This window comes from Enterobacter sp. MGH85 (assembly GCF_001037655.1).
GTDB classification, from domain to species: Bacteria; Pseudomonadota; Gammaproteobacteria; order Enterobacterales; family Enterobacteriaceae; genus Enterobacter; species Enterobacter intestinihominis.
Window position 1 is genome coordinate 2,811,114 of the sequence record NZ_KQ089925.1, and the last position, 115,343, is coordinate 2,926,456.

108 protein-coding genes and 3 pseudogenes (2 of these 111 cut by a window edge) are annotated in these 115,343 nt (G+C 55.5%); 69 read left to right on the plus strand and 42 right to left on the minus strand.

Going from position 1 to position 115,343, the window contains the following annotated elements:
• The 3 genes in view from motB to cheW are tightly spaced (at most 19 nt apart) and all read left to right on the plus strand, a layout consistent with a single transcriptional unit that may run on beyond the window.
• Nucleotides 1–86: the final stretch of a flagellar motor protein MotB gene (motB, locus tag SK51_RS13240; RefSeq protein ID WP_022648511.1), read on the plus strand. 844 nt of this gene lie to the left of the window's left edge; the window shows 86 of its 930 coding nt (coding positions 845–930); its start codon lies beyond the left edge, outside the window; the stop codon is at nucleotides 84–86.
• A gap of 4 nt (nucleotides 87–90) precedes the next feature.
• Nucleotides 91–2,100, plus strand: a complete 2,010-nt coding sequence (gene cheA, locus SK51_RS13245) for a chemotaxis protein CheA (RefSeq protein WP_022648510.1) — start codon at nucleotides 91–93, stop codon at nucleotides 2,098–2,100.
• A 19-nt stretch (nucleotides 2,101–2,119) separates the two neighbouring features.
• Nucleotides 2,120–2,623: a chemotaxis protein CheW gene (cheW, locus tag SK51_RS13250; RefSeq protein WP_003859699.1), complete on the plus strand. Its 504-nt coding sequence runs from the start codon at nucleotides 2,120–2,122 to the stop codon at nucleotides 2,621–2,623.
• A gap of 96 nt (nucleotides 2,624–2,719) precedes the next feature.
• On the opposite strand, the gene SK51_RS13255 is transcribed toward cheW, so the two are convergent.
• Entirely contained in the window at nucleotides 2,720–3,979 is a 1,260-nt protein-coding gene (locus SK51_RS13255) for a dicarboxylate/amino acid:cation symporter (RefSeq protein WP_023306494.1), read from the minus strand.
• Nucleotides 3,980–4,406: 427 nt separating this feature from the next.
• Here SK51_RS13255 and SK51_RS13260 point away from each other — a divergent pair, with 427 nt between their 5' ends.
• The 18 genes and pseudogenes from SK51_RS13260 to SK51_RS13345 all read left to right on the plus strand — a co-directional run bounded on the left by SK51_RS13260 (nucleotide 4,407) and on the right by SK51_RS13345 (nucleotide 23,795).
• Nucleotides 4,407–4,979 (plus strand): spore coat protein U domain-containing protein, encoded by a 573-nt coding sequence (locus SK51_RS13260; protein WP_022648508.1) that lies wholly within the window; start codon nucleotides 4,407–4,409, stop codon nucleotides 4,977–4,979.
• 7 nt (nucleotides 4,980–4,986) lie between these two features.
• Nucleotides 4,987–5,532 (plus strand): annotated as a pseudogene (locus tag SK51_RS13265) (Csu type fimbrial protein).
• A gap of 16 nt (nucleotides 5,533–5,548) precedes the next feature.
• Entirely contained in the window at nucleotides 5,549–6,310 is a 762-nt protein-coding gene (locus tag SK51_RS13270) for a fimbrial biogenesis chaperone (RefSeq protein WP_023306493.1), read from the plus strand.
• Nucleotides 6,286–8,670, plus strand: coding sequence for a fimbria/pilus outer membrane usher protein (locus SK51_RS13275; protein WP_048206765.1), 2,385 nt, complete (start codon nucleotides 6,286–6,288; stop codon nucleotides 8,668–8,670). Before SK51_RS13270 ends, SK51_RS13275 begins: the two co-directional genes overlap by 25 nt.
• A complete protein-coding gene (locus SK51_RS13280) occupies nucleotides 8,667–9,629 on the plus strand; it encodes a Csu type fimbrial protein (protein ID WP_023300457.1) in 963 nt (320 codons plus the stop codon). Before SK51_RS13275 ends, SK51_RS13280 begins: the two co-directional genes overlap by 4 nt.
• A gap of 86 nt (nucleotides 9,630–9,715) precedes the next feature.
• Nucleotides 9,716–11,383, plus strand: a complete 1,668-nt coding sequence (gene tar, locus SK51_RS13285) for a methyl-accepting chemotaxis protein II (protein ID WP_023306492.1) — start codon at nucleotides 9,716–9,718, stop codon at nucleotides 11,381–11,383.
• Nucleotides 11,384–11,427: 44 nt separating this feature from the next.
• The gene (gene tap / locus SK51_RS13290; protein WP_032676183.1) at nucleotides 11,428–13,029 is read left to right on the plus strand and encodes a methyl-accepting chemotaxis protein IV; all 1,602 of its coding nucleotides are present in this window, start codon (nucleotides 11,428–11,430) and stop codon (nucleotides 13,027–13,029) included.
• A 19-nt stretch (nucleotides 13,030–13,048) separates the two neighbouring features.
• A complete protein-coding gene (cheR, locus tag SK51_RS13295; RefSeq protein WP_017384409.1) occupies nucleotides 13,049–13,915 on the plus strand; it encodes a protein-glutamate O-methyltransferase CheR in 867 nt (288 codons plus the stop codon).
• Nucleotides 13,912–14,961: a protein-glutamate methylesterase/protein-glutamine glutaminase gene (locus SK51_RS13300; RefSeq protein WP_014884341.1), complete on the plus strand. Its 1,050-nt coding sequence runs from the start codon at nucleotides 13,912–13,914 to the stop codon at nucleotides 14,959–14,961. Before cheR ends, SK51_RS13300 begins: the two co-directional genes overlap by 4 nt.
• Nucleotides 14,962–14,978: 17 nt before the next feature.
• Nucleotides 14,979–15,368: a chemotaxis response regulator CheY gene (gene cheY, locus SK51_RS13305; protein ID WP_000763862.1), complete on the plus strand. Its 390-nt coding sequence runs from the start codon at nucleotides 14,979–14,981 to the stop codon at nucleotides 15,366–15,368.
• 10 nt (nucleotides 15,369–15,378) lie between these two features.
• Complete coding sequence (cheZ, locus tag SK51_RS13310; protein WP_022648501.1) at nucleotides 15,379–16,023, plus strand: protein phosphatase CheZ; 645 nt, start codon at nucleotides 15,379–15,381, stop codon at nucleotides 16,021–16,023.
• Between the two features lie 149 nt (nucleotides 16,024–16,172).
• Entirely contained in the window at nucleotides 16,173–17,321 is a 1,149-nt protein-coding gene (gene flhB, locus SK51_RS13315) for a flagellar biosynthesis protein FlhB (RefSeq protein ID WP_022648500.1), read from the plus strand.
• Nucleotides 17,314–19,392 (plus strand): flagellar biosynthesis protein FlhA, encoded by a 2,079-nt coding sequence (gene flhA, locus SK51_RS13320; protein WP_003859723.1) that lies wholly within the window; start codon nucleotides 17,314–17,316, stop codon nucleotides 19,390–19,392. Before flhB ends, flhA begins: the two co-directional genes overlap by 8 nt.
• On the plus strand, nucleotides 19,392–19,784 hold the full coding sequence (gene flhE / locus SK51_RS13325; RefSeq protein WP_023306489.1) for a flagellar protein FlhE: 393 nt from the start codon (nucleotides 19,392–19,394) through the stop codon (nucleotides 19,782–19,784). The genes flhA and flhE overlap by 1 nt, the downstream gene beginning before the upstream one ends.
• 261 nt (nucleotides 19,785–20,045) lie before the next feature.
• Nucleotides 20,046–21,629 (plus strand): MFS transporter, encoded by a 1,584-nt coding sequence (locus SK51_RS13330; protein ID WP_022648498.1) that lies wholly within the window; start codon nucleotides 20,046–20,048, stop codon nucleotides 21,627–21,629.
• A gap of 4 nt (nucleotides 21,630–21,633) precedes the next feature.
• Entirely contained in the window at nucleotides 21,634–22,773 is a 1,140-nt protein-coding gene (bglB, locus tag SK51_RS13335; protein ID WP_032671622.1) for a beta-galactosidase BglB, read from the plus strand.
• Nucleotides 22,774–23,018: 245 nt separating this feature from the next.
• Nucleotides 23,019–23,309, plus strand: coding sequence for a hypothetical protein (locus SK51_RS13340; RefSeq protein WP_022648496.1), 291 nt, complete (start codon nucleotides 23,019–23,021; stop codon nucleotides 23,307–23,309).
• A 45-nt stretch (nucleotides 23,310–23,354) separates the two neighbouring features.
• Nucleotides 23,355–23,795, plus strand: coding sequence for a DUF3421 domain-containing protein (locus SK51_RS13345; RefSeq protein WP_022648495.1), 441 nt, complete (start codon nucleotides 23,355–23,357; stop codon nucleotides 23,793–23,795).
• Nucleotides 23,796–23,840: 45 nt separating this feature from the next.
• On the opposite strand, the gene argS is transcribed toward SK51_RS13345, so the two are convergent.
• Nucleotides 23,841–25,574, minus strand: a complete 1,734-nt coding sequence (argS, locus tag SK51_RS13350; RefSeq protein WP_023306487.1) for an arginine--tRNA ligase — start codon at nucleotides 25,572–25,574, stop codon at nucleotides 23,841–23,843.
• Nucleotides 25,575–25,812: 238 nt separating this feature from the next.
• Between argS and SK51_RS13355 the strand changes: the two genes are divergently transcribed.
• Nucleotides 25,813–26,373 (plus strand): VOC family protein, encoded by a 561-nt coding sequence (locus tag SK51_RS13355; protein ID WP_023306486.1) that lies wholly within the window; start codon nucleotides 25,813–25,815, stop codon nucleotides 26,371–26,373.
• A gap of 78 nt (nucleotides 26,374–26,451) precedes the next feature.
• Entirely contained in the window at nucleotides 26,452–27,195 is a 744-nt protein-coding gene (gene cutC, locus SK51_RS13360; protein ID WP_023300450.1) for a copper homeostasis protein CutC, read from the plus strand.
• 198 nt (nucleotides 27,196–27,393) lie between these two features.
• On the opposite strand, the gene cmoB is transcribed toward cutC, so the two are convergent.
• The 5 genes from cmoB to SK51_RS13385 are packed head-to-tail and all read right to left on the minus strand — an operon-like array spanning nucleotide 27,394 to nucleotide 30,974.
• Nucleotides 27,394–28,365, minus strand: a complete 972-nt coding sequence (gene cmoB, locus SK51_RS13365) for a tRNA 5-methoxyuridine(34)/uridine 5-oxyacetic acid(34) synthase CmoB (RefSeq protein WP_015570275.1) — start codon at nucleotides 28,363–28,365, stop codon at nucleotides 27,394–27,396.
• Nucleotides 28,362–29,105: a carboxy-S-adenosyl-L-methionine synthase CmoA gene (cmoA, locus tag SK51_RS13370; RefSeq protein WP_003859735.1), complete on the minus strand. Its 744-nt coding sequence runs from the start codon at nucleotides 29,103–29,105 to the stop codon at nucleotides 28,362–28,364. The genes cmoB and cmoA overlap by 4 nt, the downstream gene beginning before the upstream one ends.
• A gap of 40 nt (nucleotides 29,106–29,145) precedes the next feature.
• The gene (locus tag SK51_RS13375) at nucleotides 29,146–29,541 is read right to left on the minus strand and encodes an MAPEG family protein (protein WP_003859737.1); all 396 of its coding nucleotides are present in this window, start codon (nucleotides 29,539–29,541) and stop codon (nucleotides 29,146–29,148) included.
• 51 nt (nucleotides 29,542–29,592) lie between these two features.
• Nucleotides 29,593–30,411 (minus strand): DUF72 domain-containing protein, encoded by an 819-nt coding sequence (locus tag SK51_RS13380; RefSeq protein WP_023306485.1) that lies wholly within the window; start codon nucleotides 30,409–30,411, stop codon nucleotides 29,593–29,595.
• The gene (locus tag SK51_RS13385) at nucleotides 30,408–30,974 is read right to left on the minus strand and encodes a hydrolase (RefSeq protein ID WP_022648490.1); all 567 of its coding nucleotides are present in this window, start codon (nucleotides 30,972–30,974) and stop codon (nucleotides 30,408–30,410) included. The genes SK51_RS13380 and SK51_RS13385 overlap by 4 nt, the downstream gene beginning before the upstream one ends.
• Nucleotides 30,975–31,237: 263 nt before the next feature.
• Here SK51_RS13385 and aspS point away from each other — a divergent pair, with 263 nt between their 5' ends.
• From aspS to ruvB, 6 genes are all read left to right on the plus strand, one after another.
• Nucleotides 31,238–33,010 carry an aspartate--tRNA ligase gene (gene aspS / locus SK51_RS13390; RefSeq protein ID WP_023300446.1) on the plus strand — a complete coding sequence of 591 codons (1,773 nt, stop codon included), beginning with the start codon at nucleotides 31,238–31,240 and terminating at the stop codon, nucleotides 33,008–33,010.
• A gap of 1 nt (nucleotide 33,011) precedes the next feature.
• A complete protein-coding gene (nudB, locus tag SK51_RS13395) occupies nucleotides 33,012–33,455 on the plus strand; it encodes a dihydroneopterin triphosphate diphosphatase (RefSeq protein ID WP_023300445.1) in 444 nt (147 codons plus the stop codon).
• 27 nt (nucleotides 33,456–33,482) lie between these two features.
• Nucleotides 33,483–34,223 (plus strand): YebC/PmpR family DNA-binding transcriptional regulator, encoded by a 741-nt coding sequence (locus tag SK51_RS13400; protein ID WP_003859747.1) that lies wholly within the window; start codon nucleotides 33,483–33,485, stop codon nucleotides 34,221–34,223.
• 34 nt (nucleotides 34,224–34,257) lie between these two features.
• Complete coding sequence (gene ruvC / locus SK51_RS13405; protein WP_014884319.1) at nucleotides 34,258–34,779, plus strand: crossover junction endodeoxyribonuclease RuvC; 522 nt, start codon at nucleotides 34,258–34,260, stop codon at nucleotides 34,777–34,779.
• Nucleotides 34,780–34,859: 80 nt separating this feature from the next.
• A complete protein-coding gene (ruvA, locus tag SK51_RS13410; protein ID WP_022648487.1) occupies nucleotides 34,860–35,474 on the plus strand; it encodes a Holliday junction branch migration protein RuvA in 615 nt (204 codons plus the stop codon).
• Between the two features lie 8 nt (nucleotides 35,475–35,482).
• Nucleotides 35,483–36,493, plus strand: a complete 1,011-nt coding sequence (gene ruvB, locus SK51_RS13415) for a Holliday junction branch migration DNA helicase RuvB (RefSeq protein ID WP_006811035.1) — start codon at nucleotides 35,483–35,485, stop codon at nucleotides 36,491–36,493.
• A gap of 52 nt (nucleotides 36,494–36,545) precedes the next feature.
• On the opposite strand, the gene znuB is transcribed toward ruvB, so the two are convergent.
• Nucleotides 36,546–37,331 carry a zinc ABC transporter permease subunit ZnuB gene (znuB, locus tag SK51_RS13420; protein WP_022648485.1) on the minus strand — a complete coding sequence of 262 codons (786 nt, stop codon included), beginning with the start codon at nucleotides 37,329–37,331 and terminating at the stop codon, nucleotides 36,546–36,548.
• Nucleotides 37,328–38,083, minus strand: a complete 756-nt coding sequence (gene znuC / locus SK51_RS13425) for a zinc ABC transporter ATP-binding protein ZnuC (protein WP_023306484.1) — start codon at nucleotides 38,081–38,083, stop codon at nucleotides 37,328–37,330. Before znuC ends, znuB begins: the two co-directional genes overlap by 4 nt.
• A 77-nt stretch (nucleotides 38,084–38,160) precedes the next feature.
• On the opposite strand from znuC, the gene znuA reads away from it, so the two are divergent.
• The 3 genes from znuA (at nucleotide 38,161) to lpxM (ending at nucleotide 41,531) form a co-directional block, all read left to right on the plus strand.
• Entirely contained in the window at nucleotides 38,161–39,105 is a 945-nt protein-coding gene (znuA, locus tag SK51_RS13430; RefSeq protein WP_032622452.1) for a zinc ABC transporter substrate-binding protein ZnuA, read from the plus strand.
• 15 nt (nucleotides 39,106–39,120) lie between these two features.
• Entirely contained in the window at nucleotides 39,121–40,440 is a 1,320-nt protein-coding gene (mepM, locus tag SK51_RS13435) for a murein DD-endopeptidase MepM (RefSeq protein WP_022648483.1), read from the plus strand.
• 119 nt (nucleotides 40,441–40,559) lie between these two features.
• Nucleotides 40,560–41,531 (plus strand): lauroyl-Kdo(2)-lipid IV(A) myristoyltransferase, encoded by a 972-nt coding sequence (gene lpxM / locus SK51_RS13440; protein WP_032676184.1) that lies wholly within the window; start codon nucleotides 40,560–40,562, stop codon nucleotides 41,529–41,531.
• Nucleotides 41,532–41,574: 43 nt separating this feature from the next.
• Here lpxM and pyk read toward each other — a convergent pair whose 3' ends face one another.
• Nucleotides 41,575–43,017, minus strand: coding sequence for a pyruvate kinase (gene pyk, locus SK51_RS13445; protein WP_003859767.1), 1,443 nt, complete (start codon nucleotides 43,015–43,017; stop codon nucleotides 41,575–41,577).
• Between the two features lie 114 nt (nucleotides 43,018–43,131).
• Nucleotides 43,132–44,001, minus strand: a complete 870-nt coding sequence (locus SK51_RS13450) for a MurR/RpiR family transcriptional regulator (protein WP_048206766.1) — start codon at nucleotides 43,999–44,001, stop codon at nucleotides 43,132–43,134.
• Between the two features lie 354 nt (nucleotides 44,002–44,355).
• On the opposite strand from SK51_RS13450, the gene zwf reads away from it, so the two are divergent.
• The 5 genes from zwf (at nucleotide 44,356) to SK51_RS13475 (ending at nucleotide 51,401) form a co-directional block, all read left to right on the plus strand.
• Entirely contained in the window at nucleotides 44,356–45,831 is a 1,476-nt protein-coding gene (zwf, locus tag SK51_RS13455) for a glucose-6-phosphate dehydrogenase (protein WP_022648481.1), read from the plus strand.
• A gap of 234 nt (nucleotides 45,832–46,065) precedes the next feature.
• Nucleotides 46,066–47,877, plus strand: a complete 1,812-nt coding sequence (gene edd / locus SK51_RS13460) for a phosphogluconate dehydratase (RefSeq protein WP_023306481.1) — start codon at nucleotides 46,066–46,068, stop codon at nucleotides 47,875–47,877.
• Between the two features lie 39 nt (nucleotides 47,878–47,916).
• A complete protein-coding gene (gene kdgA, locus SK51_RS13465) occupies nucleotides 47,917–48,558 on the plus strand; it encodes a bifunctional 4-hydroxy-2-oxoglutarate aldolase/2-dehydro-3-deoxy-phosphogluconate aldolase (protein ID WP_003859774.1) in 642 nt (213 codons plus the stop codon).
• 337 nt (nucleotides 48,559–48,895) lie between these two features.
• Nucleotides 48,896–50,134: a type VI secretion system Vgr family protein gene (locus SK51_RS13470; protein ID WP_023306480.1), complete on the plus strand. Its 1,239-nt coding sequence runs from the start codon at nucleotides 48,896–48,898 to the stop codon at nucleotides 50,132–50,134.
• On the plus strand, nucleotides 50,055–51,401 hold the full coding sequence (locus SK51_RS13475; RefSeq protein WP_223861959.1) for a hypothetical protein: 1,347 nt from the start codon (nucleotides 50,055–50,057) through the stop codon (nucleotides 51,399–51,401). Before SK51_RS13470 ends, SK51_RS13475 begins: the two co-directional genes overlap by 80 nt.
• A 61-nt stretch (nucleotides 51,402–51,462) precedes the next feature.
• Here the strand turns inward: SK51_RS13475 and purT are convergent, their stop codons facing one another.
• Nucleotides 51,463–52,641 carry a formate-dependent phosphoribosylglycinamide formyltransferase gene (gene purT / locus SK51_RS13480; RefSeq protein WP_023306478.1) on the minus strand — a complete coding sequence of 393 codons (1,179 nt, stop codon included), beginning with the start codon at nucleotides 52,639–52,641 and terminating at the stop codon, nucleotides 51,463–51,465.
• A 172-nt stretch (nucleotides 52,642–52,813) separates the two neighbouring features.
• Between purT and SK51_RS13485 the strand changes: the two genes are divergently transcribed.
• Together SK51_RS13485 and ptrB are read left to right on the plus strand one after the other, a co-directional pair.
• The gene (locus tag SK51_RS13485; protein WP_022648470.1) at nucleotides 52,814–53,464 is read left to right on the plus strand and encodes a tellurite resistance TerB family protein; all 651 of its coding nucleotides are present in this window, start codon (nucleotides 52,814–52,816) and stop codon (nucleotides 53,462–53,464) included.
• A gap of 75 nt (nucleotides 53,465–53,539) precedes the next feature.
• A complete protein-coding gene (gene ptrB, locus SK51_RS13490) occupies nucleotides 53,540–55,615 on the plus strand; it encodes an oligopeptidase B (protein WP_022648469.1) in 2,076 nt (691 codons plus the stop codon).
• Here ptrB and exoX read toward each other — a convergent pair.
• The 3 genes from exoX to SK51_RS13505 form a co-directional block, all read right to left on the minus strand.
• Nucleotides 55,597–56,259 (minus strand): exodeoxyribonuclease X, encoded by a 663-nt coding sequence (gene exoX / locus SK51_RS13495; protein WP_022648468.1) that lies wholly within the window; start codon nucleotides 56,257–56,259, stop codon nucleotides 55,597–55,599. The two genes, ptrB and exoX, sit on opposite strands and share 19 nt — an antisense overlap.
• A 24-nt stretch (nucleotides 56,260–56,283) precedes the next feature.
• Nucleotides 56,284–56,922 carry a nitrilase-related carbon-nitrogen hydrolase gene (locus SK51_RS13500; RefSeq protein ID WP_022648467.1) on the minus strand — a complete coding sequence of 213 codons (639 nt, stop codon included), beginning with the start codon at nucleotides 56,920–56,922 and terminating at the stop codon, nucleotides 56,284–56,286.
• 111 nt (nucleotides 56,923–57,033) lie between these two features.
• Nucleotides 57,034–57,264, minus strand: a complete 231-nt coding sequence (locus SK51_RS13505) for a DNA polymerase III subunit theta (protein WP_003859784.1) — start codon at nucleotides 57,262–57,264, stop codon at nucleotides 57,034–57,036.
• Nucleotides 57,265–57,401: 137 nt separating this feature from the next.
• Here SK51_RS13505 and yobA point away from each other — a divergent pair, with 137 nt between their 5' ends.
• Genes yobA through SK51_RS13520 form a run of 3 tightly spaced genes read left to right on the plus strand, consistent with a single transcriptional unit; the run spans nucleotide 57,402 to nucleotide 58,999 of the window.
• On the plus strand, nucleotides 57,402–57,773 hold the full coding sequence (yobA, locus tag SK51_RS13510) for a CopC domain-containing protein YobA (protein ID WP_023300433.1): 372 nt from the start codon (nucleotides 57,402–57,404) through the stop codon (nucleotides 57,771–57,773).
• Between the two features lies 1 nt (nucleotide 57,774).
• Nucleotides 57,775–58,644, plus strand: a complete 870-nt coding sequence (gene copD / locus SK51_RS13515; RefSeq protein WP_023300432.1) for a copper homeostasis membrane protein CopD — start codon at nucleotides 57,775–57,777, stop codon at nucleotides 58,642–58,644.
• Nucleotides 58,645–58,660: 16 nt separating this feature from the next.
• A complete protein-coding gene (locus SK51_RS13520; RefSeq protein WP_022648464.1) occupies nucleotides 58,661–58,999 on the plus strand; it encodes a YebY family protein in 339 nt (112 codons plus the stop codon).
• 369 nt (nucleotides 59,000–59,368) lie between these two features.
• Here the strand turns inward: SK51_RS13520 and SK51_RS13525 are convergent, their stop codons facing one another.
• Complete coding sequence (locus SK51_RS13525) at nucleotides 59,369–60,349, minus strand: VirK/YbjX family protein (RefSeq protein WP_023306476.1); 981 nt, start codon at nucleotides 60,347–60,349, stop codon at nucleotides 59,369–59,371.
• 167 nt (nucleotides 60,350–60,516) lie between these two features.
• Between SK51_RS13525 and pphA the strand changes: the two genes are divergently transcribed.
• Nucleotides 60,517–61,161 (plus strand): protein-serine/threonine phosphatase, encoded by a 645-nt coding sequence (gene pphA / locus SK51_RS13530; protein WP_023306475.1) that lies wholly within the window; start codon nucleotides 60,517–60,519, stop codon nucleotides 61,159–61,161.
• Nucleotides 61,162–61,195: 34 nt separating this feature from the next.
• On the opposite strand, the gene SK51_RS13535 is transcribed toward pphA, so the two are convergent.
• The 4 genes from SK51_RS13535 to yebS all read right to left on the minus strand — a co-directional run bounded on the left by SK51_RS13535 (nucleotide 61,196) and on the right by yebS (nucleotide 66,945).
• Nucleotides 61,196–61,435, minus strand: coding sequence for a YebV family protein (locus tag SK51_RS13535; RefSeq protein ID WP_006811010.1), 240 nt, complete (start codon nucleotides 61,433–61,435; stop codon nucleotides 61,196–61,198).
• 104 nt (nucleotides 61,436–61,539) lie between these two features.
• The gene (gene rsmF, locus SK51_RS13540; protein ID WP_032671284.1) at nucleotides 61,540–63,003 is read right to left on the minus strand and encodes a 16S rRNA (cytosine(1407)-C(5))-methyltransferase RsmF; all 1,464 of its coding nucleotides are present in this window, start codon (nucleotides 63,001–63,003) and stop codon (nucleotides 61,540–61,542) included.
• A 56-nt stretch (nucleotides 63,004–63,059) separates the two neighbouring features.
• Nucleotides 63,060–65,693 (minus strand): PqiB family protein, encoded by a 2,634-nt coding sequence (locus tag SK51_RS13545; RefSeq protein WP_022648460.1) that lies wholly within the window; start codon nucleotides 65,691–65,693, stop codon nucleotides 63,060–63,062.
• Nucleotides 65,662–66,945, minus strand: coding sequence for a membrane integrity lipid transport subunit YebS (yebS, locus tag SK51_RS13550; protein WP_022648459.1), 1,284 nt, complete (start codon nucleotides 66,943–66,945; stop codon nucleotides 65,662–65,664). Before yebS ends, SK51_RS13545 begins: the two co-directional genes overlap by 32 nt.
• A 132-nt stretch (nucleotides 66,946–67,077) precedes the next feature.
• Between yebS and SK51_RS13555 the strand changes: the two genes are divergently transcribed.
• The 4 genes from SK51_RS13555 (at nucleotide 67,078) to htpX (ending at nucleotide 71,501) form a co-directional block, all read left to right on the plus strand.
• Nucleotides 67,078–67,575: a GAF domain-containing protein gene (locus tag SK51_RS13555; RefSeq protein ID WP_023306473.1), complete on the plus strand. Its 498-nt coding sequence runs from the start codon at nucleotides 67,078–67,080 to the stop codon at nucleotides 67,573–67,575.
• Between the two features lie 96 nt (nucleotides 67,576–67,671).
• A complete protein-coding gene (gene proQ, locus SK51_RS13560) occupies nucleotides 67,672–68,358 on the plus strand; it encodes an RNA chaperone ProQ (RefSeq protein WP_003859895.1) in 687 nt (228 codons plus the stop codon).
• 19 nt (nucleotides 68,359–68,377) lie between these two features.
• The gene (gene prc / locus SK51_RS13565; protein ID WP_003859896.1) at nucleotides 68,378–70,426 is read left to right on the plus strand and encodes a carboxy terminal-processing peptidase; all 2,049 of its coding nucleotides are present in this window, start codon (nucleotides 68,378–68,380) and stop codon (nucleotides 70,424–70,426) included.
• A gap of 193 nt (nucleotides 70,427–70,619) precedes the next feature.
• A complete protein-coding gene (htpX, locus tag SK51_RS13570; RefSeq protein WP_003859899.1) occupies nucleotides 70,620–71,501 on the plus strand; it encodes a protease HtpX in 882 nt (293 codons plus the stop codon).
• 52 nt (nucleotides 71,502–71,553) lie between these two features.
• Here htpX and SK51_RS13575 read toward each other — a convergent pair whose 3' ends face one another.
• Nucleotides 71,554–72,927, minus strand: a complete 1,374-nt coding sequence (locus tag SK51_RS13575) for an MFS transporter (protein ID WP_022648456.1) — start codon at nucleotides 72,925–72,927, stop codon at nucleotides 71,554–71,556.
• A gap of 178 nt (nucleotides 72,928–73,105) precedes the next feature.
• On the opposite strand from SK51_RS13575, the gene kdgR reads away from it, so the two are divergent.
• On the plus strand, nucleotides 73,106–73,897 hold the full coding sequence (kdgR, locus tag SK51_RS13580) for a DNA-binding transcriptional regulator KdgR (RefSeq protein WP_022648455.1): 792 nt from the start codon (nucleotides 73,106–73,108) through the stop codon (nucleotides 73,895–73,897).
• Between the two features lie 63 nt (nucleotides 73,898–73,960).
• On the opposite strand, the gene SK51_RS13585 is transcribed toward kdgR, so the two are convergent.
• Nucleotides 73,961–74,200 (minus strand): YobH family protein, encoded by a 240-nt coding sequence (locus SK51_RS13585; protein ID WP_048206767.1) that lies wholly within the window; start codon nucleotides 74,198–74,200, stop codon nucleotides 73,961–73,963.
• A 160-nt stretch (nucleotides 74,201–74,360) separates the two neighbouring features.
• On the opposite strand from SK51_RS13585, the gene mgrB reads away from it, so the two are divergent.
• The 6 genes and pseudogenes from mgrB (at nucleotide 74,361) to rlmA (ending at nucleotide 78,719) form a co-directional block, all read left to right on the plus strand.
• Nucleotides 74,361–74,504 (plus strand): PhoP/PhoQ regulatory lipoprotein MgrB, encoded by a 144-nt coding sequence (gene mgrB, locus SK51_RS13590; RefSeq protein WP_003859906.1) that lies wholly within the window; start codon nucleotides 74,361–74,363, stop codon nucleotides 74,502–74,504.
• A gap of 74 nt (nucleotides 74,505–74,578) precedes the next feature.
• Nucleotides 74,579–74,866, plus strand: coding sequence for a YebO family protein (locus tag SK51_RS13595; RefSeq protein WP_023300358.1), 288 nt, complete (start codon nucleotides 74,579–74,581; stop codon nucleotides 74,864–74,866).
• Between the two features lie 669 nt (nucleotides 74,867–75,535).
• Nucleotides 75,536–75,680, plus strand: a pseudogene (locus SK51_RS13600) (DUF2627 domain-containing protein).
• A gap of 12 nt (nucleotides 75,681–75,692) precedes the next feature.
• A complete protein-coding gene (gene cspE / locus SK51_RS13605; protein WP_001062678.1) occupies nucleotides 75,693–75,902 on the plus strand; it encodes a transcription antiterminator/RNA stability regulator CspE in 210 nt (69 codons plus the stop codon).
• 216 nt (nucleotides 75,903–76,118) lie between these two features.
• On the plus strand, nucleotides 76,119–77,864 hold the full coding sequence (gene ftsI, locus SK51_RS13610; RefSeq protein ID WP_023300357.1) for a peptidoglycan glycosyltransferase FtsI: 1,746 nt from the start codon (nucleotides 76,119–76,121) through the stop codon (nucleotides 77,862–77,864).
• A 39-nt stretch (nucleotides 77,865–77,903) separates the two neighbouring features.
• Nucleotides 77,904–78,719, plus strand: a complete 816-nt coding sequence (gene rlmA, locus SK51_RS13615) for a 23S rRNA (guanine(745)-N(1))-methyltransferase (protein ID WP_023306472.1) — start codon at nucleotides 77,904–77,906, stop codon at nucleotides 78,717–78,719.
• Here the strand turns inward: rlmA and mntP are convergent.
• From mntP to manX, 5 genes are all read right to left on the minus strand, one after another.
• Nucleotides 78,716–79,282: a manganese efflux pump MntP gene (gene mntP, locus SK51_RS13620; protein ID WP_032622454.1), complete on the minus strand. Its 567-nt coding sequence runs from the start codon at nucleotides 79,280–79,282 to the stop codon at nucleotides 78,716–78,718. The genes rlmA and mntP overlap by 4 nt on opposite strands.
• A gap of 400 nt (nucleotides 79,283–79,682) precedes the next feature.
• Complete coding sequence (locus tag SK51_RS13625) at nucleotides 79,683–80,141, minus strand: DUF986 family protein (RefSeq protein ID WP_022648449.1); 459 nt, start codon at nucleotides 80,139–80,141, stop codon at nucleotides 79,683–79,685.
• Between the two features lie 54 nt (nucleotides 80,142–80,195).
• Nucleotides 80,196–81,047, minus strand: a complete 852-nt coding sequence (locus SK51_RS13630; protein WP_006810994.1) for a PTS mannose transporter subunit IID — start codon at nucleotides 81,045–81,047, stop codon at nucleotides 80,196–80,198.
• A gap of 12 nt (nucleotides 81,048–81,059) precedes the next feature.
• Entirely contained in the window at nucleotides 81,060–81,860 is an 801-nt protein-coding gene (gene manY, locus SK51_RS13635; protein WP_022648448.1) for a PTS mannose transporter subunit IIC, read from the minus strand.
• A gap of 47 nt (nucleotides 81,861–81,907) precedes the next feature.
• Nucleotides 81,908–82,870: a PTS mannose transporter subunit IIAB gene (manX, locus tag SK51_RS13640; RefSeq protein ID WP_022651434.1), complete on the minus strand. Its 963-nt coding sequence runs from the start codon at nucleotides 82,868–82,870 to the stop codon at nucleotides 81,908–81,910.
• 463 nt (nucleotides 82,871–83,333) lie between these two features.
• On the opposite strand from manX, the gene yoaE reads away from it, so the two are divergent.
• Complete coding sequence (gene yoaE, locus SK51_RS13645) at nucleotides 83,334–84,893, plus strand: CNNM family cation transport protein YoaE (RefSeq protein WP_023300354.1); 1,560 nt, start codon at nucleotides 83,334–83,336, stop codon at nucleotides 84,891–84,893.
• A 6-nt stretch (nucleotides 84,894–84,899) separates the two neighbouring features.
• Here the strand turns inward: yoaE and SK51_RS13650 are convergent, their stop codons facing one another.
• The 4 genes from SK51_RS13650 to pabB all read right to left on the minus strand — a co-directional run bounded on the left by SK51_RS13650 (nucleotide 84,900) and on the right by pabB (nucleotide 90,087).
• A complete protein-coding gene (locus SK51_RS13650; protein WP_032676189.1) occupies nucleotides 84,900–86,498 on the minus strand; it encodes an EAL domain-containing protein in 1,599 nt (532 codons plus the stop codon).
• A gap of 130 nt (nucleotides 86,499–86,628) precedes the next feature.
• Nucleotides 86,629–87,993, minus strand: coding sequence for an L-serine ammonia-lyase (gene sdaA, locus SK51_RS13655; RefSeq protein ID WP_022648444.1), 1,365 nt, complete (start codon nucleotides 87,991–87,993; stop codon nucleotides 86,629–86,631).
• Between the two features lie 184 nt (nucleotides 87,994–88,177).
• A complete protein-coding gene (locus SK51_RS13660; protein ID WP_022648443.1) occupies nucleotides 88,178–88,756 on the minus strand; it encodes a CoA pyrophosphatase in 579 nt (192 codons plus the stop codon).
• Entirely contained in the window at nucleotides 88,753–90,087 is a 1,335-nt protein-coding gene (pabB, locus tag SK51_RS13665) for an aminodeoxychorismate synthase component 1 (protein ID WP_048206769.1), read from the minus strand. The genes SK51_RS13660 and pabB overlap by 4 nt, the downstream gene beginning before the upstream one ends.
• A 61-nt stretch (nucleotides 90,088–90,148) precedes the next feature.
• Here pabB and SK51_RS13670 point away from each other — a divergent pair, with 61 nt between their 5' ends.
• The gene (locus tag SK51_RS13670; RefSeq protein WP_022648441.1) at nucleotides 90,149–90,328 is read left to right on the plus strand and encodes a YoaH family protein; all 180 of its coding nucleotides are present in this window, start codon (nucleotides 90,149–90,151) and stop codon (nucleotides 90,326–90,328) included.
• A 6-nt stretch (nucleotides 90,329–90,334) separates the two neighbouring features.
• Here SK51_RS13670 and SK51_RS13675 read toward each other — a convergent pair whose 3' ends face one another.
• Complete coding sequence (locus SK51_RS13675; RefSeq protein WP_022648440.1) at nucleotides 90,335–90,679, minus strand: RidA family protein; 345 nt, start codon at nucleotides 90,677–90,679, stop codon at nucleotides 90,335–90,337.
• Nucleotides 90,680–90,812: 133 nt separating this feature from the next.
• On the opposite strand from SK51_RS13675, the gene SK51_RS13680 reads away from it, so the two are divergent.
• From SK51_RS13680 to rnd, 5 genes are all read left to right on the plus strand, one after another.
• Complete coding sequence (locus SK51_RS13680; protein ID WP_023303884.1) at nucleotides 90,813–92,723, plus strand: DNA repair helicase YoaA; 1,911 nt, start codon at nucleotides 90,813–90,815, stop codon at nucleotides 92,721–92,723.
• Between the two features lie 66 nt (nucleotides 92,724–92,789).
• Nucleotides 92,790–93,485, plus strand: coding sequence for a tRNA (adenosine(37)-N6)-threonylcarbamoyltransferase complex dimerization subunit type 1 TsaB (gene tsaB, locus SK51_RS13685; protein ID WP_023300348.1), 696 nt, complete (start codon nucleotides 92,790–92,792; stop codon nucleotides 93,483–93,485).
• 37 nt (nucleotides 93,486–93,522) lie between these two features.
• Nucleotides 93,523–94,104, plus strand: a complete 582-nt coding sequence (locus SK51_RS13690; RefSeq protein WP_023306470.1) for a Slp family lipoprotein — start codon at nucleotides 93,523–93,525, stop codon at nucleotides 94,102–94,104.
• A gap of 203 nt (nucleotides 94,105–94,307) precedes the next feature.
• Nucleotides 94,308–95,993: a long-chain-fatty-acid--CoA ligase FadD gene (gene fadD / locus SK51_RS13695; RefSeq protein WP_074132809.1), complete on the plus strand. Its 1,686-nt coding sequence runs from the start codon at nucleotides 94,308–94,310 to the stop codon at nucleotides 95,991–95,993.
• An 83-nt stretch (nucleotides 95,994–96,076) separates the two neighbouring features.
• Nucleotides 96,077–97,192: a ribonuclease D gene (gene rnd / locus SK51_RS13700; RefSeq protein ID WP_123059168.1), complete on the plus strand. Its 1,116-nt coding sequence runs from the start codon at nucleotides 96,077–96,079 to the stop codon at nucleotides 97,190–97,192.
• Nucleotides 97,193–97,278: 86 nt separating this feature from the next.
• On the opposite strand, the gene minE is transcribed toward rnd, so the two are convergent.
• Genes minE through minC form a run of 3 tightly spaced genes read right to left on the minus strand, consistent with a single transcriptional unit; the run spans nucleotide 97,279 to nucleotide 99,091 of the window.
• Entirely contained in the window at nucleotides 97,279–97,545 is a 267-nt protein-coding gene (minE, locus tag SK51_RS13705; protein ID WP_003859937.1) for a cell division topological specificity factor MinE, read from the minus strand.
• Nucleotides 97,546–97,548: 3 nt separating this feature from the next.
• Nucleotides 97,549–98,361 (minus strand): septum site-determining protein MinD, encoded by an 813-nt coding sequence (minD, locus tag SK51_RS13710; RefSeq protein WP_003859938.1) that lies wholly within the window; start codon nucleotides 98,359–98,361, stop codon nucleotides 97,549–97,551.
• A gap of 22 nt (nucleotides 98,362–98,383) precedes the next feature.
• Nucleotides 98,384–99,091, minus strand: a complete 708-nt coding sequence (gene minC / locus SK51_RS13715; RefSeq protein ID WP_015570311.1) for a septum site-determining protein MinC — start codon at nucleotides 99,089–99,091, stop codon at nucleotides 98,384–98,386.
• 123 nt (nucleotides 99,092–99,214) lie between these two features.
• Here minC and SK51_RS13720 point away from each other — a divergent pair, with 123 nt between their 5' ends.
• The 3 genes from SK51_RS13720 (at nucleotide 99,215) to SK51_RS13730 (ending at nucleotide 100,731) form a co-directional block, all read left to right on the plus strand.
• Nucleotides 99,215–99,490: a YcgL domain-containing protein gene (locus SK51_RS13720; protein ID WP_006810982.1), complete on the plus strand. Its 276-nt coding sequence runs from the start codon at nucleotides 99,215–99,217 to the stop codon at nucleotides 99,488–99,490.
• 47 nt (nucleotides 99,491–99,537) lie between these two features.
• On the plus strand, nucleotides 99,538–100,197 hold the full coding sequence (locus tag SK51_RS13725; RefSeq protein WP_022648433.1) for a fumarylacetoacetate hydrolase family protein: 660 nt from the start codon (nucleotides 99,538–99,540) through the stop codon (nucleotides 100,195–100,197).
• Nucleotides 100,198–100,290: 93 nt separating this feature from the next.
• The gene (locus tag SK51_RS13730) at nucleotides 100,291–100,731 is read left to right on the plus strand and encodes a YcgN family cysteine cluster protein (protein ID WP_022648432.1); all 441 of its coding nucleotides are present in this window, start codon (nucleotides 100,291–100,293) and stop codon (nucleotides 100,729–100,731) included.
• 99 nt (nucleotides 100,732–100,830) lie between these two features.
• On the opposite strand, the gene dsbB is transcribed toward SK51_RS13730, so the two are convergent.
• Together dsbB and nhaB are read right to left on the minus strand one after the other, a co-directional pair.
• Nucleotides 100,831–101,361, minus strand: a complete 531-nt coding sequence (gene dsbB / locus SK51_RS13735) for a disulfide bond formation protein DsbB (RefSeq protein WP_032622423.1) — start codon at nucleotides 101,359–101,361, stop codon at nucleotides 100,831–100,833.
• 46 nt (nucleotides 101,362–101,407) lie between these two features.
• Nucleotides 101,408–102,946: a Na(+)/H(+) antiporter NhaB gene (gene nhaB / locus SK51_RS13740; protein ID WP_023306467.1), complete on the minus strand. Its 1,539-nt coding sequence runs from the start codon at nucleotides 102,944–102,946 to the stop codon at nucleotides 101,408–101,410.
• A gap of 202 nt (nucleotides 102,947–103,148) precedes the next feature.
• Between nhaB and fadR the strand changes: the two genes are divergently transcribed.
• Nucleotides 103,149–103,868, plus strand: a complete 720-nt coding sequence (gene fadR / locus SK51_RS13745; protein WP_015570315.1) for a fatty acid metabolism transcriptional regulator FadR — start codon at nucleotides 103,149–103,151, stop codon at nucleotides 103,866–103,868.
• Between the two features lie 66 nt (nucleotides 103,869–103,934).
• Here the strand turns inward: fadR and SK51_RS13750 are convergent, their stop codons facing one another.
• Nucleotides 103,935–105,467 (minus strand): SpoVR family protein, encoded by a 1,533-nt coding sequence (locus SK51_RS13750; protein ID WP_023306466.1) that lies wholly within the window; start codon nucleotides 105,465–105,467, stop codon nucleotides 103,935–103,937.
• Nucleotides 105,468–105,788: 321 nt separating this feature from the next.
• Between SK51_RS13750 and SK51_RS13760 the strand changes: the two genes are divergently transcribed.
• Nucleotides 105,789–107,087 carry a D-amino acid dehydrogenase gene (locus SK51_RS13760; protein ID WP_022648428.1) on the plus strand — a complete coding sequence of 433 codons (1,299 nt, stop codon included), beginning with the start codon at nucleotides 105,789–105,791 and terminating at the stop codon, nucleotides 107,085–107,087.
• Between the two features lie 9 nt (nucleotides 107,088–107,096).
• The gene (gene dadX, locus SK51_RS13765) at nucleotides 107,097–108,167 is read left to right on the plus strand and encodes a catabolic alanine racemase DadX (protein WP_022648427.1); all 1,071 of its coding nucleotides are present in this window, start codon (nucleotides 107,097–107,099) and stop codon (nucleotides 108,165–108,167) included.
• A gap of 162 nt (nucleotides 108,168–108,329) precedes the next feature.
• Here the strand turns inward: dadX and SK51_RS13770 are convergent.
• Both SK51_RS13770 and ldcA read right to left on the minus strand, forming a co-directional pair.
• Nucleotides 108,330–109,997, minus strand: a pseudogene (locus SK51_RS13770) (potassium/proton antiporter); the annotation flags it as partial.
• A gap of 97 nt (nucleotides 109,998–110,094) precedes the next feature.
• The gene (gene ldcA, locus SK51_RS13775; RefSeq protein WP_023306464.1) at nucleotides 110,095–111,009 is read right to left on the minus strand and encodes a muramoyltetrapeptide carboxypeptidase; all 915 of its coding nucleotides are present in this window, start codon (nucleotides 111,007–111,009) and stop codon (nucleotides 110,095–110,097) included.
• Between the two features lie 107 nt (nucleotides 111,010–111,116).
• Between ldcA and emtA the strand changes: the two genes are divergently transcribed.
• Nucleotides 111,117–111,728 carry a membrane-bound lytic murein transglycosylase EmtA gene (gene emtA, locus SK51_RS13780; RefSeq protein WP_022648424.1) on the plus strand — a complete coding sequence of 204 codons (612 nt, stop codon included), beginning with the start codon at nucleotides 111,117–111,119 and terminating at the stop codon, nucleotides 111,726–111,728.
• A gap of 37 nt (nucleotides 111,729–111,765) precedes the next feature.
• Here emtA and ycgR read toward each other — a convergent pair whose 3' ends face one another.
• Nucleotides 111,766–112,497 carry a flagellar brake protein YcgR gene (ycgR, locus tag SK51_RS13785; protein WP_022648423.1) on the minus strand — a complete coding sequence of 244 codons (732 nt, stop codon included), beginning with the start codon at nucleotides 112,495–112,497 and terminating at the stop codon, nucleotides 111,766–111,768.
• Nucleotides 112,498–112,657: 160 nt separating this feature from the next.
• Between ycgR and SK51_RS13790 the strand changes: the two genes are divergently transcribed.
• A complete protein-coding gene (locus tag SK51_RS13790; RefSeq protein ID WP_023306463.1) occupies nucleotides 112,658–114,760 on the plus strand; it encodes a TonB-dependent siderophore receptor in 2,103 nt (700 codons plus the stop codon).
• Between the two features lie 451 nt (nucleotides 114,761–115,211).
• Here SK51_RS13790 and SK51_RS13795 read toward each other — a convergent pair whose 3' ends face one another.
• Nucleotides 115,212–115,343: the 3' portion of an alpha,alpha-trehalase gene (locus tag SK51_RS13795; RefSeq protein WP_023306462.1), read on the minus strand. It continues 1,551 nt past the right edge of the window; 132 of the gene's 1,683 nt are visible here — the last part of the coding sequence; the start codon falls outside the window, past its right edge — the gene reads right to left on this strand; it ends in the stop codon at nucleotides 115,212–115,214.

Consider the following 115,343-nt stretch of genomic DNA (forward strand, 5'->3'; position numbering starts at 1 on the left):
AGAATGAGTCACTGGACGATTTAAAACAGCCTGGGGCCGTCCCTTCGGCTGCCGTTCCAACATCGCCACCAGCCAATCCGAGGTGATAGCGTGAGCATGGATATTACCGATTTTTACCAGACATTTTTTGATGAAGCCGACGAATTGTTGGCCGATATGGAGCAACATTTGCTGGATCTGGTGCCCGAGGCACCGGACTCAGAACAGCTCAACGCCATCTTCCGTGCGGCGCATTCCATTAAAGGCGGAGCCGGAACGTTTGGATTTACCATTTTGCAGGAAACGACCCATTTAATGGAAAACCTGCTGGATGAAGCACGACGCGGTGAGATGCAGCTCAATACCGACATTATCAACCTGTTTTTGGAAACGAAAGATATTATGCAGGAACAGCTCGACGCCTATAAAAGTTCGGCAGAGCCTGATGCCGCCAGCTTTGAATACATCTGCAACGCGCTGCGTCAGTTAGCGCTGGAAGCCAAAGGTGAGGCGTCTGCGCCCGTTGTCCCTGCGGCAAAACTGAGCGTTGTTGACGCCGCGGCCAAACCAGACAGTGCGCCTGATGCGCCCGCAGGAAAATTGCGCGTAGTGCTGTCACGGCTGAAAGAGAACGAGGTTAACCTGCTGGAAGAGGAGCTGGGTAACCTGGCGACGCTCAGCAACGTGGTGAAGGGTAAAGACAGCCTGGCCGCGACGCTCGACGGCGGGATCGGCCAGGATGACATTGTGGCGGTGCTGTGCTTCGTGATTGAAGCGGATCAAATTGCGTTTGAAACCGAGGCGGCGGCCGTTGAAGTGCCCGCGCCGGCAGAAATTGCCCCTGCGGTAGTTGCTGCTGCTCCGGCCCTGAAAGCCGTGCCCAAAGAGACGGCCGCCCCGGCCCGCGGTGAAAAACCGGCGGCGCGCTCCAGCGAGTCAACGAGCATTCGCGTGGCGGTGGAGAAAGTGGATCAGCTGATCAACCTGGTGGGTGAACTGGTGATCACCCAGTCGATGCTGGCCCAGCGCTCCAACGAGCTGGACCCGGTGACCCACGGCGATCTCATCACCAGCATGGGCCAGTTACAACGTAACGCCCGCGATTTGCAGGAATCGGTGATGTCCATCCGCATGATGCCGATGGAATATGTCTTCAGCCGCTTCCCGCGCCTGGTGCGTGACCTGGCCAGCAAGCTCAACAAACAGATCGAACTCACGCTGATGGGCAGCTCCACCGAGCTGGATAAGAGCCTGATTGAACGCATTATCGACCCGTTAACGCACCTGGTGCGTAACAGCCTCGACCACGGCATTGAGCTGCCGGAAAACCGCGTGGCAGCCGGAAAATCGCCAGTGGGCAACCTGATCCTGTCAGCAGAACATCAGGGCGGCAACATCTGCATCGAAGTGACCGATGACGGCGCGGGCCTGAACCGCGAGCGCATTCTGGCGAAGGCGATTTCGCAGGGCATGGCGGTCAACGAAAACATGACTGATGAAGAAGTGGGCATGCTGATTTTTGCCCCGGGCTTCTCAACCGCAGAGCAGGTCACCGACGTTTCCGGCCGCGGCGTGGGCATGGACGTGGTGAAACGTAACATTCAGGAGATGGGCGGTCACGTTGAGATCCAGTCTAAGCAGGGCGCGGGCACCACGATCCGTATCCTGCTGCCGCTGACGCTGGCCATTCTTGACGGCATGTCCGTTAAAGTGGCGGACGAAGTCTTTATTCTGCCGCTGAACGCGGTGATGGAATCCCTCCAGCCGCGCGAAGAAGATCTGCATCCGCTGGCGGGCGGCGAGCGCGTGCTCGAAGTGCGCGGCGAGTACCTGCCGCTGGTGGAACTGTGGAAAGTGTTCGAAGTGGACGGGGCAAAAACCGAGGCCACGCAGGGTATCGTTGTGATCCTGCAAAGCGCCGGACGCCGCTACGCGCTGCTGGTCGATCAGCTGATTGGTCAGCATCAGGTGGTGGTTAAGAACCTGGAAAGTAACTACCGCAAAGTGCCGGGGATCTCTGCTGCCACCATCCTGGGTGATGGTAGCGTCGCGCTGATCGTCGATGTATCGGCACTTCAGGGATTAAATCGTGAACAACGTGTGGCGAACACAGCCGCCTGATTAAGTAAAAGGTAATAACATGACCGGTATGAGTAACGTAACGAAACTGGCGGGCGAGCCATCTGGGCAGGAATTCCTGGTTTTCACTTTAGGTGATGAAGAGTACGGTATCGACATCCTGAAAGTGCAGGAAATTCGCGGGTACGATCAGGTAACGCGCATCGCGAACACGCCAGCGTTTATCAAGGGTGTGACCAACCTGCGCGGTGTGATTGTGCCTATCGTGGATCTGCGCGTGAAGTTCAGCCAGGGCGATGTGGAGTACAACGATAACACGGTGGTGATTGTTCTGAATCTGGGGCAGCGCGTGGTGGGGATTGTGGTGGACGGCGTGTCAGATGTGCTGTCGCTGACCGCCGATCAAATCCGTCCTGCGCCGGAGTTTGCGGTCACGCTGTCGACGGAATACCTGACAGGGCTGGGTGCGCTCGGCGAGCGTATGCTGATTCTGGTGAATATTGAGAAGCTGCTGAACAGCGAAGAGATGGCGCTGCTGGATATTGCGGCGAATCACGTGGCATAAAATAATGCCGGGTGGCGGCTTCGCCTTACCCGGCCTACAAATGGCTCCAACACGTAGGCCGGGTACGCGTCAGCGCCACCCGGCTCTTATGTATCTTTACGCCTCCTGCTCCACCAGCTCTGCCTCCGCTTCCCGCGCCCCTTCATTCTGCGACAGCATCGCCGTCGCAATCCCGTTCCCCAGCACGTTAATGGCGGACCTCCCCATATCCAGGAAATGGTCAATCCCCATCAGCAGCAGGATCCCGGCTACCGGAATGTTAAAGCCTGGAATGGTTGCCGCCAGCACCACCAGCGACGAGCGCGGTACGCCCGCAATGCCCTTCGAGGCCAGCATCAGCGTTAACATCAGCACCGTCACCTCGGTAAAACTCAGGTGAATGTTGTACGCCTGGGCAATAAACATTGAGGCGAACGAGCAGTACACCATGGAGCCGACCAGGTTAAACGAGTAGCCGATCGGCAGGACGAAAGAGGCGATATTACGTGAACAGCCAAAGCGCGCTAACTGCTCCAGCGTTTTTGGGTATGCCGCTTCAGAGCTGCTGGTGGTAAACGCCACCAGCACCGGATCTTTCAGCATCGCCACCAGACGGAAAATCTCTTTCTTCAGTACCATGTAACCCACGGCCAGCAATACCAGACAGGTCAGGAGGATCGCCACATAATAACCGCCAATAAACGAGGCATAGTTCAGCAAAATGCCCAGCCCCTGGGTGGCAATGACGGACGAAATCGCCGCGAAAATGGCCAGCGGCGCAACGTACATCACGTAGCCCGTCACCTTCAGCATAATGTGGGATACCACATCCAGCGCCGCGACCAGCGGGGCGTTGAATTTTTGGCCCAGTGACGCGCCGCCAATGCCGAAGAACATCGAGAAGACCACAATTTGCAGGATCTCATTGTTGGCCATCGCGCCGGCAATGCTGGTTGGAATGGTGTGTGACAGAAAGGCTTTCAGCGACATCCCGCTCACGGCCAGGCCGGTATCAACCGTCTCTGTCGGAATGCTCAGGTTCAGACCGCTGCCGGGTTGTTCAAGGGTAACAATAAACAGCCCCACCAGAATGGAAAGTACGGATGAGCTGATAAACCACACCATCGCTTTACCCCCGACGCGCCCAATCGTAGACGTTTCACCCAGCCTCATAATGCCCACCGTCAGGGTGCTGAACACCAGCGGGGCTATCACCATCTTGATCAGCCGCAGGAAAATATCGGTCAGCAGGGTGATGTTCTCCGACCAGGCCTGTATCGCGTCGGACGAAGCATACTCATGGATCGCCGCACCGGAAAGAATGCCCGCCAGCATGAAAATCACGATGAAGAGCGTGAGTTTGTTTGCACTTGCCACAAAAAGATCCTCTATGCGCTAAAAGAGTTTCCTGCGTCAATGCATACAAAATTTTTATTTAAGCGCAGGAAAATATTCGGGGCATAAATTGAAGTAAAGCTGCGTGAGTTACAACTTGTTTTTAATTTTTATGAAATTCGTTGTTTTTATCATGACGATATATTGTGACTCAGATCACACTACAGGCGATATATCCTCAAGTTAAGCAAGAATAATGCCCATTTTTTTTTGCTAACCCTTTGTAATGTTTGTTAATAACCTGTTAATTCGAGCGGGGTTGCCCTCTTTTTGATGAAAGTGGTTGAAGTGCTAACCATAAACTAAATTCTCAGTAACCGCGCCGGGGAATGTTTAAGCGGGGCTAACATACTGAACAGTATGAATAAAATATGGCAAGCGAACCTATATTTCTTCTGGAGGGTGGTAAATGAAAAGAAAACTTCTTTTTATCTGCGCGGGCACGCTGCTGACGGCGGCAACGGTCGGTCAGGCTCTCGCGGTCACCAGTAGCGGCACTATCGGCGCGACGTTGACGCTGACCAACGGCTGCTTGATCAACGGCTCGCCAACGCAAAACGGCATTAACTTCGGGACGCTGGATTTCGGCACTCATCCTGCAACATTCTCCACCCTGACAACCCAGTTAACCGGTGCCAGCGGAGGAAACACCTTTACCATTCAATGTACCACTGCCAGTTACACGGTGGCGATCACCGGCAACACTAACGCTACCGCACCCGGAACCGTTGTCGGCACCCCAGGTACGCCGGGCCGCTATCTGGTCAACACCGCCAATGCGGCGCAGGGCGTTGCCTACAGCCTGTTCAGCGATAGCGGTTACAACAACGTGGTTGCGAACAATGCCGCGTTGCCGGTCGCCTCTACTGCGGGTGGGGTGGATAGCTACACCCTCTACGCACGCATTACGGGCGGCGGCAATAGCGTAACGGTCGTACCGGGAACCTATACCGACACGATTAACGTCAGCGTCACCTACTGATTCAGCCATGAAGGCATTGTTATGTCTGCGCGACAGCGCAGAGGGCGTCGTGCACCCTTTTTTAACCCTGTTGGTCGGGCTGATGTTGATCCCAGACGCCGGGGCGGTGACGTCTCAGTCATTCAGGGTGAGCGCGACGGTTGTGCCTGGATGCTCGGTGAGCACCGGCACCGGCGGGCGTTTCGGTACGCTGAATTTCGGGACCCGCAGCGGCGTGGAGAGCGCACCGGTCAGCACCAGCTTTGTTGCCGACGGCGCGTTGTCCATCGCCTGCACACCGGGTGTGGCGCTAAGTATGAGCATTAATGGCGGTCAGAATTATAGCTCTGTGCGGCGGATGACGCGTTCAGGCGGGACAGAGGTGGTCGGTTACCGGCTCTACAGCAGCAGCTCTTTGGCCGCAAACAGTGAAATTGGGGTTAACTAGGCAATACCGATTACCTATACCAACAGCAATAACATCGCGCTGCCTCTTTTTGGCGTCGCGCTTTTGACCGGGTTTAGCCCGTCAGGAACGTATTCAGATCAACTCACCGTGACCTTGTCATGGTAGGAAAGGGAGAGCATTGATGAAGCCATTTTTCAGGCGGTCAGGCCTGTTGAGTCTGTTGGGGATAACGGCCCTTACAGCGGTTAAGGCGCAAGCAGCCGCAACCATTCTTCTTTGGCCTATCGATCCGTGGCTTTCGGCAGACGCCAGAGCAACTGAATTGTGGATCCAGAATCAGGGCAACAGCGCCACGACAATGCAGATACGCATTGTGCGCTGGAAACAGGAGGGCGGATATGAGCGTTACACCGCCCAGCAGGATGTGGTCGCCAGCCCGCCGATCGTGACTATCGCTAAGGGCAGTAAACAGCTTATTCGCCTGATTAAGCAGGGGACGATCCCGTCCGGCGTCGAGCAAGCCTACCGCATCATTGTGGATGAGATTCCCCAGCCGGATGCCAAAGCGGAACCGTCTATGGGCCTCAAACTGCAAATGCGCTATTCCATTCCCTTATTTGTTTATGGACAGGGGATCCCCACCCTCAACGAGGGAGAGCATCACGCGCTGGCGAACACTCATCAGCTCAACTGGCGGGTCATTCAGGAGGAGGGGAAACCCGCGCTTGAGGTCCGCAATCAGGGGAACGTTCACGTCAGGCTCAGCCAGGTTGCGGTTGAGCAGGGCGGGCAAAAACGCACGGTTGCCGAGGGGCTGCTGGGTTATGTGCTGCCAGGCAGCACCCGAAGCTGGCCGCTTCCGGCAGGGATTTATCAGCCGAATCGGATGAGCGCGCAAATTAATGCCAGGGATACGCAATGGCAATCGACGCCCGTCAACTGAAACCGGCGATGATGATCCTGCTTTGCGTCAGTACCAGCGCATTTGCCGAAACCGGCGACGACAGTTTACCGCCGCCGCCGGACGCGCGGACGATGAACGGCGAAGCTGTATTCCAGCTCGCCCTGGTGCTGAACCACTATGACACGGGTCTGGTGGTGCCGGTGACGCAGCGCGAGGGCGCCTGGTTTATTTCAGGAGCGGATTTGCTTCGCGCCGGACTGCCGCAGGAGCATGTGCCTGCCGGAGAGGTGAACCTTTCAACGCTCTCATCGGTACGCGTAGAGTATGACAGCAGCGCCCAGCGGCTCATGCTGACGGTCCCCCGGGACTGGGTTGCGGCGCGGATCACGTCGTTTAGCGGTCAGAGCGCGCAAAGCAAGCCGCATTATGGCCGGGGCGCGCTGCTCAACTACGACGTTTATACCAACCATACCGAGCACACGGGCGGCCAGGCGTCGGGGTGGCATGAGTTCCGCTATTTCAACGAAGACTATTCGTTTTCTTCGACTGGGTACGCCCGACAGAATTTCGCCGGAAGCAGCGGGCAGCAGGAAGGATACGTGCGCTATGACTCAACCCTGCTGATCACCAACGAGGAGGATGCCACCACCTGGACCGTCGGGGACGTCATCAGCGATGCGCTGAGCTGGAGCACCAGCGTGCGGATGGGCGGGATCAGCTACGGGCGCGACTTCTCCCTGCGTCCGGATCTGGTGACCTGGCCGCTGCCGGCGTTTTCCGGTGAGGCGGCCGTCCCGACCTCGGTCGATCTCTTTATTAATGGCTACCGTTCCGGCTCCACCCGCCTTCAGCCGGGGCCGTTTACCCTCACTAACCTGCCGTACATCAACGGCGCAGGGGATGCGGTACTGGTCACCACCGACGCGCTGGGACGTCAGGTGAGCACCACACTGCCGTTTTATGTCAGCAGCGATCTGCTGAAGCAGGGGTTAAGCGACGGCGCCGTGACGCTGGGCAGCCTGCGGCGCAACTACGGTATAGAGAATTTTGACTATGGCCCGGCGGCGGGCAGCGGATCGTATCGCTACGGGGTGACCGACTGGCTGACGCTGGAGGGGCATGCGGAAGGGGCGGAGTCGCTGGCGCTCGGCGGCGCGGGCACGGTGCTGAAGCTCGGGCGTTTTGGCGTGGTGAATACGTCTTATACCCAAAGCCGGATGCGCGGCGACGAAGGGGGCCAGATGAACTGGGGCTATCAGTACAGCACCAGCGAGTTTAGCGTAGCGACCCAGCATACCCGACGCGACCGCGGCTTCGGCAACCTCGCCCTGTACGATCAGCCCACCGTTTATGATGAATATGATAACCCCGTTGCCAGCCTGAGCCGCAATACCGACCAGTACTCCTTAACCTTTAACCTCGGTGATTACGGCAATATCGGTGCGGCGTGGATCGGCGTGGAGAGTTTTGACAGCCGGAAAACCGAGCTGCTCAACCTCTCCTGGAGCCGAAATCTGTGGCGCTCAAGCAGTATTTACCTGGCGGCCAGCCGTGACCAGCAGCGGGACGACTGGACGGTTGCGCTGTCGTTGCAGGTCCCTCTGGGCGAACGTGACAGCGCCGCCGTTACCTTTGAAAACACGCCTGACGCAGGCAGCACTCAACGCATTAACTACAACCACTCGATGCCGTCTGACGGCGGCTTTAGCTGGAACATGGCCTGGGCCAACCAGTCGCGGTCGAGTAACTATCAACAGGCCACGCTCGGCTGGCGGAATAACAATGTTGAGCTTCAGGGCGGCGGCTACGGTGAGAAGGGGATGATGACCTGGTGGGGCGAGGCGATGGGCTCTGTCGTCCTGATGGACGGTGAGCTGTTTGCGGCGAACAAAATCAACGATGCGTTTGTGGTGATAAGCACCGACGGACATCCGGACGTACCCGTCAGCTACGAGAACCAGCCGGTTGGTAAAACCAATAACAAAGGTTATCTGCTGGTCAGCGGCGTTTCCGCCTATTACCCGGCGAGCTACCGCATTGATACCCTGAACTTACCTGCGGATACCCGGCTGAAAGAGACCGAGCGTCGGGTGGCGATTCGTCGGCATAACGGTTATCTGGTGGATTTCCCGATGGAGCAGGAGCGGGTTGCCAGCGTGATCCTGCATGACGCGCAGGGCAATGCGATCCCGGTGGGAAGCCAGGTCAAACGCGCGTCCCGCAGTAGCGCGGTTGTTGGCTACGACGGCCTCGCCTGGCTGGAAAACCTCAACGATGTGAATCCTCTGGAGGTCATCACCCCGGACGGTAAACGCTGTATCGCAACGTTGAATGTGGGCGCAAATCCCGAGCATAAGCTGCAAACCTACGGTCCGCTGACCTGCCGGGAGGCGCCGTGAAACGCCTGTTGATAGCCATACTGCTGCTGTTCTCGGGCAGCGGCTGGGCGGCCTGCACCGTCAGTACGGTGAACGCCTCGTTTGGCAGCGTCACCTCATTCGCCCTGAGCAGTACGGGGGAGGTGCAAACCACCGGCACGCTGGTGGTGTCCTGCGATACTGTTCTCAACCTGCTAACCAACGACTCGGTGACGCTGACCTACACCTCGGCGTCGATAGCCGCCAACAGCCGCGCCACCATGAAACGTACCGATAATGCGGCCATCGCGGACGTTATCCCCACGCGCCTGTGCGGTGCCACTGGCTGCGGCGGAAACAGTGAAGTACAAATCAGCAAAACCTATACCTGGAATGGCAACACCCTGCTCGGGCTGCTGGGGTCAAGGCGCTACAACATTCCGCTTTATTTCCGTACTGTGCCGGGGCAGAACGTCACGGCCGGGCCGTACCAGGTGTTGTTAACGTTCAGCATCAACTACAACGTGTGCGCCGTTGGCGCGGGCGGGCTATGCCTGACCCCGCAAACCGGCACGGCAACTACCTCCATTCTCCTCAACATGACCGTCACCAACGATTGCAGCACGATGACCACGCCGGACGTGAATTTTAACAGCGCGCCGCTGGTGCAAAATTTTCCCACCGTTTCGCAGTCGATCGCCGTCACCTGCACCAAGGGCAGCACCTACACCATAGGCATTAATAATGGAGCAAACGCCCTGAACAACGTTCGTCGTATGGTTAGCGGCAGCAATTTTATGAGTTACGACATCTATAAAGAGGCGACCAGCAACCGCTGGGGCGGCAGTGGCAGCGAGCGCTGGGCCAGCGCCAGCTCATCCCAGGTCAGTACCGACGGGCTTTTACGCACCTATAACTACAGCGCTAAGGTCCTGACCAGCCAGGCCACGCCGCCTGCCGGAACCTACACCGACACGCTGATCGTTGACGTCGCGTTCTGACTCCCCGCGCTTTTCCCTTTCGCAAATGTAAAGTTCCCGTGGCCCCTGCCGATAACACCGTTAATCAATCGATGAGAAGGTGTTGTATGTTGAACCGTATCCGCGTTGTCACAATGCTTATGATGGTGCTGGTCATTTTCGCACTTCTTCAGCTTATTTCTGGCGGCCTCTTTTTCTCCTCGTTAAAACAGAACCAGGACAGCTTCGCGGCCTCGAACGATTTGCGGATGCAGCAAAGCGAACTGACCACAACCTGGGATCTGATGTTGCAGACGCGTATCAATCTGAGCCGCTCGTCTGCCCGCATGATGATGGATCCGAACAACCAGCAGAGCAGCGCAAAAACGGAACTGCTGAAGAATGCGCGCGCCACGCTGGCAGACGCGGCGAAACATTACGAGGCCTTCAAAAAAATCGCCCCTCAGCCCGCAATGGCGCAGGCGAGCGCGAACATAGATGAAAAATATCTGGCCTACTTCGCCGGCCTCACGGAGCTGGTGCAGTTCCTGGAGAAGGGCAATATGGACGCCTATTTCGCGCAGCCGACCCAGGGCATGCAGAACGCCCTCGGCGCGGCGCTCGGCGAGTACGCCAAAGCCAGCGGCGAGCTTTATCACTCCGCCTTTACGCAAAGCCAGAACGACTACCGTTTCGCGAAATGGCAGATGGCGGTGCTCGCCCTCGCGCTTGTCATCGTGCTGGTGGCCGTGTGGTACGGCATTCGTCATATCCTTCTTAATCCGCTTGGCCGCGTCATTGCCCATATCCGCGATATTGGCCGGGGCGATCTCACGAAAACGCTGACCGTTTCTGGTCGCAACGAGATCACCGAGCTGGCGACCAGCGTCGACCATATGCAGCGTTCGCTGATTGATACCGTCGCCAACGTGCGCGAGGGGGCGGATGCCATCTATACCGGCACGAGTGAAATCGCGATGGGCAACAACGATCTCTCGTCCCGTACCGAACAGCAGGCGTCCGCTCTGGAAGAGACGGCGGCAAGCATGGAGCAGCTCACCGCGACCGTGAAGCAGAATGCCGACAACGCCCGTCAGGCGTCGCAGCTTGCAGAAAGCGCGTCCGACACCGCCCAGCGCGGCGGTCGGGTGGTCGACGGCGTGGTGAAAACCATGCATGACATTGCCGACAGCTCGAAGAAAATCGCCGATATCATCAGCGTTATCGACGGCATCGCCTTCCAGACCAACATTCTCGCGCTGAACGCGGCCGTTGAAGCGGCGCGTGCGGGCGAGCAGGGACGTGGGTTTGCCGTGGTCGCTGGCGAAGTACGTAACCTCGCCAGCCGCAGCGCCAATGCGGCGAAAGAGATCAAAGCCCTGATTGAAGACTCTGTTTCACGCGTGGATACCGGCTCGGTGCTGGTGGAAAGTGCGGGTGAAACCATGAATGACATCGTGAATGCCGTGACGCGCGTGACGGACATCATGGGTGAAATCGCCTCTGCATCGGATGAGCAGAGTCGTGGTATTGACCAGGTCGCTCTGGCGGTATCGGAAATGGATCGTGTGACGCAGCAAAACGCCGCCCTGGTGCAGGAGTCCGCTGCCGCGGCCGCTGCGCTTGAGGATCAGGCGAGCCGCCTGAAAATGGCCGTCTCGGCGTTCCGTCTTACTTCAAAAACAACAAATACGGTCAGCTCGCGGTCGGCGTACAGCGAAGCAACCCCGGCGCCCGTGACAACACCTACGCGCGCAGCGGTGACCGGACAAGATGAAAACTGGGAAACATTTTGACTGACAATTAAACCGCGGCTGCTTGCCGCTTGATGGGAGCGTGGATGTTAAATCGTATTCGTATCTCGACCACACTGTTTTTGATTCTGATCCTGTGTGGGGTTTTGCAGGTTGGCAGTAACGGGTTGTCTTTCTGGGCGTTTCGCGATGGCTATCAGAATTTGCAGGAAGTTGAGACGAGTAATCAGCAGCGCTCCGCACTGGCACAAACGCGTGCCGTGCTGTTACAGGCAAGCACTGCGCTGAACAAAGCAGGGACGTTAACCGCGCTGAGCTATCCGCCGGATGATATTAAGGCGCTGATGGTCGTGGCCCGCAGCAGCCTGAAGCAGGCCGACGCGCAGTTTAAGGCGTTTACGGCGCAGGAGGCGGTGAGTGAGAAAGAGAAAACGCTGAAGGTCGCCATGAAAAAGAACTTTGATGTGTGGTACGGCGATCTCGACCATCAGGCGACGTGGCTGGAGAACAACCAGCTTTCTGACTTCCTGACCGCGCCGGTGCAGGCGTCTCAGGCGGCATTTGACGACAGCTTTAACGCATGGCAGCAGGATATTAACCAGTTTGTGGCGCGTGCCGGTGCGGACAGCCGTACCAGCTACCGCATGTCAGGGGTGATTTTCCTGACCATGGTGATCCTGGCCGCCCTGCTGACCGGCGGCTCGCTGTGGTGGTCGCGCAAAATGATCGTCCAGCCGCTGGCGATCGTCAGCAGCCACTTCGACAGTATGGCGAAGGGCGACCTGGCGCGTCCGGTGGCCGTGTATGGCAGGAATGAAATATCAGCGATTTTCGCCAGCCTGAAGGCGATGCAGAGTTCGCTGCGGGAAACCGTAAGCAACGTTCGTCAGGGCAGTTACGCCATGCATACCGGGATCTCCGAGATTGCGGCAGGCAATAACGATCTCTCATCCCGCACCGAACAGCAGGCGGCATCGCTGGCGCAGACGGCGGCCAGCATGGAGCAACTGACCGCGACGGTAAGCCAGAACGCCGATAACGCGCGTCAGGCGTCCGACTTGTCAAAACAGGCGGCGATGACGGCGAAACGTGGGGGCGACCAGGCTTCTCACGTCGCCAGCACGATGCAGCAGATTGCCGCCAGCTCGCAGAAAATTGGCGACATTATCAGCGTCATCGACGGTATCGCGTTCCAGACCAATATTCTGGCGCTGAACGCGGCCGTTGAAGCGGCGCGTGCCGGAGAGCAGGGGCGCGGGTTCGCGGTGGTTGCCGGTGAAGTCCGAAACCTCGCCAGTCGCAGCGCCAACGCGGCGAAAGAGATCAAAGGGCTGATAGAAGAGTCGGTCTCCCGCGTTCAGCAGGGCTCCGCGCTGGTGGATACCGCCGCGCAGACCATGCACGAGATTGTCACCTCCGTGACGCGGGTTAACGACATTATGGGCGAGATTGCCTCGGCGTCTGATGAACAACGCCGTGGTATTGAGCAGGTGGCGCAGGCCGTTACACAGATGGATCAGGTTACGCAGCAGAACGCCTCACTGGTGGAAGAGGCGGCGGCGGCTACCGATCAGCTGGCAAACCAGGCGGATCACCTTACCGGGTTGGTCGCCGTATTTAATGTGAAAGAGCATGTTGAAGCAGTAACAGAAGTCGGACGGTCACAGGCCGTACCCGTTGTATCCTGAATGTGATTGAGAAGGCGCTATGACATCACCCATGCCCTCAGGGCAAACGTCATTATTGTTGCAGATGACACAGCGCCTCGCGCTGTCCGACGCGCATTTTCGTCGGATATGTCAGTTAATCTACCAGCGTGCGGGGATCGTGCTTGCGGACCATAAGCGAGACATGGTCTACAACCGGCTGGTGCGGCGCTTGCGCACGCTGGGGCTGGATGATTTTGGCCGCTATCTGAGCATGCTCGAAGCGAACCAGAACAGCGCCGAATGGCAGGCATTTATCAACTCATTAACCACCAACCTGACCGCGTTTTTCCGCGAGGCGCATCACTTCCCGGTGCTGGCGGAACACGCCCGTCGCCGTAGCGGAGAGTATCGCGTCTGGAGCGCGGCAGCCTCTACCGGGGAAGAGCCGTACTCGCTGGCCATCACCCTTGCAGACACCCTGGGAATGGCGCCGGGCCGCTGGAAAGTGTACGCCAGCGACATCGACACCGAAGTGCTGGAAAAAGCCCGTAACGGCGTTTATCGCCAGGATGAACTAAAAACGCTGTCTCCTCAGCAGCTACAGCGTTACTTCATGCGCGGTACCGGCCCGCATGAAGGACTGGTGCGCGTACGCCAGGAGCTGGCGAACTGCGTGGAATTTGCTCCCGTTAATTTACTGGATAAGCAGTACAACGTGCCGGGGCCATTCGACGCCATTTTTTGCCGTAACGTGATGATCTATTTTGATAAAACGACGCAACAGGACATTCTGCGTCGCTTTGTTCCGTTGCTCAAGCCTGACGGTTTACTGTTTGCCGGGCACTCGGAAAACTTCAGCAACCTCGTGCGTGAGTTTAGCCTGCGTGGGCAAACGGTTTATGCGCTGAGTAAGGAAAAAGCATGAGTAAAATCAGGGTATTGTCTGTCGATGATTCTGCGCTGATGCGTCAGATCATGACCGAAATCATCAATAGCCACAGCGATATGGAGATGGTGGCAACAGCGCCCGATCCGCTGGTCGCGCGGGATTTAATCAAAAAATATAACCCCGACGTGCTGACGCTGGATGTCGAAATGCCACGCATGGATGGCATCGATTTCCTGGAAAAATTAATGCGCCTGCGCCCGATGCCGGTGGTGATGGTTTCATCTCTGACCGGTAAAGGTTCAGAAATCACCCTGCGCGCGCTGGAGCTGGGGGCGGTGGATTTTGTCACCAAGCCGCAGCTCGGCATTCGCGAGGGGATGCTGGCGTACAGCGAGATGATCGCCGAGAAAATCCGTACCGCGTCGCGCGCAAAACTGGCGGCCCACAAGCCGATGGCCGCGCCGGCAACCCTGAAGGCCGGACCGTTACTCAGCTCGGAAAAACTGCTGGTCATTGGGGCGTCAACCGGAGGAACAGAGGCAATTCGCCATGTACTCCAGCCATTGCCGCTCTCAAGCCCGGGTATCCTGATTACGCAACATATGCCGCCGGGGTTTACCCGCTCATTCGCGGAGCGCCTGAATAAGCTGTGCCAGATCAGCGTGAAAGAGGCGGAAGACGGCGAGCGCGTGCTGCCAGGTCACGCGTATATCGCCCCGGGTGACAAACATATGGAGCTGGCGCGCAGCGGGGCGAACTATCAAATCAAAATTCATGACGGGCCGCCGGTTAACCGGCACCGTCCGTCGGTGGATGTGCTGTTTCATTCGGTGGCGAAACATGCGGGGCGCAACGCCGTGGGGGTGATCCTGACGGGGATGGGCAACGACGGCGCCGCCGGAATGCTCGCGATGCACCAGGCTGGCGCCTGGACGATTGCGCAGAATGAAGCAAGTTGTGTGGTGTTCGGCATGCCGCGCGAGGCCATCAATATGGGTGGCGTAAGCGAAGTGGTCGATCTTAGCCAGGTAAGCCAGCAGATGCTGGCGAAAATCAGTGCCGGACAGGCAATACGTATTTGACTCAGGAGTATTATTTTATGGCGGATAAAGAGCTTAAGTTTTTGGTTGTGGATGACTTTTCCACCATGCGTCGCATTGTGCGCAACCTGCTAAAAGAGCTAGGCTTCAACAACGTTGAAGAAGCAGAAGACGGGGTGGATGCGCTGAACAAACTCCAGGCTGGCGGGTTTGGTTTTGTGATTTCCGACTGGAACATGCCGAACATGGACGGTCTCGAACTGCTGAAAACCATCCGCGCGGATGCAGGCATGGCCTCTCTGCCGGTGCTGATGGTGACCGCAGAAGCGAAGAAAGAGAACATTATTGCCGCTGCACAGGCGGGCGCAAGCGGCTACGTGGTGAAGCCATTCACCGCGGCGACTCTGGAAGAGAAGCTCGGGAAGATCTTCGAGAAACTCGGCATGTGAGGTGATGGAAATGTTGCAACCTGCTATGAAACCCGTTGAAGAACATTCGCCGAGCGACATTATTGCCCGTATTGGTAGCCTGACCCGCATGCTGCGCGACAGCCTCCGTGAGCTGGGGCTGGACCAGGCTATCGCCGAAGCGGCGGAAGCCATCCCCGACGCGCGCGACCGTCTGGACTACGTGGTGCAGATGACCGCGCAGGCGGCCGAGCGAGCGCTGAACAGCGTTGAGGCGTCACAGCCGCACCAGGATGCGATGGAGAAGGGGGCGAAAGCGCTGACCCAACGCTGGGATGAGTGGTTTGAGAACCCCATTGAGCTGGCGGATGCCCGCGAACTGGTAACGGACACCCGTCAGTTCCTGGGCGATGTGCCAGGGCACACCAGCTTCACCAATGCGCAACTGCTGGACATCATGATGGCGCAGGATTTCCAGGACCTCACCGGCCAGGTGATCAAGCGCATGATGGATGTGATTCAGGAGATTGAACGTCAGCTGTTGATGGTGCTGCTGGAAAATATTCCGGAACCGGCTGCCCGTCCGAAACGCGAGAACGAAAGCCTGCTCAATGGTCCACAGCTTGACACCAGCAAAGCGGGCGTGGTGGCAAGCCAGGATCAGGTGGACGATCTGTTGGACAGTCTTGGTTTCTGATTGCCCTTCTGCCTCAGGCTGTGAACGCGGCCTGAGGTTGTTCAGAACAAAAACAGCGAAAAGAGCCCGAATTAACGGGCTTTTCCCGCCATTGGATTTTCTCTGCGCTGGCATGATACCCGTGAATTAATGGGCTGCGAGCAGGCACAGTGGCAGAAGAGAACGACGACAAAACAGAAGCCCCCACACCCCACCGACTTGAAAAAGCCCGTGAGGATGGGCAGATCCCCCGATCCCGAGAGCTGACCTCCCTGCTGATCCTGGTGGTGGGCGTCTGCATAATCTGGTGGGGCGGGGAGATGCTTGCCCGCAGACTGGCGGGAATGCTCTCTGCTGGCTTACGTTTTGATCACAGCATGGTCAATGACCCCAATCTGATCCTCATTCAGATCATCAACCTGGTTAAAAGCGCCATGATCGCTCTGCTGCCGTTGATTGCCGGGGTGGTCATCGTGGCTCTTGTTTCGCCGGTCATGCTCGGTGGCCTGGTGTTCAGCGGTAAATCGCTGCAACCAAAATTCTCCAAGCTCAACCCGCTACCCGGTATTGCGAAAATGTTTTCAGCTCAAACCGGGGCTGAGCTTCTTAAAGCGATCCTGAAATCACTTCTTATGGGCAGTGCTGCCGGGTTTTTTCTGTGGCACCACTGGCCGGAGATGATGCGTCTGATCAGTGAATCCCCCATGACGGCGATGAAGAATGCCCTGAACCTGGTCGGATTAGGCTCGCTGCTGGTGGTTCTCAGCATTATTCCGATGGTGGCGTTCGACGTTATCTTCCAGATCTTTTCCCATATCAAGAAGCTGCGAATGTCGCGTCAGGATATTCGCGATGAATATAAACAGATGGAAGGCGACCCGCACGTCAAGGGCCGTATCCGCCAGATGCAACGTGCTGCCGCGCGTCGTCGCATGATGGAAGATGTGCCGAAAGCCGATGTGATTGTCACTAACCCGACCCACTACTCCGTGGCGCTTCAGTACGACGAAAACAAAATGAGCGCACCGAAAGTGGTGGCGAAAGGGGCCGGGCTGATTGCGCTGCGCATTCGTGAAATCGCGACGGAAAACCGCGTACCGATCCTTGAAGCACCGCCATTAGCCCGTGCGCTGTATCGCCACGCGGAAATTGGACAACAGATCCCGGGCCAGCTCTACGCCGCTGTCGCAGAGGTGCTGGCCTGGGTGTGGCAACTGAAACGCTGGCGTTTAGCGGGCGGTCAACGACCTGTAAAACCTGAGAACCTTCCGGTGCCTGAAGCACTGGATTTTTTGAACGAGAAGGACACTGATGGCTAATCTGGTGGCAATGTTGCGCCTGCCCGGCAACCTGAAATCGACGCAATGGCAGATCCTTGCCGGACCGATTCTGATCCTGCTAATTCTGTCGATGATGGTGCTGCCGTTACCGGCATTTATCCTCGACCTGCTTTTCACCTTCAACATTGCGTTGTCCATCATGGTGCTGCTGGTGGCGATGTTCACCCAGCGCACGCTGGAGTTCGCCGCGTTTCCAACGATCCTGCTGTTCACCACGCTGCTGCGCCTCGCGCTGAACGTTGCCTCCACGCGTATCATCCTGATGGAAGGGCACACCGGCGCGGCGGCGGCGGGCAAGGTGGTCGAAGCCTTCGGTCACTTCCTGGTGGGCGGCAACTTCGCCATCGGTATCGTGGTGTTCGTCATTCTGGTGATTATCAACTTCATGGTTATCACTAAAGGGGCGGGGCGTATCGCAGAAGTGGGCGCGCGCTTCGTGCTCGACGGGATGCCGGGCAAGCAGATGGCAATCGACGCCGACCTGAATGCCGGGCTGATTGCGGAAGATGAAGCAAAAAAACGCCGTGCCGAAGTGACCCAGGAGGCAGATTTCTACGGCTCCATGGACGGTGCGAGTAAGTTTGTGCGCGGTGACGCCATCGCGGGCATTCTGATCATGGTGATTAACGTCGTCGGCGGCCTGCTGGTCGGCGTGCTGCAACACGGCATGGACATGGGCCACGCAGCGGAAAGCTATACGCTGCTGACCATTGGTGATGGTCTGGTGGCGCAGATCCCGGCACTGGTGATCTCCACCGCGGCGGGGGTGATTGTGACCCGCGTCAGCACCGATCAGGATGTAGGCGAGCAGATGGTGGGGCAGTTGTTCAGCAACCCGCGCGTTATGCTGCTCTCCGCGGCGGTACTGGGCCTGCTTGGTATGGTGCCGGGCATGCCAAACCTGGTATTCCTGCTGTTCACTGCCGCGTTGCTGGGCCTTGCCTGGTGGATGCGTGGCCGCGAAACGCAGCCTAAGGCAGAGCCAGCGCCGGTCAAAATGCCTGAGAACACCCAGGCGGTGGAAGCCACCTGGAACGACGTTCAGCTCGAAGATTCGCTGGGGATGGAAGTGGGGTACCGCCTGATCCCGATGGTGGATTTCCAGCAGGATGGCGAACTGCTTGGCCGTATCCGCAGCATTCGTAAAAAATTCGCCCAGGACATGGGCTTCCTGCCGCCGGTGGTGCATATCCGGGACAATATGGATCTCCCGCCCGCACGCTACCGCATCCTGATGAAAGGGGTGGAAATCGGCAGCGGTGATGCATACCCTGGCCGCTGGCTGGCGATTAACCCGGGCACGGCCGCAGGCACGTTGCCGGGTGAGCAGACGACCGACCCGGCCTTTGGTCTGGCGGCCATCTGGATTGAGAGCGCCCTGAAAGAGCAGGCGCAGATCCAGGGTTACACGGTTGTTGAGGCCAGTACCGTGGTCGCGACGCACCTCAACCATTTGATTGGCCAGTTCTCCGCGGAACTGTTTGGACGTCAGGAGGCGCAGCAGCTGCTTGACCGCGTAACGCAGGAGATGCCGAAGCTAACTGAAGATTTGGTGCCGGGCGTGCTGACCTTAACCACCCTGCACAAAGTGCTGCAAAATCTGCTCGATGAGAAGGTGCCGATCCGCGATATGCGCACCATTCTGGAAACACTGGCCGAGCATGCGCCGCTCCAGAGCGATCCACATGAGCTGACGGCGGTGGTGCGCGTGGCGCTCGGGCGCGCCATAACCCAGCAATGGTTCCCGGGAACCGGCGAAGTGCAGGTGATTGGCCTGGACACGCCGCTGGAACGTCTGCTGCTTCAGGCCCTACAGGGCGGTGGCGGGCTGGAGCCGGGTCTGGCGGACAGATTGCTGGCGCAAACCCAGGAGGCGCTGGCGCGTCAGGAGATGCTGGGCGCGCCGCCGGTGCTGCTGGTGAATCATGCGCTGCGTCCGCTGCTGTCGCGCTTCCTGCGCCGGAGCCTGAACCAGCTGGTGGTGCTGTCGAATATGGAGCTGTCCGATAACCGCAATATTCGCATGACGGCGACCATAGGAGGGAAATAATGCGTAAGTGGCTGTGGATCTTATTTTTCCCGCTGGCGGTGCAGGCCGCAGGCGAGGGGGCATGGCAGGCCAGCAGTATCGGCTTAACGCTCAACCATCGGGGGGAGTCGATCTCCTCCCGTCCGCTGTCAGCCTCTGAGACCATCTCCGGGCAGATGACGCTGGTGGCCTGGAATTACACCCTGACGGGACCCACACCGGCCGGGTTGCGGGTGCGGCTGTGCTCGCTGACCCGCTGCGCGGAAATCGAGGGCCAAAGTGGCATCACCCAGGCCTTCAACGGGGTGTCTGCTCAGGAACCTTTACGCTTTATCTGGGAAGTGCCAGGCGGTGGACGTCTGATCCCGGCGCTGAAGGTTCAGCGCAACGAGGTGCTCGTCAACTACCGCTAACTGCCCGCCTTTTCGCCAGTCTTCAGGCATTTCTGAAGGCTGGCTCGCAAAATTGACCTTCCCTTTTGATACAAAAGAAACGCTGTTTTATAAATCAGTGACACGCGTATTGACACTCTTTGCATTTTTGCCATTCACCACCCTGTGATGACAGAAACAGAAAGGTTTCACCAGGTCGATACTTTTACTGTAGCCGTGTAAAAGCTCCCGGACGAGGTTTGCTTACAGGGAGTCTCCCAAAACTGATTAGGGTTGACGGCAATGAAAACACGTAAAATTGGACTCGCAAATTATCTTGCTTACGGTTCAGGGGACTTCCTCGGAGCGGGGACTACCGCCCTGACGGCCGCCTGGCTTTTGTATTTTTATACGACCTTCTGTGGACTCACACCGATTGAAGCAACCTTTATCTTCGCCGCCGCAAGGGTGCTGGATGCGGTTGTCAGTCCGTTAATGGGCTTTTTAACCGATAATTTTGGTACCACCTGGCTGGGTAAGCGTTTTGGCCGGCGTAAGTTCTTCATCCTGCTCGGTATTCCCTGCGTTTTCAGCTACTCGCTGATGTGGGTAGGGGACATGAGTTTCTGGTATTACCTGCTGACGTATCTGATCTTTGATATTGTTTACACCATGATTCTGGTGCCGTATGAAACGCTGGTGCCGGAAATGACTGACGATTTCAAACAAAAAACCAAATTCTCCGGGGCGCGTATCTCCATGGCTCAGATGTCCGCCATTCTGGCCTCCTTTCTGCCGGGGATCCTGCTCACGCATTTCGGCAAAGACAACGCGATCTCCTTCTTCTATGCAAGCCTGGTCTTCTCCGTACTTTGCGCGCTGATGCTTACTTTCGTCTGGTTCTTCACCTGGGAGCGTCCGCGGGAAGAGTGGTCTGAAGCAGCCCTGCGCGCTGAAGAAGAGAAGAAAAAGCTGACCCTGGGACAGAGCCTGAACCGTCTTTTTGTCGAATTAAGTTCGACGCTGCGTATCAAGATTTTCCGCCAGCATCTGGGCATGTATCTCGGCGGCTATATTGCCCAGGATGTGTTCAACGCCGTATTCACCTATTACGTGGTGTTTGTGCTGATGCAGGAAGCATCCATGGCGTCCAACCTGCTGGGCACGATGGCCATCTTCCAGTTCCTCGCCGTGATTGGCATGATCCCGCTGTGCATTCGTTTCGGACCTGCGCCGTCTTACCGCATGGTGGTCGTGCTGTTTGGCCTGGCCTCGCTCTCTTACGCGGTGCTTTATTACGCGGGCCTGAGCGACGTTTACGCTCTGTTGCTGCTGATCTCTGCGGTTGCCGGTCTTGGCCGCGGGGGTATTAACTACGTACCGTGGAATACCTACACCTACATTGCTGATGTGGACGAAGTGATCACCGGTCAGCGTCGCGAAGGGATCTTCGCGGGCATCATGACGCTGACCCGTAAAGCGTCCCAGGCCGGTGCGGTGATGCTGGTGGGGATCGTGATGCAGATGTCTGGCTTTGTCAGCGGTCAAAAAGTGCAGCCTGCGGAAGTGAGCCACACTATCCTGATGATCCTGAGCGTCGGCACCATTCTGGTACTGTTCTGCGGCTTCCTGGTCTCCCTGCGCTTCAAACTCAATTTGCAGACCCACAGCACCCTGCGTGAAGAGACCGCGAAAATGCGCGAGTCCGGCCATGCGATGCCGGAGGCGGCGACCCCGCAGGCCCGCGCCACCGTGGAGATGCTGGCCGGTATGCCGTATGAATCCCTGTGGGGCAACAACAATATCGGTTACCTGAATCGCAACAAGCCGGCGGCCCCTTCACTGAAGGATCGTGCGGTACTGAATTCGACATACAACAGAGGTTAAGATGATGAAAGTTTGGCCTGTCAAACATAGCCCGTTACTGCGTCAGCCTGAGCGCTTTATCGCCAGGGATGAACTGAAATCGCTGATTCAAAAGGTGACGCATAATCTGGTCAATATCCACGACAAAACGGGTGAGTTTTTGCTGCGGCTGGACGACGGGCGCGTGATCGACACCAAAGGCTGGGCCGGATGGGAATGGACGCACGGCGTTGGTTTGTACGGTATCTGGCAGTATTACTGCCAGACCGGTGACGCAGGCATGCGCGAGATTATCGACAGCTGGTTTTATGACCGTTTCGCAGAAGGCGCAACCACCAAAAACGTGAATACCATGTCGCCGTTCCTGACGCTGGCGTATCGCTACGAAGAGACCAAAAACCCGGCCTGGCTGCCGTGGCTGGAAAGCTGGGCGGAATGGGCGATGAATGAGATGCCGCGCACCGAACATGGCGGCATGCAGCACATCACACTGGCGGAAGAGAACCATCAGCAGATGTGGGATGACACGCTGATGATGACGGTGCTGCCGCTGGCGAAAATCGGCAAGCTGCTTAATAAGCCGGAGTACGTCGAGGAGGCGATCTATCAGTTCCTGCTCCACGTACAGAACCTGATGGATCGTGAGACGGGGCTGTGGTTCCACGGCTGGAATTACGACGGCAATCACAACTTTGCCCGGGCCCGCTGGGCGCGCGGCAACAGCTGGTTGACCATCGTGATCCCGGATTTCCTCGAACTGGTGGATCTGCCAGAAAACAACGCCGTTCGTCGCTATCTGGTGCAGGTGCTAAATGCGCAGATCGCCGCACTGGCAAAATGTCAGGATGAGAGTGGATTGTGGCATACGCTGCTGGACGATCCTGATTCTTATCTGGAGGCGTCGGCCACGGCAGGGTTTGCCTACGGCATTCTGAAAGCCGTGCGCAAGCGGTATGTCGGTGCAGAGTATGCAGAGGTGGCGGAGAAAGCGATCCGCGGTATCGTGCAAAACATCTCGCCGGAAGGGGAACTGCTGCAAACGTCCTTCGGGACGGGGATGGGCAGCGATCTGGCGTTTTACCGCCAGATACCGCTGACCTCGATGCCGTATGGCCAGGCAATGGCGATTCTGTGTCTGACGGAATATTTACGGAAATATTTTTAATACCTGAATAATAATCTCATTACTGCAAAGCCTCTTTTAGAAGAGGCTTTTTTTTAAAATGGCACCGGGAAAATACCTTACGCTATCAATATCAGGCGTGTTATATATTGATGTGGTGAATACTAGGCTGGAAATACATTACGCTTAATATTAAATCGTGATTTTCTTCACAAAACACAATTCGTATTTATCCTGTTTTTTATCTGCGTTAAGATTCTTCTAATATTCATACAAGGAGTGATGCAATGGAAAATACAATGGGCGGTATTATCGTTAACCCTGCTGTAAATATGCATGCCGATAAAATGTCTGATGAACATATCAATATGTTCGACACGGTTTTCAAGGATATTGATGGTGCGGGTTATTTCCCACTACTGTATGTCGGAAGCCAGCTTGTGGCTGGCCAGTTCCATACCTTTATTGCGCTTCGCCGTTTTATCCATGCGGAAGGCCCGGAAAAATCACTGGTTAAGGTGATTATTTTTCAAAGCCTGAATAATGACTTTGCCATTCATTCAATTTCTGAGTTTTAATGATTTTAACTACGGATAATTATTTAGACTGAAAAGGACATCGTTATGTGGAAATCAGCGAAAAGAGATGAGTTTATCCCATTGGACGCGCCTGTAGCAGGTTATGAAATAGGTGTTCCTGGTATCAAAGGACCATCTCCATTGTTTATTATTCGCGCAAAAGTGAATGGTGGGATTCATCCGGGGAAATGGGTGTTCGGCAATACGGCATGGGTCCCATGGGGAGGAAGAGAGCACTTTTGTAATGAATTTGAAGTTTACGTGGGCGCTTTAAAATGGGTAGACGTTAAGGATAAACATTTCCCACCGAATATGGTTGAGGCGGGACATGAAGCCAATGGCACTAAGCTCTACGTTGCCCGTGCAAAATTCGATAACGGTCTCTTTGTGGGTAAAGCTGGAAGTCACCTCAGCAGAGGTTGCTGCATCGGCTATAACGGCAGAGAGTATGAATTAGATACCTTCCAGGTACTCGTTCACGACTGATGGCGTTCATTTATAAAAAAACCCGGCAACCGCCGGGTTTCTTTTTTACATACGTTCTATGGTTTCGATACCCAGAGTATCCAGACCCAGTTTCAGGGTCTTCGCCGTCAGCTGCGCCAGCTTCAGGCGGCTGTTACGCACCGCTTCGCTCTCGGCGGTCAGGATAGGGCAGTGTTCGTAGAAGCCAGAGAACAGACCGGCCAGATCGTAAAGGTAAGCACACATAACGTGCGGCGTACCGTCGCGCGCGACCACAGAGAGCGTCTCTTCGAACTGAAGCAGGCGGGCAGCCAGCTGTGCTTCACGGTCTTCGTTAAGGGTCACCGTGGCGTTCGCCAGCACGCTTTCGTCAATACTGGCTTTACGGAAGACGGAGAGTACGCGGGTGTAAGCGTACTGCATGTACGGCGCCGTGTTGCCTTCAAACGCCAGCATGTTGTCCCAGTCGAAGATATAGTCGGTGGTACGGTTCTTGGAGAGATCCGCGTATTTTACCGCACCGATCCCAACCGCGTTAGCCAGTTTCTCCAGCTCGTCAGCAGGCATGTCCGGGTTCTTCTCGGCCACCAGGCGACGGGCGCGCTCCAGCGCTTCATCCAGCAGATCGGAGAGCTTCACGGTGCCGCCCGCACGGGTTTTGAACGGCTTACCGTCTTTACCCAGCATCATGCCGAACATGTGGTGTTCCAGCGGCACGGATTCAGGTACATAACCCGCTTTACGCACGATAGTCCACGCCTGCATCAGGTGCTGGTGCTGACGGGAGTCGATGTAATACAGCACGCGGTCCGCATGCAGGGTTTCGTAACGGTATTTCGCACAGGCGATATCGGTGGTGGTGTAGAGATAGCCGCCATCCTTTTTCTGGACGATCACGCCCATCGGTTCGCCTTCCTTGTTTTTATACTCATCAAGGAATACTACCGTTGCGCCTTCGCTTTCCACCGCCAGGTTTTTGGCTTTCAGGTCCGCCACAATGCCCGGCAGCATCGGGTTATACAGGCTTTCACCCATTACGTCGTCGCGGGTCAGGGTCACGTTCAGACGGTTATAGGTAAGCTGGTTCTGGGACATGGTGATGTCCACCAGCTTGCGCCACATCTCGAGGAAGTACGGATCGCCGCCTTGAAGTTTCACCACGTAGCTGCGCGCGCGCTCGGCAAAGGCTTCGTCTTCGTCGTAGTGTTTTTTGGCTTCACGGTAGAAACCTTCCAGGTCTGCCAGCGCCATTTCGCCTGCGTTTTCCTGCTGCTGTTTTTCCAGATATGCGATCAGCATACCGAACTGCGTGCCCCAGTCGCCTACGTGGTTAGCGCGGATCACCTTGTGACCGAGGAACTCCAGGGTACGCACGGCCGCATCACCGATAATGGTGGAGCGCAGGTGACCGACGTGCATCTCCTTCGCCACGTTTGGCGCGGAGTAGTCAACCACCACGGTCTGCGCTTCTGGCTGAGCCACGCCCAGACGGTCAGATTTCAGCGCCGCGTCAACGTGGCTTGCCAGGAACGCAGGCTCAAGGAAAATGTTGATAAAGCCCGGACCGGCGATTTCGGTTTTGCTGGCGATGCCGGTGAGATCCAGATGCGTCAGTACCTGCTCAGCGAGCTGTCGCGGCGGCATGCCCAGTTTTTTAGCCACTGCCATCACGCCATTAGCCTGATAGTCGCCAAACTGTACTTTCGCTGACTGACGAACCTGTGGTTCGCAATCCGCAGGCGCACCTGCGGCAATCAGTGCCTGACTGACTTTTTCTGAGAGAAGAGCCTGAATATTCACCTGGATACCTTACGTTTTTGATGCGGGTAAAAAACACCCACGCCAGTTTAAGAATTTAGGGCAGGAGTATACTGCAAATGGCCTCGGGCGTCAGCCCTGCGGGGGGCGAAGATCGCTCAGAATCCAGGCGAAGACGGTATGCATAATCATGCAGTCGAAAAAACCGTGATTATGCGGTTGGTCGACAGAGGGCAACAGAGTAAATTAGCGGCTTTGCGACACGAAACGAGACTGACCTATGGCGAACTGGCACACCATTGACGAACTGCATGATATTTCAGCAGATTTACCGCGCTTCACCCAGGCGTTCACAGAACTTGCCACCCGTCTCGGGCTGGATATCGCGCCGCTTGAGGCCGATCACATCTCTTTGCGCTGCCACCAGAATGCCACCGCAGAACGCTGGCGGCGTGGCTTTGAACAGTGCGGAGAACTGCTGTCAGAGAATATCATTAACGGTCGCCCGATTTGCCTGTTCAAACTTCACGCGCCGGTTACGGTGGCGCACTGGCAATTCACCGTTGTGGAACTGCCCTGGCCAGGAGAGAAGCGTTATCCGCACGAAGGCTGGGAGCATATCGAAATTGTTCTGCCTGGGGAGCCCGAGACGCTGAACGCCCGTGCGCTGGCGCTGCTTTCCGACGAGGGGTTAAGCCAGCCGGGTATTTTCGTCAAAACCAGCTCGCCAAAAGGTGAGCGCGAACGCTTACCGAACCCTACGCTTGCCGTAACGGACGGCAGCGTGACGGTGAAATTCCATCCCTGGACTATTGAGCAGATCGTCGCCAGCGAAGCGTAAGCACTGTGAGCGTCGATCCAGACACGAATCGGGCAACGTGCCACGATGGTACGTTGAGTGAAATTTAAGGAGGATGACATGGCGCTGCTGGAAATTTGTTGTTACAGCGTGGAGTGTGCAGTCACTGCGCAACGGCAGGGGGCCGATCGCATCGAGCTTTGCGCGGCACCGAAAGAAGGGGGATTAACCCCGTCCTTTGGCGTGCTGAAATCAGCCCGTCAGGCCATCACCATTCCGGTGCACCCGATTATTCGCCCGCGCGGCGGTGATTTTTGTTATACGGCGGGTGAGTTCAGTGCCATGCTTGAGGATATCGCCCTCGTCCGTGATTCCGGTTTTCCGGGCCTGGTGATCGGTGTGCTGGACGAAGACGGAAACATCGATCTCTCGCGTATGCGCCAGGTCATGCGCGCAGCCCAGGGAATGGCGGTCACTTTTCATCGTGCGTTCGATATGTGTCAGGATCCGATACAAGCCTTTGATACGCTGGCAGAACTGGGCGTGGCGCGCGTTCTGACGTCGGGCCAGCAGCCCTCGGCTGAAAAAGGACTGAAATTAATTACGGAACTAAAAGCACATTCCGGTGTTCCAATAATCATGGCGGGCGCAGGAGTACGCGCCAGCAATCTGGAACTGTTTTTAAACGCAGGGGTGGAAGAGCTACACAGCTCGGCGGGTAAATGGATACCTTCACCCATGCGTTATCGCAATACAGGGTTGTCAATGTCGACGGATGCTGAAGCGGATGAGTACTCGCGCTACGGTGTGGATGGAGAGTCGGTTGCGGAAATGAAATCGCTGATTGAACGTCATCACGTGTAGCAACGTACCGATTTTTACCGCGCATCATGTCGCCCAATATGATGCTTGCTTGTACCAGGCCCCTGCAATTTCAACAGGGGCCTTTTTTTATTCTTGCCCCTCACCCTAACCCTCTCCCCACAGGGGAGAGGGGACTGCACGGTGCGGTCTTTTCACCCTCGCCCCTTTGGGGAGAGGGCCGGGGTGAGGGGATAAATACTACGGCTTCGTTGCAATCAACACCGCACGCATCGGGGCCGGATAGCCTTCGATGGTTTTACTGTGATCGTCCGGGTCGAGGAACTGCTCCAGCGATTCGGTGATCATCCAGTCGGTGCGACGCTGTTCCTCAACCGACGTCACGCACACATCGGCGATGCGTACATCGACAAACCCACATTTCTCCAGCCAGTTCTTCAGCGCCAGCGCGGAAGGGATGAAGTAAACGTTGCGCATCTGCGCATAGCGATCGCCTGGCACCAGAACGGCATGTTCATCCCCTTCGATGACCAGCGTTTCCAGCACCAGCTCACCGCCGCTGACCAGCTGATCTTTCAGTTGCCAGAGATGCTCCAGCGGGGAACGACGGTGGTACAGCACGCCCATCGAGAACACGGTATCAAACGCTTTCAGAGCAGGGAGTTGCTCGATACCCAGCGGCAGCAGGTGCGCGCGCTGGTCGTTACCCAGCAGCTTTCGCACCGCTTCAAACTGGCACAGGAACAGCTGCATCGGATCGATACCGACGGCCAGATGCGCGCCTGCGCCGATCATGCGCCACATGTGATAGCCGCTACCGCAGCCCACGTCCAGAATGGTGCGCCCGGTCAGGTCGGATAAATGCGGCAGAACGCGATCCCATTTCCAGTCTGAGCGCCATTCGGTATTGATGTTCACGCCGTACAGCGAGAACGGCCCTTTGCGCCACGGCATCAGGTTACGCATCAGCGTTTCGATGCGGTTGATCTGCCCGGCCGGGAGCGGCTCTTCGCTCTCCGCCGTCACGCTGTGCAGTAAATCCAGACGATGAGGCGTCAGTTCAGGCAGAAACTCCACGGCGTTGGACCACTGCTTCAACAGACCATGCTGCTGATCGCGCTGCCAGGTGGCAATTTGCGCAGGCAGGGTTTCCAGCCAGTGGGAAAGGTGGTTTTTGGCAATCAGTTGATAGAAATTACCGAACTCGATCATGCTGCGTCTCCGGCTTTCAGCGCCACCAGAGAACCAAAGTTAAAGCACTGGAACCACAGTTCGCTGTGTTCAAATCCGGCTTTGCGCAGGCGCGCTTTGTGTGTTTCAACGGAATCCGTCAGCATGACGTTTTCAAGCATGCTGCGCTTCTGGCTGATCTCCAGCTCGCTGTAGCCGTTTGCACGCTTGAAATCATGGTGCATGTTGAACAGCAGTTCGCCCACGCTGGCGTCTTCAAAGCTGAATTTCTCAGACAACACCAGCGCGCCGCCCGGGTTGAGGCCCTGATAAATTTTATCCAGCAACCGCTGACGATCGTCCGGCACCAGGAACTGAAGGGTAAAGTTCAGGACCACCATCGAGGCGTTCTGGATGTCGATATCGCGGATATCGCCTTCCACCACCTCCACAGGCGTAGGGGCTTTATATGCGTCAATGTGGCGACGGCAGCGTTCAACCATGGCCGGTGAGTTATCGACAGCCACAATCTTGCAGCCTTCGTGATGAACGTTACGACGAATGGACAGCGTTGCCGCTCCCAGCGAACAGCCCAGGTCATAGACCTGCGTGCCGGGTTGAACGAAACGCTCCGCCAGCATGCCGATCATGGAGATGATATTGGAATAACCGGGAACAGAGCGCTGGATCATATCCGGGAAGACTTCGGCTACCCGTTCATCAAAGGTCCAGTCGCCCAGGCTGGCGATAGGCGCGGAAAAAAGCGTGTCGCGATCTGACATAACGTAAAAATCCGGGAAAAATAAAGGGGCATATTGTGCGCTAATGGAAGGAGAAAACCAACTCCCACGGCATATACCAAAGGTTAGCCAGCACCATCAGCAAAAGCGAGCACCAGGTCGCGCTCATGCCGGAACGACGCCAGCGGATCAGGCGGTGGTGAAAACCATAATAATGCATCAAACGACCTGCAATCAGCAGCAGCCCACAGACGTGCACCATCCAGGTTTCAGCGCCATCCATCTCCATTAACAGCAGTAAAATTAACGCGACGGGAATGTACTCGACCGCGTTGCCGTGGATCCGGATTGCGCTTTGCAGCTCAGAAAAGCCCCCGTCACCGTAGGAGACGCGGTACTGCATTCTCAGGCGCACAACATCAAATGAAAATTTAATCAGCAGTAATGCACCTAACACCGCATACAGCGCGCTGACCATACTAACTCCCTGTTTTTGGCAGATGGCACGTCTCTATGATAGGGGGTGATTTCAGAAAAGAGAAGATTGTTGTGGGATGGACGGCGCGGGGCCAACCGACGGAACCGCCTGCTGCAAGGCCTGCCAGAGAGAATCGACCAGTTCAGGTGCCTGGGCAATATCCGGCGTATGTAAAAACAGGTACGGGGTGGTGGTTTGCTCCCATTTCGCGAGCGTTTGCAGCCAGACGGCGAACATCTCCTCATTCTGTTGCATGTTATCGCTGCCGATAAACCGGACCATCGGGTTCTGCGCGGTAACAATGGCATGAACCGGTACTTTCGGTTTTTTGCGCTGGGCATCAACAACGGCTTCGCTGTGCGGGATTGCGCTGTGCACGGGGCGGCTGTCGAGGATCACGCGGTTGACCGATCGTTCATGCAGGCCGCGATTCAGCGCTTTCTCCGCGTCGCCTTTGGTAAAGAAATCTGGATGCCTCACCTCCACACCGTACGTGAAATCGTGGGGCAGGGCGTCGAGAAACTGCCAGAGGGCTTGTAGATCGCGCGGGCCGAACGTGGCGGGAAGCTGGAGCCAGTACTGGCCAACACGGTTTGCCAGGGGCGACATCCGGGTGAAAAACTCGTAGGTTAAATCATCGCAGTTTCGCAGCGCGGCGTTGTGGGAGATGGTTGCCGGAAATTTGAAGCAAAAGCGGAAATCGTCGGTGGTTTGCTCGCGCCAGCGCTCGACGATCTCCGTGCGTGGCAGAGCGTACAGCGTGGTATTGCCCTCCACGCAGTTAAAGTGTCGGGCATACTCTTCAAGGCCAGTAATACCCAGGCGCACCCATTTCGGGTGCGACCACTGGGGCAAACCCACGTACATCATAGCGCGCTGAGGATCTCATCCGTGCTGCGCACGCGACCAATACGCGGGAAGATATGGGTCATGCTGCCCTGATGCTGATCCGCAGAGGCTGCGCTGCACGCATCTTCCGCTATCACCAGGTTAAAGCCCAGCTCCCAGGCGTTACGGGCGGTGGATTCCACACCGATGTTGGTGGAGATCCCGCACAGAATAATAGTGTCTATCCCGCGACGGCGCAGCTGGAGCTCCAGGTCAGTGCCATAGAATGCGCCCCACTGGCGTTTGGTGACTTCTAAATCGCTGTCGCGTTTACCGAGCGAGACCGGGTATGTCCACCAGTTGTCCGGCAGCGCATGCGCCGGGGCCTGAGCATCAACTGGCTGCTTTAGCGCTTCGGCGAAATCAGTGGACCAGCCGACGCGCACCATGACGACAGGCGCACCGCTGGCCCGGCATTTTTCCGCCAGACGCGCAGCACGGCTTACAACATCGTCAGCGGTGTGTGGACCACCGGCAAAAGGCAGGATCCCTTCCTGTAAATCAATGACCACAAGGGCGGTTTTGGTGGCATCAAGCGTTAACATTGTCACTCCAGTAAAATTAATTGCTTTTTTACACCTTACGACGGGATGGCCTGTTATCGGTCGGATAATTTTGTTAATTTTTGTGAGAATAGACAATAAGAGCACAGCAAACACGCGTCAGGCCGTGCTTCGCTCTTATCGTGCGGCAGAATTTCCAGTATAATAGCCGCCTTTTTTCATCCAGTTGTGACATACAGAAAGCTGCGACATCGTAGCCTGTAAGACAGGCGACAATCAGCCTGCGGCTAATTAAGGGATATCTCATGCGTACAGAATATTGCGGGCAGCTGCGTCAGTCCCACGTCGGGCAGCAGGTCACCCTGTGTGGTTGGGTCAATCGTCGTCGCGATCTTGGTAGCCTTATCTTTATTGATATGCGTGACCGCGAAGGTATCGTTCAGGTGTTCTTCGATCCGGATCGCGCTGATGCGTTGAAGCTGGCCTCTGAGCTGCGTAATGAGTTCTGCATTCAGGTGACGGGCACCGTGCGTGCGCGTGACGAGAAAAACATCAACGCCGATATGGCGACCGGTGCTATCGAAGTGCTGGCGTCCGATCTGGTGATTATCAATCGCGCAGAAGCGTTGCCGCTGGACTCCAACCACGTCAACACCGAAGAAGCGCGTCTTAAATACCGCTACCTGGATCTGCGTCGCCCGGAGATGGCTCAGCGCCTGAAAACCCGTGCGAAAATCACCAGCCTGGTGCGTCGCTTTATGGATGACCACGGTTTCCTCGATATCGAAACCCCGATGCTGACCAAAGCCACGCCGGAAGGCGCGCGCGACTACCTGGTTCCATCCCGCGTCCATAAGGGCAAATTCTACGCGCTGCCACAGTCACCACAGCTGTTCAAGCAGTTGCTGATGATGTCCGGCTTCGACCGCTACTATCAGATCGTGAAATGCTTCCGCGATGAAGATCTGCGTGCAGACCGTCAGCCAGAATTTACCCAGATCGATGTGGAAACCTCCTTCATGACCGCCGAGCAGGTGCGTGAGGTGATGGAAGCCCTGGTGCGTAGCCTGTGGAACGACGTAAAAGGCGTTGAGCTGGGCGATTTCCCAATCATGACCTTCGCGGAAGCCGAGCGTCGCTACGGCTCCGACAAACCAGACCTGCGTAACCCAATGGAGCTGGTGGACGTGGCAGACCTGGTGAAAGCCGTTGAGTTCGCGGTCTTTGCTGGTCCGGCTAACGATCCGAAAGGCCGCGTGGCTGCCCTGCGCGTACCGGGCGGTGCTGCGCTGAGCCGTAAGCAGATTGACGACTACGGCAACTTCATCAAGATCTACGGTGCGAAAGGTCTGGCCTATATTAAAGTAACCGAGCGTGCTAAAGGTCTGGAAGGCATTACCAGCCCTGTTGCGAAATTCCTGAATGCGGACATCGTGGAAGCTATTCTGGAGCGCACCGGCGCGCAGGACGGCGACATGATCTTCTTCGGCGCAGACAACAAGAAAGTCGTTGCGGATGCGATGGGCGCGCTGCGTCTGAAGCTCGGCAAAGACCTGAACCTGACCGATGAAAGCAAATGGGCGCCGCTGTGGGTGATCGACTTCCCGATGTTTGAAGACGACGGTGAAGGCGGCCTGACCGCGATGCACCACCCGTTCACCTCGCCAAAAGACATGACGGCGGCGGAACTGAAGGCTGCACCGGAAGATGCGGTAGCGAATGCCTACGATATGGTTATCAACGGCTACGAAGTGGGCGGCGGCTCCGTGCGTATTCACAGCGGTGAAATGCAGCAGACCGTGTTCGGCATTCTGGGCATTAACGAGCAGGAGCAGCGCGAGAAGTTTGGCTTCCTGCTGGACGCCCTGAAATACGGTACGCCTCCGCACGCGGGTCTGGCCTTTGGTCTTGACCGTCTGACCATGCTGCTGACCGGCACCGACAACATCCGTGATGTTATCGCCTTCCCGAAAACCACCGCAGCGGCGTGTCTGATGACTGAAGCGCCAAGCTTTGCCAACCCGGCCGCGCTGGCTGAGCTGGGCATTGAGGTGGTGAAGAAGGAAGAGAAAAACTGATATGGCATATAAGCGTCCCGTTTCGGTTCTGGTGGTCATTTATGCAGAAGACTCGAAGCGGGTGCTGATGTTGCAGCGGCGCGACGATCCTGATTTCTGGCAGTCGGTTACCGGCAGTCTGGAAGAGGGAGAGTCCGCGCCGCAGGCCGCCGCGCGTGAAGTAAAGGAAGAGGTCGCCATTGACGTTGCTCGCGAGCAACTGACCCTGAAGGACTGTCAGCGCACGGTGGAGTTTGAAATTTTTAGCCATTTACGTCATCGCTATGCACCGGGAATTGAGCGCAATACGGAATCGTGGTTCTGCCTTGCGCTTCCCCATGAGCGGGAGATCGTGTTCACGGAACACCTGACCTACCGCTGGGTGGATGCGGCGGATGCCGCCGCACTGACCAAGTCATGGAGCAACCGGCAGGCGATAGAAGAATTTGTAATTAACGCTGCCTGAGAAGGCGCGATTTTTGGAGAACTTTTTATGGCAGGTCATAGTAAGTGGGCCAACACCAAACACCGTAAAGCGGCACAGGATGCCAAACGCGGTAAAATCTTTACCAAAATCATTCGTGAGCTGGTAACAGCGGCGCGTCTGGGTGGCGGCGATCCGGCCTCTAACCCACGTCTGCGCGCGGCGGTGGATAAAGCCCTGTCCAACAACATGACGCGAGACACCCTGAACCGTGCAATCGCACGTGGCGTGGGCGGTGATGAAGACGCGAACATGGAAACCATCATTTATGAAGGTTACGGTCCTGGCGGTACGGCGGTGATGGTAGAGTGCCTGTCCGACAACCGTAACCGTACCGTTGCGGAAGTGCGCCACGCGTTCACCAAAACCGGTGGTAACCTGGGCACTGACGGTTCTGTTGCTTACCTGTTCAGCAAAAAAGGCGTCATCTCCTTCGAGAAAGGCGACGAAGATGCGATCATGGAAGCGGCGCTGGAAGCCGGTGCGGAAGACGTAGTGACCTACGACGACGGCGCTATCGATGTCTACACCGCATGGGAAGAGATGGGTGCCGTGCGCGATGCGCTGGAAGCGGCAGGTCTGAAAGCGGATAACGCTGAAGTGTCCATGATCCCTTCCACAAAAGCGGACATGGATGCAGAAACCGCACCGAAACTGCTGCGTCTGATCGACATGCTCGAAGACTGCGACGACGTGCAGGAAGTGTATCACAACGGTGAAATCTCTGATGAGGTTGCAGCGACTCTCTGATGAGAGCCTGTAAACCGTTTACGGGAGACGCGTGATGTCGATTATCCTCGGGATTGACCCCGGCTCACGCGTCACCGGGTATGGCGTTATCCGTCAGGTGGGACGCCAGCTAACCTACCTCGGCAGCGGATGTATTCGTACCAAAGTGGACGATCTGCCGTCGCGCCTGAAGCTCATTTATGCGGGCGTGTCGGAGATCATCACCCAGTTTCAGCCGGACTTTTTCGCCATCGAGCAGGTCTTTATGGCGAAGAACGCTGACTCGGCGTTAAAGCTCGGGCAGGCGCGCGGCGTGGCGATAGTTGCCGCCGTGAACCAGGACCTGCCAGTGTTTGAATACGCGGCCCGTCAGGTTAAGCAGACGGTGGTGGGCATAGGTAGCGCGGAGAAAAGCCAGGTGCAGCACATGGTGCGTACCCTGCTGAAGCTCCCGGCGAACCCGCAGGCCGACGCCGCCGATGCGCTGGCCATTGCGATTACCCACTGCCACGTCAGCCAGAACGCGATGCAAATGAGTGAGTCGCGGCTCAATCTGGCGCGAGGCAGATTACGATAATGACAAATCAGGCTGGATGTTTATCCAGCCTTTTTTTATTATGTCGGCAGTTAATTTCATCCAGAACGCAGGAGCGTCACGTGATAGGCAGACTCAGAGGCATCATCATTGAAAAACAACCCCCGTTAGTGCTGCTGGAAGTGGGTGGCGTGGGCTATGAAGTCCATATGCCGATGACCTGCTTCTACGAGTTGCCGGAGGCGGGCAAAGAGGCGGTTGTCTTTACCCAGTTTGTGGTGCGTGAAGACGCTCAGCTGCTGTACGGATTCAATAACAAACAGGAACGCACCCTGTTCCGCGAATTAATTAAAACCAACGGCGTCGGGCCCAAGCTGGCGCTGGCGATTCTGTCCGGTATGTCAGCGCCACAGTTTGTGAATGCCGTTGAGCGCGAAGATCCGGCTGCGTTAATTAAACTTCCGGGCATCGGCAAGAAAACCGCCGAGCGCCTGATTGTCGAGATGAAGGACCGCTTTAAAGGTCTGCATGGCGATCTGTTCACCCCGGCGGCCGATCTGGTGCTGACTTCACCGGGCGGGCCAGCGACGGATGATGATGCCGAGCAGGAAGCGGTTGCCGCGCTGGTGGCGCTGGGCTATAAACCTCAGGAGGCCAGCCGTATGGTGAGTAAAGTTGCCAAACCGGATGCCAGCAGTGAAACTCTGATTCGTGAAGCGCTGCGCGCTGCATTGTGAGGTAAAGGATGATTGAAGCAGACCGCCTGGTATCGGCAGGCACCATTCAGCCAGATGACGTGGTGGATCGCGCGATCCGTCCAAAACTGCTGGATGAGTACATTGGCCAGCCGCAGGTTCGTTCTCAGATGGAGATTTTTATCCAGGCGGCAAAGCTGCGCGGCGATGCGCTCGATCACCTGCTGATTTTTGGTCCGCCGGGGCTAGGTAAAACCACTCTGGCGAATATCGTCGCCAACGAAATGGGCGTTAACCTGCGTACCACCTCCGGCCCGGTGCTGGAGAAAGCAGGGGACCTGGCGGCGATGCTGACCAACCTCGAACCGCATGACGTGCTGTTTATCGATGAAATCCACCGCCTGTCACCGGTGGTGGAGGAAGTGCTCTATCCGGCGATGGAGGATTACCAGCTGGATATCATGATCGGCGAAGGCCCGGCCGCGCGCTCGATCAAAATCGATCTGCCACCGTTTACTCTGATTGGTGCCACGACGCGAGCCGGCTCGCTGACCTCACCGCTACGTGACCGTTTTGGTATCGTGCAGCGTCTGGAGTTTTATCAGGTGCCCGATCTTCAGCATATTGTGGGTCGCAGCGCGCGCTACATGGGGCTGGATATGAGCGAAGAGGGAGCGTTTGAAGTGGCGAAACGTTCCCGCGGTACGCCGCGTATCGCCAACCGCCTGCTGCGTCGCGTGCGTGATTTTGCCGAGGTGAAGCACGATGGCACCATTTCGGCTGACATTGCTGCGCAGGCGCTGGATATGCTGAACGTTGATGCCGAAGGCTTTGACTATATGGACCGTAAGCTGCTGCTGGCGGTGCTGGATAAGTTCTTTGGCGGGCCGGTGGGGCTGGATAACCTGGCGGCGGCAATTGGCGAAGAGCGTGAGACTATCGAGGATGTGCTGGAGCCGTATCTGATCCAGCAGGGCTTTTTACAGCGTACCCCGCGTGGTCGTATGGCGACGGTGCGGGCGTGGAATCATTTCGGCATTACGCCGCCCGCGATGCCGTAAGTAGCGATTAATGGTAGCCCCGGTAAGCGAAGCGCCACCGGGGACATGCTGACTACTGCGCGGTTTTTTTCATCATACTGAAAATAAACAACACCGCCGCGCACAATACCACCGACGGCCCCGCTGGCGTGTCATAGAACGCCGAGAAGGTTAAGCCGCCCGTCACCGCGATCATTCCGATAATCACCGCGATACCGGCCATTTGCTCCGGCGTACGCGCAAAACGACGCGCCGTGGCGGCAGGGATTATCAACAGCGACGTGATGATCAGCGCGCCAACAAATTTCATCGCCACCCCGATGGTTAACGCCGTCACCAGCATCAAGAGCAGCTTCACGCGCTGAAGCTTCACGCCGTCGACAAAGGCCAGATCGGGGCTGACGGTCATTGCCAGTAAATTCCGCCACTGCCACAGCAGGATCCCGAGCACCACCACCACGCCAATGGCAATCGAAATCAGATCTTCGGGCGTGACGGCCAGCAGATCGCCGAACAGATAGGCCATCAGGTCCACGCGGATGTTGGACATCAGGCTCACCACCACCAGGCCCAGCGACAGGGCGCTGTGCGCCATAATGCCGAGCAGGGTATCAATGGCCAGGTGAGGGCGTTTTTCCAGCCAGACCAGACCGGCGGCCAGCAGCAGCGTGACGACAATCACCGCATAAAAAGGGTTCACGTCCAGCAACAAACCAAACGCGACACCCAGCAATGACGCATGGGCCAGCGTATCGCCGAAATAGGACATTCTGCGCCAGACGACAAACGAGCCGAGTGGACCCGCGGCGCAGGCAAGCATAATCCCGGCCAGCCAGCCGGGCAATAACAGTTCAATCATGAGTGTCCATTTCCCCGACGCAGGACAATTCGTCCCTGTAAATCATGGCGGTGATTGTGATTATGGCGATAAATGCCCAGCTGTTCGGCGCCACGATGGCCAAACATGGAGATAAATTCGGGATGCATTGACACCACTTCCGGCGTGCCGGAACAACAGATGTGATGGTTCAGGCACAGCACTTCGTCGGTTTTGGCCATTACCAGATGCAGATCATGGGAGACCATCAGCACCGCGCAGTTAAGCTCCCGACGGAGCTGGTCGATAAGATCGTACAGCGCAACCTGACCGTTGACGTCGACACCCTGCGTCGGCTCGTCCAGGACCAGCAGCTGAGGGCTGCTGAGCAGGGCGCGGGCAAGCAATACGCGCTGGGTTTCACCGCCCGACAGCTTTTGCAAAGGCGCCTCAACAAGATGTCCCGCCTGAACGCGTTTTAGCGCCGGTAGGATATCCGCTTTACGCGTACCGGGACGGAGACGCAGGAAGCGGCTCACCGTCAGGGGCAGGGTGGCATCAAGATGTAATTTTTGCGGCACATAGCCGATACGCAATTTGTCCTCGCGGACGATAACACCTGCGTCAGGGACTACCAGGCCTAATACGACGCGCACCAGCGTCGATTTGCCTGCACCGTTAGGGCCGAGCAGCGTGAGTATTTTGCCGGGCTTCAGATTCAGCGACACGTCAGAAAGGACGCGGCGCTGGCCGAACGAGACCGAAACATTTTCAAGAGAAACTAAAGTCGTCATGTCAATTTAAGCTTGCAGAAGTCATCGAATGTTATAATATCACATTCCACGCATTCATTACGATGATTAGTCGCATTATGTTACAGAAAAATACGCTTCTTTTCGCAGCTTTATCCGCTGCTCTTTGGGGGACAACAGCACAAGATGTTAACGCTGCCGTTGTCGCTTCGCTTAAACCACTTGGCTTTATCGCCGCTGCCATCGCCGACGGTGTGACGGACACAGAGGTTCTTCTGCCTGACGGGGCCTCCGAGCATGATTATTCTCTGCGTCCGTCTGATGTAAAACGCTTACAGAACGCGGACTTAGTCGTCTGGATTGGTCCTGAGATGGAAGCGTTCATGCAGAAATCCGCTAAACAGGTCCCTGCGGAGAAACAGGTGACGATTGGTGAGCTGTCCGCTGTGAAACCGTTGCTGATGAAAGGGGCTGAGGACGAGGGCGACGAACACGACCACGACCATGCTCATGGCGAAAAAGGTGACGACCATCACCATCACGGTGAATACAACATGCATCTCTGGCTCTCCCCAGAGATAGCGCGGCTTACAGCGGTTGCAATCCACGACAAATTAGTGGAACTTATGCCGCAAAGTCGAATCAAACTCGACGCCAACCTGAAGGATTTTGAGGCTCAATTAGCCGCAACCGACAAACAGGTAGGTAACGAGCTCGCACCGCTTAAAGGAAAAGGGTACTTCGTTTTTCATGATGCCTACGGGTATTACGAGAAACATTACGGTCTGACCCCATTGGGGCATTTTACCGTCAACCCTGAAATTCAGCCTGGTGCGCAGCGTTTACATGAAATCAGAACACAGTTGGTTGAGCAAAAAGCGACATGCGTTTTTGCTGAGCCACAGTTCAGGCCAGCGGTCGTAGAAGCCGTGGCCAGGGGAACATCCGTGCGCATGGGAACCCTTGACCCGCTAGGTACGAACATCCAGTTGAGCAAAGCGAGCTATTCGCAGTTCCTCAGCCAACTGGCGAATCAGTATGCGAGCTGCCTGAAAGGAGATTAACGAGGAAGTGAATACGTGCAACAGATAGCCCGCTCTGTCGCCCTGGCATTTAACAATCTGCCTCGACCCCACCGCGTTATGCTGGGGTCGCTTACAGTTCTCACGTTAGCGGTCGCCGTCTGGCGGCCCTATGTTTACCACCCGAGTTCTGCCCCTATTATTAAAACCATCGAACTGGAGAAGAGCGAGATCCGCTCTCTGCTGCCTGAGGCCAGCGAGCCTATCGATCAGGCCGCACAGGAAGATGAAGCTATTCCCCAGGATGAGCTGGATGACAAGATCCAGAATGAAACCGGCATTCATGAATATGTTGTTTCTACTGGCGATACGCTGAGCAGCGTCCTGAACCAGTACGGTATCGACATGGGCAACATTAGCCAGCTTGCCGCATCCGATAAAGAGCTGCGTAACCTGAAAATTGGTCAGCAGCTTTCCTGGACCTTAACGCCCGACGGCGATCTGCAACGTCTGACCTGGGAGATGTCCCGTCGCGAAACCCGCACCTACGATCGCACCGCAAACGGTTTCAAAATGACCAGTGAAATGCAGCAGGGCGACTGGGTTAACAGCGTGATGAAAGGGACCGTCGGCGGCAGCTTTGTTTCCAGTGCCCGCGATGCTGGCCTGACCAGCGCTGAAATCAGCTCGGTGATCAAAGCCATGCAGTGGCAGATGGATTTCCGCAAACTGAAAAAAGGCGATCAGTTCTCTGTCCTGATGTCCCGCGAAATGCTGGACGGTAAGCGCGAGCAGAGCCAGCTTGTGGGTGTTCGTCTGCGTTCAGACGGCAAAGACTACTACGCCATTCGCGCGGAAGACGGTAAGTTCTATGACCGCAGCGGTACGGGCCTGGCAAAAGGCTTCCTGCGTTTCCCAACGGCGAAACAGTTCCGTGTCTCCTCCAACTTTAACCCGCGTCGTCTGAACCCGGTAACGGGTCGCGTAGCGCCGCACCGTGGCGTTGACTTCGCCATGCCGCAGGGCACGCCAGTGCTGGCGGTAGGGGATGGTGAAGTGGTCATGGCGAAACGCAGTGGTGCTGCTGGCTACTACGTGGCTATTCGTCACGGTCGTACATACACCACCCGCTACATGCACCTGCGTAAACTGCTGGTCAAACCGGGCCAGAAGGTGAAACGTGGCGATCGCATCGCGCTGTCCGGTAACACAGGCCGTTCGACGGGGCCGCACCTGCACTACGAAGTGTGGATCAACCAGCAGGCGGTTAACCCGCTGACGGCGAAACTGCCGCGCACCGAAGGGCTGACCGGGAAAGATCGCAAAGATTACCTGGCGCAGGTGAAAGAGGTGATGCCACAGCTGCGCTTCGACTAAGCTAACACCCTCAAAAATAAGCCGGCGTCAGTGTGCGCCGGCTTTTTCTTTTGTACGCGGACGGCTGCCTCGCTACACTATCTGAATATATTTTTGCGTCACCAGACCCTGGAACCCGCATGGAAACCAAAAAAAACAATATTGAGTACATTCCCGAGTTTGAAAAATCCTTTCGCCACCCGCGTAACTGGGGCGCCTGGCTTGGCGTATACGCGTTTGCTGGCATGGCGTTGCTACCTGCTTCCCTCCGCGATCCGGTGCTCGGCAATGTGGGGCGCCTGGCAGGGCGCTTAGGTAAAAGCGCACGCCGCCGGGCGCAAATAAACCTTCTGTACTGCTTCCCGGATAAAACCGACGTCGAACGCGAAGCAATCATTGATGATATGTATACCACCGCGCCACAGGCCATGGCGATGATGGCGGAACTGGCGCTGAAAGGGCCGGAAAAGATCGTCGACCGCGTTGACTGGAAAGGGCTGGAAATCATCGACGAGATGCGTCGCAATAATGAAAAAGTGATTTTCCTGGTGCCGCACGGTTGGGGGGTCGACATTCCGGCAATGTTAATGGCATCGCAGGGCCAGAAAATGGCGGCGATGTTCCATAATCAGGGAAACAAAATCTACGATTTCGTCTGGAATACCGTGCGCCGTCGCTTTGGCGGACGCCTGCACGCCCGTAACGATGGCATTAAGCCTTTCATTCAGTCCGTACGTCAGGGCTATTGGGGCTACTATCTGCCCGATCAGGATCACGGTCCTGAGCACAGCGAGTTTGTCGATTTCTTCGCGACCTATAAAGCTACGCTACCCGCGATTGGTCGCCTGATGAAAGTCTGCCGCGCCCGCGTGATCCCGCTGTTCCCGGTTTATGACGGTAAAACGCATCGCCTGAGCATTGAGGTACGTCCGCCGATGGACGATCTGCTGACCGCGGACGATCGCACCATTGCACGCCGCATGAATGAAGAGGTGGAAGTGCTGGTGGGGCCACATAAGGAGCAATATACGTGGATCCTGAAGTTGCTCAAAACGCGTAAACCTGGCGAAACAGAGCCGTACAAGCGTAAAGAGCTTTTCCCGAAGAAATAGGAAACCTTCACCCCTCTCCCCTTAGGGGAGAGAGGATCGGAGCTTACTCTACGGTCAGTACGCGGGTGGTATTGGTTGAGCCGATGGTGCTCATCACGTCACCCTGCGTCACGATAACGATATCACCGGATACCAAATAACCTTTGTCGCGCAGCAGATTCACGGCATCGTGCGCGGCGGCCACACCGTCATTGGTGCTGTCGAAGTAGACTGGCGTCACGCCGCGATACAGCGCCGTCAGGTTCAGCGTACGCTCATGTCGGGACATGGCGAAGATCGGCAGACCGGAGCTGATGCGAGACGTCATTAGCGCGGTACGGCCAGATTCGGTCATGGTGATGATCGCCGTGACCCCTTTCAGGTGGTTGGCTGCGTACATCGCGGACATCGCAATCGCTTCTTCCACATTGTCGAACTGGATATCCAGGCGGTGCTTGGAGACGTTAATGCTTGGGATCTTCTCCGCTCCCAGGCAGACGCGCGCCATGGCGGCCACGGTTTCCGCCGGATACTGACCCGCAGCGGTTTCTGCTGACAGCATCACCGCGTCAGTACCATCCAGCACGGCGTTCGCCACGTCCATGACTTCCGCACGGGTTGGCATTGGGTTGGTGATCATGGATTCCATCATCTGGGTGGCGGTGATCACCGCGCGGTTCAGCTGACGCGCGCGACGGATCAGCGCTTTCTGGATACCGACCAGTTCAGGGTCGCCAATTTCCACGCCCAGATCACCACGGGCAACCATCACCACGTCAGACGCCAGGATCACGTCGTCCATCGCGTCCTGATCGCAGACCGCTTCAGCGCGTTCCACTTTCGCAACAATTTTCGCATCGCAGCCTGCATCACGCGCCAGGCGGCGAGCATAGTTCAGATCTTCGCCGCAGCGGGGGAAGGAGACGGCCAGATAATCCACGCCGATCTGCGCTGCGGTCACGATATCCGCTTTGTCTTTATCGGTCAGTGCTTCGGCAGACAGGCCACCGCCGAGTTTGTTGATGCCTTTGTTGTTGGAGAGCGGGCCGCCGACGGTCACTTCGGTGAACACCTTCATACCCTGAACTTCCAGCACTTTCAGCTGTACGCGTCCGTCGTCCAGCAGCAGGATGTCGCCAGGCACAACGTCAGCAGGCAGACCTTTGTAGTCGATACCCACTTTTTCCTTATCGCCTTCGCCTTTGCTCAGGTTGGCATCCAGCAGAAATTTATCGCCGATGTTGAGGAAGACTTTGCCCTCTTTAAAGGTCGATACGCGGATTTTTGGACCTTGCAGGTCACCGAGGATAGCAACATGGCGGCCCAGTTTAGCTGCGATTTCACGCACTTTGTCGGCACGTAATTTATGGTCTTCTGGCGTACCGTGAGAGAAGTTCATGCGCACCACGTTGGCACCCGCGGCGATAATCTTCTCGAGGTTATTATCGCGGTCGGTGGCCGGGCCTAGGGTGGTGACGATCTTGGTTCTGCGAAGCCTTCTGGACATGTAATACTCCGTTGACTGAAACAACTTTGGTGTTGCGTGAACATAGAATCGGCCTTCATCTATCGCAAGGCAGTAGCGAGGGGACCGAATGCCGTAAATCGTACATCGTCGTTATTAGGGAACATCGCTCTTTATAAGCAATTCTTTATCAAAACGCGATTCTTTCAGGGCTTCCTTGACCCGCTTCAAGTTATCCCGGAATTTTGCGCCCCGGCGTAAGGTAAAACCGGTCGCCAGCACGTCGATGACCGTCAGCTGCGCCAGGCGGGAGACCATCGGCATGTACATGTCGGTGTCTTCCGGTACGTCCAGGGTAATGGCGAGCGTTGCTTCCCGGGCCAGCGGCGTACCTGCCGTCGTCAGGGCGATGACCATCGCATCGTTGTCACGCGCGAGTTGCGCCAGCTCCACCTGGCTCTTGGTGCGGCCCGTATGGGAGATGAGTACCACGACATCATCTTCGCTACAATTCATACAGCTCATGCGTTGCAGCACAATGTCATCGGAGTAAATCACCGGCACGTTAAAGCGAAAGAACTTATTCATGGCGTCATGCGCCACGGCGGCGGACGAGCCAAGGCCAAAGAAGGCGATCCGTTTGGCCTGCGTGAGAAGATCGACCGCGCGATTCACTGAACTCATGTCCAGAGACTGGCGAACATGGTCGAGCGTGGCCATTGCCGATTCAAATATTTTTGCGGTGTAAACATCAACGCTGTCGTCTTCATCTACATTGCGATTAACATACGGGGTACCGTTTGCCAGACTTTGTGCCAGATGCAGTTTAAAATCAGGAAAGCCGCGGGTGTCCAGACTACGACAGAATCGATTGACCGTCGGTTCGCTGACGCCTGATTCCTGTGCCAGAGCGGCGATGCTTGAATGAATCGCCTGAGCGGGCGCGGCGAGAATAACTTCGGCCACTTTGCGCTCGGATTTGCTAAGGTGTTCCAGTTGAAACTGGATTTTTTCCAGCATGTTCATTGTTAACAAGACGCTCATGAGGGCATAAACGATTTCATAGAGATGAAACCTTGATTCGATTTAGCCGATATTACCCCCGGGACACCCGAAAGGGTAATCGTCGACAAGAAATGTTGTTGTTTTTTTTCATTACTTGATCGACGTCGGGTTTTGCTCTGCCCCTGTTGCGCAAAGAATCGACGTTTGTTGCGTCACCAGACGGGCGTAATGGCACCGGCGACGAAAAATCACCGTATCGCACGTGACGTTAAGCGCTAATGGTTTCAGGAAACGCGTAAAAGCAGTACAGTGCATTGTAATAAAATTACAACGATACCTGGCAGAGTACCAGGAGATCTAACTGAGGAGAATGACATGGCGGTAACGCAAACAGCCCAGGCATGTGACCTGGTCATTTTCGGCGCGAAAGGCGATCTTGCACGCCGAAAATTGCTGCCTTCCCTGTATCAGCTCGAAAAAGCGGGCCAGATCCATCCCGATACCCGAATCCTTGGGGTAGGGCGCGCCGACTGGGATAAGGAGGCTTATACCAAAGTCGTGCGCGAGGCGCTCGAAACCTTCATGAAAGAGAAAATCGATGAAAGCCTTTGGGATAAGCTGAGCGGGCGTCTCGATTTCTGCAATCTGGACGTCAACGATGTAAGCGCCTTTACCCGTCTGGGTGAAATGCTGGACCAGGAAAATCGCGTCACCATTAACTATTTCGCCATGCCGCCAAGCACCTTCGGCGCCATCTGCAAAGGTCTGGGCGAAGCGAAGCTGAACGCCAAACCGGCGCGCGTGGTGATGGAGAAGCCGCTGGGTACGTCGCTTGCAACCTCGCGTGAAATCAACGACCAGGTGGGCGAGTTCTTTGAGGAGTGTCAGGTTTACCGTATTGACCACTATCTTGGTAAAGAGACGGTTCTGAACCTGCTGGCGCTGCGTTTTGCCAACTCCCTGTTTGTGAACAACTGGGACAACCGCACTATCGACCACGTGGAAATTACCGTGGCGGAAGAGGTGGGCATCGAAGGCCGCTGGGGCTACTTCGACCAGGCCGGCCAGATGCGTGACATGATTCAGAACCACCTGCTGCAAATTCTGTGCATGATTGCCATGTCTCCACCGTCAGATCTGACGGCCGACAGCATTCGTGACGCCAAAGTGAAAGTGCTGAAATCACTGCGCCGTATTGACCGCTCCAACGTGCGTGAGAAAACCGTGCGCGGCCAGTACACCGCAGGTTTTGCCCAGGGGAAAAAAGTCCCTGGCTATCTGGAAGAAGAGGGCGCGAACAAGTCCAGCAACACCGAAACGTTTGTGGCGATCCGCGTGGATATCGACGACTGGCGCTGGGCCGGCGTGCCGTTCTACCTGCGTACCGGGAAACGTCTGCCGGCAAAATGCTCCGAAGTGGTGGTCTACTTCAAAAATCCGGAACTGAACCTGTTCAAAGAATCCTGGCAGGAACTGCCGCAGAACAAACTGACTATTCGTCTGCAACCGGATGAGGGTGTGGATATTCAGATCCTGAACAAAGTGCCGGGTCTTGATCACAAACACAACCTGCAAACCACCAAACTCGACCTGAGTTACTCTGAAACTTTCAACCAGACGCATCTGGCCGATGCTTACGAGCGTCTGCTGCTGGAAACCATGCGTGGTATCCAGGCGCTGTTCGTCCGCCGCGATGAAGTGGAAGAGGCGTGGAAGTGGGTGGACTCAATCACCGAAGCGTGGGCAGCCGACCAGGACGCGCCAAAACCGTATCAGGCGGGAACATGGGGACCTGTCGCCTCCGTTGCGATGATCACCCGTGATGGCCGCTCCTGGAACGAGTTTGAATAACCCCCATCTCTAGCCCAAAGGTGTTATTTTACCGGTAACATGATCTAACACAGCAAGTGGCATAATTTTTAATCTTTTAAGCTCCGCGTGGATTCACCCGCGGAGCTTTTTTTATTACACTCCCTTCAGACATTTTGCCCCTGCGCTCCGGATATCAGGCGTTTCAGCGTTGTTAACAACCGTCAGAAACTGTGTAAACTCCCGAGCCTGGACAGATAAATTAGAGGAGCTTTTATGAATCCGACATTGTTACGCGTAACACAACGCATCGTTGAACGCTCGAAAGAGACCCGTGCTGCCTACCTTGCCCGCATCGAACAGGCGAAGAGTGAAACGGTCCATCGCTCACAGCTGGCCTGCGGGAATCTGGCCCACGGCTTTGCCGCCTGCCAGCCTGGTGATAAAGACGCGCTGAAAAGCATGCTGCGTAACAATATCGCCATCATTACCTCCTATAACGACATGCTTTCAGCCCACCAGCCGTATGAGGTTTACCCGTCTATCATCCGCAATGCGCTGCACAGCGTGAACGCGGTGGGCCAGGTTGCAGGCGGCGTGCCGGCCATGTGTGATGGCGTGACTCAGGGACAGGACGGTATGGAGCTGTCTCTGTTGAGCCGCGAAGTGATCGCCATGTCGGCGGCAGTGGGCCTCTCTCACAATATGTTTGATGGCGCGCTCTACCTGGGCGTATGCGACAAAATCGTCCCGGGGCTGGTGATGGCCGCGCTGTCGTTTGGCCATCTGCCAGCGATTTTTGTGCCGTCAGGCCCGATGGCAAGCGGTCTGCCAAACAAGGAAAAAGTCCGTATCCGCCAGCTGTATGCCGAAGGAAAAGCGGACCGTCAGGCGCTGCTGGAAGCGGAAGCCGCGTCCTATCACGCGCCGGGCACCTGTACGTTCTACGGTACGGCTAACACCAACCAGATGGTGGTGGAGTTTATGGGGATGCAGCTGCCGGGCTCGTCGTTCATCCAGCCGGATGCGCCACTGCGTAAAGCGCTGACCGAAGCCGCAGCCCGTCAGGTGACGCGTCTGACCGGTAACGGCAACGAGTGGATGCCAATGGGCAAAATGGTGGATGAAAAAGTCATCGTCAACGGGATTGTCGCCCTGCTGGCGACCGGCGGTTCAACCAACCATACCATGCACCTTGTCGCGATGGCGCGCGCGGCGGGCATTCTGATCAACTGGGATGACTTCTCCGAGATCTCCTCCGTGATACCGCTGATGGCGCGTCTGTACCCGAACGGTCCGGCGGACATTAACCACTTCCAGGCCGCGGGCGGCGTGCCGGTGCTGATGCGCGAGCTGCTGAAAGGCGGCCTGCTGCATGAGGATGTCAACACGGTGGCGGGCTTTGGCCTGCATCGTTATACCCTTGAGCCGTGGCTGAACAACGGTGAGCTGGACTGGCGCGAGGGGGCGAGCAACTCGCTCGATCCTCAGGTTATCGCGACCTTCGAACAGCCGTTCTCTCCTCACGGCGGCACCAAAGTGCTGAGCGGTAACCTTGGGCGTGCCGTAATGAAAACTTCTGCCGTGCCGGAAGAGAATCAGGTTATCGAAGCCCCGGCGGTGGTGTTTGAAAGCCAGCACGACGTTTTACCTGCCTTCGACGCGGGTCTGCTTGATAAAGACTGCGTAGTCGTGGTGCGTCATCAGGGACCAAAAGCGAACGGGATGCCAGAATTACATAAACTTATGCCGCCGCTTGGTGTATTATTGGACCGCCGTTTCAAAATTGCGCTGGTGACCGATGGACGCCTCTCGGGGGCATCCGGTAAAGTGCCTTCAGCGATTCATGTCACCCCGGAAGCCTACGACGGCGGCCTGCTGGCGAAAGTCCATGATGGAGACATGATCCGCGTTAACGGTCAGACAGGCGAGTTAACCCTGCTGGTGGACGAAGCAGAGCTGGCGGCGCGTCAGCCACATATTCCTGACCTGAGCGCATCCCGCGTGGGTACCGGACGCGAAATGTTTGGTGCGTTGCGTGAGAAACTCTCCGGTGCGGAGCAGGGCGCAACCTGTATTACGTTTTAAGACGACTTGATTTTAACGATCTGGCGAGAGAAAACTCTGATGAAAAACTGGAAAACAAGTGCAGAAGCAATCCTGACTACTGGCCCTGTCGTGCCGGTTATTGTGGTAAACAAACTGGAGCACGCTGTCCCAATGGCGAAGGCGCTGGTTGCGGGTGGCGTTCGTGTTCTGGAAGTGACCCTGCGTACTGCCTGTGCGATGGATGCGATTCGCGCTATCGCCAAAGAAGTGCCGGAAGCGATCATCGGTGCTGGTACGGTTCTGAATGCGCAGCAGCTGGCGGAAGTGACCGAAGCGGGCGCACAGTTTGCCATCAGCCCGGGCCTGACCGAGCCGCTGCTGAAAGCCGCAACCGAAGGTTCTATTCCGCTGATCCCGGGTATCAGCACCGTTTCTGAACTGATGCTGGGTATGGACTACGGCCTGAAAGAGTTTAAATTCTTCCCTGCTGAAGCGAACGGCGGCACCAAAGCGTTGCAGGCGATTGCAGGCCCATTCTCCCAGGTGCGTTTCTGCCCAACGGGCGGCATCTCTCCGGCCAACTACCGCGACTACCTGGCGCTGAAAAGCGTGCTATGCATCGGTGGCTCCTGGCTGGTTCCGGCGGATGCGCTGGAAGCAGGCGACTGGGATCGCATTACTAAACTGGCTCGCGAAGCGGTAGAAGGCGCGAAACAGTAACAAATGCTCAATGCATAAAGCAGGCCCTCTGGCCTGATGCTGGTCACTTTATGTGACCAGCATGTATAAGTTCTTCTTCTTCTCCCCACAAACATTTTTAATATCCCTAACCCCAGGCGTATCATTCGTCATTATTAAATAATCCCTCACTTATATATTTGATGAATAATTCATTCTTAATTTATCTGTGATGAGATTGCCTGGGCTCTTTTTATTTATTCTGTGAATAATATTACTTCCTTTGAGTCAATTCAACTTGAGGTTGGGTATTTTAATAGGAGAGCGATAGGTGTATTGTTTTTAATAAACGGAATGTTTGTTAAAAGGATAGATAATAATGTCAGGGGAATCTGAGGTGGCTCAACGGTGGGACACGTTAAACAGATATTTATTGTATTTCCCGCGTAGCAAAAATGTTATTTCTGATGTTCATTCTTTTACAGGAAAAGAGATATTAAGCGAGCCTTATCGCTATACCATTCGCTTTACCAGTCCGGATCAAAACATTGCCATTAATGCTGTTCTTAATCAAAGGGCTGAGTTTATTCTGCGTGCACCCAATCTGGAAGCCTCATGGCATGGGCAAACCTCCTGGCTGCCGGTTCGCCAGATTAATGGCACGATCACCCAATTTTCCCGGCTGATGTCTTCAGGTGACGAAGCACTGTATGAATGCGTGCTGGAGCATGAGCTGGCGCTGCTGGATCAAAATTACCGTTCTGCGGTTTACATGAACATGACAGTCCCGGAGCTCGTTACAAAGCTGATGAAGGACAGTGGTCACTTTGACGGCTACAACATTGATTTTGAGCAACTGAGCCACAGCTATCCACGACGGGAAATGATCATTCAGTGGAAAGAAACCGATTTGCGGTTCATCCGTCGGCTGCTGGCAGAGATAGGGATCTGGTTCCGTTTTGAGAATCACAACAAAGTGAAAACGGAAACCGTCGTTATTTTTGGGGATTCTGCGCGTCGTTACAACTTCAGCGACAAACAGATGCCTTATGTCCGACATTCAGGCATGACCAGTTATAACGAATACATCACCGATCTGGAGGAGCAGCACGGCCTGATCCCAAAAAATGTGTTGGTTCGTACCTATAACTACCGTGACCCGCAATCGCCGCAGACGGATAAGACCATTAAAACGAGCGATATTCCCGAAGGTGTAACGACAGGCCAACACTATCACTATGCCGATCACTATCTTGCTGCGGGGGATTTTCACGGTGAAGAGGCGGAAACCGCCGCATTTTACGCCCGTCTGCGTTATGAACGCCTGTTGAACGGACAGAGTGTTCTGGGGGCGACAACCAGCGATCCCGAGCTTCAGCCAGGCATTATGTTTTATCCTGCAGGGCCTGTACCTGACGGGTTTAAGTCCGGGTTTGTGATAACTGCGATGATTATCCGCGGCAGCCGTGCTGAACACTATCGCGCCGTACTTTCTGGGATCCCCTATATACAAAAAACAGCCAGACCCGGATTCCACTGTGCCAGTCGTCATGATTGTTTTCCTCTATGTGATAGCTGTCGCAATGGGCCTCGCGATCCGGGCTCTCACCTGGCCTGAACAGGAACACGTTACGGCTCTCTTTTTTGTGCCTTCAGTTATTCTGCCCATCTGTGTTGTGTCGTTGCTAGTTTTTACAAGTTTCATATTTCATGACGCCAACATTCATTATGCTGAAACCCGAAAATTCATAGCAAAAGAGCAGGAGATTAATTTAAAGGCGTATGCGCGAAAAAATATCGCTATCGCAGCATGGTCTGCAATCACCCCCCTGGAGCAACCCGCGCTGAATATGTTGAAACTGGAAGGCGAATTTCCGCTGGCACCGAAAACGCCGGTTAATATTCAGCTGGAAGATCGCTTCGACCAGACCAGGAATGAACAGATGTTTTACCGCTTACTGGATCCGATGGCAGAAAAATTGAAGGACTATAACTACCGTATTTTTGAAACCGTTGTCTGGGTTCACGGAGGGAGTGGATCCTGCATTGATGAACTGAGGCGCACTCTGGAGCGGTTGGGTATTGAAACGGCCAGCACGTGTAAAATTGAGTACAGCACAGAATGTCCTGACTACGCGATCGTTAGCCAATGGATGAACTTATCTGATTACAGAGTTGAAAACCGGTTGATTGTTATCGTTGATTTACATGAAGAAAGCGGCGAATCAAAGAGCATGGAAAATGCATGTGCATTCCTGCTGACCAGTCATTATGTCCGGGAGGAGGGCGAAAAACCGGTATATTTATATCAGCCTATGTCTGATGTGACCGATGTAGAGGACAAAATGGCGGTCTTCCTTGAGACGGGTTCGGTACTTACGCCGAAAAATCTCTGGTATACCGGGCTGTCCCGTATCGAAAAATATCCATTAATGCAGGCACTGGACAAAAAAGCGCTCACGGTGGAACGGCTGGATATTGATGCCTCTCTGGGCGCAAAGAGTGCCGGGTATCGGTGGCTGGCTCTGGCATTTGCGGCGGATGCGGTAAAATATGCCCAGGGGGAGCAACTGGTAGCATATTCAGACAAAAACAAATTTTGTATTACTGCGCTTTCCTCCATGAAGACAGCTATCCCAAAAAAACTTACCTGGTGTAACTGGAGTAATCCCCTTTATCCTGCGGGGATGGCGGCTTTATTCTGCGTGTTATCCCTCATTGCCTATCGTATCAGTTTCCTGGCGCAAAACGATCCGCCAGCAATCTGGGAACTGATTGCGAGCATAATCATTCCCTTCGTTATTTTTATAGGCCTCGGTAGTTTTGTTTTCATCTCGAAAACGAATGAAGCCTACGAGGACATGGAATACGAATGGAAACGATAGAAACGAAACAACGTTAATCATGCTATGTGGCTGGTCGCTTACTTGACCAGCCTTTAGTTATTTACCCTGCCACTTTCACCGCAGTGGCCGCTTTTTTCGCTCTCGCGACGGCTTCGTCCACGTTTTCCCCGGTCGCTAATGCCACGCCCAGACGACGGGCTCCGTCGATCTCCGGTTTGCCGAACAGCCGAACCTGCAAGCCTGCGCCTACCGCACCTTCGACGTTATCAAAGGTGACATTCTGGCTGGTCAGTTGCGGCAGGATCACCGCCGAGGCTGCCGGGCCGTACTGACGGATGCCGCCAACCGGCAGGCCGAGGAAAGCACGTACGTGCAGCGCGAACTCAGAGAGATCCTGCGAAATCAGGGTGACCATCCCGGTATCGTGCGGGCGAGGGGAGACTTCACTGAAGATCACCTCGTCGCCGCAAACAAATAACTCCACGCCGAACAGGCCGTAGCCGCCCAGCGCCAGCACCGTTTTGCGGGCGATCTCCTGCGCGCGTGCCAGCGCCAGCGCGCTCATTCGCTGCGGCTGCCAGGATTCGCGATAATCGCCGTCTTCCTGGCGATGACCAATCGGGTCGCAGAAATAAACACCGTCCACGGCGCTGACGGTGAGCAGGGTAATTTCAAAATCAAACTTCACCACGCCTTCTACGATGACGCGCCCGGCACCGGCACGGCCGCCCTGCTGGGCATAGTCCCAGGCCTTGTCCAGCGTGCTGCTGTCGCGGATAAAGCTCTGCCCTTTGCCAGAGGAGCTCATTACCGGCTTAATGATGCACGGGTAGCCAATCTCCTCTACGGCCTGGAGAAACGCAGCTTTATCCCCGGCAAAACGGTAGCTGGAGGTCGGGAGCTGTAATTCTTCTGCCGCCAGGCGACGAATGCCTTCCCGGTTCATGGTCAGTTTTGCCGCTGTGGCACAGGGCACCACGCGCTGGCCTTCCTGTTCAAGGGCAACCAACATCTCAGTGGCAATGGCCTCAATTTCAGGTACCACGAAATCCGGTTTTTCGTCGGCAATTAACGCCCGCAGGGCATTACCGTCAAGCATATCGATGACGTGCGAGCGATGCGCGACGTGCATGGCGGGCGCATTCGCGTAACGGTCCACCGCAATCACTTCCACACCCAAACGCTGGCATTCAATGGCCACTTCTTTACCCAGTTCACCCGATCCCAACAGCATGACGCGCGTCGCGGCAGGACGCAGAGCGGTTCCTAAACGAGTCATAAAAATCCCCCTGAAAAAGATGCGGGCAGTATAAACGAAAACGTTTGCGTCTGTCTTGTATAGGGATAACCCGGACAGGGGAGAAATTTGCGCTTCTTTAGCACTGACAGACATTTCCTGACACCCGCTCGCTTAGGCTGTGAAGGTTACGCACTGTTACGTGAGGAAAAATATGTCAGGCTGGATGAATCAACTGCAATCCCTGTTGGGACAAAAAGGCTCGTCGTCCGGCGAGCAGGGTCTGAGCAAGCTGCTTGTGCCGGGTGCGCTCGGCGGGCTGGCCGGTTTGCTGGTTGCTAATAAATCATCGCGGAAACTGCTTACCAAATACGGTACCGGCGCGCTGCTGGCGGGCGGAGGGGCTATTGCAGGCTCCGTCTTATGGAACAAATACAAAGACAAGGTGCGCAACGCGCATCAGGATGAACCGCAGTACGGGAAGCAGGTTTCGCCGTTAGATTTACGCACCGAGCGTCTGATCCTCGCCCTGGTCTTTGCAGCCAAGAGCGACGGGCATATTGATGCCAGTGAACGTGCCGCGATTGAACAGCAGATGCGGGAAGCGGGCGTTGAGGAGCAGGGCAGGGCGCTGGTGGCGCAGGCCATCGAACAACCCCTCGATCCGCAGCGGCTGGCGCAAAGTGTGAAAAACGAAGAAGAGGCGCTGGAACTCTATTTTCTGAGCTGTGCCGCCATCGATATCGATCACTTTATGGAGCGCAGCTACCTGAACGCCCTGGGTGATGCGCTGAAGATCCCACAGGACGTTCGTGAGGGAATTGAGCAGGATATTCAGCAGCAGAAGCAGACCCTCGCGGGCTAGAAGGCCATGTTTCGCTTGCATCATACGCGTGTTTTGCCAACCTTATAGGATGTAAAACGAAAAAGTAAGAATGCCATGCCTCCAAAAGCCCGACGTACTCCTTATGCGATCACCACGCATGGCGATACGCGTATCGATAACTACTACTGGCTGCGGGACGATTCTCGTTCCCGGCCAGAGGTGCTCGACTATCTGCACGAGGAAAACGACTATGGCCGCCAGGTCATGGCCAGCCAGCAGGCGCTTCAGGATCAGCTCCTGAACGAAATGGTGCAGCGTATCCCCCAGCGTGATGTCTCTGCCCCGTGGTGCAAAAACGGTTATCGCTATCGCCATATTTATGAGCCGGGAAACGAATATCCCATCTACCAGCGCCAGTCTGTGCTGAGCGCCGAGTGGGACGAATGGGAGATCCTGCTGGATGCTAACAAACGTGCTGCCCACAGTGAGTTTTATACGCTGGGCGGCATGTCCATTTCCCCCGATAACGCCATTATGGCGCTGGCTGAGGATTACCTCTCCCGCCGCCAGTACGGTTTGCGTTTCCGCAATCTTGAAACGGGAAACTGGTATCCCGAAATGCTGGATAATGTCTCCCCCGATTTCGTCTGGGGTAACGATTCAGAAACGGTCTACTACGTTAAAAAGCATGCCTCAACGCTGCTGCCTTATCAGGTCTGGCGTCATACGGTGGGGACCGATTCCGCCGACGATGAGCTTGTGTATGAAGAAAAAGACGAGACGTTCTACGTCAGCCTGCATAAAACCTCGTCTCGCCACTACGTGATTATCTTCCTTGCCAGCGCCACCACCTCTGAGGTGCTGCTGCTGGATGCCGAACTGCCGGATGCCCAGCCGCTGTGCTTCCTGCCGCGCCGTAAAGATCATGAGTACAGTCTGGATCACTTCCAGCACAGCTTTTACCTGCGTTCGAACCGCGAGGGCAAAAACTTTGGCCTTTATAAAACCAAAGTGCGCGATGAACGGAAGTGGGAAGTGTTAATTCCTGCGCGCGATCAGGTGATGCTGGAGGGGTTCACCCTGTTTACCGACTGGCTGGTGGTGGAAGAGCGTCAGCGCGGACTGACCAGTATCCGCCAAATCAACCGCAAAACCCGCGAAGTGGTGGGCATTGCGTTCGATGACCCGGCTTACGTGACGTGGATCGGCTTTAACCCGGAACCGGAATCGTCCCGCCTGCGGTACGGCTATTCGTCAATGACTACCCCGGACACGTTGTTTGAGCTGGATATGGACACCGGGCAGCGTCAGGTGATTAAACAGGCGGAGGTCCGGGGATTTGAGTCGGAAAATTATCGCAGTGAACACCTGTGGGTGACCGCGCGCGACGGCGTTGAAGTCCCCGTGTCTCTCGTCTACCACAAGGATCACTTCAACAAAGGTAAAAACCCCATCCTCGTCTACGGTTACGGCTCCTACGGATCCAGCATGGACGCCGATTTCAGCAGCAGCAGGCTGAGCCTGCTCGACCGCGGTTTTGTTTATGCGATTGCCCATATTCGCGGCGGCGGCGAGCTGGGTCAGCACTGGTATGAAGACGGAAAATTTCTCAAAAAGAAAAATACCTTCAATGACTACCTTGATGTCTGCGATGCGCTGATCGCGCAGGGTTATGGCGATCCGCAACTCTGCTTTGGCATGGGGGGCAGCGCCGGAGGCATGTTAATGGGAGCCGTGGTAAACCAGCGGCCTGAACTGTTTAAAGGCGTTATCGCTCAGGTGCCGTTTGTGGACGTGGTGACGACCATGCTGGACGAAACCATTCCGCTGACCACCGGGGAGTTTGAGGAGTGGGGGAACCCGCAGGATGAAACCTATTACCGCTACATGAAAGAGTACAGCCCGTACGATAACGTCGAGGCGAAAGCCTATCCGCATATGCTGGTGACCACCGGCCTGCACGATTCCCAGGTGCAGTACTGGGAGCCCGCGAAATGGGTGGCGAAGCTGCGTGAGCTAAAAACTGACGATAATCTGCTGCTGCTGTGTACCGATATGGACTCGGGGCACGGAGGGAAATCAGGGCGATTTAAATCCTATGAAGGGGTGGCGCTGGAGTACGCCTTTTTGATTGGCCTGGCGCAGGATACGCTGCCAGGCCGCGCGGGAACTCAGGCTTCGCCTAAATAATGCTTCAGCGTCAGGCGCAGTTCCGGGCTCATTCTGTCGAGGTTGTTGTACAGCCAGCGCAGATAGCCCGGATCGTTGTCCGCCACTTCCGATACCGGTTTTCCACGATATTTACCGAACGTGAAGGTGGTCAGTAGGGCGGGGCGGCCGGTAATGGTCGCCATATCGTCCGGCGTCCAGCCGGAAGTATTCATGATATCAATCAGGAGCGCTGCGGTGATGTAGCAGTCATAGAGGGCGCGGTGATGATGCAGCCCTTCCGGCGTCCGCACGCTTAGTTTGCGCGACTTATACAGCGCCATATTGCTGTATTTGATCCCCGGCCACAGACGGCGCGCCAGCTTCATGGTGCAAATCCATTCACCGGGCATCTCCGGCAGCACGCGGCGGTCAAAGCTGGCGTTATGGGCGACATACCACTGGCTACCGTGGTAAAGAGGGATGATCTCTTCAATCCACGGCTTATCCGCCACCATCGATTCCGTAATGCGATGAATTGCCATCGCCTGCGCACTGATGGGACGGTCCGGGCGCACCAGGTGGCTCATTGGATTGACTATCTTTCCGTCAACCACGTCGACAGAGGCGACTTCCACAATTCCACCCTGCAAATCGCAGGTTTCGGTATCGATAACGCGCAGCATTGATCGCTCCTGATCCTAAAATGCCTAGCCTAATGGAATGATATCCCCTTGCCAACCCTGTCGGCCCAAAGAACCGGTTAACAGCAACTCTCCCTTATCGGCACGCACGATCAGCTGACCTTTTTCATCCCATAAGGCGCTACCGCTGCGCGCGTTCGCCATTAATACCGCGATGGCGTACTTATGCGCGAAGCGTTGTAACGAACTGATGGATTGCCGCCAGCGTTGCTCACCCACCGCCAGGCTGCTGGTGAACAGCGTTGCCTCTGGGTCTAGTTCCGGGGCGTCAGCCTGATTATCAACGATGGTTAACCGTTTATTGCCAGGATTAACACCCGCACCGTTACCCTGCGGATAGCGCCGGATGGTCGACAGGTTAGGGGTGAAAAGCGCGAGTCCTTTCTGTTGCTGGAGAGTAATACCGGCAATCACCGTGATGAAACGTGACTGCGCCGCGTGAAGGAGGGGGGCAAGCTGCAAATCGTCGGGGGGTGGGGGTAAGGTTGTTCCGCCAGGGCCGGTAAGCGAAAGCTCCGGAAAGACGACTAAATCGCACCCATGCGAGGCAGCCTCGGCAATAAAGTGCAGGTGATGTTTTACGTGCTCATCAACACAGTTGTGCCGCGGAGCATACTGAGCCGCGGCAATAGTCCATCGTGACATCGTGACTTCCTTATACACTAAGTCGCTGGGATTTTAAGATTACACCTAAATTTATCAGGGTTTTCTTATCCTGCCACATAACGCGTAAGGAAGTGTAACGGGACGTTAAGCTTATTTAACTTTAGGTTCGTACGGCAGGCGCGAGAGATTAACGGAGGCGAGGCGATGCGCAATAAGACGTTCGCGGAACCAGTCGCGCAGATGCGCGGGTTGTTCACGCTCTACCACTTCAGCCACGACGGGCATGTTGTAACGCTCTTTGAATGCGACCCCCGCGGCGGCGAGATCGACATTCACTTTGTCCATCTCGTCCTGAGGAAGGGCGGCCAGGTTAACGTTCATTTCCTTCTCCTTTTTCTGCGGCGGCAACGTTACCGCGATTGTTCAACGATGACAAGGGAGCAAAGGATGTTCCTCGACTCGTTAATTATACAGAGTTATTCTTTAGCATTCAGGCATAACGAAAAGGAATGATTGTGATGCACTTTACCCCTTCCCGCGTCGCGTGTGCGCTGGTGTTTCTGCTCTCTTCGGCAATCGCGCCATCAGCTCTGGCCCATGCGCACCTTAAGCAACAATCCCCGCAGGAAAATACCGTCGCGACGGCACCCGATGTCATTACCCTGAATTTCTCGGAAGGCATTGAACCTGCCTTCAGCGGCGTCGTGGTGACGGACGCGCAGCAGCACAAAATCCAGACCGGCGCGGTGAAGCGTGACGAGAAGGATAACGCAAAGCTGATTGTTCCTCTTGAGAAACCGTTGACGACCGGCACCTATACGGTGGACTGGCATGTGGTCTCCGTGGACGGCCACAAAACCAAGGGCAGCTATCACTTTAGCGTGAAATAGTATGCTGGCCCTGAGCTACGTAGCGTTTCGCTTTATCCATTTTGTTGCGCTGATACTACTGTTCGGCAACGCGCTATACAGTGTCTGGTTTGCACCGTCTTCGTTGCAGCGCCTCATGACGCAGCGTTTCCAGCGCCAGCAGAATATCGCGGCCTTAATCAGCCTGATGGCTGCTCTGCTGATGTTCGGCCTGCAAAGTGGGTTAATGGGCAATGGCTGGGGTGATGTCATTCGCCCGGCGGTCTGGCGCAGCGTGCTGGGCACGCAGTTTGGTGGCGTCTGGCTGTGGCAAATGGTGCTGGCCGCTGTGACCGCGGGCGCTGCATGGCTTACCCCGCAAAAGGGCTCACGGCTATTACTGCTCGCGATGGGGCAACTGGTGCTGCTGGCGGGCGTGGGACATGCCGCGATGAACGGTGGCGCGCCGGGTGCGTTGCATCGTCTGAACCATGCGCTTCACCTGCTCTGCGCCGCCACCTGGGTGGGCGGTTTACTGCCGCTGCTGTTCTGTATGCGGCTGGCGAAAGGCCGCTGGCAGCCAGCCGCTATCTTTACCATGATGCGCTTCTCCCGCGTGGGGCATTATGCCGTGGCGGGCGTGCTGCTGACCGGGATAATCAATACGCTCTTTATTGTGGGCATAGACGTGCCGTGGGAAGCGCCTTATGTACGGCTGTTGTTGTTTAAATGTGCGCTGGTCATCATGATGGTGGCAATTGCGCTGGCGAATCGGTATTTTCTTGTGCCACGCTTTCGCCCTGATGCCGGGCGGGAACAACAGATTTTTATCAGGATGACACAGGCAGAAGTGGTGCTGGGCGCGCTGGTACTGGCGGCCGTCAGCCTGTTCGCGACCTGGGAACCCTTCTGACAAGGTTTAATAACTTATGAAAAAGACACTGCTTTCTCTTTTACTTCTCACCTGTGCCAGCAGTGCGCTGGCCGCGCCGCAGGTCATCACCGTCAGCCGGTTTGAAGTGGGTAAGGACAACTGGGCATTTAATCGTGAAGAGGTCATGCTCACCTGCCGTCCCGGTAACGCGCTGTATGTCATCAATCCCAGTACGCTCGTGCAGTATCCGTTAAATGACGTAGCGGAGCAGCAGGTTGCCAGCGGGAAAAGTAACGGACAGCCTGTCAGCGTGATCCAGGTGGATGACCCGGCAAACCCCGGGCAGAAGAAGAGTCTGGCACCGTTTATTGAGCGCGCTAAAAAGCTCTGCTAGCCGTCAGGTTTCCAGTAAAAAAAAAACCGCAGGTGCTTGTAAAAGCTCTGCGGTTTTTCACATTTAGTGATGTTCTGACGCTTTTTTTCAGACCACTTTTACTGTGGACTGGAAAACCTGACGTCGTCATCTATTCTTAAAGGGCAAGGCGATTGAGCCTGCATTAATGCCAACTTTTAGCGCACGGCTCTCTCCCAAGAGCCATTTCCCTGGACCGAATACAGGAATCGTATTCGGTCTCTTTTTATCTGCATGAAAATAAACGATAAAATCCGGTTTTCGTCTCAGCAGAAGGTTCACTTCCTGTGCGCCTTATTCAAACATACCACAACCCGGCAGGCGTAAGTCCAGTCCTTTTTGGCTGTTTTGTTAAATTTTTGTTTGTATTTTGCCTGAGACGACTGCGGGATCAATGCGCGCATGTACGGAAGCCGCAATATCATCAAGTAACGCAAAGCGGCGACGGTATTCGGCGCGTTTTTTGCTGGCAATCTCCTCCAGTGCTTTACGCTCCATCTGGAGCGGCAACTGCCAGCAGAAGGGGGAGAGTTTCTTTCCGTTCAGGCCTTCCCAGAACTCGTCGTAGCTGGCGTGAAAATGACGCCCTTTGCTCAGACGGTAGCGCAGGGCGCGGAAAACATGGCCTTCATCGCTGACGGCAAAAATCGCGCTGATGTTCGAGCGTGAGGCAAGCTGGAAGATCACCTCCATCAGCACGCGTTTCGGTAAAAGCCCATGGCAGGCACGGGTAGCCTGCTTAATCACCTCCCGTGAAACATGACGACGGGGACCCTGGAGGCCGCCGATCACCAGCACCATACGGCCGTTACTGCGTGCGACACAGAACGTCAGGCTGGCAAGCAGCGTGTTGTCATTGTCATGCAGCCAAAGCGTGCTTTCGCCTTCACGTTCAGCCTTACCTGCGGACGAGGCGTGGACGGTATAGATTTCGCCGTTTTTTGCCTCGAACCGGACAACCGGCACCTCTTGCGGATTGGTCAGCGCGTGGGCGAGGGCGGTATTTTTCAGACTATCAATCCACTGATAGTGGCTGACGATAGCATCGGCCCGGTCGTTTGAGTTCAGGCCACGCATCAGATACTGGCGGTGAGTTTTGCTCGGCAAGGTAATTTGAGAGGTGATCAGCCTGTCGAAATCATCGCGCCCGGATAGCGCCTCCAGCATGCGATGGGTGGAGGACCAGAATAAAAGCGAGCGCAGAAGGAACTTTAACCGGTAATCACGTTTGTGCCAGATTGGGCCGGGAACGCGTTTCCCTCTCACCAGTTCAGAAATAATATTTGTACGATGCGGATAAAAAACATCGTTTTGCAGGTGTATGTTTGACACGTGAAAATCCCTCTTTTTATTCCGCACTATTTTAAAGGCCAGGGAATAAGGGATTAATAGCGCAGCGATCTTTATTTCCGGCTGGTTTATGGTTTGTTTGGATTCGCGATATCCAACGCCAGCGCATGACATTTTCTGTGGCAGCTATACTTCTTACAGGAGGCGTTATGTATCAGAAAATAGAGGGAGAACACTGGCGTCATGTCTGGGTTGTCAGCGATATTCATGGTTGCTATCAGTGGCTTATGGATGAGCTTAAACGACGGCATTTTAATCCTGATGCGGATCTGCTTATCTCGGTGGGGGATATTATCGACCGCGGTCCCGACAGCGTGAAATGTTTACAGTTGATGCAGGAAAAGTGGTTTTATGCGGTACGCGGTAATCACGAGCAAATGGCGTTAGATGCGCTTGAAAATAATGATTTTAGTCTCTGGAAGATAAATGGCGGTAACTGGTTTACCGGGCTTACGGTCGCTCAACAAAAGCAGGCGAAGGATTTACTCGACGCGTGTCGGGACTTACCGCACATTATTGAAATAACCTGCAAAAACGGTCTGAACGTGATTGCTCATGCGGATTATCCCGCCGCCGAATATGCCTGGCATAAGCCGGTAGATGCCCAGCGGGTGCTGTGGGATCGCGACCGGTTAATGGGCTTTATGGTGGGTAGAGGGCAGGGCATTAGCGGTGCGGATCACTTCTGGTTCGGACATACGCCTGTGGACAAGCGCTACGATTTCAACAATCTGCACTACATTGATACGGGAGCGGTGTTCGGGGGCTTTCTGACGCTGACGCAGCTTCAGTAATAAATAACCCGCCTTCGGGCGGGTTCTCTTTGGGTTATGCAAGACGCAAGACCCAGGCATCGGTTTTACTGTCGTAATGTTCACGGTACAGAACGGAATGTTCCCCATCAAGGATTGCCGGGACGCTGGTATCTGCATCCCAGGCGTCCAGTTGCATGCACAAATCCGGATCGGATTTGCAGGGAATACTTAACGTTCGTTCGCCTTGTGCTTCGCCACGCAATTCAGCGTCGTCGATTTCAAAAGCGCCAATGCGTACGCTGGTTTTCGTCATAATGCTCTCCGGTTTGTTGCCCAAAATCTGGTATGACCAGTGCAGTCATCCATTTTTGATCCTAGACAAGGAGAGCGAAATCGCCAGTAAAAAAATGCGTTTTTTCAGTCAGTGCGGCTGTTACCGGTAAACAGGCGACCATCGCGTACCAGTTCACGCGGATAGCTGTTTTTCAGCCGCGAGCCGACTTTTTTCGCCAGCCCGAGCGGATAGCCCTGATACGTCACGATGACTTCATCCTGTGACGGGCCGTCTTCCGGGTAAACGTCACGACCGCGATACCACTCTTCCGCTTCATGATGCGTCAGGGCGAAGGAGTTCTCACTTCCTGCCAGCGCAATGACCGCTTCGTGCTGCCAGCGATAGCCTTTGTTGTGGATCTCCGCCAGGCGAATACCGAGGCGGGAGAAACGCACCTTACCAATCAGCGGTTCGATGTTGGCCGGGAACAGCCACAGCTCTTTGTCACGCATCCAGAGGCGCAGGCTCTCATCCCAGTGCAGTCCCACTTTGTTGGCAGCCGCTTGCGCCTGTGCCGCCTCACGGCCTTTGACCGGCGCGAACGGGAAGTTGCCGACCTTAAACTTAGGGACAGGCAGCGGATCGACGGCGCGGGTTTTACGCAGTCGTGCGACAAAGAACCCCTCGCAATCGTAAATCTGCGGGAAGACGTGCAGGAAGCCTTCAGGGGTGGCCGCGTGACTGGCCGAATCGAAGAGGGTGTCCAGCGGCAGAAACTCGACGGCATCCGCATAGTGTTGCCTGAGCCACAGGCAGACGTCCTCGTTTTCATCGCGGTTCAGCGTGCAGGTGGAGTAAACCAGCGTTCCACCGGGGCGCAGGGCATGAAACGCACTGTCGATCAGTTCACGCTGCGTGGCGGCGATCTCCAGGTTGCTTTCAACGGACCAGTTTTTTAACGCATCAGGATCTTTACGCACTACGCCTTCGCCGGAGCAGGGCGCGTCGAGCAGGATGGCATCAAAAGCTTCCGGCAAGGCAGCGCCAAACACGCGACCGTCGAAGTGTGTTAACGCGACGTTGTGGATCCCGCAGCGGCTGATATTGGCGTGCAGGACTTTGACGCGGCTGGCGGAAAATTCGTTGGCGAGGATCGCGCCGCGGTTGTTCATCCGGGCGGCAATTTGCGTGGTTTTAGAGCCCGGCGCCGCCGCGACATCCATCACCCGCTCAGGCTGGTTTCCGTCGGCAAACAGCGCGGCAACCGGCAGCATGGAGCTGGCTTCCTGAATATAAAACAGCCCGCTCAGGTGCTCGGCGGTGCTGCCGAGCGGCAGGCTCTCCTCGTCATCCCGCTCGATCCAGAACCCTTCCTCACACCACGGCACCGGCGTCAGCTGCCAGCCGTAGGAGGAGACGAGATCCAGAAACGCTCCGACGCTGATTTTCAGCGTATTGACGCGAATACTTCGACGCAAAGGGCGCTGGCAGGCGGCGACGAAATCGTCGAAAGAGAGATGAGCAGGAAGCGCCTCGCGCATCTGTGCGAGGAATTGTTCAGGAAGAAATACGGAGTTTTGAGCCACGGGCACACCACAGGGAAACATTCAGGCGCGCAGTGTAACATAAAGGCTCCGGCGCGTTGACACCGGAGCCTGCGAGATTAACGCGGCAGTGCCGTTCCCCATTCGCGCCACTCTTTCGGTTCACTTTCCAGCAGCAGGAAGTGTTTTCCTGCCTGCGCCTTAGGCGCCAGAGGCGTGCCAGGCGGCGTCGCGAAGGCAATGCCGCCGCGAATGAACTGGTTAAAGGTCCCCGTTTTGACCACGCCACCGGTCAGGCCGAAGTCCAGCGAGTAGCCTGAAGCGAGCCAGAACACTGAGTTGTTGCGAACCAGATGCTGATAACGCTGGCTGATGCGCAGGCCAACCATCACGCGATCGGACAGGTTACCCAGCGTCAGGCTTGTTACTGTCCCCACTTCAATACCGCGGAACAGGACCGGCGTACCGATGCCCAGCGAACCGGCTTCCGGTACTTCAACCACAATGCTCAGACCGTCCAGATAACGGGAATCGGTGATGGTCGCCTCCTGCAACTCAAACTCACGACGCGCGTTGCCCCGACCCGGTTCAACGTTAATGTACGGCTGAAGTATGGTGTCGAGATGCTCAACCCCTGCGGCAGAAATTTGCGGCGTAACCACCGAGAAGCGCGAGCCTGCCCGGGCGAAAGTCTGTACATATTCCGGATAAAGCACGGCGGTAGCCTGAACTTCATTGCGCGCGGTGATCAGCGTCAGCTTCTGAACCTGCCCGATATCAATTCCGAGATAGCGGATAGGCATGCCTTCTGCCAGTTTACCGGCATCAAAGGTGTGCAGGGTAATCTGTCCCCCGACGGCGCGCGCCGCGGTTTCAGACGGGAAGAGGATCCGCTTGTCACCTTTACGCATGTTGCCGCCCGCGCCGCTCAGGTTATCGAAGCTGATCGCACCGCGCAGGGCACGGGAGAGGGGAGACGCCTGTACGGTCAGCCCGTTGCCATTGAGCTGCACTTTCGCGCCGCCTTCAGCCCAGAACACGCTGTTTGGCGTGAGCAGCTTGCGATACTCCGGCTTGATATGCAGTTCGATATCAAACGCGTCCGCACGAGGACGAACGGTGATCACTTCTCCGACCTCAAACTTACGATAAAGCACGACGGAGCCTGCCTGGACATCCGGCAGCGTTTCAGCGCTTAAGGTCAGCGTGGTGGTCGGCAGGTCGCCGAGGCTGTTTTCAATGGCTTTGTCCAGATTGGCGAACAGTGGATAGCTCTCACGCAGCGCGCCTTTGCTGCCCGGCAGAATGCGGATCCCGCCGTTAACCCACTCGCTGGCGCTGGCGCCGAGGAACTCAACGCCGTCCAGACCCACCTTCACGTCGACCCGGCTGTTCACCACAAATTTACTGTCGCCGTGCACAAGGTTGCCGTACTGCGGATCGATGGCGGCGGAGAAGGAGACCCCTTTTTCCGTCAGCTTTCGTTCCAGAACCTGACCCACCTGCACACCGTGCAGGATTAGCGGTTGACCGGCTTCGATACCATAGCTTTCCGGCGCATTCAGCTTAACCGTCAACACGCCCGGTTTTTGCAGCAGAGCTTTATCCGCCGGCGCGATGACAAAGTTTTTATTCGGCGCACCTTCACCGGGGATCAGCTCAAAGGTGCTTCCCGTCAGCAGGGAACTGATGCTGGCGTCGCTGAGGGAGAGCTTCGGATTACGCAGCTCGATGCGTGTTTTTTCCCGCAGGAGGTCCACAACGCTCGGATCCACCGTCATTTCGCCGGTAACGGAGCCGCCCGCGTTGAGGGTTAATTTTGTCAGTTGCCCGACCTCTAAACCCTGGTACATCAGCGGGGTCGAACCGGCTTTCAGGCCTTTGGCATCAGGCAAGGTCAACTTGACGATGACACCGCGCTGGCTGTGTGCCAGGTCGGCGTACAGACCAAAGGTATCCTCTGCGGCGGCAGGGCTGGAGTCAGCAGGTGAGTCGAAGGCGATAGCGCCATTCACCAGCGCCGCCAGGCTCTCAAGCTTCACTTTCGCACCGCTTAAGCTCAGGTCAGCATCGACGCCAGAGACGTTCCAGAAGCGGCTGCCTTTTTTTACCAGGTTGGTAAAACGGCGATCGATCAGTACATCAATGGTCACGCCATCTTTGTTCGGGTTAATGGCGTAGTCGTAAACGCGGCCAACCGGAATTTTGCGGAAATAGACCAGAGAACCACTGTTCAGCGAGCCCAAATCCGGCGCGCGGAGGTGGATCATCAGATCGCCGTTATTCAGCCGATATTTCGGCTGGGTATCCAGCGCAACAAAGTGATCCTGTGGCTCACCTTTGCCAGGCATCATGCCGATATAGTTACCGCCCACAAGCGCATCCAGCCCGGAAACGCCGGCCAGGGAGGCTTTAGGCGTGACCAGCCAGAACTGCGTTTCGGCGCGCAGGGCATCCTGCATGTCAGACTTAATGCTCGCCCGGACCTGGATTTTGTTCAGCCCTTTGCCGAGGGAAATATCCTGCACGGTACCCACTTCCACCCCCTGGAAGCGAACGGGGGTACGTCCGGCGACAATGCCGTCCGCAGACTGGAAATCAATCGTGATGGTACTTCCGCGATCTTCATAGCTCGTCCAGATAAGCCAGCCTGCGATCATCAGCGCGATGACAGGCAGCAACCAGAATGGCGAAATGCGGCGTTTTGTTTTAATTCTCGCTTCAGTCGGCGAAGCGGGCGTTTCCTGACTCATGTGCGTCCCAAAGTAAGCGGCTGTCCAGCCATTCCACTGCAAGAATAGTCAATATCACCGCAGAGCCGAAATAAAAAGCTGCGGGTCCCATGGTAAAAGCAAGTAACTGATCGCGATTGATGAGCGACATCATCAGCGAAATCACGAACAGATCCAACATCGACCAGCGACCAATCCAGGTCACGAATCGCAGAAGCAGGATACGGGTGCGTAGTCCTTGTTCGCATTTAAAGTGAATGCTGATAAGTAGCGTAAACATCACCACCACTTTGGTAAAGGGCACCAGAATACTGGCGATGAACACAATGGCGGCAACCCCCACGTTACTGTGCGCCAGAGAGATAATCCCTGAAAGGATAGTATCTTCCTGACGGGCGCCGTTCACATAAATTACGGAGATCGGCAGCATATTGGCCGGGAATAAAAATATCAGTGAGGCGATAAGCGCCGCCCAGCATTTTTGCAGGCTGTTGTTGCGCCGCAATCTTAACGGAATGTGGCAGCGAGGACACCTCCCGCGTTTATCCGGAAAACCGGTGTAATGGCACCCCAGGCAGACGCGCAGGTTTTCATCAGGCCGGGTCGCGGGACGCTGAGGGTAAAATCGCTCCCAAAGCTGTTCAACATTCAGATGAATCAGGGTCAAAATACTCAGCAGGACCAGTGAAATAAACGCAAAAAGGCCAATGCCGGGTTGTAAAAACGCATAATCCTGCACCTTAATGGAGGCCACACCGACGCCCACCAGATAGATGTCCAGCATCACCCACTCCTTGAGCTTTTCCAGCATGAGCAGGACAGGGCGCAGGTTCATCCCCAGAATGTTGCCAAACCACAGGTAGGCAATTGCCGCGACCAGCACCAGCGGTGCGCCGACGACGCAGAACAGCACCATAGCGCCGGTGAGCGGATCGCCCTCGCGCGTCATCTGCCAGATCCCCTGCAATACGTTAGCGTCAATACGCACGCCAAGCAGGTAGAGCTTCAACAGCGGCTCGGTCCAGGCGAACGGCATCAGCAGCAGCATGGTAACCGCCATTGCCGCCAGACGCGTCAATGACCAGTCCCGGCCGTCGCGAATTTTGGCATCGCAGCAAGGGCAAAAAGCACTTTGGTGCGATTTCATCTTCGGCAACATAAAAAGCGTATCGCACTGGGGACAACGCTGATAATGTGCACGAGGCAGAGCCTGGCTTACCGTACGGACAACGATCTTTCTTGTCGGCGTAATTTGGGGTGTTTTTAGGGCCATCAGTCGCACACAGATAAGTATTGTTGAAAGTTATAATAACTCATGAACGGATTCATCTTGAGCATGAGCGCATTTAATGCTTATTTTAATAGGCTATGCGGTAATTATGTAAGATAACTAAGTGATTGAATAATGAACAAAACAGAATTCTACGCGGATCTGAATCGCGATTTTAAGGCATTAATGGCAGGGGAAACCAGTTTCTTAGCCACTCTGGCAAATACCAGTGCGTTACTGTTCGAACGCCTTTCTGGCGTGAACTGGGCGGGCTTTTATCTGCTGGAAGGCGACACGCTGGTGCTGGGGCCTTTCCAGGGGAAACTCGCCTGCGTACGCATCCCGGTAGGTCGCGGCGTGTGCGGTACCGCAGTGGCGACCCGTCAGGTTCAGCGTGTCGAAGATGTACATGCGTTTGACGGCCACATTGCCTGCGATGCCAGCAGCAATTCTGAAATCGTACTGCCGCTGGTGGTTAAAAATCAGATTATTGGCGTTCTGGATATCGACAGCACGGTCTTCAGCCGCTTTACTGCCGAGGATGAGCAGGGGCTGCGCGCGTTGGCCGCAAACCTGGAAAATGTTCTGGCAGAGACCGATTATCATAAATTCTTTGCGAGCGTCGCAGGATAATCAACGGATAACGTAGCATTTACTGATAGCGTCATTATAATGTCGCCTGTTCATGCCTGCGCTTGTTGGCAACGTCCGTTGTAATCAGGAAATTTCATGGAAAATCAACCTAAGTTGAATAGCAGTAAAGAAGTTATCGCATTTCTGGCCGAGCGTTTCCCGCAGTGCTTCAGCGCTGAAGGTGAAGCGCGTCCTCTGAAAGTCGGTATCTTTCAGGATCTGGTCGCGCGCGTTGAGGGGGAGATGAACCTCAGCAAAACGCAGCTTCGTTCTGCCTTGCGCCTTTATACCTCGAGCTGGCGTTACCTGTACGGTATCAAGCCGGGTGCGACCCGTGTCGACCTTGACGGCAACCCGTGTGGTGAGCTGGACGAGCAGCACGTAGAACATGCGCGTAAGCAGCTTGAAGAAGCCAAAGCTCGCGTTCAGGCACAGCGTGCTGAACAGCAGGCCAAAAAACGCGAAGCCGCAGCGGCAAACGGTCAGGAAGACGCCCCTCGTCGCGAGCGTAAACCGCGTCCGGCACCGCGTCGTACTGAAAATAACGATCGCAAACCGCGTGCTGACAAACCAGCAGCTAAAGCCCCACGTGCGCCGCGCGAAGAGCCGCGCCACACCCCAGTTTCGGACATCAACGCCCTGAGCGTAGGTCAGTCTCTGAAGGTTAAAGCGGGTAACAATGCGATGGATGCCACCGTACTGGAAATCACCAAAGATGGCGTTCGTGTACAGCTGACTTCTGGTATGTCAATGATTGTACGCGCAGAACACTTGTTGTTCTGAAACGGAGGCCGAGCCTGGCATGAACACTTTTTTTAAGCTCACCGCGCTGGCTGGCCTGTTTGCTATAACAGGCCACGCTTTCGCTGTGGACGATATTACGCGTGTTGATCAAATTCCGGTTCTTAAGGAAGAAACTCAGCACGCGACGGTGAGTGAGCGCGTGACGTCGCGCTTTACTCGTTCGCACTATCGTCAGTTCGATCTCGATCAGGCCTTTTCGGCCAAAATCTTTGACCGTTATCTGAACTTGCTGGATTACAGCCATAACGTACTGCTGGCCAGCGATGTCGAACAGTTCGCTAAACGCAAATCCGAAGTGGGTGATGAGCTGCGCTCCGGAAAGCTGGATCTTTTCTACGATCTGTACAACTTATCGCAAAAGCGCCGTTTTGAGCGTTATCAATACGCGCTGAAAGTGCTGGAACGTCCGATGGACTTCACCGGCAACGACACCTTTAATCTGGACCGCAGCAAAGCGCCATGGCCGAAAGATGAGGCTGAACTGAATGCGCTGTGGGACGGAAAAGTCAAATATGACGAACTGAGCCTCAAGCTCACAGGCAAAGACGAGAAAGAGATCCGTGAGACGTTAAACCGTCGCTACAAATTCGCAATTCGTCGTCTGGCGCAGACCAACAGTGAAGATGTTTTCTCGCTGGCGATGACCGCGTTTGCGCACGAAATTGATCCGCACACTAATTATCTCTCTCCACGTAACACCGAACAGTTCAATACCGAAATGAGCCTGTCTCTGGAAGGTATCGGTGCTGTGCTTCAGATGGATGATGACTACACCGTTATCAACTCCATGGTGGCCGGTGGCCCTGCGTCGAAAAGCAAAGCGATCAGCGTAGGCGACCGTATTGTCGGTGTAGGTCAAACCGGAAAGAGCATGGTGGACGTGATTGGCTGGCGACTTGATGACGTAGTTGCGTTGATCAAAGGGCCGAAGGGCAGCAAAGTTCGCCTGGAGATCCTGCCAGCCGGAAAGGGGACCAAAACCCGTATCGTTACTCTGACCCGTGAGCGTATCCGTCTGGAAGATCGCGCGGTGAAAATGTCGGTGAAAACCGTGGGTAAAGAGAAGGTTGGCGTTCTGGATATCCCTGGCTTCTACGTTGGCCTGACCGATGATGTAAAAGTGCAGCTCCAGAAGCTTGAAAAGCAGAATGTCAGCAGTGTGATCATCGACCTGCGCAGCAACGGCGGCGGGGCATTGACCGAGGCCGTCTCGCTCTCCGGGCTGTTTATCCCGTCTGGCCCGGTGGTTCAGGTGCGCGATAACAACGGTAAAGTGCGTGAAGATGCCGATACCGATGGCGTGGTCTACTATAAGGGTCCGCTGGTGGTGCTGGTCGATCGCTTCAGCGCCTCTGCATCGGAAATCTTCGCTGCTGCCATGCAGGATTACGGCCGGGCGTTAATCGTCGGCGAACCGACGTTTGGCAAGGGCACCGTTCAGCAGTACCGCTCTCTGAACCGTATTTACGACCAGATGCTGCGCCCTGAATGGCCGGCGCTGGGCTCAGTACAGTACACCATTCAGAAGTTTTACCGTGTTAACGGCGGCAGTACGCAGCGCAAAGGCGTGACGCCGGACATCATGATGCCGACAGGTACCGAAGAGACGGAAACGGGCGAGAAGTTTGAAGATAACGCGCTGCCGTGGGATAGCATTGATGCCGCGACATTCGTGAAATCGGGTGATATGAAACAGTTCGGTCCGGAACTGCTGAAAAATCACAACGACCGCATCGGGAAGGATCCGGAATTCCAGTACATCATGAAGGACATCGCGCGTTTCAACGCTCTGAAAGCGAAACGGAACATTGTCTCTCTGAACTACGCCCAGCGTGAGAAAGAGAACAATGAAGATGACGCGACACGTCTGGCGCGTATCAACGATCGCTTCAAACGTGAAGGCAAGCCTCTGCTCAAAAAACTGGACGATCTGCCTAAGGATTACCAGGAGCCCGATCCGTATCTGGACGAGACGGTGCATATCGCGCTTGATCTCGCGAAGCTGGAAAAAGAGAAACCTGCCGTACAACCTGCTCCGACAAAATAATCCCCCAACAGGCACAAGAAATTGTGCCTGTTTCTTTTTGTTCCTCATCCTTCCGTCAGGCAGATTTCCAATTGTGTAAAGTTGTGTCTTTCTGGTGACTTACGCCGTCTGGATGCTTGAAAATAGCCGCAATACCCATACGATGTGGGTAATCGCATAGTGCGTTTTGTTAAACTGAGGTTAAAAGAATATTATGATGCGAATCGCGCTCTTCCTGCTCACCAACCTGGCGGTGATGGTGGTATTCGGGCTGGTGCTAAGCCTGACGGGAATTCAGTCGAGCAGCGTTCAGGGTCTGTTGATTATGGCGCTGCTGTTTGGTTTCGGCGGCTCTTTCATTTCACTGCTGATGTCGAAGTGGATGGCACTGAAATCCGTGGGCGGTGAAGTTATTGAGCAGCCGCGTAACGATATGGAACAGTGGTTGATGAGCACGGTTGCTCAGCAGTCAAAGCAGGCGGGCATAGCCATGCCGCAGGTGGCGATCTACCACGCGCCGGATATCAACGCGTTTGCTACCGGTGCGCGTCGTGACGCGTCCCTGGTGGCCGTCAGTACCGGTCTGCTGCAAAACATGAGCCGTGACGAAGCGGAAGCGGTTATTGCTCACGAGATCAGCCACATCGCTAACGGCGATATGGTCACCATGACCTTGATCCAGGGCGTGGTGAACACCTTCGTTATCTTTATTTCCCGTATTCTGGCGCAGATTGCTGCCGGATTTATGGGTGGCAACCGTGATGAGGGTGAAGAGAGCAACGGTAACCCGCTGATCTATTTTGCTGTTTCAATGGTGCTGGAGCTGGTGTTCGGTATCCTGGCAAGCATCATTACCATGTGGTTCTCCCGTCATCGTGAGTTCCACGCGGATGCCGGTTCTGCGAAACTGGTGGGTCGTGAGAAGATGATTGCTGCGCTGCAACGTCTGAAAACCAGCTACGAGCCGCAGGAAGCAAACAGCATGATGGCCTTCTGTATCAATGGTAAATCAAAGTCGCTGAGCGAGCTGTTTATGTCACATCCGCCGCTGGATAAACGTATTGAAGCGCTGCGAAGCGGCGAATACCTGAAGTAATACCCGCCGGATGAAAAAAAACCGGGCAGGAGACAATCTCCGCCCGGTTTTTTTATGCCTGCGCCTTTGGCTGGGTCACACGAAGGCCGCTAATGATAGCCGCGAGGGTCGCCAGTGTCCCTGCGGTAATCAGCGCAACGTGTGTCGCATTTTGCCCGGCAAGGTTAAACATCAACGCCACCATTGCGGCCCCGGTGCTTTGCCCTAATAGTCTTGCCGTACCCAGCATCCCGCTGGCGCCACCGCTGCGATGACGTGGGGCAGAGGTGATAATTGTGTGGTTGTTAGGTGACTGGAACAGACCGAAACCTGCCCCGCAAAGGATCATGCGCCAGATAATATCCAGATCCCCCGGCGAGGAGGGCAGGAGCGATAGCGCAAACAGTCCTGCTGCCATGACGATCAGCCCGATAGCCCCCAGCAGTCCGGCATGAACGCGCTCAATAAGGTACCCGGCCAGCGGGGCCATCACCATGGTTGCCAAAGGCCAGGGTGTGAGCAGCAAGCCTGTTTCCACTTCCGAACGGCCAAGCACGCTCTGCAAAAAGAATGGCAGCGCAACCAGCGCCAGCATCTGGGCGCAGAACGAGCAAATGGAGGTACAAATTGATAGCGAAAACAGCGGAATACGCAGCAAATCGACCGGCAGTAACGGCACGGGCAGCGCCAGCTGGCGTCGTACAAAGAAAAAGCCGATGATAAGCAGGGCAACGATTTCTGCGGCAATGAGCGACAAAGACTGTCCCTGCGCAAATCCGCTCAGCGCAGTAATCAGCAGGCCAAAGGTCAGCGCGTTCATCACAGCGCTGGGCAGGTCAAAACGTGGCATGGTGTTTTTCGGACCATTTTCCGGAAGATAGCGCAGGGCGAAGAAGATCGCCACAATGCCCAGCGGCACGTTAATGGCAAACAGCCACTGCCACGAGGCTACGGACAGAATGGCGGCGGCGATCGTCGGCCCGGCGGCGGACGACACGGCCACAATAAAGGAGTTAATGCCCATGCCGCGCCCCAGATGGCGATGAGGATAGATAAGCCGTATCAGGGCCGTGTTCACGCTCATTAGCGCCGCACCGCCAAAACCCTGTGCGATACGCGCAAGCGTAAGGGTGTGCAGTGAATCGGAAAGGGCACAGAAGAGCGAGGTGAGAGTAAAGACCACCAGCCCGCACTGATAAACCCGGCGATAACCAAACATATCGCCCAGGAAAGAGAGTGACAAAAGGGAAATCACAATCGCTATCTGGTACGCGTTCACAATCCAGATGGAGCTTGCCGGAGAAGCATTAAGGTCTTTGGCAATGGTAGGAAGAGCCACATTGGCAATCGCACCGTCAAGGACAGCCATCGAAATGCCGATGACAATAGTGGCAATTGCCCCGTACCGCTGTGGTAAGGGCAGGCCATCAGAAACGTTTTTTTGCATGGGAAAAGAATGACTCAGTGTGAAATTATTTTCAGAGTAACTATTTTAGCATCGTTATTTCGGTTTTATGTCGCAGATTTGTAACGAAGTAAACCCAGATAGATTGCAGCGCGCATCACACGAATTTATAATAAAAACCGGTTCTGATTTTTATAAAACACTCTCCATGAGGTGATAAATGGCAATCGCAGATTTGGATAAGCAGCCAGATTCTGTTTCTTCCGTGCTGAAGGTGTTTGGCATCTTGCAGGCGCTCGGAGAAGAGCGTGAAATTGGTATTACAGAGTTGTCGCAGCGTGTGATGATGTCGAAAAGCACCGTTTATCGCTTTTTGCAGACGATGAAATCATTGGGTTATGTCGCGCAGGAAGGAGAATCAGAAAAATATTCTCTGACCCTGAAATTGTTTGAATTGGGCGCCCGCGCCTTGCAGAACGTGGATCTGATCCGCAGCGCTGACATTCAGATGCGTGAACTTTCGCGGTTGACGAAAGAGACCATTCACCTCGGCGCACTGGATGAAGACAGCATCGTTTACATCCACAAAATTGACTCCATGTACAACCTGCGCATGTATTCACGCATCGGTCGTCGTAACCCGCTGTACAGTACCGCAATTGGTAAAGTCCTGCTGGCCTGGCGCGATCGTGAAGAGGTTAAGCAAATCCTTGACGGTGTGGAATACAAACGCAGCACCGATCGCACGATTACCAGTACGGATGAACTACTGAGCGTGCTGGATAAAGTGCGTGAGCAGGGTTATGGGGAAGATAACGAAGAGCAGGAAGAAGGGTTGCGCTGCATCGGTGTGCCGGTGTTTGACCGCTTCGGCGTTGTCATTGCGGGACTGAGCATCTCTTTCCCAACGCTGCGTTTCTCCGAAGAGCGTCTTCATGAGTATGTGGCAATTCTGCATACCGCAGCGCGCAAAATTTCAGAGCAAATGGGCTATAACGAATACCCGTTCTGATCAATGCCTCCAATAAAAACGCCGCACTCTTGCGGCGTTTTTGTAAGCGAAATTTAGCTCTGATTAGCCGTTATCCACCACAACAGATGATTTACGCAGCACAGGACAGTTGGTTAACCCGATGATCCCGCTGTCGGAATGGATGTACTGAGCCGTGCTTACCCCCTGGGCGGTGAGATATTTACACTGAATACCCAAACCCGCGGCATTCTCTTTGCTTCCCATTAATACGCCATACCCACTTAACAGCAGGCCGATCCACACAAGTGTCAGTACAATTATCGTACGAACGAGTAAACGCATCGATGCCTCTTTTTTCTTTGTTGTCATGGAGTAAGCGTAACGGGTTTACGCAGTGAAACAAGTGCACGATTCCGAAAAGCGTCTGTTGAAGGTACAGTTAGCCCCTGTTTAAGATAGCCGTGATAACCTGGCTACATCAGGTCATAAGACGGAGTGTGGAGTGAAAAAAATACGCTGGGTAATTCTGATTATAGTGCTGATAGCGTGCGTGGTGCTGTGGACGCAGACTATCAATGTGATGTGCGATCAGGATGTACAGTTCTTTAGCGGCATTTGTTCAATCAATAAGTTTATCCCCTGGTAGTGGCTATTTTTGCACTGAGCGATGTCCTTACGTGGCTGCAGTGGTAAAATGACTGTTTTTACTGAGGTGGTGAAATGGGTGAGTTAATGAATTCGGGGCTGCTGAGCATTGCATCCCTGGTAATGTCTTTAGTGGTGCTGGTCGTTGGACTGGTGCTGTGGTTCTTCGTTAATCGCGCCAGCTCCCGCACAAACGAGCAGATTGAGCTGCTGGAAGCATTGCTCGATCAGCAGAAACGGCAGACTGCGTTGCTGCGTCGTCTGTGCGAAGCTAACGAGCCGGAGGAGAAAGCGGTGCCGAAGGAAGCTGATGCTCAAAAACAAGACGAGGAAGAGTTCATTCGCCTGGTGGCCGAACGATAGTCTGCCCGGAACGGGGAGGTGGCCTGACGTACGGCGTAAATCTCCTCCCTTATCAAATGTAACCCATAACATCCCAACATATAATTAAGCAGCAGTTAACTACTGTTTCAGTATACTGAAAACTGGCGAATATTTATCCTTATACAAGTCATACCGTTTCGTTGAATAAATTGTGAGCTTTAACTTTCCCGAAGTGTTTTATTTTTATCGAAACGTTTTGCTTGCCTTGTTTTGAGGCAGAGTCATAAAAATTTCATTATTTTGGTGCAGAATAACGCTTATTAAATGGTGGATTTTAATACAGTTAGCAAAATGTATTTAACATCGTTTATTCACTGTCACACTCTGGTGCATTGCGATGTTTTCAGCATAACTTTTCACAAAATGTTCTAACTCAGTCATTCCTTTAAAGAAATTCAGGGATTGGGATGGACGCTTTGAAATGATTGAGCTATGTTTAAAAAGTCTTTGATTACAGGGCGCGTCAGCGCACCCTGTGGGCGGTGAGGTCAGGTGGCGCTTCATTTGACAATTCGCATAACTGTGCAGATTGTTATGGAGTAACGCCTGAATTTGTGCGGCGGATCGAGACACGTTTAAAAATGGCTTGCCATATTAAACGTTGTGTGTGATAACACGTTTTGGGTCAAACGAGGTACAGTTCTGTTTATGTGTGGCATTTTCAGTAAAGAAGTCCTGAGTAAACACGTTGTCGTTGAATACCGCTTCTCTGCCGAACCTTATATTAGTGCCTCAAGCAGTAATGTCTCAGTTTTATCTATGTTAAAGCCTGCGGGCTAAGAAAACACTCTAAGGAATTTTGCAAATGGCAAAGATTAAAGGTCAAGTTAAGTGGTTCAACGAGTCTAAAGGTTTTGGTTTCATTACTCCTGCTGACGGCAGCAAAGACGTGTTCGTACACTTCTCTGCAATCCAGGGTAACGGCTTCAAAACTCTGGCTGAAGGCCAGAACGTTGAGTTCGAAATTCAGGACGGCCAGAAAGGCCCAGCTGCGGTTAACGTAACTGCTATCTGATCGAATCACTGCTGACTGAAGCGCTTAGCGCTTCGATCTCAGACATAAGCCTCGCCGATGCGGGGCTTTTTTAATCACTTATTTTTCAAAATGTTACGTATTCCTCCTCTGTTATTATCTTGTTGCAAACCCGCGAAATTATTAGCATTGTTTTCCCGCCTTATTATCCCTTTTTCCCGTTAAATCAGGGCGTTGATTAACAGCCCTGGGGTTAAAGTGAAAAAAAAGACAATAACGGCCAACGGAAACTTTACACCGGCACGTTTTGCACTTCTGTGTCTCGCCATCTTTTGTAGCCTTGCTTTTCTGTTAGGCCGCGTGGCATGGCTACAAATTATCAAACCGGATAATCTGGTGAAGCAGGAGGATATGCGTTCCCTGCGCGAAGTGGCGATAGACGCCCCGCGTGGGATGATTGTTGACCGTGAAGGGCGTCCCCTTGCGGTAAGCGTACCTGTCCAGGCCGTCTGGGCCGATCCCAAAACTGTGCTTGATAAAGGGGGGATCGGCTTTGATTCGCGCTGGCAGGCCCTGGCAAATGCTTTACACCTTTCTCTGAGCACGCTCGCATCGCGAATAAACAGCAATCCGCACGGGCGATTCATTTATCTAGCTCGTCAGGTTGATCCCTCCCAGGCAAAGTGGATTGATAAGCTGCGTCTTCCCGGTATCAACTTACGCGATGAGTCCCGCCGCTTTTATCCTGCCGGACACGTGGCGGCAAACCTGATTGGCTTCACTAATATTGATGGTCAGGGTATTGAGGGCGTCGAGAAAAGCTTTAACACGCAGCTCACCGGGAAGGCAGGCGTGCGGCTGGTCAGGAAAGATCGCTACGGGCATGTGGTTGAGAACCTCACGGAGGTGGCGCCCGTACCGGCACATAATATCCAGCTTAGTATCGATGAACGCCTGCAAACTATCACCGAAGACGCGCTGGACAATGCCGTGGCGTGGAATAAAGCCGAGTCAGGCGCGTCGGTGCTGATTAATATCCAGACGGGCGAAATTCTGGCGATGGCGAGCTTCCCTGACTTCAACCCCAACAATCGGGAAGGGGCAACACTGGATGACTTTCGTAATCGCGCGATCAGCGACACCTTTGAACCGGGTTCGACCGTTAAGCCTCTGGTGCTGATGACGGCGCTACAGCAGGGGCTGGTGCAGCCTGACAGCGTGATAGACACGCATCCCTACACCATTGATGGTCATCGTATTCGCGATGTGGGTTACTACCCCGAGCTGACCATGACCGGGATCCTGCAAAAATCCAGCGACACGGGCGTATCCCGTCTTTCTCTCGCGATGCCCGTGCAACGGTTACTTGATACCTATAAAAACTTTGGTTTTGGCGAGAGTACCGGGCTTGGCTTAACGGGAGAAAGCTCAGGTTTACTGCCGCAGCGAAAATTCTGGAGTCAGTTAGACAGGGCGACCTTTGCCTTTGGGTATGGCCTGATGGTTACTCCCCTCCAGCTGGCGCATGTGTATGCCACCATCGGTAGCTATGGCATTGAACGGCCTCTGTCCATCACCCGTATCGATCCCCCCGTGATTGGCAAACGGGTGATGCCCGGGGAGATTGTTCACGAGGTGGAACACATGATGGAGAGCGTCGCGTTACCCGGCGGTGGCGGGATCAAAGCGGCGGTGCGTAACTATCGTGTGGCGATTAAAACCGGGACGGCCAAAAAAATCGATGAACACGGTAAGTATGTGGATAAATACGTCGCCTACACAGCAGGCGTTGCGCCCGCCAGCGATCCCCGTTTTGCACTGGTGGTGGTGATCAACGATCCGAAAAACGGAGCCTACTACGGCGGGGCCGTTTCCGCGCCCGTGTTCAGCGAAATTATGGGTAACGTCTTGCGCCTGGAAAACGTGAAGCCAGACGGGCTGCCGGCAGATTCTGACCATCTGATCGTGATGCGTCACCCAGCCGTTTATAACCCTGGCGAATAGCGGTACACTTCGCCTTTTGGTTTTCGCCCTGGAGCTGTCATGTCTTTCAGTTGTCCCCTTTGCCACGCGCCGCTGACGCGCGCAGAGAAAACGTTTATCTGTCCACTGGGACATCAGTTTGACCGGGCTAAAGAGGGCTATGTCAATCTTCTGCCGGTACAGCACAAGCGCTCCCGGGATCCGGGTGACAGCGCGGAGATGATGCAGGCGCGCCGGGCGTTTCTTGACGCCGGACACTATCAACCGCTCAGGGATGCCGTTGTCGACTTACTCCGTCAATATCTGACAGAAGGCGCATCCGCCATGCTGGATATCGGCTGCGGTGAGGGCTACTACACCGCCACGTTTGCTGACGTCGCGGCTGGGAAGGGCGCCGAAACTTACGGGCTGGACGTGTCGAAAGTGGCTATCCGTGCAGCAGCAAAACGCTACTCAGCGGTAACGTTCTGCGTGGCCTCCAGCCACCGCCTGCCGTTTGAGGAAGCGAGTATGGACGCCGTAGTGCGTATCTATGCCCCGTGCAAGGCAGAGGAGCTGGCGCGCGTCGTTAAGCCCGGCGGGTGGGTTATCACCGTTACGCCGGGACCGCGTCATCTGCTGGAGCTAAAAGGGCTGATCTATGATGAAGTTCACCTGCATGCGCCGCACTCTGAACAGCTGGCGGGCTTCGCGTTAAAGCAGGCGCAGTCAGTGGCGTATGAGATGACGTTGCAGGGAAGTGAAGCGGTGGCGTTACTGCAAATGACGCCGTTTGCGTGGCGGGCAAAACCAGAGGTGTGGGAAACGCTGGCAGCACAGACAGAATTTCGCTGCCAGACGGATTTCAGCATCCATTGCTGGCAGCGCGAAGATTAACCCGCGAAGTGTGCCCAGAGTATTTGGGCACCAATTCCGATCAACACGATACCGCCCAGAATTTCGGCGCGTTTGCCTAACAGCGGGCCAATGAACCGCCCCACCATCATCCCCAGCGTTGACATAATCAGCGTGGCGCAGCCAATCGCCAGCGCGGTGGCGATAATATTGACCTGCAAAAACGCCAGACCGACACCGACGGCCATTGCGTCCAGGCTGGTTGCGATAGCGGTTGTCACCAGAAGCCAGAAGCCGTGGCGTTGCAGCGGCGCATCATCTTCATCGCTGTTGCCACGAAAACCTTCAATTACCATGCGTCCGCCGAGGAACACCAGCAGCACGAAGGCGATCCAGTGGTTCCACTCCAGCACAAACTGGCTGGCGAGCATCCCCAGACCCCAGCCAATAAGCGGCGTCAGCGTTTCGATTGCGCCAAAGATGAGACCGGTGCGCAGGGCTTCGGAAAATTTAGGTTTATGGAGGGTGGCACCTTTACCGATAGAGGCGGCAAATGCGTCCATGGACATGCCAAAAGCCAGAAGGATCGTAGCGGAGATATTCATAAGTGCGTCCAGACCGGGGATATCCATATGACACATCACTGCCCCCAGTAAACAGCAGTTGATGTATCTATGGTCTCGCCTGATCGCTTTTGGCACAGTAAGTGTGCTGAATACGATCCGTACGCGCCACGTTTTGCAACGAGTATGTTGACACGTACATTTCCCGCAGGCAGGAAATCGGCTACTCCCCAACGACGGGCGCAACCTTAACATATTTTGAGAATATAAAACAACAGCGAAGATGGCTTTATAAAGCCACTATATTGATAACGATTTTCATTTAGGTTTATGCGTAAAAGTATCGTTAATAAATATAAGTTAATTCGCAGGTGAGATATAGCATCGGCTATATTGCTGGTTTGAGAATAATACAATACATAGCCGATGCTATAAAATTAATTCATTGAGTTTTAAGGAGTAATTTGTAGATTTTTTCCAGGTCGTCAATATTTTTGACCCGAATGAGCAGGCGGCGTTGTTCTAATTGCATCACCAGAACTCCGTCTTCGGATAAATTCATCTCTTTAATGCGGTTATATTCTATCCAGACATTGGCGAAGAAGAATCCGTGTTTTTTAAAAATGAGTTTTGGCGAGCGGATCCAGAACAGGTAAATCGCCATTAATGCCAGCGCACATAATAACCATGTGGTTAATATTGCGCCGTGGCTGGTCACATTATTGTAAATCAGGATGACTACCAGACCGGCGAAGATAAACGCATCAATGCGCCCACGGCGTAAGAGGGGAAGGGTCAGCAGCGTCTCGCCGTGGCGGCGAGGCATAATGAACTCGTCATAGATCGCGTAAGCCAGAAGGGCAACAATAAATAAAACCAGTACGGTGTCCGTGACAGTCATTCATCCTCCAGATAAAAAGACCGGGGGCAAGCCCCCGGTCGGTAACGCATTTTATTACAGACCCAGCAGGCCGACGGCGTAGCCCGCGATACCGATGACGAAGAAGCCAACGATGATCCAAAGCGGGTTCACTTTCTTACGCAGCAGCCACATACAGGCGAAGGTTAACAGCAGCGGTACCAGGCCAGGCATCAGCTGGTCCAGAATGGTCTGCACGGTGGTGACGCGCGTCTGACCATCCTGACCGGTGATCGTCGATACCACCAGCGGGATGTTCACGTGCGTCCACTTGTTAACCAAAGCCCCCATTACAAACAGGCCGAGGATTGACGCCCCCTCAGTCAGTTTTTGCAGGAAGCCGCCGCCCATATCCTTAACGATATCCACCCCTTTACGGTAACCGTATGCCACGCCGTAGTAGCGGGTCAGCAGACGCACCGCGTTGAACAGGATAAAGAACAGCAGGGGACCAAGCAGACTGCCGCTCATGGCGATCCCGGCGCCCAGTGCCGCAAAGACCGGACGCACGGTACCCCAGAAGATCGGGTCGCCCACGCCTGCCAGCGGCCCCATCAGACCGACTTTAATACCGTTGATAGCACCATCGTCGATCTCAGCCCCGTTTGCACGCTGCTCTTCCATCGCCAGCGTTACGCCCAGAACAGGCGCCGCTACGTAAGGGTGGGTGTTGAAGAATTCCAGGTGACGCTTAATTGCCTGACGGCGTGCTTCGTTGTTTTCCGGATACAGGCGTTTGATTGCCGGCACCATGGAGAAGCAGAAGCCGAGCGCCTGCATACGTTCGAAGTTCCATGAACCCTGAAACAGGTTAGAACGGATGAACACGCCACGAATATCACCCGGAGTGAGTTTTTTCTCAGTGGTAGTTTTTGTCATATCAACCATTTCGCTCACCTGTTAGTCCAGTTCGTTATCGAGATCGTTGTTACCAGCAGCCTGCGCAGGGGCACCCGCGACACGGTTGTATTTCGGGCTGAGCTGGATATAAAGAATCGCCATCACCGCACCAATCACACCCAGCGCAACCAGGTTGAAGTTGGTGAATGCAGCGGTAACGAAGCCAAGGTAGAAGAACGGCATCAGATAGCCTGCGCGCATCATGTTGATGACCATCGCGTAACCTACGACCACAATCATACCGCCCGCGATATTCAGACCGCCGGTGACCACTTCTGGTATGGCGTTCAGCATACTTTGAACTTCACTGGTCCCAACGGAAATCGCCACGATAACGGCCGGAATAGCGATACGCATCGCCTGCAGGAACAGGGACGAGACGTGGATCCAGGAGAGCGCTGTCAGGTTGCCGTTATCGGCCGCCTTATCCGCCGCGTGCTGGAAGGCAACGGTGATGGTACGAACAATGATGGTCAGCACCTGGCCTGCCGCGGCTAGTGGAATGGCCAGCGCGATACCGGCACCGATACTCTGATGACCGGCGATAACCAGAACGGTCGAAATAATGGACGCCAGCGCGGCATCTGGCGCAACTGCCGCACCGATGTTCATCCAGCCGAGGGCGATCATTTCCAGGGTACCACCGATGATGATACCGGTTTTCATGTCACCGAGAACGGCGCCAATCAACGTACAGGCCACCAGAGGGCGGTGGAACTGAAATTCATCAAGTACGGACTCCATACCCGCAATACACGCGACGATGAACACCAGCACAATCTGAAGAGTAGTAATCTCCATTGCACTTCTCCTATTACATAAGCTCTATATGAAAAACCGGCCCGGGCTTATTTCCCCACTTTGCCGATCAAATCCATCATTTTCAGTTTCTGATCCGTGGAAACCTTACGGGCTTCCAGCTCGATACCGCGTGCATTCAGCTTGTTGAAGGCCTCGATATCTTTCGCATCCACTGAAATCGCGTTGTTGACCTGCGTTTTGCCCTGACGGAAAGCCATACCGCCAATGTTAACGGAGGTGATTTTCACGCCGCCTTCAACAATGCGTTCAACGTCTGTCGGGTTGGTGAACAGAAGCATCACGCGTTCGCCCGCATATTTCGGGTTGTTGTAAACGCGGATCATTTTGGCGACATCCACGACGTGCGCGGTGACGCCCGGCGGTGCAACCTGGGTAAGAAGGGTTTTACGGACAGTGTCGGCGGCCACTTCGTCACTGACCACGATGATGCGTTGTACGTTGGTCTCTTTGGTCCAGCGCGTCGCCACCTGGCCGTGGATCAGACGGTCATCAATACGCGCAAGGCCGATAACCATGTAATCGTTCGGACCCATTGGCTTCGCCGGTGCCGCGGCTTTTGGTGCAGCAGGGGCAGGGGCAGGTTTTTCAACCGGCTGTGCTTTCAGCGCCTTCACGCCTTCGCGACCGGTTTCCACCGCCAGCGCCACCAGCTCGTCAAAGCCTGGGTTGTCGTCACGCGCCATGAAGGTTTCCACCAACATTGGGATATTTACCCCGGCGACGACTTCATAATGCTCTTTATCGACGACAATGCGGCTGGCAGCGTTGAACGGGCTGCCGCCCCATGTATCCACGAGAAACAGCACGCCTTTGCTGGTATCCAGCTTCTCAAGCTGAGCAGTGTACTTTTCAATCAGCGTCTCGGCGTTTTCACCGGGAACGAAATCGATCCAGCCGACGTTTTCCTGCTCGCCCAACAGCATTTCTGCCGTTTTGAGTAACTGCTCCGCAGCCCAACCATGTGTGCCTATGACAATAGCAATGGTCACTTGCTACCTCCTATTATTATCATTTATACGTCTGCCAGGCAGGCGTACTGAGAATCGTATTGGCGAACCGAATCGATTCAGATAAGGGTTAGAGTTCTAAAAAACCAAGACTTCCGCGAATTATTTTAGATAGTGAAAAAATAATTTATGTGATGAAGATCCGTAATTTAGCTACGCCTTACAGATTTTTCTGTAAGATAAACCACGTGTGTTACAGAAGTTTGCAAAGGAACGTAAATCTTTGCTAAAAACCCATTGTCTCTGATATGTTTAGCGTCCGTTTAATTATTCAGGAGTATAGGGCTACAGCCCACTATATGGACCGTCACCGACGTCAGTCATCTTCCAGGCCATTCCGCGCCTTATTCACCGGCGACCTTCGCCACGCATCGACCCCCATTCCCTTTGAAATGCCCGAAATTAGCGGGGCACCGTTTTGTCATTCCTTTAGCAGGAGCGTGTCATGGAATTCTTAATGGACCCGTCAATCTGGGTAGGCTTGCTTACGCTGGTCGTGCTGGAGATCGTTCTCGGTATTGATAACCTGGTGTTTATTGCCATCCTTGCGGATAAGCTGCCGCCGAAACAGCGTGATAAAGCCCGTCTGATCGGCCTCTCGCTGGCGCTGATCATGCGACTGGGCCTGCTGTCCGTGATCTCGTGGATGGTTACGCTGACTAAGCCTCTGTTCACCGTCATGGATTTCACCTTCTCCGGCCGCGATTTAATCATGCTGGTGGGAGGGCTTTTCCTGCTGTTCAAAGCTACAACAGAACTGCATGAACGGCTGGAGAACCGGCAGCATGATGATGGCCACGGTAAGGGGTATGCCAGCTTCTGGGTGGTGGTCCTGCAGATTGTGGTGCTTGATGCGGTCTTCTCACTGGATGCGGTGATTACAGCGGTTGGCATGGTGAACCATCTGCCGGTGATGATGGCGGCTGTTGTGATTGCGATGGCGGTAATGCTGCTGGCGTCGAAACCGCTGACGCGTTTCGTCAACCAACATCCGACGGTCGTCGTGCTGTGTCTGAGTTTCCTGTTGATGATTGGTCTGAGCCTGGTGGCAGAAGGTTTTGGTTTCCATATACCGAAAGGCTACCTGTACGCCGCGATTGGCTTCTCGATTCTGATCGAGCTGTTTAACCAGATTGCGCGCCGTAACTTCATTAAGCAGCAGTCGAATCAGCCGCTGCGCGCGCGTACCGCCGATGCGATCCTGCGCCTGATGGGCGGGCGTCGTCAGGTGAACGTGCAGGCGGATAACGAGAACCGTAACCCGGTTCCGGTGCCGGAAGGCGCGTTTGTGGAAGAAGAACGCTACATGATCAACGGCGTGCTTTCGCTGGCCTCCCGCTCCCTGCGCGGCATTATGACGCCGCGCGGTGAAATCAGCTGGGTGGACGCCAACCTGAGCGTCGACGAAATTCGCCAGCAGCTGCTCTCCTCGCCGCACAGCCTGTTCCCGGTCTGTCGGGGCGAGCTGGATGAGATCATCGGTGTGGTGCGCGCGAAAGAGATGCTCGTGGCGCTGGAAGAGGGCGTCAACGTCGAGGCCGTAGCGGCCGCGTCGCCTGCCATCGTGGTGCCGGAGACGCTGGATCCGATTAACCTGCTGGGCGTGTTGCGTCGTGCTCGCGGGAGCTTTGTTATCGTCACCAACGAATTTGGTGTGGTACAAGGTCTGGTAACGCCGCTGGACGTGCTGGAAGCCATTGCCGGTGAATTCCCTGATGCGGATGAAACGCCAGAAATCGTTGCCGACGGTGACGGCTGGCTGGTGAAAGGCACCACCGACCTGCACGCGCTCTCGCACACGCTGGGCGTCGAAAACGTGGTCAATGACGATGAAGACATCGCCACGGTAGCGGGGCTGGTGATTGCCGTTAACGGGCAGATCCCGCGTATCGGTGATGTGCTTGAGCTGCCGCCGCTGCAAATTACCATCGTTGAAGCCAACGACTATCGCGTTGATATGGTCCGTATTGTTAAAGAGCACTCTGTACACGACGAAGAAGAGTAACGCTATCTAGCGTAACGGCAATAAAGGCACGATGTGTCCGTTGTGACGGGCTGGCGGAGGGTTACTTTCCGCCAGCCATTTCGGAAACTCCCGCAGCGGCATCGGCCGCGCATACAAGTACCCCTGCAAAATATGTACGCTGTGGCGGCGCAAATAGCGTGACTGCTCCTCGGTTTCAACCCCTTCTGCAACCAGTTCAATATTCAACCTCTGGCCCAGCGCAATAATAATATCCGTTACCGTTGAGTTCACGGCGTCGGTGCCGATCGCGGTGGTGAAGGATTTATCAATTTTCAGCACGTCCGGGTGAAGTTTTTCAAGCCACGAAAGAGAACTATTGCCCGTACCAAAATCATCAATCGCAAGCTTCACCCCTTTGCGGTGCAGCTCTCGCACGATGCGGTAATCCACATCGAGCAACGCATCGCGCTCGGTTAACTCTACAATCAACTTTTGAACAGGGTTCGCCTTAAACCAGATGCGGTTGAGATCCCGGATCAGCGCAGCGCGGCGAAAATGGCTGGCGGCCACGTTGATGCCAATATGGAAATCCCGTGAGGCCGGGAAAAAGCCTATCTGCCGCACCGTTTCGCTGATGACGTAGCGGGTAAGCGGAACAATTAGGCTATGTTCTTCAGCCAGGGGGATAAAGACATCGGGAGAAATCCAGCCCTGACGCGGGTTGTTCCAGCGCAGGAGGATCTCGACGCCAACGCATTCCCGGGTGCGGGCGTTTACCAGCGGCTGGCAGAAGAGTTCAAACTCCCGGGCAGCAATCCCCATATTAATTTCCCAGGTGAAACTTATGCGTCGCGCCGTGGCAAGCCAGGCGATATAGCCCATCAGTAAACTGAGCATCAACGCCAGCGGTAGCTGGGTGGGCAGATTTTTCAATGCCATTTGGCCTGCCCCCGGGCCGCTGACCGTGACGCTGAAAGGGTAGTGCTGTGAAGACTGTTCCAGCAGGGAGGCGTGTTCATCGAAGGTCGGCGTATTCGTCACCTGCTGCCCGTCGCGGAGAAAATTATCGCCTACTCTCAGGACCACGTCGGTGATTTGTGGCCGCTGTGGCTCCAGAATCATTTTGGTGATGAGATCGATATTCACTACCTCCATCAACCCGTCACTGCCGTCGCCCGCAAGGGGTGACCACTGAATCAGTACCGGACTGCCCTTTAACAGCCACCGATCGGTCAACAAGATCAGCCTGGGTTCACTGGACGGAAGCATCGGCTCAATGTCACTGACGGGCATATTTCGGCTGCCAAATACGCTCGAGCAATACAGTATTCCGTCTTTGACGAGGGCGATGTAGCGCACGGTCTGGAGGATCGCCGCCTGTTTTCGCAGAATCGGATTCGCTTCAGCGCAGGGCATATCAACCAGAAAACGTAGAGTTTCACGCTGGGTTTCTAACGCAAGAAGCACCTTATCAAGCGCACGCACGGTGTGGTGAGTAAAGTCGTGGATCCGATCCTGATTAATGTTGCGCTGTGAAATAAAGCGAATGCCCAGCGTCAGGACGAGCGTAACGAGCGCAACCGTAACACAGACGATAACGCGTTTTCGGCGATAGTCTTTAATGATCGTTTGTGCAGTTTGCATGAACGGTCGCCTGATAAGCACCGGCCGGAAAAGCCAGACGCAACAGTGACAGTGTAGTGGGGAATACATGAAGCGACGAGAGGCGGTGGGAAAATTCGCCCATCTGTTGCAGATGGGCGAAAAGGAAGGTTTAGTCGCACTGCACCTTAATGGCCAGACCGCCGCGCGAAGTCTCACGGTACTTCGCGTTCATGTCCTTGCCGGTTTCGTACATGGTTTCAATAACCTTATCCAGTGACACGCGTGGCTCGCTGGTACGGCGCATCGCCATACGCGAGGCGTTGATCGCTTTGACGGAGGCGATGGCGTTACGCTCAATGCACGGTACTTGCACCTGGCCGGCAACCGGGTCACAGGTCAGACCGAGGTTGTGCTCCATGCCGATTTCCGCCGCCACACACACCTGCTCAGGGCTTGCGCCCAGCAGTTCCGCCAGACCGGCCGCCGCCATAGAGCAGGCCACGCCCACTTCACCCTGACAGCCTACTTCGGCACCGGAGATGGAGGCATTCATCTTGTACAGCGCGCCGATAGCGCCTGCCGCGAGGAAATAACGGATATAGATCTCCGGTGTCACGGGCTCAATAAAGTGATCGTAGTAGGCCAGCACCGCAGGAACGATACCGCACGCGCCGTTGGTTGGCGCCGTCACCACGCGACCACCCGCTGCGTTCTCTTCGTTAACCGCCAGCGCAAACATGTTCACCCAGTCAACCACATTCATTGGATCATTGGAGAATTTGTCGGTGGTGACCAGCATACGGCGAAGCGCAGAGGCACGACGTGGTACACGCAGTGGCCCAGGCAGAACCCCCTCGGTGTTCATCCCGCGGTCAATACAGGCGCGCATGGTTTGCCACACGTTAGCAAAATAGTCTTCGATCTCTTTCTTGCTGTGCAGCGCCAGTTCGTTCTGCATCACCATGCCGGAGAGGGAGAGACCGGTCTCTTTGCAATAGGCCAACATCTCGGTGGCAGATTTAAACGGATAGGGCACATTCACATCGCCCGCGCTCTCTTTGCCAAAGTGTTCTTCGTCAACGATAAAGCCGCCGCCGATGGAGTAGTAGGTTTTACTGTAGATCTCTTTTTCGCCGCTCCAGGCGTGGATGGTCATACCGTTTTCATGCAGCGGCAGGTTGTCGCTACGAAAACGCATCCCGTCATCCTGCGGGAAGTCCACTTCGTGCTGACCGTTAGCCAGCAGCAGACGACCGCGCGTTTCCACGTCGCGGATAAATGCCGGAATGGCATCAATATCAACTGTGTCCGGCATATTGCCCGCCAGACCCATAATAATGGCGATATCGGTGTGGTGGCCTTTACCCGTTAATGACAGTGAACCGTAAACGTCTACGGCGACACGGGTAACGCTTTCCAGTAATCCTTTTTCGACCAGATCATCGACGAACTGTTTACCGGCCTTCATCGGCCCTACAGTGTGGGAAGAAGATGGACCAATCCCCACTTTGAACATGTCGAATATACTAATCACTTTCACACTCCTGACAGGGTTACTGGGGTTCCAGTAACGATGTTATAACTGCGCATAGTGTAAGAGGGAACACTAACCTCGGCTTAACTATTCACATGAATTAAACTAATGGTTATCGATGGTTTAGCTAATAGCGCGACGCCGATCGCAAACCTGCCAGAAAAGGGTGGAATGTAAAGTATAGTCAAGGCTTCAGGCCGATTTGTAGCGCAAGCTCACGAATGATGCCTGCCGTCATGCCCCAGACAAAATAATGCTGATACCATGACAGCCAGACCCGATGATCGTGCCCGCGGCGGTGAATATCCAGAGGATGATAGCGGCCCAGACGAAGGGCCTCTTCAAGCGGCATTTCGAACACCGCTGAAACTTCATCGACGCTGGCGTGATACTGAAGATCGGGCGGAATAATGCCGACGACCGGCGTGACCTGAAAACCGGTTACGCTGTCCACTGGCGGCAGCACGCCAATTACCTCGACCGCCTCCGGGGGGATCGCCACCTCCTCATGCGCTTCGCGCAGCGCGGCGGCAATCAGGGAAGCATCGGTGCTGTCCACCGCGCCGCCCGGAAACGCAACCTGACCGGCGTGTTTTCGCATATGCGGTGAGCGCTGGGTAAGCAACAGACCCGGCTGTTCACGACGCACGACCGGGATCAGTACCGCCGCCTGACGTTGATTCAGCGCGGCGCGGTTAACCTGGGGCCGCAGAAGCTGAAAACGCGACAGAAAATCATCCAGCGTCAGGTTGTCTTTCTTCACCGTGAGTTCTCCAGTTGTTTCAGGATACGATTCACTTTATCAAAGGTTTCCTGATATTCCGCCCCGGCCTGGCTGTCGGCTACAATGCCGCCGCCTGCGGAACAGTAAAGGTTACCGTCGCAGGCCGTCAGGGTGCGAATAGTGATGCTGGTATCCATGGTTCCGCACAGGCTCACATAGCCGATGCTGCCGCACCAGGCGTTGCGGCGATGCGGTTCCAGTTCGTCGATAATCTCCATCGCGCGGACCTTCGGCGCGCCGGTGATGGAGCCGCCCGGAAACGCGGCGCGGAGCAGATCGCAGGCGGTCCGCGAGGCCGGCAGGCGTGCAGTGATAGTACTGACCAGATGATGTACCGCCGGGAAAGGTTCCACAACGAACAGCTCCGGCACGCGCACGCTGCCCGGCTCGGCGACGCGGCCAATATCATTGCGCATCAGATCGACAATCATCAGGTTTTCAGCGCGATCTTTCGGCGAGGCCGCCAGCGTCTCCGCCTGCTGGCGGTCGGCGTTAGCATCGGCAAGGCGCGGCAGGGTGCCCTTGATCGGGCGGGTCTGAATAATACCGTCAGCCAGATGAATAAAACGCTCAGGCGAAAGGCTGAGGATGGCGCCGTGTTCAAGGCGTAAAAATGCGCTAAACGGGGCCTTATTGCTGGCATTGAGGCGGGTAAATGCCTGCCATTCGTCTCCCCGGTACGCCGCCTGGAAACGCTGGGCAAGGTTGACCTGATAACAGTCGCCGCTGTGAAGATACGCCTGCACGCGAGAGAATTTTTCCGCATATTCCGCCGCGCTCATGTTCGAGTGCCAGCCGGAGGTCAGCATAAAGTGTTCCGCTGTGGCGGGCCGTTGCGCCTCAAGCCAGGCCAGACGCGCCTGCACGTCTCGGTGGCTAAGCAGGGAAACCGTCTGCTTACGGTGATCCACGATTAGCGCCCAGTCATACAGCCCCACCGCCATATCCGGCAGGGAAATATCCGCCAGTGCATGCTCGGGCAGCTTTTCGAAACGGCGACCCAGATCGTAACCAAACAGGCCCAGCGCGCCCCCCTGGAAAGGCAGATCCGGATCCGGTGTGGCAGATAAGCCCAGAGCATGGATCTCGTTCTGAAGCCGCATCAGCGGATCGTCCGTGGGTGACAGCGCATCGGTAGTCAGCGTTTTAACCGGGTCGGCCACCAGAATATCAAAGCGGCTGTAGGGGTGAACCGCATGCCCGGAGTGCAGCAGCATGGCAAAAGGAAGGTGGCTCAGACGGGCAAACCAGAACTCGGCGGCGTCTGCACGCCAGGGTAAGGTCATAACAGTGGGGAAGCGCATGTTCATGTATGGCATACTACCGGGTAGCGTGAAATAATTAGCGCGAATAATTTAGCAGGAGTTAACGATGTTTGCAGGTTTACCTTCTCTCAGCCATGACCAACAGCAGAAAGCGGTAGAGCGGATTCAGGAACTGATGGGCCAGGGTATGAGCAGCGGAGAAGCGATCACCGTCGTCGCTCAGGAAATTCGCGCCAGTCATACCGGCGAACGGATTGTGGCGCGATTTGAAGATGAAGATGAATAACCGGGCTTAAACTGCCGCGATAATCTTAATCTCCACCTTATACTCCGGTTTCATCAGCGTGGCCTGTACGGTGCAGCGTACAGGCGCGTGACCCGCCACTACCCACGCATCCCAGGCTTTATTCATCTCCGCGAAGTCGTCTTTATTCGCCAGGAAAATCGTCGCGTCCAGTATGCGGGATTTATCGCTGCCCTGTTTTTCCAGTACGGCGTCGATCTGCGCCAGGGTGTTAGCGGTTTGCTCGAAGGCGTCGGCGTCCAGATTGGCAGGGACACCGGTGTAGTACAGCGTCTGGTTGTGGATCACCACATCAGACCAGCGGGCTTCGGCATCAATGCGCGTAATTGTCATAAACGTATCCTCGTTATCTTTCATCGTCAGGCGGCAAGACTGCCATATTGTTCCGCCGTCGTCACTATTTGGGGTGGCACCGGAGAGAAGGGGCTGACATAATCCCTGTGCAAAAATACAGTGAGAGAACACCGTGGCAGACGATTTTTCCCCTGAAGGTCAGTTAGCACAGGCAATTCCCGGTTTTAAACCGCGCGAACCTCAACGTCAGATGGCGCATGCCGTCGCGCACGCCATCGACAAGGCGCAGCCGCTGGTTGTGGAGGCCGGCACCGGTACGGGGAAAACCTACGCTTACCTCGCTCCTGCGCTGCGGGCGAAAAAAAAGGTGATCATCTCTACGGGATCAAAAGCGCTCCAGGATCAGCTCTACAGCCGCGATTTACCCACGGTGGCGAAAGCGCTGAAATACAAAGGGCGTCTGGCCTTGCTGAAAGGGCGTTCTAACTATCTGTGTCTGGAGCGTCTCGAACAGCAGGCACTGGCGGGCGGTGACCTGCCGGTACAAACACTCAGCGATGTGATCGTCCTGCGCGCCTGGGCCAACCAGACGGAGGAGGGGGACATCAGCACCTGCGCGAGCGTGCCGGAAGACTCCCCGGCCTGGCCGCTGGTGACCAGCACCAACGACAACTGCCTCGGCAGCGACTGCCCGCTGTATAAAGACTGCTTTGTGGTGAAAGCGCGTAAAACGGCGATGGACGCCGACGTGGTGGTGGTGAACCATCACCTGTTTCTTGCGGATATGGTGGTCAAGGACAGTGGTTTCGGCGAGCTAATCCCGGAGGCGGAGGTGATGATCTTCGATGAAGCCCATCAGCTACCGGACATCGCCAGCCAGTATTTTGGCCAGTCGCTCTCCAGCCGTCAGCTTCAGGATCTGGCGAAAGATATTACCATTGCCTATCGCACCGAGCTCAAAGATACCCAGCAGTTGCAGAAGTGCGCGGACCGCCTGGCGCAATGCGCACAGGATTTCCGCTTACAGCTTGGCGAGCCGGGCTATCGCGGCAACCTGCGCGAACTGCTCGCGGACAAAAATATCCAGCGCGCGCTGCTGCTGCTCGATGATGCCCTTGAACTCTGTTACGACGTGGCGAAGCTATCCCTCGGACGTTCAGCGCTGCTGGACGCCGCCTTCGAGCGGGCCACGCTCTACCGTGGGCGGCTGAAGCGGCTGAAAGAGATCAACCAGCCGGGCTACAGCTACTGGTATGAATGTACCTCGCGCCACTTCACCCTGGCGCTCACGCCGCTGACCGTTGCCGATAAATTCAAAGAGGTGATGGCGCAAAAGCCCGGCACCTGGGTCTTTACCTCGGCCACGCTGTCGGTCAACGACGATCTGCACCACTTTACCGAGCGTCTCGGCATTGAGCAGGCTGAATCCTTACTCCTCCCAAGCCCGTTCGACTATGAGAAACAGGCGCTGCTGTGCGTGCCACGCAATCTGCCGCTGCCTAACCAGCCAGGGGCGGCGCGCCATCTGGCGGCCATGCTAAAGCCGATGATTGAGGCCAACAACGGACGCTGCTTTATGCTCTGCACCTCTCACGCCATGATGCGCGATCTGGCCGAGCAGTTCCGCGCGACCATGACGTTGCCGGTGCTGTTGCAGGGGGAAACCAGCAAAGGCCAGCTGCTCCAGCAGTTTGTCAGCGCCGGTAATGCCCTGTTGGTGGCGACCAGCAGCTTCTGGGAAGGGGTGGACGTGCGCGGCGATACGCTCTCGCTGGTGATTATCGATAAGCTGCCATTCACATCGCCGGACGATCCGCTCCTGAAAGCACGCATGGAGGACTGCCGTCTGCGCGGGGGCGATCCGTTCGACGACGTCCAGTTGCCGGACGCGGTTATCACGCTTAAACAGGGGGTAGGGCGACTGATACGCGACGTCACCGACCGCGGAGTGCTGGTGATCTGCGACAATCGCCTGGTGATGCGTCCCTACGGCGCCACCTTCCTCGCCAGCCTGCCGCCTGCGCCGCGCACACGGGATATTAAACGCGCGGTCCGCTTCCTGGCGAACCCGACGGCGGAGTAATTCTTCCCGGAGTGTGTTAAGATGCGCGCCATTTTGTGACTGACCATTGCGAGAGCGCGACGACTGATGCGAATTCTGGCTATTGATACCGCGACAGAGGCCTGTTCCGTTGCCCTGTGGAACGACGGTACGACTTTTGCTCATTTCGAAGAGTGCCCACGGGAACACACCCAACGTATTCTGCCCCTGGTAAAAACCATTTTAACCGAGGGCAACACCGCCCTGACTGACCTCGACGCGCTGGCCTACGGCCGTGGTCCGGGCAGCTTTACGGGCGTACGTATCGGGATTGGCATTGCGCAGGGGCTGGCGCTGGGCGCTGACCTGCCGATGATCGGCGTTTCAACGCTTGCGACTATGGCTCAGGGTGCCTGGCGCATGACCGGTGCCAGCCGCGTGCTGGCCGCGATTGATGCCCGCATGGGTGAAGTCTACTGGGCGGAGTACACCCGTGACGAAAACGGCGTCTGGCACGGCGAAGAGTCGGAAGCCGTGCTTAAACCTGAAGCCGTCACCGAGCGCCTGAAACAGCTCACCGGTGAGTGGGCGACGGTCGGAACCGGCTGGCCGGCATGGCCTGAGATGGCGAAGGACACCGGCCTTACGCTGGTGGATGGTAACATGCTCCTGCCTGCCGCCGAAGATATGTTGCCTGTTGCCTGTCAGCAGCTTGCCGCAGGAAAAACCGTGGCCGTTGAACACGCCGAGCCGGTTTATTTACGAAACACCGTCGCATGGAAGAAACTTCCTGGCCGCGAGTGAATCTCAGTAACAGGAACTGAGAAAAAGGAGTCGCATCATGGCGGTTCAGACTAAAGTTGTACGCTTTTTTATGGCAGGCGCGGTTGCCATAGCACTGAGCGGGTGCGTCACCGTTCCTGATGCGATCAAGGGCACCAGCCCGACGCCACAGCAGGATCTGGTACGCGTGATGAATGCTCCGGAGCTGTATGTCGGGCAGGAAGCGCGCTTTGGCGGCAAGGTGGTTGAAGTGCTAAACCAGCAGGGGAAAACCCGGCTGGAGATTGCCACCGTTCCACTGGACAGCGGCGCACGGCCTGTTCTGGGTGAAGCCTCGCGCGGGCGGATCTACGCTGACGTCAGCGGCTTCCTCGATCCGGTAGATTTCCGCGGGCAGCTGGTGACCGTCGTCGGTCCGATTACCGGTTCAGTGGCGGGGAAAATCGGCAATACACCATACAAATTTATGACCATGCAGGTGAACGGTTACAAACGCTGGCGTATCACCCAGCAGGTGGTGATGCCGCCACAGCCAATCGATCCGTGGATGTGGGGTCCACATCCGTATCGTTACGGCTACGGTGGCTGGGGTTGGTACAATCCAGGCCCTGCACAGGTTCAAACAATCGTAACTGAATAAGTTACTGTTATTATTAGGAAAGAGACAGCGGCTCAGCCGCTGTCTCTGTTTTTTTACGGATAAAACGAAAAAAAAGAGTGACGCGCTTCGCAACCTGCAATCTGAACAATTAATAAACTGGTACGCTGAGTTAATATAATGTTAACAAACTGTTTATTATCGGGGCTGTGATGACGACGAACACTCATTTCAGAGGTGATGCATTGAAAAAGGTTTGGCTTAACCGTTATCCCGCGGATGTCCCTGCGGAGATCAATCCTGACCGTTATCAATCCCTGATTGAATTATTTGAACACTCGGTACGGCGCTACGCTGACCAGCCCGCATTTGTGAATATGGGCGAAGTGATGACTTTCCGTAAGCTGGAAGAGCGCAGCCGGGCGTTTGCGGCCTATTTACAGGAAGGGTTGGGCTTGCAGAAAGGGGACCGCGTCGCGCTGATGATGCCAAACCTGCTGCAATACCCGGTGGCGCTGTTCGGGATCCTCAGGGCGGGGATGATCGTGGTTAACGTTAACCCGCTCTATACCCCGCGCGAGCTGGAACATCAGTTGAATGACAGCGGTGCGGCGGCGATTGTGATTGTCTCCAACTTTGCCCACACGCTGGAAAAAGTCGCTGAAAGAACCCAGGTTAAGCACGTCATCCTGACGCGCATGGGCGACCAGCTCTCTACCGCGAAAGGTACGCTGGTCAACTTTGTCGTGAAATACGTTAAGCGGCTGGTGCCGAAATACCACCTGCCGGATGCCATCTCCTTCCGCCGCGCGCTGCATGCGGGCTACCGGATGCAGTACGTTAAGCCGGAGATCGTGTCAGAAGATCTGGCGTTCCTGCAATACACCGGCGGTACCACCGGCGTGGCTAAAGGGGCGATGCTGACCCATCGTAATATGCTGGCGAACCTTGAACAGGTGAACGCCACCTACGGGCCACTGCTGCACCCGGGCAAGGAGCTTGTGATCACCGCGCTTCCGCTGTATCACATTTTTGCGCTGACCATGAACTGCCTGCTGTTTATCGAGCTTGGCGGTCAAAACGTATTGATCACCAACCCGCGCGACATTCCGGGGCTGGTTAAAGAGCTGGCGAAATACCCGTTCACCGCCATGACCGGCGTGAACACCCTGTTTAACGCGCTGCTTAACAATAAAGAGTTCCAGCAGCTCGATTTCTCCACGCTGCATCTTTCTGCGGGCGGCGGGATGCCGGTTCAGCAGGCGGTTGCCGAGCGCTGGGTAAAACTCACCGGACAGTATCTGCTGGAAGGCTATGGTCTGACGGAGTGCGCCCCGCTGGTCAGCGTCAACCCGCATGACATCGACTACCACAGCGGCAGTATCGGTCTGCCGGTCCCGTCGACGGAAGCTAAACTGGTGGACGATGAGGGTAACGAAGTGCCTCACGGCGAACCGGGCGAGCTGTGCGTCAGAGGGCCGCAGGTGATGCTGGGCTACTGGCAGCGCCCAGATGCCACGGATGAGATCATCAAAGACGGCTGGCTGTACACCGGCGACATCGCGGTGATGGATGACGAAGGTTTTCTGCGTATCGTCGATCGCAAGAAAGACATGATCCTCGTTTCCGGTTTCAACGTCTATCCGAACGAAATCGAAGACGTGGTGATGCAGCACAGCGGCGTGCTGGAGGTGGCAGCGGTGGGGGTTCCTTCCGGCAGCAGTGGTGAAGCGGTGAAGATATTTGTGGTCAAGAAAGATCCTTCTCTTACCGAGGAAGCGCTGATAACGTTTTGTCGCCGGCAGCTGACGGGCTATAAAGTGCCGAAGCTGGTGGAATTCCGCGATGAGCTGCCGAAATCCAACGTCGGGAAGATATTACGACGAGAATTACGTGACGAAGCCCGTGCCAAAGTGGACAATAAGGCCTGAGCTTCACGTTAATCGCCCAGACGCCGGTTAAGCCGGCGTTTTTTATGGGCGCAAACAAAAGAGAGTCCGATTTGAATTACCAGATGATCACTACCAACGACGAGCTGGCTTCGCTGTGCGAGGTGACGCGTGATTTCCCCGCTATCGCCCTGGATACGGAATTTGTCCGTACCCGCACGTACTACCCGCAACTGGGCCTGATCCAGATGTATGACGGCAAACACGTGTCGTTGATTGACCCCCTCGGCATTACCGACTGGGCGCCAATGCGCGAGCTGTTGCTTGATACCGCCGTGACCAAATATCTGCACGCCGGCAGTGAAGATCTGGAAGTCTTTCTCAACACCTTTGGCATCATGCCGCAGCCGCTGATTGATACCCAGATCCTCGCGGCGTTCAGCGGTCGTCCGCTCTCCTGGGGCTTCGCGGCGATGGTGGAAGAGTACACCGGTCTGACGCTGGATAAGAGCGAATCGCGTACCGACTGGCTCGCGCGCCCGCTGACGGCGCGTCAGCTTGAATACGCCGCGGCAGATGTATTCTACCTGCTGCCGATTGCTGGCCAGCTTATGAAAGAGGCTGAGGCGTCCGGTTGGCTGTCTGCCGCCCTGGACGAGTGCCGCATGACGCAGCAGCGTCGTCAGGAAGTGGTTGATCCGAAAGAGGCCTGGCGTGACATCACTAACGCCTGGCAGCTGCGCACCCGTCAACTGGCCTGTCTGCAACTGCTGGCTGACTGGCGGCTGCGTAAAGCACGTGAGCGCGATCTGGCGGTTAACTTCGTGGTGCGTGAAGAACACCTGTGGGCGGTAGCGCGCTATATGCCGGGTAGCCTTGGCGAACTGGACAGCATTGGCCTTTCCGGGAGTGAGATCCGTTTCCACGGTAAAACGCTGCTCGCGCTGGTAGAGAAAGCTCAGCAGCTGCCGGAGGACGCACTGCCAGAACCACTGCTTAACCTGATGGATATGCCGGGCTACCGCAAGGCGTTCAAAGATATCAAAGCGCTGGTGCAGACGGTGGCGGGGGAAAGCAAACTGAGTGCCGAACTGCTGGCTTCACGTCGTCAGATTAACCAGCTGCTGAACTGGCACTGGAAGCTGAAACCGCAAAATGGTTTACCTGAACTGGTCGCCGGATGGCGGGGGGAACTGATGGCTGAACGCCTGAATACCCTGCTGGAAGGGTATCCGCGCTAAAGAATTGTAGCCCCGGTAAGCGCCGCGCCACCGGGGAAATTGCCGGGCGGTACGATGCTTGCCCGGCCTACAAAACCACAAACGGATTAACGCGACTCTTCCGCTTCCGGAAGCGTCACGTTCAGCTCCAGAATCGAAATATCCCCGTCTTTTTGCTCCAGCTGAACGGTGACCATTTCCGGGTCAATCTGCACGTATTTGCAGATCACTTCCAGAATGTCTTTGCGCAGCTGCGGCAGGTAGTGCGGTTCGGCGTCGCTACGACGACGTTCCGCCACAATGATTTGCAGACGTTCTTTTGCGATGTTGGCGGTGCTTTTTTTCCGCGAGAGAAAAAAGTCCAGTAATGCCATAACTTATCCTCCGAACAGGCGTTTGAGGAAACCTTTCTTCTCTTCTTCAATGAAGCGGAAAGGACGTTCTTCTCCCAGCAGACGGTCAACGGTATCCGCATACGCTTTACCCGCGTCTGCCTGTGTATCCAGGATCACGGGCTCGCCCTGGTTAGAGGCGCGCAACACGGACTGATCTTCCGGGATCACGCCAACCAGTTTGATGCGCAGGATCTCCAGCACGTCTTCCATGCTCAGCATGTCACCTTTGTTCACCCGACCCGGGTTGTAGCGGGTCAGCAGAAGGTGCTCTTTGATCGGCTCCTGGCCATTTTCCGCGCGACGAGATTTCGAGGCCAGAATGCCGAGAATACGGTCGGAGTCACGTACTGACGAGACTTCCGGGTTAGTAGTGATGATGGCTTCATCCGCGAAGTAGAGCGCCATCAGCGCGCCGGTTTCGATACCGGCCGGGGAGTCGCAGACCACGAAGTCGAACTCCATCTTTTTCAGATCGTCGAGCACCTTTTCCACGCCTTCACGGGTCAGCGCGTCTTTATCACGGGTCTGGGACGCCGGGAGAATGTAGAGGTTCTCGGTACGCTTATCTTTAATTAGCGCCTGGTTAAGCGTGGCATCGCCCTGAATGACGTTCACGAAGTCATACACCACGCGACGCTCGCAACCCATGATCAGGTCCAGGTTACGCAGACCGATATCGAAGTCGATTACGACGGTTTTCTTTCCCTTCTGGGCCAAACCAGTAGCGATGGCCGCGCTGGAGGTGGTCTTGCCAACGCCTCCTTTACCCGAAGTCACAACAATAATGCGTGCCATAGAAATTCCTTGTTAAAAGGGATCAATTTAACGGTTGAACGGTCAAAGCGTTATCTGCCAGCTGCAGACGAGCCGCTTTGCCATAAAATTCGGCTGGGATTTTATCGCTCAGCCAATATTCACCTGCGATAGACACCAATTCTGCCGTCAGGTGAGTACAAAAAATTTGTGCTTCTCGATCGCCGCTGGCGCCCGCAAGCGCACGCCCACGCATCATACCGTAAACGTGAATATTGCCGTCTGCAATCAGTTCTGCGCCCGCACTGACGTGGCTTGTAACAATCAGATCACAGTTTGGCGCATAAATGCGCTGACCGGAACGAACCGGCAGATCAATCAATCGCGTTTTTGTGACTGGGGCTACATTTTGCGCCGGAGGCGGGGGAGCGGGAACGGTTGCAGGCGTTGCACGCGGGGCTTTTTCTTTGCCCTCGTTCAACAAGGGCAAACCCGCGCGTTCAATTTCGGCTTTTAACTCTGCGTCTTTGCAGCCGCTAATACCCACGATGCGCAACCCCGTGGAGACGACGGCCTGCTGGAGTCGCTTCCAGTTAACCGGCCCCTCAAGGTCGCTTACATTAACGACAACAGGAGCATGCTTAAGAAAAGCGGGAGCCTGCGCGATTTTGTCTTCTAACGCCTGACGAATAACCTCGGGTTTTGCATCATGCAAATGAACCACTGATAAGGTGAAGCTACTGCCTTTAAGCTCGATGGGCGTATTTGACATCCTGGCCTTACTCAATTTGCTATTAACCGCAACACATCGCCGCGATATTCCGAAGAGTATCAGGCATGTTATAGTCAGGAGTATATTGAGGCAAGCAACCACCCATTAATTCAGAGTAAAAACATGTTTTGTGTGATCTACAGAAGTACCAGCCGCGACCAGACCTACCTTTATGTCGAAAAGAAAGACGATTTTTCCCGCGTGCCTGAGGAATTAATGAAAAGCTTTGGCCGACCGCAACTGGCGATGCTGCTGCCGCTGGACGGCCGTAAGAAGCTGGTGAACGCCGATCTGGAGAAAGTCAAAAAGGCGTTAACCGAGCAGGGCTATTATTTACAGCTTCCGCCGCCACCGGAGAATTTATTAAAACAGCATCTTGAGGTGAGCGGAAAGAAATAAGCCCGGGTCATTCCGGGAACAACTCATCAACCGATTAGGGGTCGACCATGTATCAACATCATAACTGGCAAGGTGCATTACTGGATTATCCCGTCAGCAAAGTGATCTGCGTGGGCAGCAACTATGCAAAACATATTCAGGAGATGGGCAGCGCCGTGCCGGATGAGCCGGTTCTGTTTATTAAGCCAGAAACTGCACTGTGCGATATTCGCCAGCCGCTGGTTCTGCCGCAGGGGCTGGGCTCGGTGCATCATGAAGTGGAGCTGGCGGTGCTGATCGGCGCGACGCTGCGCCAGGCGACCGAAGAGCATGTAGAGAAAGCGATTGCGGGTTACGGTGTCGCGCTCGACCTGACCCTGCGCGACGTCCAGAGCAAAATGAAGAAAGCGGGGCAGCCGTGGGAAAAAGCCAAGGGCTTTGACAATTCATGCCCGATTTCCGGTTTCGTTCCGGTGAGTGAATTTACCGACGATCCGCAGAATACGCCCCTCAGCCTGAAGGTCAACGGCGAGATCCGCCAGCAGGGGACGACCGCTGACATGATCCATAAGATCGTTCCGCTGATTGCCTACATGAGCCGCTTCTTCACCCTGAAACCCGGCGACGTGATCCTTACCGGCACTCCGGAAGGTGTGGGGCCGCTGCACAGTGGCGACGAGCTGGACGTCAGTTTTAACGGCCTGTCGCTGAAAACTCGCGTGCTGTAAAAGCACCTTGCCGCCTGAAAAGGGCGGCAAAACTTGCATCAACGTGCCAGACTCGTTATAAGGTGCGCTCTATTTTGACGTGTGGACATCCCGATGAACGACATTCCTTTCTGGCAAAGCAAAACTCTCGACGACATGACCGACGCGGAGTGGGAATCGTTGTGTGACGGCTGTGGGCAGTGCTGCCTGCATAAGCTGATGGATGAAGATTCGGATGAGATCTATTTCACCAACGTAGCCTGCAAGCAGTTAAACATCAAAACCTGCCAGTGCCGCAACTACGAGCGCCGTTTCGACTATGAGCCGGACTGCATCAAGTTAACTCGTGAAAATCTGCCGACCTTTGAGTGGCTGCCGCATACCTGCGCGTATCGCCTGCTGGCAGAAGGTAAAGATCTGCCCACATGGCATCCGCTGTTGACGGGGTCGAAGGCGGCGATGCACGGCGAACGTATTTCCGTGCGCCACATTGCGGTGAAAGAGTCCGAGGTGCAGGACTGGGAAGACCACATTATGAATCACCCTAATCGGTGATAATAAAAAACCCGCCGAGGCGGGTTTTTTATTGTGCGCAATTTTGTCGGGTGGCGCTGCGCTTACCCGACCTACAAAACTGACGTTGCCGTTTTGCTTTTACCTTCCAAAAAGATCGCGTTTCTTTGGCTTGAACGGCTGGGCAATCAGCACCAGCAGCGCTACCACGAAGTAGGCGACAAAAATGCCCACCAGCCACTGCGGCATCTCCAGCGTCAGAAACTCCCACTGGCGTACAGAGCAGTCACCGGAGGCCACAAACACCTGCGGCAGCCATTTATCCAGCGGCAGCCAGCTCGGGAAGCGGGCCGCAAAGTCGCAGGTCATAAACGGCGACGGGTGAAGCTGCATCTGGGTGTGCTCCCAGGCAAGCGCAATCCCTTTCCCGGCGCTGTACAGCCAGATGGCAATTGCGGCATAGCGTAACGGTGTTTTAGGTGCAATCGCACCTACCAGACCTGCGCCCATAATGCCGAACAGCGCACAACGCTCATAAATACACAGGACGCAAGGTTTCAGCCCCATCACATGCTGAAACCACAGCGCGACCATTTCCAGCGCAAAGGCGGTCAGGGCCATCAACAACCACGCTCCGCGACCGCGTGAGCACTGGTTCAAAAATCGCAACATAATCATTTCCCTGGAACATGCTTAGACAGCGCAGTGTAAACGAATTTTAATGCGCCGCAAGTATACCTGCTTGCAACAACCATTGCGTACAGGGAACGAGAGTAATTTTGATGCACAGCAAACCAACAAGGGTAAGCACCAGCGTGTACGGCAGCGCCATCCAGACCATTCTTCCATAAGAAAGTCGTATGAGTGGCGCCAGCGCCGAGGTCAGCAGGAAGAGGAAGGCCGCCTGACCGTTCGGGGTTGCCACGGAGGGGAGGTTGGTTCCAGTGTTGATCGCCACCGCCAGCAGCTCGAACTGTTCACTGCTGACAATCCCTTGCTCCATCGCGGCTTTAGCCTCATTGATGTATACCGTCCCGACAAAGACGTTATCGGATATAGAAGACAACAGACCGTTAAACAAATAGAACAGCGTTAGCTGCGAATCTGGCGTGGCCTGAAGCACAAACGCGATGATTGGCGCGAACAGATGTTGGTCAATAATCACCGCCACGACGGCGAAAAACACCGCCAGCAGGGCGGTAAACGGCAGCGCTTCGGTAAAGGCTTTTCCGATAGCATGTTCGTCCGTGACGCCGCTCAGGCTGGTTGCCAGAATAATTACCGACAGACCAATCAGCCCCACCTCGGCAAGGTGGAAGGCCAGCGCAGCGATAAGCCACACGCCGATGATGCCCTGTGCAATCAGGCGCAGCGTCTCCTGGCGCGTGCGTTGTTTGCGGCTCTGCTCGTCAAACTTATGCAGCTCCTGACGGACCTGATCGGGCAACTTCGCGCCATACCCAAAAAGGTTGAATTTTTCGACCAGCACGCAGGTCGCTAAGCCGCAGATCAAAACGGGCACGCTGACCGGCGCCATGCGCAGGAAAAATTCGCCAAAATGCCACTCAGCCGCTTTGGCGATAATCAGGTTTTGCGGCTCTCCAACCATTGTCATCACGCCGCCCAGCGCCGTCCCCACGCCCGCATGCATCATCAGGCTGCGCAGAAACGCGCGGAACTGCTCGAGCACATCGCGGTTGTGCGCCTCAACGTGGCTGTCGTCCTGTAAGTTATCGCCAGGACGAGACGAGGCGACCCGGTGGTAAATACCGTAAAAGCCGACGGCGACGCTGATCACCACCGCCACAACCGTCAGCGCATCCAGGAAGGCAGAGAGGAAAGCCGCGGCGAGGCAAAACGCCAGCGAGAGCAGCGTTTTCGACGGAATGCTCAGCAGCAGACGGGTGAAGATAAACAGCAGAAGCTGCTTCATAAAGTAGATCCCCGCCACCATGAAGATCAGCAGTAGCAGGACTTCAAGATTCGACGCAATCTCGTTTTTAACATGCTCCGCGCTGGTCATTCCAATGATCACGGCTTCCAGCGCCAGCAGCCCGCCGGGCAACAGCGGATAGCACTTCAATGCCATCGCCAGGGTAAAGATAAACTCGGCGACCAACATCCACCCGGCAACGAAGGGATCCAGCAAAAAGATAACGGGATTAACGACCAGGAATACCAGTAGAGTGAGTTTGTACCAGTCAGGTGACTGACCTAAAAAGTTGCGCCACAGCGCGCGCCCAAATGAAATTTCCACGACAGACGTCCTTTCCCCGTCAAATAAGACAAGACATCAGTATACGCAAAAACGGCGGCGGAGAGGGGGATAAAGCCATTTTGTAAATTTCATAAAAATGAAACGGCGATCCCTCTTTTCTGTCTCTGCTGCGCTATCTGCCTCTGCGCGCCTCTGGTATGATGAGTGCAATTTGCTAAAGCTGTGTAATGGAAATCTCACTATGGTCATTAAGGCGCAGAGCCCGGCGGGTTTCGCGGAAGAGTACATCATTGAAAGCATCTGGAATAATCGTTTCCCTGCGGGATCAATTCTACCTGCTGAACGCGAACTCTCTGAACTGATTGGCGTCACCCGTACCACGCTGCGAGAAGTGCTCCAGCGTCTGGCGCGCGATGGCTGGTTGACGATACAGCATGGCAAACCCACTAAGGTGAATAACTTCTGGGAAACGTCCGGGCTGAATATTCTGGAAACGCTGGCGCGTCTCGATCACGAAAGCGTACCGCAGCTGATTGACAATCTGCTTTCGGTGCGCACCAACATCGCTACCATTTTCATCCGCACCGCGTTTCGTCAGCATCCTGAAGATGCGCTGAAGGTGCTTGCCACCGCCAATGAGGTGGAAGACCACGCGGACGCCTTTGCGACCCTCGACTACAACGTGTTCCGCGGTCTGGCGTTTGCTTCCGGCAATCCGGTTTACGGCCTGATCCTGAATGGAATGAAAGGGTTATATACACGCATTGGTCGTCACTACTTTGCCAACCCTGAAGCCCGCAGCCTGGCGCTCGGCTTCTACCATAAACTGAGCAAGCTCTGCACCGAAGGGCTGCACGATCAGGTCTATGAAACGGTGCGTCGTTATGGCCACGACTCCGGTGAAATCTGGCACCGAATGCAGAAAACCCTGCCGGGTGATTTAGCGATTCAGAGTCGCTGAAATAAAAAACCTCTCGATTGAGAGGTTTTTTTCGCCCGGTGGCGCTTCGCTTACCGGGCAAAAAAACTACAACGTATTCAACCGCGCCGGACACCGCTCCAGCAGCTCCACGCTGCCATCTTCATTCTGCTGCTCCAGCGACACGTCAAATCCCCACAGGCGATGCACATGCTTCAGCACTTCCTTACGCCCCTTATCCAGCGGCGCGCGGTTGTGAGGGATATAGCGCAGCGTCAAAGAGCGGTCACCGCGCAGATCCACATTCCAGACCTGAATGTTCGGTTCAAGATTGCTCAGGTTGTATTGAGACGACAGGCGCGAGCGGATCTCACGATAGCCCTCTTCGTTGTGGATCGCAGAGATCTCCAGGTAGTTGTTGCGGTCATCATCCAGTACGGTGAAGAAGCGGAAATCACGCATGATCTTCGGCGACATGAACTGGCTGATAAAGCTCTCATCCTTAAAATCACGCATCGCGAAGTGCAGCGTTTCCAGCCAGTCAGAACCGGCAATATCCGGGAACCAGTATTTGTCCTCTTCGGTGGGCGACTGGCAGATACGCTTGATATCCTGGAACATGGCAAAGCCGAGTGCGTACGGGTTAATGCCGCTGTACCACGGGCTGTTATACGCTGGCTGGAATACCACGTTGGTGTGGCTGTGCAGAAACTCCATCATAAACCGCTCGGTGACTTTTCCTTCGTCATACAGGTGGTTAAGAATGGTGTAGTGCCAGAAGGTCGCCCAGCCTTCGTTCATCACCTGGGTCTGCTTCTGAGGATAGAAATACTGGCTCACCTTGCGCACGATGCGCAAGATCTCACGCTGCCACGGCTCCAGCAGTGGGGCGTTCTTCTCCATAAAGTAGAGCAGGTTTTCCTGCGGCTCGGAAGGGTAACGACGCGCCTCGGCGACGGTTTTCTCCTCCTCACGTTTCGGCAGGGTGCGCCACAGCATATTCACCTGGCTTTGCAGATACTCCTCGCGGCTCTTCTGCCGGGCTTTCTCTTCCTGCAATGAGATCTTCTGCGGACGCTTATAGCGGTCAACGCCGTAATTCATCAGCGCGTGGCAGGAGTCCAGTAGCTTCTCTACCTCGTCCACGCCGTAGCGCTCTTCGCAGTCGGTAATGTATTTGCGGGCGAAGATAAGGTAATCGACGATGGAGCTGGCGTCCGTCCAGCTGCGGAACAGATAGTTATTTTTGAAGAACGAGTTATGTCCATAGCAGGCGTGCGCCATCACCAGCGCCTGCATGGTAATGGTGTTCTCCTCCATCAGATAGGCAATACACGGGTTAGAGTTAATAACGATTTCATACGCCAGCCCCTGCTGTCCGTGCTTATACAGTCGCTCCGTTTCAATGAATTTTTTACCAAACGACCAGTGCGGATAGTTAATCGGCATCCCGACGCTGGAGTAAGCGTCCATCATCTGTTCCGAGGTGATGACTTCAATCTGATGGGGATAGGTGTCCAGACGATAGAGTTTGGCCACCCGGTCGATCTCCGCCAGGTAGACATCCAGCAATTCGAAGGTCCAGTCGGGTCCATCGCTCAGACGTGTTCTGTCCCTTGACATGGAATCTAGTGTAGCCATTAGCGCGCCCTCGTTGTTGGTCGCTCTCTCTGACTGGAGAGCCTCCTTTCAAGCATAGATCACCCCATTCAAATACGCGGGGCGCAGAAATTTTTTCTTTGCGATTTCCCGTTTTCGATACGGCAAAAAAAGCGGTGCTCGCAGAATTTTCTACTGGTTAAAAATAACGCGCAGCAGGAGATCCCAAATAAGCGCTATCCCCTGATACAGCGGGATATGTGAGTTGAGTCACCATAAAAAAGTCATATGTTGAATAATATTTTCAGCTAGGTTATCAATCTGTAATTAGATGATTGTTCTTTTGCTCATAATGGAGTGGCTATGCGTGTTGTCATACTGGGAAGTGGTGTCGTTGGCGTAACCAGCGCCTGGTATTTAAGTCAGGCGGGACATGAGGTTACCGTTATCGATCGCGAATCCGGTCCGGCGCTGGAAACCAGTGCGGCGAATGCGGGGCAGATCTCCCCGGGCTACGCTGCGCCGTGGGCGGCCCCGGGCGTTCCGCTGAAGGCGATCAAATGGATGTTTCAGCGACATGCGCCGCTGGCGATAAGCCTTGACGGCACGCAGTTCCAGCTTAAGTGGATGTGGCAGATGCTGCGCAACTGCGATACCCGCCACTACATGGAGAACAAAGGGCGCATGGTGCGCCTCGCAGAATACAGCCGCGATTGCCTGAAAGCGCTGCGTTCCTCAACGGGGATCGAATATGAAGGGCGCCAGGGCGGCACACTTCAGCTGTTCCGTACCGCGCAACAGTATGAAAACGCGACCCGCGATATCGCCGTGCTTGAAGATGCGGGCGTACCCTATCAGCTGCTGGAAGCCAGCCAACTTGCCCAGGTGGAGCCAGCACTTGCCGAGGTCGCGCACAAGCTGACGGGCGGTCTGCGTTTACCGAACGATGAAACCGGCGACTGCCAGCTTTTCACCCAGCGTCTGGCGCGCATGTGTGAGCAGGCCGGGGTGAAATTCCGCTTCAATACTTCTGTCGACAAGCTGCTGTCGGAAGGGGAGAAGATTTACGGCGTGAAGTGTGGAGAAGAGGTGATCAAAGCCGATGCTTACGTGATGGCGTTCGGATCCTATTCTACCGCGATGCTGAAAGGGATCCTGGATATCCCGGTCTATCCGCTGAAAGGCTACTCCCTGACCATTCCCGTGAAAGAGGACAGCGGCGCGCCAGTATCAACCATTCTTGATGAAACATACAAAATCGCCATCACCCGTTTCGATAACCGGATCCGCGTCGGCGGCATGGCGGAAATCGTGGGCTTCAATACCGAACTGCTCAAACCACGTCGTGAAACGCTGGAGATGGTCGTCGGCGATCTCTTCCCGCGCGGCGGTTTCATTGAGCAGGCGACGTTCTGGACCGGCCTGCGTCCAATGACCCCGGACGGCACGCCGATTGTGGGCCGTACGCCTTACAAAAATCTGTGGACAAATACCGGCCACGGTACGCTTGGCTGGACCATGGCCTGCGGTTCGGGCCAGCTGCTTAGCGACCTGATTTCCGGGCGGACGCCGGCAATTCCGTTTGACGATTTAAGCGCCGCACGCTATCAATCAGGGTTTACCCCCTCGCGTCCACAACACCTGCACGGCGCGCATAATTAAGGAGTCGTCATGTCCCGTCCCATTCTGGCCCAGCTGGATTTGCAGGCGCTGAAGGATAACCTGCAAATTGTTCGTCGTGCTGCGCCGGGTTCTCGTGTCTGGTCGGTGGTGAAAGCCAACGCCTACGGTCATGGTATCGACCGTATCTGGAGTGCGCTCGGCGCCACCGACGGTTTTGCCTTACTGAATCTGGAAGAGGCCATCCTGCTGCGTGAGCGCGGCTGGAAAGGACCGATCCTGCTGCTGGAAGGATTCTTCCATGCGCAAGATCTGCCTCTGCTGGATAAGTACCGCCTGACGACCAGCGTTCACAGTAACTGGCAGATCAAGGCCATTCAGGACGCGAAGCTGCATGCCCCGCTGGATATCTATCTCAAAGTGAACAGCGGTATGAATCGTCTGGGCTTCCAGCCTGAACGCGTGCACACGGTCTGGCAGCAGCTTCGTGCGCTGAAAAACGTCGGTGAGATGACGCTGATGGCGCATTTTGCCGATGCGGAAAAGCCGGACGGCATTGCCGATGCCATGGTCCGCATTGAGCAGGCGGCAGAAGGGCTGGACTGTCCGCGCTCGCTGTCGAACTCAGCGGCAACGCTCTGGCATCCCGAGGCGCATTACAACTGGGTGCGCCCGGGGATCGTGCTGTACGGCGCGTCACCCTCAGGTCAGTGGCAGGATATCGCCAACAGCGGCCTGAAGCCGGTGATGACGTTACGAAGCGAAATTATCGGCGTGCAAACCCTGAAAGCGGGCGATACGGTGGGCTATGGCAGCCGCTATCGGGCAGCGGGCGAACAGCGTATCGGTATCGTGGCGGGGGGCTATGCAGATGGTTATCCGCGCATCGCCCCGAGCGGCACGCCGGTGTGGGTCGATGGCGTGCGTACGGGCACGGTAGGCACCGTCTCAATGGACATGTTGGCTATTGATTTGACGCCATGTCCTCAGGCGGGGATCGGCTCACCGGTTGAGCTGTGGGGCAACGAGGTTAAAATTGATGATGTGGCCGCTGCGGCGGGCACTGTCGGGTATGAACTGATGTGCGCGCTGGCGTCAAGAGTGCCTGTTGTGACGGTGTAACATGTGTGTGTGCCGGGTGGCGGCTTCGCCTTACCCGGCCTACAAAAGCCCGAACGTAGGCCGGGTAAGCGTTAGCGCTACCCGGCAAAAAAGCAGCTACTCCGCCTCCTCCTCCATCGGCCTTACGCCGACTTTGCGCACCGCGTTATCCTCTTTCTCGGCCACCGTCCAGACCATCCCGGCAAACTCCACCTGGTCACCGACGACCGGTGCAGCCCCTAATAATTGCTGAATAATCTCGCCCAGTGTTTGCTGGTTATCGCGATTCTCCATTCCTCCCTCCAGCCCATAAATCAGCGCCACATCCGCAAAGCGGGCGCTGGCTTCGAGGATAAAATCGCCGAAGAAACGCTGATCCAGCGCCACCGGGGGCGACTGGCTGAACAGCTTGCCAAGGGCAGGCAGGTCGCGCTCGCGGCCAATCACGCAGAGGATATCGTTCTCTCGCAGCCGCGTGCTGCCGGTCGGGTGAAGCAGGGCGTTATCCCGGAACAGGGCGGCAATGCGCGTTTCAGCGGGCATATGCAGATCGCGTAGCGAAGCACCCACGCACCACTTATCGGCGCTTAGCTGATAGACAAACTGTTCCCACGGGTTGTCTGGATGAATATCCAGCCCCACGCGGGAGACCGGCCAGCCAACGGGCGGTACCACCACTTTGGCTTTTTTCGCCGCCCAGCCCAGCGACGTCCCCTGGAACAGCAGCGATACCAGCACCACGAAGAAGGCGACGTTGAAGAACAGACGAGCGTTGTCCAGCCCGGCCATCATCGGGAAAACCGCCAGGATAATCGGCACCGCGCCGCGCAGCCCCACCCAACTGATAAATATCCGCTCACGCAGGTTAAACCCGCGGAACGGCAGCAGCCCGGCAAACACCGACAGCGGACGGGCGATGAAGATCATCCAGGCCGACAAAAGCAGCGCTGGCACGACGATAGGCAGCAGGTCGGAAGGCGTCACCAGCAGGCCCAGCACCAGGAACATGGCGATCTGTGCCAGCCAGGCCAGCCCGTCAAAGTTTTGCAGTATCGCATAACGGTTACGAATCGGTCGGTTGCCCAGCAGGAATCCACAGAGGTAAACCGCCAGAATACCGCTGCCGTCCAGCGCGGTGGTGACGGCAAAGATCAGGATCCCGCCGCTCAGGGCCAGCAGCGGGTAAAGGCCGGAAGGCAGCGTAATACGGTTGATTGTCTGCTGTAACAGGTAACCGCCGCCGAGACCAATGATAATCCCGAGGCCAAACTGCTGGAGGATGTGCCAGGCGAACATCCAGCTCAGGCCAGTTTCGTGCTGCTGGATCATCTCAATCAGGGTGATGGTCAGGAACACCGCCATCGGATCGTTGCTGCCGGATTCAATCTCAAGCGTGGAGCCAACGCGCTCGTTCAGCCCCTTGCCGCCGAGCAGCGAGAACACCGCCGCCGCATCGGTAGAGCCGACAATCGCGCCAATAAGCAGGCCTTCCATCATATCGAGGTTAAACAGCCAGGCTGCCATCATACCGGTCAGGCCGGAGGTGATTAGCACGCCGACGGTAGCCAGAGACAGCGCCGGACCTAAGGCAACGCGAAACGAACTTGCCTGGGTGCGCATGCCGCCGTCCAGCAAGATCACCGCCAGCGCGAGGTTACTTACCATATAGGCGAAAGGGTAATTATCGAAGGGGATACCGCCGATTCCGTCAACCCCCGCCAGCATGCCGATAGCCAGGAAAATGACAAGAATAGGTATGCCAAGGCGCGATGAAAATGAACTTAATAAAATGCTGAAGGTTACCAGGATGGAACCCAGAATGAAAAGACTGATTATCGCTGTGGCACTCAATGTCGTCTTACTCCCACCTCAATGTGAACGCTGTTATTAAAACCCTAACATATTAACAACTGTATCTGCGTTTTATTGAGGGGGAATAACGGCTTTTTTATGCCTTTAAGACCGGATGACCGCTGATTGTTAACCGACTGCCTGAATTACCGTGTGCAAGGTGCGCCTGGGCACCCAGTGGCAAGGTAACGGTTTGCTGCTCATGGCCGAAATTCAGACCGGCGATCACCGGAATATCCAGCCGGGAACGAATGAAATCGACCATCGTCTCCAGCGTGTAGCCCGCGTCGTAATCGTTGGGGGCTGACCCGCTGAAACTGCCCAGCACAATGGCCGACTGCCGATCCAGGATCCCGGCGTGATAAAGCTGTAACAGCATGCGTTCGACGCGGAACGGGTGTTCGTTGATATCTTCCAGCACCAGAATGCCGTCCTCGATCTGCGGCAGCCACGGTGTCCCAATCAGCGATACCAGCATCGCGAGGTTTCCGCCCCACAGCTGCCCTTCACATTCCCAGTGCGGTCCGTTGCCTTGCCACGCGACGGTAAACGTCGGGTTTTGCAGGGCGCGCCAGAAATGGTCCTGCGTAAACGCATCCAGCTCCGGCGCACCAAAGTTGCCGGCCAGCATCGGGCCGCTAAAGGTAATGACGTTATGCAACGCCAGCAGGCCGAGCTGGATCGCCGTGAAATCGCTGTGTCCGCAGATTAACAGCGGATCCTGCTGCTGGCGTGCGGCCAGCCCGGCCCAGTCGATGCTCTCCAGCAGTCGGCTTGCGCCATAGCCGCCGCGCACGGCCAGCACAATAGTGTTTTCACCTTCCAGCGTCGCCAGGCTGTTGATATCGCTCAGTCTCTGCGCCTCCGTACCGGCAAAACGCTGCATGCGGCGGGGGATAATTGTCTGATTTTCTACCTGATGGCCCATTTCCAGCAGGCGCTGAACGCCCCGCTGTGCCGCCTCCTGGTTGATGCAGTAGCCCGACGGTGCGATGAGATGAAACTGAGGCATGGCAATTCCTTGCTGAATGAGAATCTAATTGTCTATATCATGCCGCTTATACGCCGCCTGCTTCAAGGGGCGACGTACCGCGATGACCGGCTATAAGGATAGATGACGTGAAATTGAGATGGTTTGCTTTTTTGATTGTGTTGCTCGCTGGCTGTAGTTCAAAACATGATTATAAAAATCCCCCCTGGAATCCTGAAGTCCCGGTAAAGCGGGCCATGCAGTGGATGCCGATCAGCGAACAAGCCGGGAAGGCCTGGGGCGTGAGCCCGCGCCTGATCACCGCGATCATCGCCGTGGAGTCCGGCGGTAACCCGACGCTGGTGAGTAAATCGAATGCGGTGGGGCTGATGCAGTTAAAAGCCTCTACGGCGGGAAGAGAGGTCTATCGCTACATGGGCTGGAAGGGACAGCCATCCACCAGCGAGCTGAAAAACCCGGAACGTAATATCTCTATGGGAACCGCTTACCTGAGCATTCTGGAGCATGGCATTCTGAAGGGGATTGACGATCCGGAAGTGATGCAATATGCGCTGGTGGTGTCGTACGTTAACGGAGCTGGCGCGCTGCTCCGAACCTTCTCATCCGATCGCAAAGAGGCGATAGAAGAGATTAACGATATGGATAAAGATGAATTCTTCGAACACGTTGTGAAGAATCATCCATCAGCACAGGCTCCACGTTATATCTGGAAAGTACAGAAAGCAATGGACGCCATGTAACGTCTTTGTCGGGCGGCAGCACGCTGCCCGACGCCTTTCAGCGCACTTTATTCGCGCGTTCCCGCGCTTCACGCTCCAGTGAAAAAATGATGCGCTGTAGTTCGCGCTCGGCGCCTGGCCCGACATTCAGAAAGCGAAAACTCAGTCGCGGCGTGGTAATGGTTTCGTTTTTGCCGTCCACCACCTTGCGCTCGCTGATGGCAATCAGCTGGGCGTCAAACCAGAAGCGTCCCCATCCGCCCATATCCAGCTCGATCTGACTAAAACGCATACCTTCCACCAGCCCTTCCGGCTTCGGCATATCCATCAACGCTCCCATGCCGCCCAGCGACAGGTCAAAGAGACGAAAGCGGATCTCTTTTTTGTCCGGCATTTTTGCCTTACAGAAGTAGGCCGGGTGAAGCGGGGCGCTGATGCGAAAATACTCGCGGCGCTGCACGAACCAGAGATTAGCGGGCAGGGGGGTGATAAACGCAGGCAAACCCTGGTACACGATCGTGGTCAGGCGAGGCAGTATAAACTCGACTTTAGCCCCCTGCGTTTCGGCCATCACCGAGAGGTTTTCTGCCTGTAGCGCGGCACGGTTTTCATCGCTCTGGCTACCCAGATCCACGATCAGGTGTTCTGCCGTCACGTCCAGGATCTTGCTGATAAACTGGCTGGTTGACCAGTTGATGCGCAGCGGCACCTCGCCCTTTTTCAGGTCGCGTAACACCCCTAATACAGCCAGCGGATTTTGTTTCAGGAACTGCTCACTGTAGCTACTCACGCCAGATGGCTCCTCGATAGATGACAGACTGTCTCTGGGTTATCGGCACGCTGGCATGAAACTTAATACAAACGATCTGTTTTTCTCCGCTGATATTGATTCGGTAATAAAAATGATAATAATTGTCGTTCCCAATATCATCTAATAATAAGACGACACTATGAGCACCTCACGTTTTGCGTTATGCGCGTTGGCAGGCGCCGTTACGCTGGCATTGCAGACACAGGCTTTCGCAGAAGAACCCACCATCGTGGTAACCGGTACAGAGCAGGGCAGCGCGCTCCCTGCCTGGACCAATAGCGCCACGAAATCAGCCGTCGCGGAAAGTAAAACGCCGCAGGTGATCAACACCATCGCCGCTAAAGAGATTGAGCAGCGGCACGCCAGTTCGGTAAACGAGATCCTGCGCTATGCGCCGGGCGTTTCCACGGAGGTGCGCGGGAGCACCTCTTACATGAGCGAGTACAAAATCCGCGGGTTCAACGTTGATCAGGAGTTCTACAACGGCCTGCAACTTCCCTATAACGTCACCGGGAACACCAAAGCGCGAATCGATCCGCTGCTGATTGAGAGCGTCGATATCCTGAAGGGGCCGTCATCCGTGCTGTATGGCGGCGGCTCCCCGGGCGGGCTGGTCAATATTCAGAGTAAAAAGCCGCAGAAAGAGGCGAAAACGGAACTGGGCTTTAATACCGGAAACCGCAATCTGAAAGAGGGGTACCTGGATTCCACGGGGCAGATCGCGAACAGCGACTGGAACTATCGTCTGCTGGGCAAAGCGACGGAAAGTGACGAACAGGCGCACACCACGCGGTATGAAAACTATCTGGTGGCCCCCTCCGTGACCTGGCAGCCGGATGACAAAACGCGCCTGACCATTGACGCGCTGGCGCAAAATACGCCGAGCCTGACGCCGTCTGATCCGATGCCGCTAAGCTATCTGCGGTCTAAATACGCCGATCGTCGTGACTATGCCGGGGATGAGTGGAGCGGCTTCAAACAGCGCCAGTGGATGATGGGCTACAGCTTTGAGCATGAGTTTGACAGTGGCTGGGGCTTTAACCAGAAAGCGCGCTACTTTGACGTGGATACCCACCAGCGCAGCGCCTATTCCACCGGGACGGGCAGCGAGGTCTACCAGCTTAACCGCTTCGCCTATACCACGGATGAAGATTTGCAGAGCTTCAACATTGATAACCAGGTTACCCGAACCGTCGCGCTGGGGGACTGGCAACATCATCTGCTGGCGGGCTTTGACTACCAGAAGCTGAACTCTCACTTCCATTATCGTTACGCCTCGTCCACACCGGGTATCGATATGCGCAATCCGGATCACTCGCAGATCGATAACGATGCGCTGGGGCTTGAAACAGCGCAGAAAAACCGTCTCGGCTATCAGCAGAATGGCTATTACCTTCAGGATCAGATTGCGTTTGGCGGGCTTAACGTGCTGGCCAGCCTGCGCTTTGACGACTACCGTTCCGTCACCACCAACTATCTGCAAAACGGTGACAAAGCCTGGGTATCGCAAGATCGCCTCACCAAACGACTGGGGGCGCTTTATGCCTTCGAAAATGGTCTCTCGCCGTTTATCAGCTATTCGGAAGGCTTCGCACCGGTATCGCCGCAGGGTACGCTGACCGCGAAAGACGTTAAGCCCACCACCAGTAAGCAGGTGGAGGGTGGGGTGAAATATCTGCTGGCGGAATATGCAACTACCTTCACCGCCTCGGTGTTTAACATTCGTCAGAAAAATGTGGTGACCAGCGATCCGGGCTTCCTCAACTACCGCCAGACCGGGGAAGTGGAATCGAAAGGCGCGGAGCTTTCCGCTATTAGTCGTCCAACGGATAACCTGACGCTGATTGCTAATTATGCCTACACCCACGCCATCAATACCGAAGATGACAAGTACCAGGGCAAACGACCGACGCAGGTCCCTGAGAACGCCTTTAATCTGTGGGGAGATTACACCTTTGACAGCACGCCGCTGAGAGGGTTAACGCTGGGGGCTGGTGCACGCTACACCGGGCCGATGGAGATCTCGCCAGCCAATGATGCAGGCAAGCTGGGCGGTACGACGCAGTACGATCTGGCGGCATCTTACCGCATGGGCGAACTGGCGCCATCGCTGGAGGGGCTGACGCTGAAAGCGAGCGCGCAGAACGTCACCAACAAAGAGACGCTCACCTGCTATGACGCGACCAACTGCTGGATAGGCCGCGACCGCACCTTCCAGGTCGGGGCGAGCTACAGCTTCTGAAAAAAGCCCGGTGGCGCTACCGCACTGAACAGTCCCCTCGCCCCTCCGGGGAGAGGGTTAGGGTGAGGGGAACATACGGCGGTGGTGGTCATTCCGTTCACTTTATGTTCCTTGCTACTCTGTAACGACATGACCGGTGAACGTGCCAGGGTGGCTCAGTCGCCACCACCCTGGCGACCCGGGCTCCCGGCGGAAAATCGCCGCTTCGCGGTGCCCTCGGCTTATTCCTTCCGGCTTATCGGGTACGGGCGGAGGCAACGTCCCTGTAAAGCCGCCCTCTCGGCGCATCCCTGCGCCTCGCCCCGGCCTTCAGGAAACGCCTCAGCGATTTACAGCCGGACCAGGTCATCGCTGAAAGCTCTCAGTTATTCTGAAGGCAGCGTTATTGCTTCTGCTTTGAAATCACTGGGGAACCCTCGCCCCTTTGGGGAGAGGGTTAGGGTGAGGGGCGCTACTGCGCCGCCTGTTTAGCAGGTGCAACATCATCGTTTGCCGCAGACTGATTCTCCGGTACGCTGTCGCACGGCTTCTCTTTCGGGCAGACCATGTCCAGCATCCTGAGCGTCACACCGTTACTCCAGCC

Coding starts and splice junctions, on each gene's coding strand:
- cheW (WP_003859699.1), top strand. CDS start 2,120: ATGACCGGTATGAGTAACGTAACGAAACTGGCGGGCGAGCCATCTGGG.
- SK51_RS13260 (WP_022648508.1), top strand. CDS start 4,407: ATGAAAAGAAAACTTCTTTTTATCTGCGCGGGCACGCTGCTGACGGCG.
- SK51_RS13270 (WP_023306493.1), top strand. CDS start 5,549: ATGAAGCCATTTTTCAGGCGGTCAGGCCTGTTGAGTCTGTTGGGGATA.
- SK51_RS13275 (WP_048206765.1), top strand. CDS start 6,286: ATGGCAATCGACGCCCGTCAACTGAAACCGGCGATGATGATCCTGCTT.
- tar (WP_023306492.1), top strand. CDS start 9,716: ATGTTGAACCGTATCCGCGTTGTCACAATGCTTATGATGGTGCTGGTC.
- tap (WP_032676183.1), top strand. CDS start 11,428: ATGTTAAATCGTATTCGTATCTCGACCACACTGTTTTTGATTCTGATC.
- cheR (WP_017384409.1), top strand. CDS start 13,049: ATGACATCACCCATGCCCTCAGGGCAAACGTCATTATTGTTGCAGATG.
- SK51_RS13300 (WP_014884341.1), top strand. CDS start 13,912: ATGAGTAAAATCAGGGTATTGTCTGTCGATGATTCTGCGCTGATGCGT.
- cheY (WP_000763862.1), top strand. CDS start 14,979: ATGGCGGATAAAGAGCTTAAGTTTTTGGTTGTGGATGACTTTTCCACC.
- cheZ (WP_022648501.1), top strand. CDS start 15,379: ATGTTGCAACCTGCTATGAAACCCGTTGAAGAACATTCGCCGAGCGAC.
- flhA (WP_003859723.1), top strand. CDS start 17,314: ATGGCTAATCTGGTGGCAATGTTGCGCCTGCCCGGCAACCTGAAATCG.
- flhE (WP_023306489.1), top strand. CDS start 19,392: ATGCGTAAGTGGCTGTGGATCTTATTTTTCCCGCTGGCGGTGCAGGCC.
- SK51_RS13330 (WP_022648498.1), top strand. CDS start 20,046: ATGAAAACACGTAAAATTGGACTCGCAAATTATCTTGCTTACGGTTCA.
- bglB (WP_032671622.1), top strand. CDS start 21,634: ATGAAAGTTTGGCCTGTCAAACATAGCCCGTTACTGCGTCAGCCTGAG.
- SK51_RS13340 (WP_022648496.1), top strand. CDS start 23,019: ATGGAAAATACAATGGGCGGTATTATCGTTAACCCTGCTGTAAATATG.
- SK51_RS13345 (WP_022648495.1), top strand. CDS start 23,355: ATGTGGAAATCAGCGAAAAGAGATGAGTTTATCCCATTGGACGCGCCT.
- SK51_RS13355 (WP_023306486.1), top strand. CDS start 25,813: ATGGCGAACTGGCACACCATTGACGAACTGCATGATATTTCAGCAGAT.
- cutC (WP_023300450.1), top strand. CDS start 26,452: ATGGCGCTGCTGGAAATTTGTTGTTACAGCGTGGAGTGTGCAGTCACT.
- cmoB (WP_015570275.1), bottom strand. CDS start 28,365: ATGATCGAGTTCGGTAATTTCTATCAACTGATTGCCAAAAACCACCTT.
- cmoA (WP_003859735.1), bottom strand. CDS start 29,105: ATGTCAGATCGCGACACGCTTTTTTCCGCGCCTATCGCCAGCCTGGGC.
- SK51_RS13375 (WP_003859737.1), bottom strand. CDS start 29,541: ATGGTCAGCGCGCTGTATGCGGTGTTAGGTGCATTACTGCTGATTAAA.
- SK51_RS13380 (WP_023306485.1), bottom strand. CDS start 30,411: ATGATGTACGTGGGTTTGCCCCAGTGGTCGCACCCGAAATGGGTGCGC.
- SK51_RS13385 (WP_022648490.1), bottom strand. CDS start 30,974: ATGTTAACGCTTGATGCCACCAAAACCGCCCTTGTGGTCATTGATTTA.
- aspS (WP_023300446.1), top strand. CDS start 31,238: ATGCGTACAGAATATTGCGGGCAGCTGCGTCAGTCCCACGTCGGGCAG.
- nudB (WP_023300445.1), top strand. CDS start 33,012: ATGGCATATAAGCGTCCCGTTTCGGTTCTGGTGGTCATTTATGCAGAA.
- SK51_RS13400 (WP_003859747.1), top strand. CDS start 33,483: ATGGCAGGTCATAGTAAGTGGGCCAACACCAAACACCGTAAAGCGGCA.
- ruvC (WP_014884319.1), top strand. CDS start 34,258: ATGTCGATTATCCTCGGGATTGACCCCGGCTCACGCGTCACCGGGTAT.
- ruvB (WP_006811035.1), top strand. CDS start 35,483: ATGATTGAAGCAGACCGCCTGGTATCGGCAGGCACCATTCAGCCAGAT.
- znuB (WP_022648485.1), bottom strand. CDS start 37,331: ATGATTGAACTGTTATTGCCCGGCTGGCTGGCCGGGATTATGCTTGCC.
- znuC (WP_023306484.1), bottom strand. CDS start 38,083: ATGACGACTTTAGTTTCTCTTGAAAATGTTTCGGTCTCGTTCGGCCAG.
- znuA (WP_032622452.1), top strand. CDS start 38,161: ATGTTACAGAAAAATACGCTTCTTTTCGCAGCTTTATCCGCTGCTCTT.
- lpxM (WP_032676184.1), top strand. CDS start 40,560: ATGGAAACCAAAAAAAACAATATTGAGTACATTCCCGAGTTTGAAAAA.
- pyk (WP_003859767.1), bottom strand. CDS start 43,017: ATGTCCAGAAGGCTTCGCAGAACCAAGATCGTCACCACCCTAGGCCCG.
- SK51_RS13450 (WP_048206766.1), bottom strand. CDS start 44,001: ATGAACATGCTGGAAAAAATCCAGTTTCAACTGGAACACCTTAGCAAA.
- zwf (WP_022648481.1), top strand. CDS start 44,356: ATGGCGGTAACGCAAACAGCCCAGGCATGTGACCTGGTCATTTTCGGC.
- edd (WP_023306481.1), top strand. CDS start 46,066: ATGAATCCGACATTGTTACGCGTAACACAACGCATCGTTGAACGCTCG.
- kdgA (WP_003859774.1), top strand. CDS start 47,917: ATGAAAAACTGGAAAACAAGTGCAGAAGCAATCCTGACTACTGGCCCT.
- SK51_RS13470 (WP_023306480.1), top strand. CDS start 48,896: ATGTCAGGGGAATCTGAGGTGGCTCAACGGTGGGACACGTTAAACAGA.
- purT (WP_023306478.1), bottom strand. CDS start 52,641: ATGACTCGTTTAGGAACCGCTCTGCGTCCTGCCGCGACGCGCGTCATG.
- SK51_RS13485 (WP_022648470.1), top strand. CDS start 52,814: ATGTCAGGCTGGATGAATCAACTGCAATCCCTGTTGGGACAAAAAGGC.
- ptrB (WP_022648469.1), top strand. CDS start 53,540: ATGCCTCCAAAAGCCCGACGTACTCCTTATGCGATCACCACGCATGGC.
- exoX (WP_022648468.1), bottom strand. CDS start 56,259: ATGCTGCGCGTTATCGATACCGAAACCTGCGATTTGCAGGGTGGAATT.
- SK51_RS13500 (WP_022648467.1), bottom strand. CDS start 56,922: ATGTCACGATGGACTATTGCCGCGGCTCAGTATGCTCCGCGGCACAAC.
- SK51_RS13505 (WP_003859784.1), bottom strand. CDS start 57,264: ATGAACGTTAACCTGGCCGCCCTTCCTCAGGACGAGATGGACAAAGTG.
- yobA (WP_023300433.1), top strand. CDS start 57,402: ATGCACTTTACCCCTTCCCGCGTCGCGTGTGCGCTGGTGTTTCTGCTC.
- copD (WP_023300432.1), top strand. CDS start 57,775: ATGCTGGCCCTGAGCTACGTAGCGTTTCGCTTTATCCATTTTGTTGCG.
- SK51_RS13520 (WP_022648464.1), top strand. CDS start 58,661: ATGAAAAAGACACTGCTTTCTCTTTTACTTCTCACCTGTGCCAGCAGT.
- pphA (WP_023306475.1), top strand. CDS start 60,517: ATGTATCAGAAAATAGAGGGAGAACACTGGCGTCATGTCTGGGTTGTC.
- SK51_RS13535 (WP_006811010.1), bottom strand. CDS start 61,435: ATGACGAAAACCAGCGTACGCATTGGCGCTTTTGAAATCGACGACGCT.
- rsmF (WP_032671284.1), bottom strand. CDS start 63,003: ATGTTTCCCTGTGGTGTGCCCGTGGCTCAAAACTCCGTATTTCTTCCT.
- SK51_RS13545 (WP_022648460.1), bottom strand. CDS start 65,693: ATGAGTCAGGAAACGCCCGCTTCGCCGACTGAAGCGAGAATTAAAACA.
- yebS (WP_022648459.1), bottom strand. CDS start 66,945: ATGGCCCTAAAAACACCCCAAATTACGCCGACAAGAAAGATCGTTGTC.
- SK51_RS13555 (WP_023306473.1), top strand. CDS start 67,078: ATGAACAAAACAGAATTCTACGCGGATCTGAATCGCGATTTTAAGGCA.
- proQ (WP_003859895.1), top strand. CDS start 67,672: ATGGAAAATCAACCTAAGTTGAATAGCAGTAAAGAAGTTATCGCATTT.
- prc (WP_003859896.1), top strand. CDS start 68,378: ATGAACACTTTTTTTAAGCTCACCGCGCTGGCTGGCCTGTTTGCTATA.
- htpX (WP_003859899.1), top strand. CDS start 70,620: ATGATGCGAATCGCGCTCTTCCTGCTCACCAACCTGGCGGTGATGGTG.
- SK51_RS13575 (WP_022648456.1), bottom strand. CDS start 72,927: ATGCAAAAAAACGTTTCTGATGGCCTGCCCTTACCACAGCGGTACGGG.
- kdgR (WP_022648455.1), top strand. CDS start 73,106: ATGGCAATCGCAGATTTGGATAAGCAGCCAGATTCTGTTTCTTCCGTG.
- SK51_RS13585 (WP_048206767.1), bottom strand. CDS start 74,200: ATGCGTTTACTCGTTCGTACGATAATTGTACTGACACTTGTGTGGATC.
- SK51_RS13595 (WP_023300358.1), top strand. CDS start 74,579: ATGGGTGAGTTAATGAATTCGGGGCTGCTGAGCATTGCATCCCTGGTA.
- cspE (WP_001062678.1), top strand. CDS start 75,693: ATGGCAAAGATTAAAGGTCAAGTTAAGTGGTTCAACGAGTCTAAAGGT.
- rlmA (WP_023306472.1), top strand. CDS start 77,904: ATGTCTTTCAGTTGTCCCCTTTGCCACGCGCCGCTGACGCGCGCAGAG.
- mntP (WP_032622454.1), bottom strand. CDS start 79,282: ATGAATATCTCCGCTACGATCCTTCTGGCTTTTGGCATGTCCATGGAC.
- SK51_RS13625 (WP_022648449.1), bottom strand. CDS start 80,141: ATGACTGTCACGGACACCGTACTGGTTTTATTTATTGTTGCCCTTCTG.
- SK51_RS13630 (WP_006810994.1), bottom strand. CDS start 81,047: ATGGTTGATATGACAAAAACTACCACTGAGAAAAAACTCACTCCGGGT.
- manY (WP_022648448.1), bottom strand. CDS start 81,860: ATGGAGATTACTACTCTTCAGATTGTGCTGGTGTTCATCGTCGCGTGT.
- yoaE (WP_023300354.1), top strand. CDS start 83,334: ATGGAATTCTTAATGGACCCGTCAATCTGGGTAGGCTTGCTTACGCTG.
- SK51_RS13650 (WP_032676189.1), bottom strand. CDS start 86,498: ATGCAAACTGCACAAACGATCATTAAAGACTATCGCCGAAAACGCGTT.
- pabB (WP_048206769.1), bottom strand. CDS start 90,087: ATGAACATGCGCTTCCCCACTGTTATGACCTTACCCTGGCGTGCAGAC.
- SK51_RS13670 (WP_022648441.1), top strand. CDS start 90,149: ATGTTTGCAGGTTTACCTTCTCTCAGCCATGACCAACAGCAGAAAGCG.
- SK51_RS13675 (WP_022648440.1), bottom strand. CDS start 90,679: ATGACAATTACGCGCATTGATGCCGAAGCCCGCTGGTCTGATGTGGTG.
- tsaB (WP_023300348.1), top strand. CDS start 92,790: ATGCGAATTCTGGCTATTGATACCGCGACAGAGGCCTGTTCCGTTGCC.
- SK51_RS13690 (WP_023306470.1), top strand. CDS start 93,523: ATGGCGGTTCAGACTAAAGTTGTACGCTTTTTTATGGCAGGCGCGGTT.
- rnd (WP_123059168.1), top strand. CDS start 96,077: ATGATCACTACCAACGACGAGCTGGCTTCGCTGTGCGAGGTGACGCGT.
- minE (WP_003859937.1), bottom strand. CDS start 97,545: ATGGCATTACTGGACTTTTTTCTCTCGCGGAAAAAAAGCACCGCCAAC.
- minD (WP_003859938.1), bottom strand. CDS start 98,361: ATGGCACGCATTATTGTTGTGACTTCGGGTAAAGGAGGCGTTGGCAAG.
- minC (WP_015570311.1), bottom strand. CDS start 99,091: ATGTCAAATACGCCCATCGAGCTTAAAGGCAGTAGCTTCACCTTATCA.
- SK51_RS13720 (WP_006810982.1), top strand. CDS start 99,215: ATGTTTTGTGTGATCTACAGAAGTACCAGCCGCGACCAGACCTACCTT.
- SK51_RS13725 (WP_022648433.1), top strand. CDS start 99,538: ATGTATCAACATCATAACTGGCAAGGTGCATTACTGGATTATCCCGTC.
- SK51_RS13730 (WP_022648432.1), top strand. CDS start 100,291: ATGAACGACATTCCTTTCTGGCAAAGCAAAACTCTCGACGACATGACC.
- dsbB (WP_032622423.1), bottom strand. CDS start 101,361: ATGTTGCGATTTTTGAACCAGTGCTCACGCGGTCGCGGAGCGTGGTTG.
- fadR (WP_015570315.1), top strand. CDS start 103,149: ATGGTCATTAAGGCGCAGAGCCCGGCGGGTTTCGCGGAAGAGTACATC.
- SK51_RS13750 (WP_023306466.1), bottom strand. CDS start 105,467: ATGGCTACACTAGATTCCATGTCAAGGGACAGAACACGTCTGAGCGAT.
- SK51_RS13760 (WP_022648428.1), top strand. CDS start 105,789: ATGCGTGTTGTCATACTGGGAAGTGGTGTCGTTGGCGTAACCAGCGCC.
- dadX (WP_022648427.1), top strand. CDS start 107,097: ATGTCCCGTCCCATTCTGGCCCAGCTGGATTTGCAGGCGCTGAAGGAT.
- ldcA (WP_023306464.1), bottom strand. CDS start 111,009: ATGCCTCAGTTTCATCTCATCGCACCGTCGGGCTACTGCATCAACCAG.
- SK51_RS13790 (WP_023306463.1), top strand. CDS start 112,658: ATGAGCACCTCACGTTTTGCGTTATGCGCGTTGGCAGGCGCCGTTACG.